This is a genomic window from Arthrobacter sp. TmT3-37 (genome assembly GCF_054510835.1).
Genome location: NZ_JBTNDU010000001.1, coordinates 1 through 115,343 on the forward strand (window position 1 = coordinate 1; position 115,343 = coordinate 115,343).

At 70.7% G+C, this 115,343-nt stretch carries 90 protein-coding genes and 1 tRNA gene (1 of these 91 running past the window's edge); 37 read left to right on the forward strand and 54 right to left on the reverse strand.

Annotation, left to right across the window (positions count from 1 at the left end):
- The first annotated feature begins 202 nt into the window (after window positions 1-202).
- Window positions 203-2,329, forward strand: a complete 2,127-nt coding sequence (locus ACX80U_RS00005) for an acyltransferase family protein (RefSeq protein ID WP_459266999.1) — start codon at window positions 203-205, stop codon at window positions 2,327-2,329.
- 76 nt (window positions 2,330-2,405) lie between these two features.
- On the opposite strand, the gene ACX80U_RS00010 is transcribed toward ACX80U_RS00005, so the two are convergent.
- From ACX80U_RS00010 to ACX80U_RS00025, 4 genes are read right to left on the reverse strand one after another with little or no spacing between them, the layout of a single operon-like run.
- Window positions 2,406-3,830 carry a lipopolysaccharide biosynthesis protein gene (locus tag ACX80U_RS00010; RefSeq protein WP_459267000.1) on the reverse strand — a complete coding sequence of 475 codons (1,425 nt, stop codon included), beginning with the start codon at window positions 3,828-3,830 and terminating at the stop codon, window positions 2,406-2,408.
- Window positions 3,831-3,832: 2 nt separating this feature from the next.
- The gene (locus ACX80U_RS00015) at window positions 3,833-4,729 is read right to left on the reverse strand and encodes a glycosyltransferase family 2 protein (RefSeq protein WP_459267001.1); all 897 of its coding nucleotides are present in this window, start codon (window positions 4,727-4,729) and stop codon (window positions 3,833-3,835) included.
- Window positions 4,729-5,136 carry a DUF2304 domain-containing protein gene (locus ACX80U_RS00020; RefSeq protein WP_133080916.1) on the reverse strand — a complete coding sequence of 136 codons (408 nt, stop codon included), beginning with the start codon at window positions 5,134-5,136 and terminating at the stop codon, window positions 4,729-4,731. The genes ACX80U_RS00015 and ACX80U_RS00020 overlap by 1 nt, the downstream gene beginning before the upstream one ends.
- A complete protein-coding gene (locus ACX80U_RS00025; protein ID WP_244186040.1) occupies window positions 5,133-5,906 on the reverse strand; it encodes a glycosyltransferase family 2 protein in 774 nt (257 codons plus the stop codon). Before ACX80U_RS00025 ends, ACX80U_RS00020 begins: the two co-directional genes overlap by 4 nt.
- A 197-nt stretch (window positions 5,907-6,103) precedes the next feature.
- Between ACX80U_RS00025 and ACX80U_RS00030 the strand changes: the two genes are divergently transcribed.
- Complete coding sequence (locus tag ACX80U_RS00030) at window positions 6,104-8,185, forward strand: DUF6541 family protein (RefSeq protein ID WP_459267002.1); 2,082 nt, start codon at window positions 6,104-6,106, stop codon at window positions 8,183-8,185.
- Window positions 8,186-8,287: 102 nt separating this feature from the next.
- Here the strand turns inward: ACX80U_RS00030 and ACX80U_RS00035 are convergent, their stop codons facing one another.
- The 6 genes from ACX80U_RS00035 to ACX80U_RS00060 form a co-directional block, all read right to left on the reverse strand.
- Window positions 8,288-9,319: an ABC transporter substrate-binding protein gene (locus ACX80U_RS00035; protein WP_459267003.1), complete on the reverse strand. Its 1,032-nt coding sequence runs from the start codon at window positions 9,317-9,319 to the stop codon at window positions 8,288-8,290.
- A gap of 79 nt (window positions 9,320-9,398) precedes the next feature.
- Complete coding sequence (locus ACX80U_RS00040; protein WP_133080919.1) at window positions 9,399-10,142, reverse strand: ABC transporter ATP-binding protein; 744 nt, start codon at window positions 10,140-10,142, stop codon at window positions 9,399-9,401.
- Between the two features lie 2 nt (window positions 10,143-10,144).
- Window positions 10,145-10,990 (reverse strand): ABC transporter permease, encoded by an 846-nt coding sequence (locus ACX80U_RS00045; protein WP_133080920.1) that lies wholly within the window; start codon window positions 10,988-10,990, stop codon window positions 10,145-10,147.
- 41 nt (window positions 10,991-11,031) lie between these two features.
- Complete coding sequence (locus ACX80U_RS00050) at window positions 11,032-13,062, reverse strand: glycosyltransferase (protein ID WP_459267004.1); 2,031 nt, start codon at window positions 13,060-13,062, stop codon at window positions 11,032-11,034.
- A complete protein-coding gene (gene glf / locus ACX80U_RS00055) occupies window positions 13,059-14,246 on the reverse strand; it encodes a UDP-galactopyranose mutase (RefSeq protein ID WP_208741551.1) in 1,188 nt (395 codons plus the stop codon). Before glf ends, ACX80U_RS00050 begins: the two co-directional genes overlap by 4 nt.
- Before the next feature lie 126 nt (window positions 14,247-14,372).
- Complete coding sequence (locus tag ACX80U_RS00060) at window positions 14,373-16,424, reverse strand: acyltransferase family protein (RefSeq protein WP_459267005.1); 2,052 nt, start codon at window positions 16,422-16,424, stop codon at window positions 14,373-14,375.
- 202 nt (window positions 16,425-16,626) lie between these two features.
- On the opposite strand from ACX80U_RS00060, the gene ACX80U_RS00065 reads away from it, so the two are divergent.
- Window positions 16,627-20,733: an FtsK/SpoIIIE domain-containing protein gene (locus ACX80U_RS00065; protein ID WP_459267006.1), complete on the forward strand. Its 4,107-nt coding sequence runs from the start codon at window positions 16,627-16,629 to the stop codon at window positions 20,731-20,733.
- On the opposite strand, the gene ACX80U_RS00070 is transcribed toward ACX80U_RS00065, so the two are convergent.
- On the reverse strand, window positions 20,696-21,118 hold the full coding sequence (locus ACX80U_RS00070) for a hypothetical protein (protein WP_459267007.1): 423 nt from the start codon (window positions 21,116-21,118) through the stop codon (window positions 20,696-20,698). The genes ACX80U_RS00065 and ACX80U_RS00070 overlap by 38 nt on opposite strands.
- Window positions 21,119-21,360: 242 nt before the next feature.
- On the opposite strand from ACX80U_RS00070, the gene ACX80U_RS00075 reads away from it, so the two are divergent.
- Complete coding sequence (locus tag ACX80U_RS00075; RefSeq protein ID WP_055769355.1) at window positions 21,361-21,609, forward strand: WhiB family transcriptional regulator; 249 nt, start codon at window positions 21,361-21,363, stop codon at window positions 21,607-21,609.
- A gap of 104 nt (window positions 21,610-21,713) precedes the next feature.
- On the opposite strand, the gene ACX80U_RS00080 is transcribed toward ACX80U_RS00075, so the two are convergent.
- The 4 genes from ACX80U_RS00080 to ACX80U_RS00095 form a co-directional block, all read right to left on the reverse strand.
- Window positions 21,714-23,189, reverse strand: coding sequence for a sensor histidine kinase (locus tag ACX80U_RS00080; RefSeq protein WP_133080927.1), 1,476 nt, complete (start codon window positions 23,187-23,189; stop codon window positions 21,714-21,716).
- A gap of 133 nt (window positions 23,190-23,322) precedes the next feature.
- Complete coding sequence (locus ACX80U_RS00085; protein WP_459267008.1) at window positions 23,323-28,161, reverse strand: NAD-glutamate dehydrogenase; 4,839 nt, start codon at window positions 28,159-28,161, stop codon at window positions 23,323-23,325.
- Between the two features lie 60 nt (window positions 28,162-28,221).
- Window positions 28,222-29,532, reverse strand: coding sequence for an AAA family ATPase (locus ACX80U_RS00090; RefSeq protein ID WP_459267009.1), 1,311 nt, complete (start codon window positions 29,530-29,532; stop codon window positions 28,222-28,224).
- Entirely contained in the window at window positions 29,529-30,185 is a 657-nt protein-coding gene (locus ACX80U_RS00095) for an SAF domain-containing protein (RefSeq protein ID WP_459267010.1), read from the reverse strand. Before ACX80U_RS00095 ends, ACX80U_RS00090 begins: the two co-directional genes overlap by 4 nt.
- Before the next feature lie 182 nt (window positions 30,186-30,367).
- On the opposite strand from ACX80U_RS00095, the gene ACX80U_RS00100 reads away from it, so the two are divergent.
- On the forward strand, window positions 30,368-30,595 hold the full coding sequence (locus ACX80U_RS00100; RefSeq protein WP_459267011.1) for a helix-turn-helix domain-containing protein: 228 nt from the start codon (window positions 30,368-30,370) through the stop codon (window positions 30,593-30,595).
- 76 nt (window positions 30,596-30,671) lie between these two features.
- Here ACX80U_RS00100 and ACX80U_RS00105 read toward each other — a convergent pair whose 3' ends face one another.
- Window positions 30,672-31,232, reverse strand: coding sequence for a hypothetical protein (locus ACX80U_RS00105; protein WP_459267012.1), 561 nt, complete (start codon window positions 31,230-31,232; stop codon window positions 30,672-30,674).
- Window positions 31,233-31,356: 124 nt separating this feature from the next.
- On the opposite strand from ACX80U_RS00105, the gene ACX80U_RS00110 reads away from it, so the two are divergent.
- Window positions 31,357-32,214, forward strand: coding sequence for a LysM peptidoglycan-binding domain-containing protein (locus ACX80U_RS00110; protein WP_459267013.1), 858 nt, complete (start codon window positions 31,357-31,359; stop codon window positions 32,212-32,214).
- A 113-nt stretch (window positions 32,215-32,327) separates the two neighbouring features.
- On the forward strand, window positions 32,328-32,894 hold the full coding sequence (locus ACX80U_RS00115) for an Rv3235 family protein (RefSeq protein ID WP_459267014.1): 567 nt from the start codon (window positions 32,328-32,330) through the stop codon (window positions 32,892-32,894).
- On the opposite strand, the gene secA is transcribed toward ACX80U_RS00115, so the two are convergent.
- The 7 genes from secA to mtrA form a co-directional block, all read right to left on the reverse strand.
- Window positions 32,895-35,603 carry a preprotein translocase subunit SecA gene (gene secA / locus ACX80U_RS00120; RefSeq protein ID WP_459267015.1) on the reverse strand — a complete coding sequence of 903 codons (2,709 nt, stop codon included), beginning with the start codon at window positions 35,601-35,603 and terminating at the stop codon, window positions 32,895-32,897.
- A 121-nt stretch (window positions 35,604-35,724) separates the two neighbouring features.
- On the reverse strand, window positions 35,725-36,936 hold the full coding sequence (locus ACX80U_RS00125; protein ID WP_459267016.1) for a winged helix-turn-helix domain-containing protein: 1,212 nt from the start codon (window positions 36,934-36,936) through the stop codon (window positions 35,725-35,727).
- A gap of 92 nt (window positions 36,937-37,028) precedes the next feature.
- A complete protein-coding gene (hpf, locus tag ACX80U_RS00130) occupies window positions 37,029-37,775 on the reverse strand; it encodes a ribosome hibernation-promoting factor, HPF/YfiA family (RefSeq protein WP_133080936.1) in 747 nt (248 codons plus the stop codon).
- A gap of 169 nt (window positions 37,776-37,944) precedes the next feature.
- Entirely contained in the window at window positions 37,945-38,910 is a 966-nt protein-coding gene (locus ACX80U_RS00135) for a ComF family protein (protein ID WP_459267017.1), read from the reverse strand.
- 98 nt (window positions 38,911-39,008) lie between these two features.
- Window positions 39,009-40,745, reverse strand: a complete 1,737-nt coding sequence (locus ACX80U_RS00140; RefSeq protein ID WP_208741564.1) for an LpqB family beta-propeller domain-containing protein — start codon at window positions 40,743-40,745, stop codon at window positions 39,009-39,011.
- A 4-nt stretch (window positions 40,746-40,749) separates the two neighbouring features.
- Window positions 40,750-42,507, reverse strand: coding sequence for an MtrAB system histidine kinase MtrB (mtrB, locus tag ACX80U_RS00145; protein WP_459267018.1), 1,758 nt, complete (start codon window positions 42,505-42,507; stop codon window positions 40,750-40,752).
- A gap of 151 nt (window positions 42,508-42,658) precedes the next feature.
- Window positions 42,659-43,336, reverse strand: coding sequence for an MtrAB system response regulator MtrA (gene mtrA / locus ACX80U_RS00150; protein ID WP_133080939.1), 678 nt, complete (start codon window positions 43,334-43,336; stop codon window positions 42,659-42,661).
- 368 nt (window positions 43,337-43,704) lie between these two features.
- Here mtrA and ACX80U_RS00155 point away from each other — a divergent pair, with 368 nt between their 5' ends.
- From ACX80U_RS00155 to ACX80U_RS00180, 6 genes are all read left to right on the forward strand, one after another.
- Window positions 43,705-44,940: a DUF7847 domain-containing protein gene (locus ACX80U_RS00155; RefSeq protein ID WP_459267019.1), complete on the forward strand. Its 1,236-nt coding sequence runs from the start codon at window positions 43,705-43,707 to the stop codon at window positions 44,938-44,940.
- A 40-nt stretch (window positions 44,941-44,980) separates the two neighbouring features.
- A complete protein-coding gene (locus ACX80U_RS00160; protein WP_133080941.1) occupies window positions 44,981-45,637 on the forward strand; it encodes a DUF4129 domain-containing protein in 657 nt (218 codons plus the stop codon).
- Window positions 45,634-46,884 carry a DUF4350 domain-containing protein gene (locus ACX80U_RS00165; protein WP_459267020.1) on the forward strand — a complete coding sequence of 417 codons (1,251 nt, stop codon included), beginning with the start codon at window positions 45,634-45,636 and terminating at the stop codon, window positions 46,882-46,884. The genes ACX80U_RS00160 and ACX80U_RS00165 overlap by 4 nt, the downstream gene beginning before the upstream one ends.
- Window positions 46,881-47,960 carry an AAA family ATPase gene (locus tag ACX80U_RS00170; protein ID WP_459267021.1) on the forward strand — a complete coding sequence of 360 codons (1,080 nt, stop codon included), beginning with the start codon at window positions 46,881-46,883 and terminating at the stop codon, window positions 47,958-47,960. Before ACX80U_RS00165 ends, ACX80U_RS00170 begins: the two co-directional genes overlap by 4 nt.
- Window positions 47,961-48,021: 61 nt before the next feature.
- The gene (locus ACX80U_RS00175) at window positions 48,022-49,314 is read left to right on the forward strand and encodes a DUF58 domain-containing protein (protein WP_459267022.1); all 1,293 of its coding nucleotides are present in this window, start codon (window positions 48,022-48,024) and stop codon (window positions 49,312-49,314) included.
- Between the two features lie 95 nt (window positions 49,315-49,409).
- Window positions 49,410-50,078 carry a DUF4166 domain-containing protein gene (locus ACX80U_RS00180; protein ID WP_459267023.1) on the forward strand — a complete coding sequence of 223 codons (669 nt, stop codon included), beginning with the start codon at window positions 49,410-49,412 and terminating at the stop codon, window positions 50,076-50,078.
- Between the two features lie 28 nt (window positions 50,079-50,106).
- Here the strand turns inward: ACX80U_RS00180 and ACX80U_RS00185 are convergent, their stop codons facing one another.
- From ACX80U_RS00185 to ACX80U_RS00200, 4 genes are read right to left on the reverse strand one after another with little or no spacing between them, the layout of a single operon-like run.
- Entirely contained in the window at window positions 50,107-51,135 is a 1,029-nt protein-coding gene (locus tag ACX80U_RS00185; protein ID WP_459267024.1) for a uroporphyrinogen decarboxylase/cobalamine-independent methonine synthase family protein, read from the reverse strand.
- Complete coding sequence (locus ACX80U_RS00190) at window positions 51,128-51,544, reverse strand: chorismate mutase (RefSeq protein WP_133080947.1); 417 nt, start codon at window positions 51,542-51,544, stop codon at window positions 51,128-51,130. Before ACX80U_RS00190 ends, ACX80U_RS00185 begins: the two co-directional genes overlap by 8 nt.
- 43 nt (window positions 51,545-51,587) lie before the next feature.
- Window positions 51,588-52,727 carry a tRNA 2-thiouridine(34) synthase MnmA gene (mnmA, locus tag ACX80U_RS00195; protein ID WP_208741570.1) on the reverse strand — a complete coding sequence of 380 codons (1,140 nt, stop codon included), beginning with the start codon at window positions 52,725-52,727 and terminating at the stop codon, window positions 51,588-51,590.
- Window positions 52,724-53,950 (reverse strand): cysteine desulfurase family protein, encoded by a 1,227-nt coding sequence (locus ACX80U_RS00200; RefSeq protein WP_459267025.1) that lies wholly within the window; start codon window positions 53,948-53,950, stop codon window positions 52,724-52,726. Before ACX80U_RS00200 ends, mnmA begins: the two co-directional genes overlap by 4 nt.
- 103 nt (window positions 53,951-54,053) lie before the next feature.
- Between ACX80U_RS00200 and folP the strand changes: the two genes are divergently transcribed.
- From folP to ACX80U_RS00235, 7 genes are all read left to right on the forward strand, one after another.
- Window positions 54,054-54,998, forward strand: a complete 945-nt coding sequence (gene folP, locus ACX80U_RS00205; RefSeq protein ID WP_459267026.1) for a dihydropteroate synthase — start codon at window positions 54,054-54,056, stop codon at window positions 54,996-54,998.
- Window positions 54,995-55,738 (forward strand): pyrimidine reductase family protein, encoded by a 744-nt coding sequence (locus ACX80U_RS00210; RefSeq protein WP_459267027.1) that lies wholly within the window; start codon window positions 54,995-54,997, stop codon window positions 55,736-55,738. The genes folP and ACX80U_RS00210 overlap by 4 nt, the downstream gene beginning before the upstream one ends.
- Before the next feature lie 287 nt (window positions 55,739-56,025).
- The gene (locus ACX80U_RS00215) at window positions 56,026-56,979 is read left to right on the forward strand and encodes a J domain-containing protein (protein ID WP_208740175.1); all 954 of its coding nucleotides are present in this window, start codon (window positions 56,026-56,028) and stop codon (window positions 56,977-56,979) included.
- A gap of 9 nt (window positions 56,980-56,988) precedes the next feature.
- Entirely contained in the window at window positions 56,989-57,456 is a 468-nt protein-coding gene (locus ACX80U_RS00220) for a tRNA (cytidine(34)-2'-O)-methyltransferase (RefSeq protein ID WP_208740176.1), read from the forward strand.
- A gap of 19 nt (window positions 57,457-57,475) precedes the next feature.
- Window positions 57,476-58,291, forward strand: coding sequence for a class I SAM-dependent methyltransferase (locus tag ACX80U_RS00225; protein ID WP_459267028.1), 816 nt, complete (start codon window positions 57,476-57,478; stop codon window positions 58,289-58,291).
- 175 nt (window positions 58,292-58,466) lie between these two features.
- On the forward strand, window positions 58,467-59,084 hold the full coding sequence (gene sigK / locus ACX80U_RS00230) for an ECF RNA polymerase sigma factor SigK (protein ID WP_459267029.1): 618 nt from the start codon (window positions 58,467-58,469) through the stop codon (window positions 59,082-59,084).
- A 16-nt stretch (window positions 59,085-59,100) separates the two neighbouring features.
- Window positions 59,101-59,973, forward strand: coding sequence for an anti-sigma factor (locus tag ACX80U_RS00235; protein WP_459267030.1), 873 nt, complete (start codon window positions 59,101-59,103; stop codon window positions 59,971-59,973).
- A 60-nt stretch (window positions 59,974-60,033) separates the two neighbouring features.
- Here the strand turns inward: ACX80U_RS00235 and ACX80U_RS00240 are convergent, their stop codons facing one another.
- From ACX80U_RS00240 to ACX80U_RS00255, 4 genes are all read right to left on the reverse strand, one after another.
- Entirely contained in the window at window positions 60,034-60,786 is a 753-nt protein-coding gene (locus tag ACX80U_RS00240; protein WP_459267031.1) for a PIG-L deacetylase family protein, read from the reverse strand.
- A 2-nt stretch (window positions 60,787-60,788) separates the two neighbouring features.
- Window positions 60,789-61,736, reverse strand: coding sequence for an FAD-binding protein (locus tag ACX80U_RS00245; protein ID WP_133080956.1), 948 nt, complete (start codon window positions 61,734-61,736; stop codon window positions 60,789-60,791).
- A gap of 38 nt (window positions 61,737-61,774) precedes the next feature.
- Window positions 61,775-62,602 carry an electron transfer flavoprotein subunit beta/FixA family protein gene (locus ACX80U_RS00250; RefSeq protein WP_459267032.1) on the reverse strand — a complete coding sequence of 276 codons (828 nt, stop codon included), beginning with the start codon at window positions 62,600-62,602 and terminating at the stop codon, window positions 61,775-61,777.
- A 162-nt stretch (window positions 62,603-62,764) separates the two neighbouring features.
- Window positions 62,765-64,252, reverse strand: coding sequence for a S1C family serine protease (locus tag ACX80U_RS00255; RefSeq protein WP_459267033.1), 1,488 nt, complete (start codon window positions 64,250-64,252; stop codon window positions 62,765-62,767).
- A gap of 316 nt (window positions 64,253-64,568) precedes the next feature.
- On the opposite strand from ACX80U_RS00255, the gene ACX80U_RS00260 reads away from it, so the two are divergent.
- The 3 genes from ACX80U_RS00260 to ACX80U_RS00270 all read left to right on the forward strand — a co-directional run bounded on the left by ACX80U_RS00260 (window position 64,569) and on the right by ACX80U_RS00270 (window position 69,037).
- Window positions 64,569-66,680 (forward strand): TPM domain-containing protein, encoded by a 2,112-nt coding sequence (locus ACX80U_RS00260; protein WP_459267034.1) that lies wholly within the window; start codon window positions 64,569-64,571, stop codon window positions 66,678-66,680.
- Between the two features lie 64 nt (window positions 66,681-66,744).
- Window positions 66,745-67,539 carry a PspA/IM30 family protein gene (locus tag ACX80U_RS00265; RefSeq protein WP_133080959.1) on the forward strand — a complete coding sequence of 265 codons (795 nt, stop codon included), beginning with the start codon at window positions 66,745-66,747 and terminating at the stop codon, window positions 67,537-67,539.
- A gap of 106 nt (window positions 67,540-67,645) precedes the next feature.
- Window positions 67,646-69,037 (forward strand): cryptochrome/photolyase family protein, encoded by a 1,392-nt coding sequence (locus tag ACX80U_RS00270; protein ID WP_459267035.1) that lies wholly within the window; start codon window positions 67,646-67,648, stop codon window positions 69,035-69,037.
- A 151-nt stretch (window positions 69,038-69,188) separates the two neighbouring features.
- On the opposite strand, the gene ACX80U_RS00275 is transcribed toward ACX80U_RS00270, so the two are convergent.
- The 3 genes from ACX80U_RS00275 to ACX80U_RS00285 all read right to left on the reverse strand — a co-directional run bounded on the left by ACX80U_RS00275 (window position 69,189) and on the right by ACX80U_RS00285 (window position 73,680).
- A tRNA-Met gene (locus ACX80U_RS00275) sits at window positions 69,189-69,262 on the reverse strand.
- Between the two features lie 67 nt (window positions 69,263-69,329).
- Entirely contained in the window at window positions 69,330-72,293 is a 2,964-nt protein-coding gene (locus tag ACX80U_RS00280; RefSeq protein WP_459267335.1) for a UPF0182 family membrane protein, read from the reverse strand.
- Window positions 72,294-72,585: 292 nt separating this feature from the next.
- Window positions 72,586-73,680, reverse strand: a complete 1,095-nt coding sequence (locus tag ACX80U_RS00285) for a YlbL family protein (protein WP_459267036.1) — start codon at window positions 73,678-73,680, stop codon at window positions 72,586-72,588.
- Window positions 73,681-74,050: 370 nt separating this feature from the next.
- On the opposite strand from ACX80U_RS00285, the gene ACX80U_RS00290 reads away from it, so the two are divergent.
- Window positions 74,051-75,448, forward strand: a complete 1,398-nt coding sequence (locus tag ACX80U_RS00290) for a zinc-dependent metalloprotease (protein WP_459267336.1) — start codon at window positions 74,051-74,053, stop codon at window positions 75,446-75,448.
- Window positions 75,449-75,472: 24 nt separating this feature from the next.
- On the opposite strand, the gene ACX80U_RS00295 is transcribed toward ACX80U_RS00290, so the two are convergent.
- Genes ACX80U_RS00295 through nudC form a run of 3 tightly spaced genes read right to left on the reverse strand, consistent with a single transcriptional unit; the run spans window position 75,473 to window position 79,096 of the window.
- A complete protein-coding gene (locus ACX80U_RS00295) occupies window positions 75,473-76,045 on the reverse strand; it encodes a YgjP-like metallopeptidase domain-containing protein (RefSeq protein WP_133080961.1) in 573 nt (190 codons plus the stop codon).
- Window positions 76,032-78,140, reverse strand: coding sequence for an ATP-dependent DNA helicase UvrD2 (locus ACX80U_RS00300; RefSeq protein ID WP_459267037.1), 2,109 nt, complete (start codon window positions 78,138-78,140; stop codon window positions 76,032-76,034). Before ACX80U_RS00300 ends, ACX80U_RS00295 begins: the two co-directional genes overlap by 14 nt.
- Window positions 78,140-79,096, reverse strand: a complete 957-nt coding sequence (nudC, locus tag ACX80U_RS00305) for an NAD(+) diphosphatase (protein ID WP_133080962.1) — start codon at window positions 79,094-79,096, stop codon at window positions 78,140-78,142. Before nudC ends, ACX80U_RS00300 begins: the two co-directional genes overlap by 1 nt.
- A 164-nt stretch (window positions 79,097-79,260) precedes the next feature.
- Here nudC and ACX80U_RS00310 point away from each other — a divergent pair, with 164 nt between their 5' ends.
- Complete coding sequence (locus ACX80U_RS00310; protein WP_459267038.1) at window positions 79,261-80,799, forward strand: phosphotransferase; 1,539 nt, start codon at window positions 79,261-79,263, stop codon at window positions 80,797-80,799.
- A gap of 132 nt (window positions 80,800-80,931) precedes the next feature.
- Here ACX80U_RS00310 and ACX80U_RS00315 read toward each other — a convergent pair whose 3' ends face one another.
- The 3 genes from ACX80U_RS00315 to ACX80U_RS00325 are packed head-to-tail and all read right to left on the reverse strand — an operon-like array spanning window position 80,932 to window position 88,226.
- Complete coding sequence (locus ACX80U_RS00315) at window positions 80,932-84,357, reverse strand: ATP-dependent helicase (RefSeq protein ID WP_459267039.1); 3,426 nt, start codon at window positions 84,355-84,357, stop codon at window positions 80,932-80,934.
- Window positions 84,354-87,707 (reverse strand): ATP-dependent helicase, encoded by a 3,354-nt coding sequence (locus tag ACX80U_RS00320; protein WP_459267040.1) that lies wholly within the window; start codon window positions 87,705-87,707, stop codon window positions 84,354-84,356. Before ACX80U_RS00320 ends, ACX80U_RS00315 begins: the two co-directional genes overlap by 4 nt.
- Before the next feature lie 57 nt (window positions 87,708-87,764).
- Window positions 87,765-88,226 carry an MGMT family protein gene (locus tag ACX80U_RS00325; protein WP_459267041.1) on the reverse strand — a complete coding sequence of 154 codons (462 nt, stop codon included), beginning with the start codon at window positions 88,224-88,226 and terminating at the stop codon, window positions 87,765-87,767.
- A gap of 74 nt (window positions 88,227-88,300) precedes the next feature.
- Between ACX80U_RS00325 and ACX80U_RS00330 the strand changes: the two genes are divergently transcribed.
- Window positions 88,301-89,095, forward strand: a complete 795-nt coding sequence (locus tag ACX80U_RS00330; protein WP_459267042.1) for an exonuclease domain-containing protein — start codon at window positions 88,301-88,303, stop codon at window positions 89,093-89,095.
- An 8-nt stretch (window positions 89,096-89,103) separates the two neighbouring features.
- On the opposite strand, the gene hemL is transcribed toward ACX80U_RS00330, so the two are convergent.
- The 8 genes from hemL to hemE all read right to left on the reverse strand — a co-directional run bounded on the left by hemL (window position 89,104) and on the right by hemE (window position 97,840).
- Window positions 89,104-90,429 carry a glutamate-1-semialdehyde 2,1-aminomutase gene (hemL, locus tag ACX80U_RS00335; protein ID WP_133080967.1) on the reverse strand — a complete coding sequence of 442 codons (1,326 nt, stop codon included), beginning with the start codon at window positions 90,427-90,429 and terminating at the stop codon, window positions 89,104-89,106.
- Window positions 90,430-90,447: 18 nt separating this feature from the next.
- A complete protein-coding gene (gene hemB / locus ACX80U_RS00340) occupies window positions 90,448-91,434 on the reverse strand; it encodes a porphobilinogen synthase (protein WP_459267043.1) in 987 nt (328 codons plus the stop codon).
- Window positions 91,435-91,447: 13 nt separating this feature from the next.
- Complete coding sequence (locus ACX80U_RS00345; protein WP_459267044.1) at window positions 91,448-92,305, reverse strand: uroporphyrinogen-III synthase; 858 nt, start codon at window positions 92,303-92,305, stop codon at window positions 91,448-91,450.
- Between the two features lie 6 nt (window positions 92,306-92,311).
- The gene (hemC, locus tag ACX80U_RS00350) at window positions 92,312-93,259 is read right to left on the reverse strand and encodes a hydroxymethylbilane synthase (protein WP_133080970.1); all 948 of its coding nucleotides are present in this window, start codon (window positions 93,257-93,259) and stop codon (window positions 92,312-92,314) included.
- Window positions 93,256-94,413: a ferrochelatase gene (locus ACX80U_RS00355; RefSeq protein ID WP_208741747.1), complete on the reverse strand. Its 1,158-nt coding sequence runs from the start codon at window positions 94,411-94,413 to the stop codon at window positions 93,256-93,258. The genes hemC and ACX80U_RS00355 overlap by 4 nt, the downstream gene beginning before the upstream one ends.
- Window positions 94,414-94,460: 47 nt before the next feature.
- A complete protein-coding gene (gene hemQ, locus ACX80U_RS00360; RefSeq protein ID WP_459267045.1) occupies window positions 94,461-95,177 on the reverse strand; it encodes a hydrogen peroxide-dependent heme synthase in 717 nt (238 codons plus the stop codon).
- Between the two features lie 72 nt (window positions 95,178-95,249).
- Window positions 95,250-96,776 carry a protoporphyrinogen oxidase gene (gene hemG / locus ACX80U_RS00365; protein ID WP_459267046.1) on the reverse strand — a complete coding sequence of 509 codons (1,527 nt, stop codon included), beginning with the start codon at window positions 96,774-96,776 and terminating at the stop codon, window positions 95,250-95,252.
- A 2-nt stretch (window positions 96,777-96,778) separates the two neighbouring features.
- On the reverse strand, window positions 96,779-97,840 hold the full coding sequence (hemE, locus tag ACX80U_RS00370) for a uroporphyrinogen decarboxylase (RefSeq protein ID WP_459267047.1): 1,062 nt from the start codon (window positions 97,838-97,840) through the stop codon (window positions 96,779-96,781).
- A 182-nt stretch (window positions 97,841-98,022) separates the two neighbouring features.
- Between hemE and ACX80U_RS00375 the strand changes: the two genes are divergently transcribed.
- Window positions 98,023-99,423, forward strand: coding sequence for a glutamyl-tRNA reductase (locus tag ACX80U_RS00375; protein WP_459267048.1), 1,401 nt, complete (start codon window positions 98,023-98,025; stop codon window positions 99,421-99,423).
- A gap of 50 nt (window positions 99,424-99,473) precedes the next feature.
- Here ACX80U_RS00375 and moeB read toward each other — a convergent pair whose 3' ends face one another.
- The gene (gene moeB, locus ACX80U_RS00380) at window positions 99,474-100,781 is read right to left on the reverse strand and encodes a molybdopterin-synthase adenylyltransferase MoeB (protein ID WP_459267050.1); all 1,308 of its coding nucleotides are present in this window, start codon (window positions 100,779-100,781) and stop codon (window positions 99,474-99,476) included.
- A 147-nt stretch (window positions 100,782-100,928) separates the two neighbouring features.
- Here moeB and ACX80U_RS00385 point away from each other — a divergent pair, with 147 nt between their 5' ends.
- Together ACX80U_RS00385 and ACX80U_RS00390 are read left to right on the forward strand one after the other, a co-directional pair.
- Window positions 100,929-101,549 carry a TetR/AcrR family transcriptional regulator gene (locus tag ACX80U_RS00385; protein WP_244186268.1) on the forward strand — a complete coding sequence of 207 codons (621 nt, stop codon included), beginning with the start codon at window positions 100,929-100,931 and terminating at the stop codon, window positions 101,547-101,549.
- 49 nt (window positions 101,550-101,598) lie between these two features.
- Window positions 101,599-101,823: a DUF3107 domain-containing protein gene (locus ACX80U_RS00390; protein ID WP_133080975.1), complete on the forward strand. Its 225-nt coding sequence runs from the start codon at window positions 101,599-101,601 to the stop codon at window positions 101,821-101,823.
- An 87-nt stretch (window positions 101,824-101,910) separates the two neighbouring features.
- Here ACX80U_RS00390 and ACX80U_RS00395 read toward each other — a convergent pair whose 3' ends face one another.
- Window positions 101,911-102,732 carry a ferritin-like fold-containing protein gene (locus ACX80U_RS00395; protein WP_459267051.1) on the reverse strand — a complete coding sequence of 274 codons (822 nt, stop codon included), beginning with the start codon at window positions 102,730-102,732 and terminating at the stop codon, window positions 101,911-101,913.
- Between the two features lie 168 nt (window positions 102,733-102,900).
- Here ACX80U_RS00395 and ACX80U_RS00400 point away from each other — a divergent pair, with 168 nt between their 5' ends.
- From ACX80U_RS00400 to ACX80U_RS00415, 4 genes are all read left to right on the forward strand, one after another.
- Window positions 102,901-103,347, forward strand: coding sequence for a YdeI/OmpD-associated family protein (locus tag ACX80U_RS00400; protein WP_459267052.1), 447 nt, complete (start codon window positions 102,901-102,903; stop codon window positions 103,345-103,347).
- 65 nt (window positions 103,348-103,412) lie between these two features.
- The gene (locus tag ACX80U_RS00405; RefSeq protein WP_459267053.1) at window positions 103,413-104,942 is read left to right on the forward strand and encodes an RNB domain-containing ribonuclease; all 1,530 of its coding nucleotides are present in this window, start codon (window positions 103,413-103,415) and stop codon (window positions 104,940-104,942) included.
- Between the two features lie 259 nt (window positions 104,943-105,201).
- Window positions 105,202-106,944, forward strand: a complete 1,743-nt coding sequence (locus tag ACX80U_RS00410) for a DEAD/DEAH box helicase (RefSeq protein WP_459267054.1) — start codon at window positions 105,202-105,204, stop codon at window positions 106,942-106,944.
- Window positions 106,945-106,950: 6 nt separating this feature from the next.
- Entirely contained in the window at window positions 106,951-107,820 is an 870-nt protein-coding gene (locus tag ACX80U_RS00415; protein WP_459267055.1) for a DNA-methyltransferase, read from the forward strand.
- A 74-nt stretch (window positions 107,821-107,894) separates the two neighbouring features.
- Here the strand turns inward: ACX80U_RS00415 and ACX80U_RS00420 are convergent, their stop codons facing one another.
- A complete protein-coding gene (locus ACX80U_RS00420; RefSeq protein WP_459267056.1) occupies window positions 107,895-108,737 on the reverse strand; it encodes a PHP domain-containing protein in 843 nt (280 codons plus the stop codon).
- 104 nt (window positions 108,738-108,841) lie between these two features.
- Here ACX80U_RS00420 and ACX80U_RS00425 point away from each other — a divergent pair, with 104 nt between their 5' ends.
- A complete protein-coding gene (locus ACX80U_RS00425) occupies window positions 108,842-110,422 on the forward strand; it encodes an aminopeptidase P family protein (RefSeq protein ID WP_459267057.1) in 1,581 nt (526 codons plus the stop codon).
- A 135-nt stretch (window positions 110,423-110,557) separates the two neighbouring features.
- Here ACX80U_RS00425 and ACX80U_RS00430 read toward each other — a convergent pair whose 3' ends face one another.
- On the reverse strand, window positions 110,558-111,442 hold the full coding sequence (locus ACX80U_RS00430) for a general stress protein (RefSeq protein WP_459267058.1): 885 nt from the start codon (window positions 111,440-111,442) through the stop codon (window positions 110,558-110,560).
- A gap of 184 nt (window positions 111,443-111,626) precedes the next feature.
- Between ACX80U_RS00430 and ACX80U_RS00435 the strand changes: the two genes are divergently transcribed.
- Genes ACX80U_RS00435 through ACX80U_RS00445 form a run of 3 tightly spaced genes read left to right on the forward strand, consistent with a single transcriptional unit; the run spans window position 111,627 to window position 114,629 of the window.
- The gene (locus ACX80U_RS00435; protein ID WP_133080982.1) at window positions 111,627-112,910 is read left to right on the forward strand and encodes a magnesium transporter MgtE N-terminal domain-containing protein; all 1,284 of its coding nucleotides are present in this window, start codon (window positions 111,627-111,629) and stop codon (window positions 112,908-112,910) included.
- A complete protein-coding gene (locus ACX80U_RS00440) occupies window positions 112,903-113,502 on the forward strand; it encodes a DUF1003 domain-containing protein (RefSeq protein WP_459267059.1) in 600 nt (199 codons plus the stop codon). Before ACX80U_RS00435 ends, ACX80U_RS00440 begins: the two co-directional genes overlap by 8 nt.
- Window positions 113,499-114,629 (forward strand): Mrp/NBP35 family ATP-binding protein, encoded by a 1,131-nt coding sequence (locus ACX80U_RS00445; RefSeq protein WP_459267060.1) that lies wholly within the window; start codon window positions 113,499-113,501, stop codon window positions 114,627-114,629. Before ACX80U_RS00440 ends, ACX80U_RS00445 begins: the two co-directional genes overlap by 4 nt.
- A gap of 36 nt (window positions 114,630-114,665) precedes the next feature.
- On the opposite strand, the gene ACX80U_RS00450 is transcribed toward ACX80U_RS00445, so the two are convergent.
- A complete protein-coding gene (locus ACX80U_RS00450) occupies window positions 114,666-115,076 on the reverse strand; it encodes a Sec-independent protein translocase family protein (protein ID WP_459267061.1) in 411 nt (136 codons plus the stop codon).
- 95 nt (window positions 115,077-115,171) lie between these two features.
- Window positions 115,172-115,343: the final stretch of an anti-sigma factor family protein gene (locus ACX80U_RS00455; protein ID WP_459267062.1), read on the reverse strand. The gene runs 797 nt beyond the window's last position; the window shows 172 of its 969 coding nt (coding positions 798-969); its start codon lies beyond the right edge, outside the window; it ends in the stop codon at window positions 115,172-115,174.

A 115,343-nucleotide genomic window follows, 5' to 3' on the forward strand; every position in this document is an offset into this window, starting at 1 on the left:
CACCAACCAGACCTGCCCCACCCGCACCAAATGCACCCAGAGCTTCCAACGCGGAACCCTCACCTGGACCTCCACCACCGGCGTCAAACGAACCTGACCCACCCCACCCCGGTGGGCGGACCGGGAAGCGGGGAAGGCTATCATGAGATCGCACTCGTACACCGACGTCCGTGGACGATGAACCCGAATACTAGGAGAATGTTTGATTGACCAGGCTGCCATAGCCGGGCCGACGAGACGCGCTCGGCCCGGCAACCCGCAGCGGCGCGACATCCAGGCACTCCGCGCGCTGGCCGTTGCCCTCGTCGTCGCGAACCACCTCTGGCCGGGCCTCATCGCCGGCGGGTATGTCGGCGTCGACGTCTTCTTCGTCATCTCCGGCTATCTGATCACCAAGCACCTGCTCGGTGAACTCGGGCGGACGAACCGGATCCGGCTGGGGCAGTTCTATGCGCGGCGGGCGAAGCGGTTGCTGCCCGCCGCACTGGTCGTGGCCCTGCTGTCCCTCCTGGTGGCAACGGTCTACCTGCCCGCCGACAGGCTGCTGTCCATCGGACGGGAGACCATCGCCGCCACCCTCTACGTGGAGAACTGGTCCCTCGCAGCGCAGTCCGTGGACTATTCGGCGCAGAACAACCAGGCATCCACCGTCCAGCACTACTGGTCGCTGTCCGTCGAGGAGCAGTTCTACCTGGTCTGGCCGCTCCTCCTCCTCGGCGTGTTCCTCCTGGCGGCCAGGCTTCGATCGCCGCGGGCTTTCCTGCTGACCGTACTCGCTGCAGTCGGCGCGGCCTCGTTCGCGTTCTCGATCTTCCTCACCTACACCAGCAGGAGCGAAGCGTACTTCGTGACGCCCACCCGGGTGTGGGAGTTCGCCGTCGGCGGTCTCATCGCCGCCACCTCCTCCGCCTGGTTCGGCGACCCCCGGTATCCGGCACGCATCCGGCTCGCAGGTCTCGCCCAGTGGGCGGGGCTGGGTCTCGTCGTCGCGTCCGCGCTGGTCTTCGACGAGTCGACCTACTTCCCGGGATACCTCGCGGCTGTACCCGTGGTCGGTACGGCGCTGGTCATCGCCTCGGGCCCGCAGTCCCCGCTCTGGTCACCCAACACCCTGCTGGGCGTCTCCGCCGTCCAGACGCTGGGGAACATCTCCTACTCCCTCTATCTCTGGCACTGGCCCGTCATCATCCTGCTGCCGTCGATCATCGACCGTCCGCTGGGTACCCTCGACCTCCTCGGGGCGCTCCTGCTGTCCCTGGTCCTGGCCGGACTGACGAAGAAGTACGTCGAGGACCCGGGACGATCCCGCCTGCTGCCACAGGCGTCACCGCGGAAGATCCTCGGTGTCACGTTGGTCTCGTCACTGACGGTCACGGCGATCTGCGCCGCATCGATCGTCGCCGCCAGCGTCACCCAGGCAGCGGAAGCAGAGCGCCTCGACGCCCTGTCCGGAGGCGAATGCTTCGGCGCGAAGAGCCTGTCCGCCACCGCGTGCCAGGATCCCTTCGGGCCCCCCGAGGTGACGAACGTCGGCGACGGAGAAGCTCCCTGGTTCGACGACGCGCAATGCGGCACAGCTCCCGATCCGATCGTCGTGGGCGACCAGAAGCTCCTGACGCTGTGCGACTTCTCGGACGGACCGGAGGATCACGAGACCGTCTGGCTGATCGGCGATTCCCATGCGGAGCAGTGGAAGGCGGCGATACTCCCCCTCGCCCGCGAGAACAACTGGACGGTCAACATCAGCCTCGTCGGCGGTTGCCCGTACCTCGACGTGAAGCGCGCCGCATTCATGGGAGCCGAGACCGACACCAAGGTGCAGCGTCGGTGCCTGCAATGGAGTGCCGCCGTCTCCGATCGTGTCCTCGCCACGTCGCCGGACCTCGTGTTCCTCTCCTCGTTCTCCGTCGGTGAGGAGATCGAGGACGGCACCGGCCGCGCGCAGGCGGACCAGTACCGGGACGCCTTCGCGGACCGGGTGGGCCCCTGGGCTGCCCAGGGCACCGACGTCTACGTCATCAGGGACACCCCCCTGACCCTGGAGCGCTCGACGCCGGAGTGCCTGGCCCGCAACGAGGAATCACCGCTCGACTGCGCGAACGAGAAGACGCGGGCCCTGCCGGACGATCCGGCCGCAGAGGCAGCCCGCTCGCTCGAGCAGGCGAATGTCCGTGTCCTCGACCTCTCCGACCGGTTCTGCCCCGACGACACGTGCTACGCGGCCATCGGCGGCCTCCATGTCTACTTCGACAAGGACCACGCGGCGCGGAGCTACATCCGTTCGCTGATCCCGGAGTTCGCCGAGCGGTTCGGAGCGGCCGGGTCCTGAGGCGTACCGCCTGACCGGAGGAGCAACGGCGCCGTCAGGATCCCGGCGGCGTCCGGTCCTGAGGGGTTGCGCCGGGTCAGGAGCCCGACGGCGTCCGGTCCGGGTTCCGCCGGGACCGCAGGAGGAACAACGCCGCCAGGAGGGCACCGACGACGGCCACCTCGAGGATGCCGGCCGGAAAGCTGAACGGGACGAGACCGAGCAGGAGCACGACGATCACCTGGCCTCCGATACCGCCGAGGAAGAGCGGAAGGGGCACGCTCCTGCCCGCGGGTGTCCCTCGGACGATCCCGTACGTCAGCAGGCCGAGGCACACGAACCCGAGCACCTGGGCCATCGCGACCACCACGACGTCGGCCTGCGACGCGGGCCAATAGGCGAGGAGCGCGATGACCACCAGGATGCCGGGCGTCACGACGGCGAGGCGCCTGGTCCCGTTGGCGATATACAGCAGGTTGGAGGTCACGAGGAACAGCGCGTACCCGGTGGACACCAGCGGGAGGGTGACTGCGATCGGCCAGACCAGCTCGGGCTCGGTCGACAGGATCGACGACCCCACTGCCGCTCCGGACGACGCGAGCAGCCCCACCCCCACCGACCAGGCCACGGCCTCGATGGACACGCGCCGGGTCGCGTCGACCAGTCCGCCGCTGCCGGCGGACATCATGCGCGTCGACCACGCGTTGTTCAGCGCGTTCAGGATCGTGATCGGCCCCAACGCGAAGATGAGGACGGCTCCGAACCGGCCTGCCGCCTCCACGGTGGCGGCGAACGCCAGGATCAGCACGGACCCCTGCGTGAGCAGCATGAGCGCACCCGTGTGCGGCAGCAGCGGCACCGCGATCCGGACCGATTCACCGCTCGAACCGGCGACTCGCCACGGCAGGCGCGGCCGTGCCAGGACGAGCGCAGCGGCACCCGTGGCGACGACCGCGAGGGTGTAGGCGCCCAGATAGACCTCCGCGGTGGGCGCGATGAGGATCAGGCCCACGAGGCCCAGCAGGTTCGCCAGGACGGACGAGCCGATGCTCAGGAGCACGAAACGCCCGGGCCTGTTCTGTGCCCTGAGCACAGCCTGCGCGCCCAGCACGGAACCGAGCACCCCGACGCTGATCACCGAGAGCACCGTGCTCGAGGCGGCACCAGTCGCACCCAGGGCACCGAGGCCGAGGAGGCAGAGCACGACGACGGCAGCCAGGGCGGCGGAGGCGACGGCCATGAAGCCGTACATGGCCCGGGACCGGTCCTGTCCCCGCTCCCGGGCGAACCAGATGTTCGTGATCGCCAGCGGAAGGCCTGCCGAGATCAGGACGACCAGCACCTGGATCGTCACCACCGACGTGGAGACGATCCCCCACTGCCGGTCGTCGAGGATCCGGATCGCGAAGGGCTGGATGAGCAGCAACCCCAGCCCCTGGAGCAGCGACCCGACGAGGTACCACGTGCCGGAGACGGTCGGGCGGGCCTGCGCAGGCTGCGGTGATGCGGACCCGCTGGGCATCGCTATCTGGTGAGGGCGTGGGCGGTCAGCTTGCGCATGCCACCCCACATCCGGCGCCGGGCCACCTGCGGCAGGAGGGTGAGGGCGTGGAGCCGCGACGACGCGTGACGGCTCGCGGCCGTGGCGGCGCGGTTCCAGCCGAGCCGCTGGAAGTCCTTCACGCACTCGTCGAAGAAGGCACGCTCCTCGGCGAAGCGCCGGCCGTCGAGTGCACGCACGGACGAATCGGACTCGCGGTGGCGCCTGTACTGGAAGCAGGTCTCCGCCAGGACGAGCATCTTCCCGCCCGACATGATGATGTCGGTCGCAAGGGCGAGATCCTGGACGACGTCGTACTGCTCCCTGAAGCTGTGGCGCGTGATGGCCTCGGACCGCCAGGCGAGGGACGGGAAGTACAGCCAGTCACCCGTGAGGAGGCTCGCTGCCAGCGGTTCCCCTGCCACGACCGCGCTCGCGCTCTCCCCCACGAGCCGGCGCCGGAGGTAACTCTTCACGCGGTCACCGACCGGCTGGTAGATGGTCCCGTTCTCGTCGATCACCTCGACGCCCGGCTGGATGATGTCCACGGACTGGCGCGAGAAACCCTCGTGCACCACCGAGAGGTAGTTCGGGAGCATCAGGTCGTCCGCGCCCATGATCACGACGTAGTCGTGCTCGATCAGGGACAGGCATTTCCGGTAGTTCGCATTCGCGCCGAGGTTCACCTCGTTCCTGAAGTACCGGACGCGGTCGTCCGAGTCCGTCAGGTCCTTGAAGTATGCCGGCAGTGAATCGTCGGGGAACCCGTCATCCACGATGGTCAGCACGAAGTCCCGGTGGTCCTGGTCCAGGACGGACTGTACGGCCGCCTTCATCATCGCCACGTCCCCGTAATAGGGGAACATCACGTCTATAGTCATCAATCTTTCCTCTGCTGGTCAAAGTTCATCGGGTTCTCGGCCCCGTGCCGGGGGACAGGGGTGGCTTTCGGGTTGTTCAGCCGCTCGACTGCCGCCCGGAGGATCGATACCTCTTCGGCGAGGATCCGCGTCTCGTCCTCGAGGATCGTCAGCTCGCGGGACACGTGCAGGGAGACGCCCACGAGCAGGAGGATGGACAGCGCGAAGAGCAGGTTGGACGGCACGATCACGCCGACCGCGTCGGCGGCGAATTCCAGGAGGCTGGGGAACAGCGCCAGGACGATCGTCAGGGTGCCGATGACGAGCCAGAGGATCGCGTACTTCTCGCGTAGTTTCCCGTTGCGCAGCATCACGAGGACGACGGCGACGATCAGGATCGAGGAGAAGAGTGAGAATGCCACGCTCATGCTGGTACGGGTCCTTCTCCTGCTATGTCCCCGGTCGAGGGAGCCTGGTAGTCACGCGGGGTTCTTCTGCGGGCGAGGGCGAAGCACAGGACCAGGCCCGACCGCGCGAGGTAGATGGATGCTTTCCACGGGCTCTGGCTGGGAGTACCGGCCTGGCGCACGCGCATCTCGACGGGCACCTGTGTCACGGTACAGCCCGACTTGAGGGCGACGACGAGCGAATCGATCGTGTCTCCGAGGTACTCCGCCGGGAAGTGCTCGATGTACTGGTGCAGTCCCCGCCGGTTCACGGCGCGGAAACCGGAGGTGACGTCGGTCAGCCTGGTACCGGCGACGCGCGAGATGACCCTGGCGAGGAGCGACATCGCCCAGCGGCGCGGCCCCTTGGCCTGGTACTCCCCCTTGCCGGCGAACCTCGCGCCGATCGAGATGTCGGCTCTCTCGAGCCCCTGGAGGACCTTCGCGATGTCCTCCGGCATGTGCTGTCCATCCGAATCGACCTGGATCACACCCGAGTAGCCGTTGCGGAGCGCGTACTTGAAACCGGTGCGCATGGCGCCGCCGACTCCGAGGTTGAAGGGGAGCCTCAGGACGACGGCCCCGGCCTCTTCTGCGATCCTCGCCGTGTCGTCCCGTGATCCGTCATCGACCACGAGGATGTCCATTCCGGGTTCCACCCGCTTGATGTCCCTGATGGTGTCACCGATCGCCTCTGCTTCATTCCAGGCAGGCATGACGATCAGGATGCCGGAAGGCGGTCTCTTACCCATGGTGTGCAATCATAGCAATAGGCGTCGCGACCTCGGTGCTGAGCGCTCGAGAGCCGCCGACCGTGGTCTGTCGCGTCTCAAGCAGGCCACCGGGCGTCCTGGCTCCGGAGAGCCACGGAGGGTGACCATCTTCTTACAGGGCCAGCACTGTGTCCTCGGAACGTGGACCTCAGAAATACGACGAGGAGATTGACCATATGAGCTGGTGGGCTACAGCCCCTGCCTTCGCTGGCGCGGTACTCGTTTTCTTCGGGCCGGGGCTTGTCGTCCTCGCAGCCGCCGGTGTCCGGCGGGTCGCCCTCGTCGCCCTGTCGGCCCCGATCTCCATGTCGATCGGTTCGTGCCTCGCCGTCGTGCTGCCCTATCTCGGCGTCGGGTTCACTCCGGTGTCCTATCTCCTCTTCTCCCTGGGCCTGGCTGCGGTGGTGCTGCTCGCCCGACGGCTGCTCGGACGGAACGGGTCCGCCGGCCTCCGCTCCGTCCGCCGCTTCGGGGACGTCGAACTGGTGGACAACCGGCCGATGGACGGCAACGGGCTTCCCACCTGGGTCCGGAGACTGCTGGTCCCGGTCGCCGTCGCCTTCCCGGCGATCATCATCGGGTCCCGCTACATCGCAGGCTTCGGCTCCCCCGAGAACTTCTCGCAGACCTTCGACAACGTCTACCACCTCAACGCGGTCAAGCACATCGCGGAGACGCAGAACGGCTCCGCGCTGACCCTGGGGAACCTGACGGAAGCCTCCCAGGCCTTCTATCCCGCAGCCATGCACGACCTCATGGCACTCGTCGTCATGATGACGGGCGTCTCCGTGCCCGTCGCTGTCAACGTGGGCACCATCCTCCTGGGTGCCGTCGTGTGGCCGCTCTCCTGCGTGTTCCTGATCAGCCGGGTCATCGGCTATCGGGCCATCCCCCTACTCGCGGCCGGTGTCCTGTGCGCGGGGATGAGCGGGTTCCCCTACCTGATGGTCGCGTTCGGGGTCCTCTACCCGAACCACGCCGCCATCGCCCTGCTGCCCGCTGCCCTGGGCCTGGTCGTCGAAGCCCTCGGGATGACGCCGGAGCGTCGCCGGACGCTCTCCATCTCCGCAGGGCTGCTCACCGCCGCGGTACTGCCCGGACTCGCGCTCGCCCATCCCAGCACGCTGCTCGCCCTCCTGGCATTCGCGGGTCCCGTGGTCGCAGGACGAGCCGTGCGGGAGTTCCGGTTCCGCCACGGCGGGGCGGACCGCCACGCACGCCCCGTACTGTGGGGCGTCGTCTTCGTCCTCTACGCAGGCGTCACGCTCGTCGCCTGGCTGAAGGTCCGGCCGTCCCTGGCCTTCGCGCCGTGGACGCCGTTCCAGACCAATGCCCGCGCGATCGGTGAGATCCTCGGAAGTGCGCCGATGGGAGCGACCACGGCCTGGATCCTCCTGGTCCTGACGGTCGCCGGGATCTACGTCGCGGCCCGGCAGTTCCGGGACCTGTGGTGGGTCCTCATGATGTTCGTCATCGCCGGCGTGCTGTACATGGTCGTCTCGAGCTGGAACCTCGGCTGGTTCCGCACCTTCCTCACGGGGGTCTGGTACAACGACAGCTTCCGCCTCGCCGCCCTCCTTCCCGTCGTCACGCTCCCCCTGAGCGTCCTCGGTGCCGAGTGGGTGACGGGCCGGCTGCGCGTGCTCGGCACGCAGCTGGCGCCGGCCGACCACAGCATCGGCGCCCGACGGCGCCTCCCGGCCGCGCGTCGGGTCCGCCAGGCGATCCCCCGGCTCACCGGTCATCCGATCACCGCAGCGGCCGTCGTCCTCCTGCTCGGGGTGGGGACGCAGGGAGGCACCCTGGCCGGGGTCCAGATCCGCATGGGGGAGGTCTTCGCGCTCGAGGAGGAGTCCCCGCTCCTGACCACGGACGAGCTCGCCCTCCTGGAACGCGTCCCCGATCTCGTGCCGGCAGGCGACGTGGTGGTCGGCAATCCCCGCACCGGGGCGTCGCTCGTCTATGCGGTCGCTGACCGGCAGACCGTGGCACCCCACATCTTCGGTGACCGCACGGACACCGAGCAGACGCTGCTCGACCACTGGGACGAAGCAGGCTACAACCCCTCCGTGTGCGAGGCCATTACGGACGAACGGGCGTTCTGGGCCCTCGACTTCGGTGACAAGGAAGTCGTACCCGGGGACGAACCCTACATCGGTTTCCGCGCCCTCGCGGATCAGAGCGCTCCCGGTATCTCACTGGTCGCGGAGGAAGGCGACGCCCGCCTCTATCGCGTGGATGTGTGCGAAGAGCCCTGAGACCGAGCAGGGCCGGCCGCCTCGGGCCGCTCCTCCGTCTCCGGACGGGAGCCGGCGCCGTCGTCCGGCCGACGTTGTCGCCGGACTCCCGGCGGTGCAGGCCTACTGCTGCGCGTTGAAGGCTGCCTCCGCCAGGACCGGGATGAAGTTCCGGGCCAGCCACTCGATGCTGAGGGGTGACTCCATGATCATGGCCGCACCCATCTCGTCCTTCGGTGCGATGACGACCTGGGTCGCCTCGTCGAGATCGGGGCCCAGCTCGTCGGCCAGTTCCTGGGACCGCTGTCGTTCCGCGACGAGGACCAGGACCTCCGCCCGGAGTTCCTCCGCCTGCGCGCGTGGCCAGCGGAGCTGCCCGACACGACCGAACACGTCGTCCTCGATCTCGCCGGCGTTCTCGATGCCGGCCGGAAGTGGTGCCGGCGTCAGGCCGAATTCGCCGAGGAGGTTCGCAGGGCCGGACGCCTCACCGTAGACGGCGAGATCGGCTCCGGCCACGGGAAAGGCCTCGACGACCAGGACGGAGACCCCTGCCAGATCAGGGTAATCGGAGACCGACGCCGGGATCGTCCGCTCCGTGTCCCGGACGAGGTCGGCGCCCTCGTCGGCACGTCCGATCGCCCGCGCGACGACGTCGACCGTCTCACGCCAGGTGGGCTTCCCCGCCGTCGTGCCGTGGACGACCGGGGCGATCTCCGAGAGCTGATCGTACTGGGCCCGCGTGATGTCGGCGCCGAGGGTGAAGATCAGGTCGGGCTCGAGCTCCTCGATCGCGGCGAGGGAGAGGTCGAGCTCGTCCGCGTAGAGGACCGGCATCAGCGTCTCCTCGGCGATGCGCCGGAGGTTGTACCACGGTGTGGCGTTCGATCCCGGCATGCCGACCGGTGCGATCCCGAGCGCCAGGCAGACGTCCGCGGCGGCGAAGCCGAAGGTCGCGATGCGCAGGGGCTGCTTCCGGACGGTGGTGGTCCCGAACCGGTGGGCGATGTCGACCGGGAAGGCACCCGCGTCGCTCCCCGGTTCCTCGCCGGCGCCGGTGCACGCACTGACGACGAACGGCAACCCCAGCATCCCCAGCATGACGGTCCGACGGCTCATCGCAGGAGATGCCTTGCGGGCGCTCTCGTCTCTCACAGATCTTCCTCTCGTGAATCCTGGCAGTCCCGGCGATTCCCGAGGTGCCCGACGGCGGACGCCGTCTGGTGGGGACCTCCTAGTGGTCCCTCGCGCGTTGTCTCAGCTCCGAGACGACGGATGACACCTCGCCGTCCTTCACCAGCCGGCCGTTCTCCAGGAGGATCCCGCGTTCGCAGACGCTCGACACCAGGTCGAGGTCGTGACTGACGACGATGAGGGTCTTGCCCGCCGCCGCCAGCTCCCGGATCTTCGCCAGGCACTTCCGCTGGAAGGGCTCGTCCCCGACGGCGAGGATCTCGTCGACCAGGAAGATGTCCGGATCGGTGTGGACGGCGATCGAGAACGCGAGCCGGAGGTACATGCCGGACGAGTAGAACTTGACCTCGGTGTCGATGAACTCACCGATCTCGGCGAACTCGACGATGGAGGCGAACCGTTCCTCGATGTCCCGCTGGGACATGCCGAGGATGGCACCGTTGAGATACACGTTCTCCCGGCCGCTGAGGTCGTGGTGGAAACCGGCCCCGACCTCGATCAGCCCCGCGAGGTGGCCCCTCGTGCGGATCACCCCGGCGTCCGGCTGCAGCACCCCGGAGATCAGTTTGAGGAGGGTCGACTTGCCCGACCCGTTCAGCCCCAGCAGCGCGACCGTCTCACCGCTCCGCACGGTGAAACTGATGTCGTCGAGCGCGTTGAACTTCTGCACGAGATCACCGTGCCGCCCGCGGACGAACCAGACGAACGCCTCCTTCAGCGATCGGGTGTGGCGCAGGACGAAGCGTTTCTGGAGTCCGGTGGCGACGATCGCATCGGTAGGCATTCTCAGAGCTCCTGGGCGAAGTTGGCCGACAGGCGCCGGAAGACGAATTGGCCGAGGAGGAGGATCAGCACCGACACGACCGCGGCCGTGGGCACCCATACGGCGAGGATGTCCGGCATCAGCGCAGGGCCGGCCGATGCGGCGTCGAGCGTGGGGACCCAGAACCCGTAGTGGAACAGCTCCACCGCCACGGTCATGGGATTCAACTGGTAGAGGAAGAACCACGGGCCGAGGGCGTCGCTGACCAGGTTCCAGCTGTAGAGGACCGGGGACGCCCAGGTGACGACCATGAGGATCATGTCGACGAGGTTCTCGGCGTCGCGGAAGTAGACGTTGACGGCCCCGAACAGCAACCCGAGCCCGGTGGCGAGACAGGCGACGATGAGGAACCCGACGAGCACCAGGAACAGCTGCAGGACGTCCGGACGCCAGCCGACGATCAGGCACGCACCTCCGAGGACGAGCACCTGAGGGAAGAAGTGGACGGCCGAGACCCAGACCGCCGACATGGGGAACAGTTCCCGAGGGAGGTAGATCTTCTTGATGAGGTCACGGTTCTCGACGATCGACCGCGTCGCGTTACCGAAAGCCTCCGTGAAGAAGTTGATGAGCACGATCCCGGAGAAGAGGTAGACGGCGTAGTTCTCCGTCGTGCCCTGCAGATTCAGGAAGATGCCGAGGGCGACGTAGTAGACGGAGAACTGCAGGAGCGGCTTCAGGTACGACCAGAGGAGGCCGAGCACCGATCCCCGGTAGCGGACCCGGATCTCCTTGCGGACCAGCAGTCGCAGCAGGAAACGATTCCGGAGGACGGCGGTGAGCCCGCCACCGGCACCGGGTGTCTGCATGGCACTCGGCGGACCTGCTGCGGATCCTCGCATGCCGCTGCTCAATCTGCCGTGTCTCCCTCGGTCTCCTTCGAGAACCGCCGGAAGGTCTCGTTCCACGCCTGGCGGCTGGTGAACCCGGGCAGGGCTTCCCGGTACTGTCCCCTCAGTTCGGGCCAGTTGCTCACGAGCCTCCAGTGCCGTGACACGGTCTGGCCGAGGAGGGAGAAGAACATCCTCCGGTCGCGGCGGTACCACGACGCTCCCGTCCCGTCCGACGCGGTGACCAGCGCGGAATCGAAGCGGGTGAGGCGCCACCACCGCGCATCCATGGCCGGCACCTCGACGGTGGGGCGCTCCGCGGCGTCGGCGGACACCCGCCGCGGCTGGGACGCCATGGCGAGAGCTGCACGTACCAGAGATTCGAGGACCGTCGCGGGCTCCTGGATGTTCTGGTGGCTGTTCCGTTCCCGGACCTCGGGGAAGTCCGAGATGTTCGGCAGCACGCGCGCATCCGTGAAGTCGCGACGGGTCGTCCGGACCCACTGCAGCCGCTCCCCCAGGGTCGCATGGAGATGTCCCGGTCCCTCGAGGACGTCGTCGAGCGCCTTGACGCGGACGGCGACGGCGGAATACTGCATCGAGAGGAGATGCCGTACGTCGAGTGCGAAGCTCTCGAAGGGCATCCGGCCCCCGCGATCGAAGGGTGAGTGGCTGAGCGCCGCGACCCACCGGTTGCGCTGGTGGTAGTACGCCTGCCAGTCGATCGTGTCGTCCTTCTCCGTCCAGGGCATGTGCCAGACCGCTGCACCCGGCAGGGTCACCGTGGAGAAGCCGGCCTTCTGCGCTCGGACCCCGTACTCCGCATCGTCCCATTTGATGAACACGGGCAGGGCGAGCCCGATCTCGCGGACGATCTCCAGCGGGATCAGGCACATCCACCAGCCGTTGTAGTCGACGTCCACCCGGCGGTGCATCCAGGGCGTCATCCTCAGATTGCGCTCGGCGAAATCGTGGCCCTCGAGACTCTTCGCCGCGGGTCCCCAGAAGAACCTCCGTCGGTCCACCTGCTCGCCGAAGGTGTGCAGGACCGACCTCTCGTAGAGGTTGAACATGTGGCCGCCCACGATGGTGGGGTCGGTGGTGAAGTTCGCGAAGTGCAGGGCGCGGAGGATGCCCTCGGTCTCGATGCTCACGTCGTCGTCGAGCAGCAGGACATAGCCGCTGTCGTCCGCCCGCAGGGCTTCCTCCATCCCCCGCGCGAAACCGCCCGACCCTCCGAGATTCGCCTGCTCGACGAGGCGGAACCTCTCGCCCAGCCGTGCGGCTGCCGACGCGTAGCCGTCCTGGTCCGCGACCAGGTCGTTCCCCTGGTCGACGATGATCAGGCGGTCCAGGACCTCGAGCAGGTCGGCATCGTCCGCGAGCGTCGTCATGTGCCGTACCGCGTACTCGGGGCGGTTGAAGGTCGTCACGGCGATGGACAGGGACCCGTGGCTGCGCGCCGACGCGGCGGGCACGGACCAGTCGGCCCGGGTGAGCAGCACCTCCTTGTCGTGCGCGACGAGGTCGAACCAGTACCAGCCGCCGTCGACGAATGCCGTCAGCGGCAGATCGAAGACCAGCTCGCCGTTCCCCGTCGTCGTCGCGCTGTCGACCCTGTTCGACGTGCCGCGGGGACTGGACCGGTACACGATGACCGACGCCTCCGCGCCGTCCTCGACGCCCACCTCGACCCGCAGGCGGACGGAGCGTACCGGGGTGTGACGGCGCCAGTAACTGGCCGGGAAGGCGTTGAAGTAGGTCCCGAGGGAGACCCGCTGGTGGGCCGGCAGCTTGAGGCTCGATCGACCGACGATGAAGTCGGACCGCTGGTGGCTCAGGGTGGGAGGCGTGGCTGCCGTCTTCGGCGCCCCCTGCCGGATCGCCCGGCGCGAGGGGTCGACGATCCGTCGCGCGGGGCTGAAGTCCACGTACAGGGGAAGGACGTCGGTGTCGCCCTCGACCGGGAGGACGACCTTATGGACCACCTGGAGCACGGCGCTGCCGGATCCCGTCCTGCTGCTGCTGTCCTGGGTCGCTCCGATGGTCACGCGTCGACTCCGCCACTCTCGAATGCCTGCCCGCTGGTGAAGTGGGGGGTGACCTTGTTGTCGAACATGCTCAGGGCGGATCCGATGGCCATGTGCATGTCGAGGTACTTGTAGGTCCCGAGCCGGCCGCCAAACAGGACCGACTTCTCGCCCTTCGCCAGGTCGCGGTAGGCGAGGAGCTTCGCCCGGTCGTCGGTCGTGTTGATCGGGTAGTAGGGCTCGTCGCCCTTCTCCGCGAACCGGGAGTACTCGCGCATGATGACCGTCGCGTCCTTGGTGTAGTCACGTTCCGGATGGAAGTGGCGGAACTCGTGGATGCGGGTGAAGGCGGCGTCCTCGTCGGGGTAGTTCATCACCGAGCAGCCCTGGAAGTCCTCCATCGGGAGGACTTCCTCCTCGAGGTCGATGGTGCGCCAGGACAGGTCGCCTTCGGCGAAGTCGAAGTACCGGTCGACGGGTCCGGTGTAGACGACGGGCACCTGGCCGAGGGTCGTCGAGCGGGAGTACTCGTGGCCCTCGTCGAAGAAGTCCGTGTTCAGGTGGACGTCGATGTTGGGGTGGTCGGCCATCCGCTCGATCCAGGCGGTGTAGCCGTTGACCGGCAGGCCCTCGTACTTGTCGTTGAAGTACCGGTTGTCGTAGGTGTACCGCACCGGGAGGCGGGAGATGATCTCGGCCGGGAGATCCTTGGGATCCGTCTGCCACTGCTTGCCCGTGTAGTACTTGATGAACGCCTCGTAGAGGGGGCGCCCGATCAGCTGGATGCCCTTGTCGTTCAGGTTCTGCGGATCCGTCCCGGCGAGTTCTCCGGCCTGCTCCTGGATGAGGGCGCGCGCCTCGGTGGGGCCGAGCGCCGAGCGGAAGAACTGGTTGATCGTGCCGAGGTTGATCGGCATGGGATACACCTCGCCCTTGTGGCGGGTGTAGACCTTGTGCACGTAGTTCGTGAACTCGGTGAAGTTGTGGACGTAGTCCCACACCCGCTCGTTCGAGGTGTGGAACAGGTGGGCGCCGTAGCGGTGCACCTCGATCCCGGTCCGGGCCTCGTTCTCACTGTAGGCATTGCCACCGATGTGGTGACGCCGGTCGAGCACGGCGACTTTGAGGCCGAGCTGAGTGGCCGCCCGTTCAGCTATGGTCAGGCCGAAAAAGCCCGATCCAACGACAACGAGGTCAACGTTCACAAATGCTCCTGGGTTGATTCGAACAACGGACATGCCCGTTCAAGGCTACCCGACGGGAGCCACGGACCTTCCAACGATGGGAGTCGGTGGGCGTGCGCCTGCACGGCCACCGGACCTGCGACCGGCCTACAGCTGGACTGCCTCGTCGAACCTCTGGGCGAAGATCGGCGTCAGGGATCGGAGGTAGGTGGCGCTGACGTGGTTCTCGTCGATGTACACGAAGATGTTGCCCACGACGGCCGGGCAGTCCTCGGCCCGGCACAGGTAGTCGGTGAAGTCGAGGAATGCGACGTCCGGAGCCTGCTCGAGCAGCTCGTCGACCGGGGGCCGATCGCTGAGGGTCGCGGTGCGGGCAGGATTGCAGTCCGGGCTCTCCGCCCCCTGCGATTCGACGCACAGGACCCTGTCGGTCGTGAATCGCGGGTTGTCACGGACGGCCACCACCTGGATGCCGTTGTCGTCGAGCATCCTCGCGGTCTGCGCGAAACCCGCCGGCAGGACGTCCTGGGGGTCGTCACTGCGCGCGACGGTCCCGACCGTGTAGACGAGGTCGGGTGACTGGTCGAGCACATAGTCGGTGACCGCTGCATTCCACTGCTCGCATTCGGGCGTGCGTCCCTCCGGGCCCGCACCGTACTTGCAGCCTCCGAGGAGCACGAAGGTCATCTTCCATCCCCGCTCCTGGGCCATCTGGGCCAGCGGGACGGACCACTGCTGGGAATGCGAGTCGCCCACGACGACGATGTCGAGCACCGGCGCTGACGGCGGCATGATGACGTTGCAGTTCTTCCGCAGCAGTTCGTCGTCGGGTTCGTCCTCCCCGTCGCAGAACCGGTCGAGCTGGAAGTACTCCTTGCTCAGCTCGGTGGTCGCGGGGATGGGTGGCACGTTCTCGGGAGCGGACAGGTTCAGGAGCGGGTCCAGCACCAGCGCACCCGGGTTGTTCGTGTCGGCATTCGCGGCGATCTCCCGGGCCTGCTGCGTGATCGCCTGCTGCCAGAGGGTCAGCGGTGCCGCGACGAGCGCAACGCTGACGACCAGCACCATCACCGCGCGACGGCGTCGCCTGTCCGCCCACGCCAGTGCCCGCATCGGCCGTTCGACGAAACGCATCGTGGCATAGGCCAGCACCAGCGACACCGCGATGACCAGGAACCCACCGAGCACGCCGGGTGACGTCCTGTCCTGCCAGACGAGGGCCAGCACGAGGACCGGCCAGTGCCACAGGTACAGCGCGTAGGACAGATCACCCACGCGGACCAGGGGTTTCGAGGAGAGGAAGCGGTCTGCTCCCACCGGGCTGTCCGTCTGTCCGGCCACGATCACGAGGGCTGCGGCCACCAGGGGCCACAGTGCCACGTATCCCGGGAACTGGCCCTGGACGTCGAGGAGGAACCCGCCGCTGAGCATCGCCGCGACGCCGGCCCACCCTGCTCCGATGCGGAGGGCGCGCCGCAGGCGGATGAAGGGCAGGGCCAGGGCGAGCAGGGTGCCGAAGGCGAACTCCCACAGACGCGCCCGCGTGTCGAAATAGGCGTAGGCCTGGTTCGTGTAGGTCTCCCAGACCGAGAACGCGAGCGATGCCACGAACAGGGCCCCGAACACCAGCAGGACGACACCGCGGAACTTCAGCCGGTATCGCCGCGCCAGCACGGAGCTGGCCAGGAACAGCAGGGGCCACAGGATGAACACCTGGCCCTGGACCGAGAGCGACCAGAAGTGCTGCAGGGGGCTCGCGAGGCTGTGGTCCTCCGCGTAGTAGTCGACCGCGTCGGACGCGAGTACCCAGTTCTGCGCGTAGAACAGGGAGGCCCACGACTGCTCGATGATCCCCGGCCAGCGCGACGGCGGGACCAGCACGTAGCTCGCCCCGAGGACACCCACGATGACGACGACGACGGCCGGCAGCAGCCGCTTGAACTGGTGAAGCCAGTGTCGGACCAGGTCCAGCGGCTTTCCCGACTCCACCTTGCGGAGGAACGACAGGGCCAGCAGGAAGGCCGAGATCAGGAGGAAGACGTCCACGCCGCCCGACACGCGGCCGAACCAGACGTGGTAGGACACGACCATCAGGACGGCCAGGGCCCGCAGGCCCTGCACTTCGGGGCGGAAACCCCGATCGCTGCTGCGTCTCCCACTGCGGGAGAGGGCAGCAGGACTGACGTCAACGACTGCCATGGCGGGCTTTCAGGGTAGGCACGATGAACGATTGTACCGGGAGGACCTCCACGATCCCGGCAGGCGCCCCCGGCTTTCGGCGCCGACGGCACCCGGCCTGCCCCGATGACGCCCCGGGCCTTGTCCACAACGCACCCTGCCGGCCCGAAGCGCACCCGGACCGATCCTAGCCTCGGAGGCACCCGTCGTCCCAGGAGGCCCCATGGACCTGCACGTCACCCTCGCGAGCAGTCCCCCGCACAGCTCTCCCACGCGGGAGATCGTCGTGGACCCGGAGGTGCTGGGGACCGGCAGCGCGCTCGCCGACCAGCTCGAGGCGGCCGGCTACAGCGGACCGTTCTCCGTGGACGGCCGGCCCCTGAACACACTGGTGCCACACAGCGGAGCCCTCGTCGACGGGGCGATCATCGTGGCAGGGCCGCTCGGGCGAGCACCCGGACCGCCGCACGTCCCCCACCTCGTCTTCGTGGTGTGCGCGGGTCCCGACGCCGGGCAGGTGATTCCGCTCACGCGGGGCGGCTACACGATCGGACGTGCGGGCAGCGACATCGTCATCGCCGATCCGTCCCTCTCCAGGCGGCACGCGCTCCTCACCGTCACGGCGGATTCCATCCTGCTCGAGGACCTGGGGTCGGCGAACGGGACGTTCGTCGATGACGAGCGGATCATCGGCACCGGCATCACCGTCTCCGCCGGGCTCCGGTTCGGCGCGAGCCGGTGCCGGATCGAGCTCATGGACGATGCGGGGTGGGTGCCCGGACCGGCGGGGGACATCCTCGAGCCCCTGGCCGTCGGACAGGACGTCCCCCGCCGGCCATCCCGCACCATGGTCCTCACCGCGCTGCTACCGCTCGTCCTCGGTGTCGTCCTGGCCCTGGCCACCGGGATGTGGTTCTTCCTCGCCTTCAGCGCCCTGTCCGCCGGTACCGGCCTCGTGCCCCTGCTCGCGTACCGCCGCCAGTCCCGGGATTTCCTGCGCGCCGTGCGAACCGCCGCGGAACGGGACCGCGACCGGCGTACCCGCGCCGTCCCCGAACCCGGCCAGACGGCCCTGGACGCCCTGCGGGCGCTGCATCGGCGACCTGGACCTCCACCGCGGTCACGGTCGCCTGCACGGGACCCGCTCCTGCTGAGGCTCGGCACGGCGGATCAGCCTGCCCGCCTCGCGAGCGGGCCGACCGGTGTGCCCTTCATCCCGCCCATCCTTCCCGGACTGCCGCTCCACCTGCCGTGCCCGGTACGGACGGATGCCACCGGCAGCCGGCGGGTCACCATCACGGGCGAGGACGGGGCCGTGCAGGCCCTGGCCCGCGCCGTGCTCCTGCAGGTGGCCCATCCGGGGTCCGGCGGTGCGCCCATCATCTGCTGGGGATCGGTCCCGGATCTTCCGCAGGCGGCCCGCTTCCTCCCGAACGTCCGCGTCACCAGGGATCCCGTCACGCTCGCCTCGCTCCTCCGCGAGCACGGGATCCGGCTGGTCCTCCAGTTCTCCGACGACCTGCCCGCCCTCCCGGGGCTCACCGGGCTGCCCCTGGTGTGGTTCGCTGCCCGGGGCGCTGCCGCGGAGGCGGCACCGCCGGATGGGCACCTGACCATCGGTGCGGGAACGGCCCGGGCGTCCATCGGCGGATGCGAGTACGACGTGGTGCCGGACGGCGTTTCCGCGCAGTCCTTCGAGCGGACGGCACGGGCACTGGCACGGGCGGCAGCGGACGGAGCAGGATCCGCGGCCGTCGACCGGCCCGGCGTCCGGCCGGTCCGCGGCACGATCCCGCGGTCCGTCTCCTTCTGGGACGGGCAGCCGACCCCGGACAGCATCGTCCGCACTGCACGACGCCGCTGGCCCACGGCCGACGCCCGACGACCGGTCGCCCACGTCGGCGCGTCGGCGACCGGCCCCGTCCTCGTCGACCTGGTCGAGGACGGCCCGCACCTCCTGGTCGCAGGCACCACCGGCTCCGGGAAGTCGGAGTTCCTGAGGACCCTGGTGCTGGGACTCGCGATGGACCAGCCGCCCCGGCAGCTGGCACTGCTGCTGATCGACTACAAGGGCGGCGCAGCCCTGGGTCCGCTCGCAGCGCTCCCCCACTGCGTGGGTAGCCTGACAGACCTGTCCGTCGAGTCGACGGCTCGTGCCCTCACCTCGCTGCGCGCCGAGCTGGGACGCCGTGAACGCCTGTGTGCCGACCACGCCTCCTCCGACCTGGACGAACTACGCGCGGTGTCGCCGTCCTCGTGTCCGCCACGCCTGGTCGTCGTGATCGACGAGTTCCGGATGCTGAGCGACGACGTCCCCTCGGCCGGTGCCGACCTCCTGAAGCTCGCCGCGCTCGGCCGCTCCCTGGGCGTCCACCTCGTCCTCGCGACACAGCGGGTGCAGGGCGCGGTTCCGCCGGACATGCGGGCGAACCTCACCTCGACAGTGCTGCTGAGGGTCCAGACGGCCATGGAGTCGCAGGAGTTGCTCGGATCCGGGGTGGCAGCCGATCTGCCCGTCGGCACCCCCGGCAGGGCTTTCCTGCGCAGGGGGGCGGAGCCGCCGGTCGCCTTCCAGGTGTCATCCTGCTCGGGCGCCACCGCGGCAGACCTCTCCTCCGGGTGGCAGGACCTGGTCACCTACCTCGGCGGCGGCGCACGCGAAGAACCGGCGGAACGTCCTGTCGCGGGCAGCGGACGGGAGCCACCCTCCGATCGGCAACCGACCAGGACGGGACGCGCCGCCCCTGGACCGGGTCAGGATCGCGGTGTCCTCGAGCGCGCGGCGGCGGCGCTCGCCGAAGCCGCAGCCGGCATGGCGGCCGGGCGTCCGGCTCCGCCGGTCCTGCCTCCGCTGCCGACCTCCGTCGGACCGGCCGCGTGCACCGCCCTCCTGCCGGCCGACCCGTCACGGGAAGCGGCGTCCGCAACGGGTGCGCTGCTCGGCATCGCCGATCTCCCCGACCACCAGGCACAGCGGCTCCTCCAGTGGCGGCCGGCGGACCATTCGCACCTGGCGCTGGTCGGCCTGCCCGGCAGCGGTGGGACGGAGGCTCTCGGAGGAGCGGTGGCATCCCTGCTGGACGCGGACCCGGATCTCCACCTGTACCTGCTCGACGGTGACGGGAGCCTGTCGGGATCCGCGCTCCTGCCCCAGGTCGGCGCCCATGTGCCGTCGCACGAGACGCGGCGAGCCGCCCGGGTGCTCGAGCGGCTCGCCGCACTGCGCGTCGAGCCGCCGGAGGACCTCCCGCGGATCGTCCTCGCCATCACCGGATGGGGCCGGTGGAGCAGCCAGTTCCGCGCCGGGCGTTCCGCGCGGGCGGAGGAGGACCTCCTGACGATCGCGCGGGACGGCAGCAGGATCGGGGTGGCCGTGCTCGTCACCGGGGATCGTGACCTGACCACGTCGCGGTTCTTCGCCCTGCTGCCGAACCGCGTCTACCTGCCCCTCGGCGCGCACACCGAGACCACGCTGACCTGGCCGACGATGCCGGCGCTCGATGCGGTGATGGGCCGCGGGCTCGCCCAGGGACGCATCACGGGCAGCTGGGGGGATGCAGCATGCCAGCTGGCGCTCGGGCCCTCCCCCACCGGTCACGCTTCCCGCCCGCCTGCCCGCCGCCCGTTCCCCGTCCATCCGCTGCCGCGGACCGTCATGCTCGAGGCACTCGTCCGCCGGACCGGCGGGGATGCAGGCGGACGGCACGACCTCCTGCTGGGAGTCTCCGGCGATGACCTGCACCCCTACTTCGTCCCCCTGGACCCGGGCGAGGCGTACCTGGTGCTGGGGCGTGCATCCTCCGGGCGCACGAATGCCCTGGAGGTGCTCTCCGCGGCCTCGGCGTCCAGCGGATCCCACCGCGTCCCGGTGGCACCACCGCCGGGCATCGGAGCCGCACAGTTCTGGCGGGGCATCGCGGACCCCGGCTCCACTGCCTGCCGGCCGGAGCATTGCATCCTGGTGGTCGACGACGCGGACACCCTTCCGGCCGATGTGCACCAGGTGCTCTCGGAGTTCGTCGCCCGCGGTGCCGCGGCCGTCCTGTCCGCGGCACCCGGGCCCACGCTGATGGCGCGTGTGCCGCTCTCGCTCCAGGCGCGCAGCACAGGCCGGGGCTTCGTCCTGGCGCCGAGGTCGTCGGGCGACGGCGACTTCTTCGGGGCCCGCTTCGACCTGGACACGCCACCCGTACCCGGACGGGGATACGCCTGCGATCCGGCGGGAGCCGTCGAGGTCCAGGTCGCCTGCGCCGCTACGCGGTGGACACCCGGTCCCCCGCCTCCGAGCAGGCCTACAGAATCCGCCCGTCCCCCGTGGGCCGCGCCGTGAAACCGACGACCGGCTTCGAGAACAGGGTCACGATGACGGCGGCGGCGGGGACCATGAGTGCGAGCCCGATCGCCGGGTTCCCGGAGGAGAAGAAGGGGAAGGCGAGGATCACCAGGAACAGCTGGACGACGAGCGACGGGGACCGGGGCCACCGGAAGCCGGCGACGAGTTTGCGGGCCATCACGGCCAGAGCCGCGGCGACCAGCAGCAGCAGGACGGCCAGGAAGACCGAGCCTCCCACGGACACCGGATCGGCCGCGAAGACCGTCCCGAGAGAACCGACGGCGAGGACCACGAGCGCTACCGCCTCGAGGACCAGGACGGCGGCGATCAGGACGACGCCGCGAGGTCGGTTCGAGGAATGCGGGGCTGGGTCTGTGGCCACTCTCGAACCCTACCCGACGGGCCGGGCGCCCTCCTGGCCGACGAAAGGCGGCGGTGCTGTGACAAACCACTCACCCATCCGATCAATTAGGACGGTAAAACCCCTTGTTTACCCAGTAGTAACGTGACAGCCTTAAAAGCAGTGCAAACCCGGGGGCCCACGTCGGCCCCTTTACTATGAGCCCCCTCGTGAATGTTTTCACAAACTCACGGTGAGCGAGGCTAGAGGAGAATGTGATCACCATGGATTGGCGTAGTCGCGCGGCCTGTCTGGACAAGGACCCGGAGCTGTTCTTCCCGGTCGGCAACACCGGACCGGCGCTGCTTCAGATCGAAGAGGCGAAGAGCGTGTGCCGACGCTGCCAGGTGCAGGACACCTGCCTGCAGTGGGCCATCGAGTCGGGCCAGGACGCCGGAGTATGGGGTGGACTGAGTGAGGACGAGCGCCGTGCGCTCAAGCGCCGGGCCGCTCGGGCCCGCCGCGCCTCCTGACCGACGCCGGATCATCCGGCCGGCGCCGGAACACGAACCGGTACGACGAAGGGCCGCCCATCGGGCGGCCCTTCGTCGTTCCTGCGGTGCTGGTTGTGAGGGCGCTAGTTCTGGTTGAGGTGCAGTCCCAGTTCGAGTGTGACGGAGGTTCCGCCGCCGGGGCGGATGCTCCACTCGATCGTCCCGCCGAGTTCACTCGTCACCAGCGTCCGGACGATCTGCAGGCCGAGGCCCTCCGCGTGCCCTCCGGGCGGCAGCCCGACGCCGTCGTCCTCGATCGTCACCCGGAGGATCTCCTCGCCGTCCGGCTCCGTCCGGCGGTTCGCCATCAGCCACACCGTCCCTGCGCGTCCTGACAAGCCGTGCTCGACGGCGTTAGTGACCAGTTCGTTGATCACCAGGGCCAGCGGTGTCGCGAGATCGCTCGGCAGCTCCCCGAAGTCGCCGCTGCGCTCGGTGCGCACCGCCTGCGACGGTGAGGCGACCTCCGCCGACAGGCGGAACTGGCGGGAGATCAGCTCGTCGAAGTCGACACTCTGGGCCAGGCCCTGCGAGAGCGTCTCATGAACCAGGGCGATGGTGGACACCCGTCGCATGGCCTGCTCGAGTCCGAGCTTCCCCTCGTCGCTGACCATCCTGCGGGACTGCATCCGGAGCAGCGCCGCGACGGTCTGCAGGTTGTTCTTCACGCGGTGGTGGATCTCCCGGATGGTCGCGTCCTTCGACACGAGCTCCATCTCGCGGCGTCGGAGCTCGGACACGTCCCGGCAGAGCACGAGGGCGCCGAAGCGCTCCTTCTCGTCGCGGAGCGGGATGGCCCGCAGCGACAGGCTGACCCCGCGGGACCCGATCTCGGTGCGCCAGGGCATCCGGCCGGTGACGACCAGCGGGAGCGTCTCGTCGACCATCCTCCGATCCTTGAGGAGCGCCGTCGTGATCTCCGCGAGGGGCCGTCCCTCGAGGGTCTCCACATCGCCCAACCGTCGGAAGGCGGACACACCGTTGGGGCTGGCGTATTGCACGATCCCGTCGACGTCGAGGCGGATCAACCCGTCACCCACGCGCGGAGCACCCCGCCGGGAACCGGTCGGCGTCGCGAAGTCGGGCCACAGGCCGAGGGTCCCCATGCGCAGGAGGTCGTAGGCGCACTGCCGGTAGGTCAGCTCGAGCCTCGACGGCATCCTGGAGCTGGAGAGGTCCATGTGCGTGGTGACGACGGCGAGGGTACGGCCGTTGCGCACCATCGGGACCGCCTCGACGCGCATCGCCATCTCGGTGGTCCAGTTCGTCTCGCCCGAGCGTTCGATCTTCTGCGACTCCCAGGCGATGTCGACGAGGGGCTGGAGGTCCGCGCGGATGCGCTCCCCGACGAAGTCGCTGTGGAAGACGGTGTGCGAGGTCGAGGGCCGTGCGTGGGCGAGGGCGACGTAGCCTCCTCCGTCGAGGGGGAACCACAGTGCGAGGTCGGCGAACGCGAGGTCGGCCACCATCTGCCAGTCCCCCACGAGGAGATGGAGCCACTCGGCGTCGCCGGGCTCGAATCCTGCGTACTCGCGGATCGGGTCAGTGAAGATAGCCATGGAGTCTCTCTGTTGCTCGGGTCAGTACGTCGGCGCGGTCGGAGCCCGGGACGGACCGGACCTGCGGCGCAGTGTGCCGCAGGTCCAGTCTGTCATCCCGATCGCCCCGCACGGGCCGCCGGGGCGGGCTCCGCTACCGCACGATGGACCGCAGGAGGCGCAGCGCGACCGACAGGGAAGAGATGTCGTCCTGTTCCAGCTGGTTGACCTCCGCGAACATGTTGCTGGCCCGCTGCAACTGGTCCGCGTTCTGCTCCTGCCAGGCCAGGAGGCGCTCGCCCGCATCGCGGTCCTGCAGGTCCTGCGAGGCCCGCAGGACGGCGACGGAGATGTCGGCGATCGTGGAGTAGAGGTCGTCGCGCAGGGCTGCACGTGCCAGGGCCTGCCAGCGATCCGTCCGCGGCAGCGTGGTGATCCGCTCCAGCAGGTCGTCCACCTCGAAGCGGTCGTAGACCGCGTAGTACACCTTGGCGATGTTCTCGACCGGCTCGTCCACCCGGCGCGTGCTGTATGCGATGTCGAGCAGCGCGAAGGACTCGAACTGCTCGGCCCAGTGGCGGCCGAGCTCCTCCGGCAGGTGCCATTCGGTCGCCGTCTCCATCGCTTCGCGCGCACGCTCCCGGTCGCAGCCTCGCAGGTATTCCGAGAGCCGGGCTCGGAACGGGGCCACGAGCGGCTGGAAGGCGGCGATGTCGGCGTCCACCGTCGTGCCGGGCTCCACGTGGTTGACGAACCAGCGCACCGCGCGGTCGAGGAGGCGGCGCAGGTCCAGGTGCACCGTCGTCCAGCGGTCCGTCGGGAATCCCGCGGGCAGGGCCGCGAGGGTGTCGACGGTCTCGTCCAGCGAGTAGATCTCGCGCAGAGCCACGAAGGCGCGGGCGATGACCGGCTCCGGCACCGACGTCTCCTCCATCACGCGGAAGGCGAAGGTGATGCCGCCCAGGTTGATGATGTCGTTGGCGATCACGGTCGAGATGATCTCGCGACGCAGCGGATGCGTGTCGAGCAGGTCGTCGAACCGTTCCACCAGCCGGCGCGGGAAGTAGCGGCGCAGGGTGCCGCTGAAGTACGGGTCGTCCGCGAGGGTGCTGGCGGACAGGACCTTCGTCAGCTCGATCTTGGCGTACGCGGCCAGCACCGACAGTTCCGGTGACGTGAGGCCCTGGCCGGCGTCGAGGCGACGGCGGAGTTCGGCCGTCGACGGTAGCGCTTCCAGGTCGCGGTCGAGATCCGCCTTCTTCTCGAGCCAGTCCATCATCCGCTCGTAGCTCGGGCTCCACTCGATGACCCGCTGGCGGTCGTTGAGCAGCAGGACGTTCTGGTCGATGTTGTCCTGGAGCACGAGGGTGCCGACCTCGTCGGTCATCGAGTGCAGGAACTCCGCGCGCTCCTCCGGCAGCAGGCGCCCGGCACGCACCATCCGGTCGACGAAGATCTTGATGTTGACCTCGTGGTCCGAGCAGTCGACCCCGGCGCTGTTGTCGATGGCGTCCGTGTTGAGCAGGACGCCCGCGAGTGCGGCCTCGATCCGGCCCCGCTGGGTCATGCCGAGGTTGCCGCCCTCGCCGACCACGCGGGCGCACAGTTCACTGCCGTTGACGCGGATGGCATCGTTCGCGCGGTCCCCGACCTCGCCGTGCGTCTCGTCGGTCGACTTCACGTACGTCCCGATGCCGCCGTTGTACAGCAGGTCGGCAGGCGCCCGCAGGATCGCGCGGAGCAGGTCCGGCGGACTGAGTTTCGACACGCCGTCCTCGAGCCCGAGTGCTTCCCGCACCTGCGGGGAGACGGGGATGGACTTCGCCTGCCGCGGGTAGACCCCGCCACCCTCGCTGATCAGCGCCGTGTCGTAGTCCTCCCAGCTCGAGCGAGGAAGCTCGAACAGCCGACGCCGCTCGGCGAAGGACGCGGCCGCGTCCGGATTAGGGTCGAGGAAGATGTGGCGGTGGTCGAATGCCGCGACCAGGCGGATGTGCTCGGACAGGAGCATGCCGTTGCCGAAGACGTCGCCGCTCATGTCACCGACACCGACCACGGTGAAGTCGTCGGTCTGGGTGTCCACGTCGAACTCGCTGAAGTGCCGCTTGACGGACTCCCAGGCGCCGCGGGCGGTGATGCCCATGGCCTTGTGGTCGTAGCCGACGGAGCCACCGGAGGCGAAGGCGTCACCGAGCCAGAAGTCGTACTCGGCGGAGAGTTCGTTGGCGATGTCCGAGAAGGACGCCGTGCCCTTGTCGGCCGCCACCACCAGATAGGTGTCGTCGTCGTCGTGCCGCACCACGCGGGCGGGAGGCAGGACCGACTCGGTCGTACCGTTCGTGATCACGTTGTCCGTGATGTCGAGCAGGCCCCGGATGAAGGTCCGGTAGCTCGCCTGCCCCTCCGCGAGCCAGGCCTGCCGGTCGACCGCGGGATCGGGGAGCTGTTTCGCGAAGAAGCCTCCCTTGGCCCCGGTGGGCACGATGACGGCGTTCTTGACCGTCTGCGCCTTCACCAGGCCGAGTACCTCGGTCCGGAAGTCCTCCCGGCGGTCGGACCAGCGCAGGCCGCCGCGGGCCACCTTGCCGAACCGGAGGTGCACGCCCTCGACCTGGGGCGAGTACACCCAGATCTCGAACTTGGGCCGGGGGAACGGCGCTCCGTCGATACGCGCGGTGTCGAACTTGAAGCTGACGTGGCGCTTGTCCTGGAAGTAGTTGGTCCGGAGGGTCGCCTCGATGAGGTTCGCGAAGGTGCGCAGCACGCGGTCGGCGTCGAGGGTCGCCACGCCCTCCAGTCCTTCGTCGAGCGCGGCCCGGGCGGCCGCCGTGGCGACCTCCCTGTCCCCGTCGAGGTCGGGATCGAAACGCGCCGTGAACAGCGCCACGAGGGCACGGCTGACGACGGCATTGCGCTGCAGCGTGTCCGCGACGAAGCCGTAGGAATTGGTGTTGCCCATCTGGCGCAGGTACTTCGCGTAGGCGCGCAGGATCAGCACCTGGCGCCACCCGAGCTCCTCGCTCAGCACGAGGCGGTCGAACTGGTCGGACTCGCTGCGTCCGGTCACCGCGGCGGTGAAGGCGTCCTGCAGCAGGGGTGCGGTTCCTAGCGGCGAGATCCCCGCCGGGTACCGGAGGCCGAGGTCGTAGAGGAAGAACGAACGATCGTCCGACCGCGTGATCTCGAACGGCCGCTCGTCCAGCACCTCGAGACCCAGGTTGTGGAGGTAGGGCAGGATCTGCGTGAGGCTCTTCGCCTCCGCCAGGTAGAGCTTGAGGCGAGCGTCCTCGACCGTGCCGGAATCCTGCCGCTCAGGCACGTAGACGTGCAGCTGGAGCGCCCCGGCCTGCGCTGCGGGGAGACGCTCGAAGCGCGAGATGTCCTCCAGCGCGTCCTCGACCTCGTAGTCGACGCGGTAGCTGGGCGGGAAGGACTCCGCCCACAGCGCCGCGAGACGCTGGGCCGTGTCCTGCTCGAACCTGTCCTGCGCGACCTCGACGATGCCCTCGGACCATGACCGGGCGGCGCGCACGAGACGGTCCTCCAGCTCCGTGGCGTCGACCGCGGGGATCTCGGCTCCCTTCTGCAGCCGGATGCGGAAGAACAGCCGCGCGAGGGCGGATTCGCTCATCCGGGCTTCGAAATCGATCGAATCCGCGTCGAGCGCGGTCCTCAGTTCCTCCTCGATCCGCAGCCGGACGCTCGTGGTGTACCGGTCGCGGGGAAGGTAGACGAGGGCCGACATGAAGCGTCCGTAGACGTCCGGGCGCAGGAACAGCCGCGTCCGCCGGCGTTCCTGGAGCCGCAGGATCCCGAGTGCGGTCGACACCAGATCGGAGACCTCGATCTGGAAGAGCTCGTCGCGCGGGTAGGTCTCGAGGATGGACAGCAGATCCTTCCCCGAGTGCGAGTCGGACGGGAAGCCGCATCGGCGCAGCACCTCGGTGACCTTGTCGCGGACCAGGGGGACGTTGCGGACCGAGCCGGTGTAGGCGCTGGTGGCGAAGAGTCCGATGAAGCGGCGCTCACCGTTCACGTTGCCCTGCGCGTCGAAGCTCTTGATGCCGATGTAGTCGAGGTATGCCGCGCGGTGCACCGTCGACCGTGAATTGGCCTTCGTGATGACGAGGACGCGGCGTTCACGGGCCTTCGCGCGGCCCGCCGCGGTGAGTTGCTGGAGGTGCCCTCCGCCGGTCCCGTTCCGCAGCAGGCCCAGTCCACTGCCGTCGCGGACCCGCAGGGCGTCGGCGCCTCCCTCGTCCGTCACGAGGTCGTACTCCTTATAGCCGAGGAAGGTGAAGTTGCCGTCGTCGAGCCACTGCAGGAGCTCCTGTGCCTGCCGCAGGTCGGGGATGTCCTCGGCCCCCGCGATCGAGCCCAGGGTCGACTCGATGGAGCGCACCATGTCGCGCATGGCGGGCCAGTCCTCGACGGCAGACCTGACATCACCCAGCACGCGATGCAGTCCGTCGACGATCGAGTCCCGGGCCGCCGCGTCGGGAAGTCGCGAGACCTCGACCGACATCCAGGACTCGATGTGGGCGGCCCTGCCGGAGATGCCGATCATGTCCCCGACGTTGGGCAGGGCGGCGGTGTCACCGCTGGAGGCGCCGGCCGTGGACGGGACGCGCTTGAGTGCTGCCAGCGCGTGGGTCCCTTCGTCGCGGACCGCGACGAAGGTCGGGTGGACCACCAGCTGGATGGCCGCGTTCTGCCGCACGAGCTCCGCCGTGACGGAGTCGACCAGGAACGGCATGTCGTCGGTGACGATCATCACGATGCTCGAGGCGCCCTGGTCGATGACACCGACGGCGGCGGTTCCGGGCTCGCGGGACCCGGCGAGATCGCGGTGCGCGAAGGCGCGCTGGCGGAGGTCGATCGGTGCGTAGCCGGCAGCGTCCTCGAGTGCGAGATGCTCGAAATAGTGCTCTACGAATTCCTCCCCTGACGTGTCCGAGCTGAACTGATCCGTTGTCCTGGATCCAGACGACATGGGGATGGCCTCCGTAACGAAATGAAAGGCCGCTCCGTTGCGACCTCTTACCAAGGAAGCCTATCGGGGTTGCCGGAAAACTTCACGTCGCCGGGTCTCTGTCCCGGCGCCCCTCCGCTTCCCGGCGACGGGCACCTCGGCGAGTTCGGCGATCGCGAGCCGGAGCCGCGAGGCCGGTGCCGTCTCGAGCAGGGCCGTACCCGCGAGGAGCGCCTGGTCGACGGCCGCGTAGTCCACGGGGAGGAAGGCCGAGATCCCCGCCGCCGGCCCGAAGCGCTCCCATGCCTCCCTCAGCTGGTTCTCGGGTGCCCGGCCGACGGCCGTGGCCCTCACCTTGTTGAACACGACGCGCGGTGCGGCGGTCGGCACCACGTCCGCGAGTTCGGCGAGCGCCTTCACCAGGCGGGGGACGCCGACCGCGTCCGCTCCCCCGACGGCGATGACCGAGTCGGCGGCGTCCAGGCAACGGAGCGTTGCACCGTTGCGGCGGGGTGCGAGTGTATCGAAGCTCAGCTCCTCGTCCGTCTCCAGGCAGAATCCGCAGTCGACGATCGTGACGTCGGCGATCGATCGGGCTGCCTCGAGGACTTGACCGAGGGCGGCCGGGCGCAGCTCGGGCCAGCGGTCGGGCCGCGTGATGCCCGTCAGCACCCTGAGCCGGCCGCCCTTGATAGCCACGTTCACGGCGATCCTGGCGAGGGCCGTACCGTCGAAGCCGCCCTGGTCCGCGATCCGGCAGGCCTGGGCGAGCCCCGCCGACTCGTCGAGGAGCCCCAGCGCGGCACCGATGCTCGCACCGTACGTGTCCGCATCGATCAGCAGGACCGACGTTCCCGCCGCGGCGAGCTCGGCCGCCATGTTCAGGGCCACCGTGGTGCGACCCGGTCCGCCGGGTGGCCCCCAGACCGCCGTGATCCGTCCGTCTCCGGGCGCCTGCGGTGGATCGGCCGGCACGGGGACGGCGACGTCGGGCACGTCCCGCGGGTCGGCGTAGGCGAGCGATCCCCGAGAACCGGCAGATCCGGCGTCGAACCTGTCGACCGCCCGGGACACTGCCTCTGCCAGTGCGGCGGGGTCCACCGATGCGGCGACGTATTCGGCTCCGTCGAGAATCGCCGGACCCTCCGGTGACCCGTCGGTCAGCACGACGACGACGACACCCGCGAACCGCAGTCGGTCGACCAGTGAGGCGGTGAGCTCGACGGCGCCGGACGCGATGATCACGGCGCGTGCGAGACCGGACTGGCAGGCGGCCACGAGTTCGGCGAGCTCCTCGCACCGGCGGACGACCGTGACCGGACCCCTCAGGCGTTCGAGCCCGGGGACGCATGCGCTCGCGGCCGGCCCGAGCGTGAGGACGGGGATGTTCACGATCCGGCCCCGGGATCGAGGACGACGGCGATCCGGGCCTCGTTGGAGAGCGCGTCGAGCAACTGGGGCATGGCGGCGTCCTCGACGAGGACCTGCACGAGGGTCGACGCGCTTCCGCCCAGGGCCGACTCCCCGACGGTCAGCTCGGCGATCTCGGCGGCCTCGAGCAGCAACCGCGGCTCCTCGTACGTGTTCGTGTCCGCCCGGAGGGAGACCCAGACGTCCACCCTGTCACCGGCGGCGGTACCGGAGGGCAGCGGATCCTCGACGGTGAGGCCGACGGGCTTGCGGTCGAGGTCATCGGCGCTGCCGATCGCGGACGCCGGGATGAGTTCACCCTGCGGAATGAGTCTCGTCGCGACGGCATCGTCGGGAAAGCCGTCGTCGACCGGCCGGTAGGCGGAGGCGGAGTCCCCGAGATTCACCGGCACGGCGACGACGTCCTCGAGCGACAGGGCGGAGCCGACGGGGATGTCCTCCCGTGCCGCGTACACCTCCGTGGTGCTGTCCTGACTCTCCAGCAGTGCGATGACCCCGGCCGTCGACGCGAGCACCAGCATCAGTCCGATGAGCAGGCGCGGGTCCTTCCAGGACGGCTTCTTCAGCCGCGGGGCCTCACCCTGCAGGTGCACCACGCGTGCGTCACTACTCACTGTCGCCCCCAGAGAACCTGTGCCGCCCGGCGGACGGCCCCTCCTGGCAGCAATTGTTGTGCACGGGAACCACCAAGGGAACCGGTCGGCGCCGAATCGGGACAAACTGTGGAAATCCGGATCAGCGACCGGGCCCGGTGGCACACTGGACGCATACCGGAACAACCAGGAAAGGCGGACCCGTGGCCGAGCGGCGTTTCCTCACCCTCGCCGATGTGGGCGAGGTGCTCAACATCAGTTCGTCCCAGACATACGCCCTTGTCCGGTCCGGTGAACTGCCCGCGATCCAGGTCGGGGGGCGGGGCCAGTGGCGCGTGGAGACGCGCGTCCTCGAGGAGTACATCGCGCAGGCGTACGAGAGGACCGCGTCGGCGCTGAGGAGCGAGGCGGGGAGCACTCCGCTCGCCTGATCTCCTCCCCCCACGACGGGGACGGGACCACCGGCCGCAGGGCCTTCCGCGTGTCGTGCCGGCAACGGGCGCGCCGCTACTCGATGGACGACTCCGACTCGAGCGTGTCGATGGAGCTGAAGGGCACTGTCAGCACCTCGCGGACCTCTGCGGCGCGTCGTTCGTCCCCACGCGGGATCAGCGCCAACTCCAGGAAGTCCGAGCCCACCCGGTCGATCACGCCGAAGTAGCCGGAATCCGCGGACGTCACCCACAGTGCCACCTGCGCCCTGTCCCGGGACAGGGCGCGCAGCACCGGGCCCAGCCCGAGCTTCGCCTCGATCCCCGACAGGGGCTGGCCGACCGCACGGCCGGACGTCCGGACGGTCCGCAGGGCGGGCAGCGGCACGACGACCGACCGTCCCTCCACGGCCAGTGCGAGCCATTGCGCGCCGACATTCGTGAGGACCCCGGTGACCGAGCGGCCTCCTCGCGTGGAGACACCGACCTGTCGCCCGACCTGCCCCGACAGGCGCTGCACCAGTGTCAGGCGGGCCTGCTCCCCGCGCGTGCGTTCACGGATCTCGCTCTCCTGCTGGGCGGAGGCCACCGCGTGCAGTTGCGATTCGAGGTCGGCGAACAGGGCATCCCAGCGCATCGCCCCACGGTAGGTCGCAGTGCTGCAGGGGTCAACCTTCCGCAATGAACATCCAGAGAATCAGTTGTAGACAAACAGAACCAAACTGTATCAAACTGACACGAACGAGGAAGGGATCGAGCCGATGAAGACCTCCGCAGTCGTCCAGGCAGGCATCATCCTCGTGTGCGGCCTGGTGCTGGCCGGCGCCGGTTCGGTTCTGCTCCGGACCCGGCCGGCGTCGGGCCGCTCCGGGCTGGAGAGTACGCTCGGGATCGGCCTGGCCGCGCTCGGGGTGGTCATCCTCGCATGGTGGGTGCTCGCGCTCGGAGCCGCCGTCGTGGCCGAACTCCTGCGCAGGCACGGCCGGCCGGCCGCCGCGGACCTCGCTGCGGGATGCGCTCCCCCGGTCATGCGCCGTCTCGCGGCCGTCCTGCTCGGCATCAACCTCCTCGCGCTGCCTGCCATGGCCTCTGCAGCACCGGGCGGCACGGCGTCCGACGTCGGCGGGCCGACGGGGACCGGCGCACCTCCTGCGGCTTCCTTGCCCGGCACCGACACGGCAGGCGACACCGCAGGCGACACCGCAGGCGACACCGCAGGCGACACCGCAGGCGACACCGAGGGCGACACCGCAGGCGACACCGAGGGCGGGATCTCGCCCTACTGGGTGCCGACCCCCTCCCCCGCCGTCGCGGACGGGCAGCAGACGGGGCAGCCACCCGGGTCCCCGGTCCCGCCAAGCTGGGAGCCGGCGCCGATGCCGGCCGACGGGAGCCTCCTGGTCCGACCGGCGACGAGGGCGCCGGTCGGCGCGGCCGAGGTCGTCGTCGCACCCGGGGACTCGCTCTGGTCGATCGTCGCGGCCAGGCTCGGACCGCTCGCGACCGCGGCGGACGTCGCAGAAGCCTGGCCGGGCTGGTTCGCCGCGAACCGTTCGGTCATCGGGGACGATCCATCGCTCCTTCTGCCCGGCCAGGTCCTGCACGCCCCGTTCCCCTGAACTCCGCCGCATCAGCCATCGCGGCACGGCCGGCCCCGATCAGCCACCCGTCCCGGCGACGCACAGCCGGTCGATCAGCACGTCCTGGTACCCGTCCGAGGAAAGGATCCGCCATGCCCGCTACGACCCAGCTCCACCGCAGTCCGACAGCGCAGCTCGCCGAGGTCAGCGGAGCTCCGCGTCCGCTCCTCACACCGCCCGGACAGCCCGCGGTGCCGGCTCCCGTGATACCCCTGCGGCCCGGGATCGGGACAGCGCCCGATTCGTTCCCCGGCGGTCCTTCTGCCCGCAGCGACCGAGTCTCCGCTGAGGACCAGGAGCTGTCCCGCAGGATCTCGGGCATCGCCCGGTCCGTCGCCCAGGGCGCCCTCGAGGTGCTCGGCGGATCACGCCCGCTGCAGCAGATGGCGCGGTGGCTCGATCAGGAGAACTACGAACGGCTGCAGCTGAGGACGAATCTGGTCCGATGCGTGTGCATTGCACAGGCGTCCCCTGCGGGCCTGCCCGCGGCGAGCGCACACCGGCACATCGTCGTCCGCTCGGCGAGGGTATGTCCGGTCGGTCCGGGCGTCTTCGAGGCGTCGGTGGTCGCCTTCGACCAGAAACGCGTCCGCGCCGTCGCTCTTCGGATAGAGCTACGGCGCGGGGCGTGGCGGGTGACCGCCCTGGAGATCGGCTGACTATTTCTTCCGGGCCTTCTTGCCGCCCGCCGCAGCCGGCTGCGTCTTGTTACGCTCCACGTGCATCTCGGCGTCGCCCTGCGCATTGGGCGCCGTGAAGTTGAGGGTGGCCGGCTTCGCCGGTGCGTCGAGCCCCGCGGCCTTGATGGTCGGAGCCTGGACGACGCCGCGTCCGTCGGTGACCCCCGGGAGCCCGGTCTGCGCGGGGGCGGAGACCTCGACGTCCAGGTTGAACAGGTACCCGATGCTCTCCTCGCGGATCGACTCCATCATGGCCTGGAACAGGATGAATCCCTCGCGCTGGTACTCGACCAGCGGGTCGCGCTGGGCCATCGCGCGGAGGCCGATGCCCTCCTTGAGGTAATCCATCTCGTAGAGGTGCTCCTGCCACTTCCTGCCGATCACCGAGAGGACCACGCGGCGCTCGAGCTCCCGCATCGTCTGCTCGCCGAGGGCCTCCTCACGCGCCTGGTAGGCCAGCTTGGCATCGGAGAGGATCTCGTCGTGGAGGAAGTCGCGCGTCAGCTTCGACTTGCCACCCGCTTCCTCGATGACCTCGTCGGCGGTCAGCGTGATGGGGTACAGCGTCCTGAGGTTCGTCCACAGGAGCTCGTAGTCCCAGTCGTCGCCGTGGCCCTGTTCCGTCGCCTCGTCGACCATGGCCGTGATGACGTCCTCGAGGAAGAACTGCACCTTCTCCTTGAGGTCGCCGCCCTCGAGGATCCGCCGGCGGTCACCGTAGATCGCTTCGCGCTGGCGGTTCAGGACGTCGTCGTACTTCAGGACGTTCTTGCGCTGCTCGGCATTGCGGCCCTCGACCTGGCCCTGCGCGTTCTCGATCGCCTTGGATACCAGCTTCGACTCGAGGGCGACGTCGTCAGGCATGGTGGCGCTGTTCATGATGCGCTCGGCGCCCCCGGAGTTGAACAGCCGCATGAGGTCGTCCGTCAGCGACAGGTAGAAGCGTGACCGGCCGGGGTCGCCCTGGCGTCCGGACCGTCCGCGCAACTGGTTGTCGATGCGGCGCGACTCGTGGCGCTCGGTACCGAGCACGTACAGGCCGCCCAGCTCGCGGACCTCGTCCTGCTCGGCCTTGACCGCTCCCTTCGCGGCTTCGAGGGCGTCGGGCCACCTGGCCTCGTACTCCTCGGGGTTGTCCGCGGGATCGAGTCCCAGCTTCTCGAGGGCCGCCACGGCGTTGAACTCGGCATTGCCGCCCAGCATGATGTCGGTGCCGCGGCCTGCCATGTTCGTGGCGACGGTGACGGCACCCTTGCGGCCGGCCTGCGCGATGATCGCGGCTTCGCGCGCGTGGTTCTTGGCGTTCAGCACCTCGTGGCGGACGCCCGCTTTCGCCAGCTGCTTGGACAGGTACTCGCTTTTCTCGACGCTCGTCGTACCGACCAGGACCGGCTGGCCGCTCTCGTGGCGCTCGACGATGTCCTTCACGACGGCGTCGAACTTGGCGACCTCGTTCTTGTAGATGAGGTCGGACAGGTCCTTGCGTGCCATGTCCTTGTTCGTGGGGATGGGCACCACACCGAGCTTGTAGGTGGACATGAACTCGGCTGCTTCGGTCTCGGCCGTTCCGGTCATGCCGGAGAGCTTGTCGTAGAGGCGGAAGTAGTTCTGCAGCGTGACGGTCGCGAGGGTCTGGTTCTCAGCCTTGATCTCCACGCCCTCCTTCGCCTCGATGGCCTGGTGCATGCCTTCGTTGTAGCGCCGGCCGGCGAGGATGCGTCCGGTGTGCTCGTCGACGATCATGACCTCACCGTTGAGGACCACGTAGTCCTTGTCGCGCTTGAAGAGCTCCTTGGCCTTGATGGCATTGTTCAGGAACCCGATCAGCGGCGTGTTCGCGGACTCGTAGAGGTTGGAGATGCCGAGGTAGTCCTCGACCTTCTCGATGCCGTCCTCGAGGACGCCCACGGTGCGCTTCTTCTCGTCGACCTCGTAATCGGTGTCGACGGAGAGCTTCTGGACGACCTTCGCGAACTCGTTGTACCAGCGGTTCACGTCGCCGGAGGCCTGACCGCTGATGATCAGGGGCGTGCGGGCCTCGTCGATCAGGATCGAGTCGACCTCGTCGACGATCGCGAAGTTGTGGCCGCGCTGCACCAGCTCCGCGGCGCTCCATGCCATGTTGTCGCGCAGGTAGTCGAACCCGAACTCGTTGTTCGTGCCGTACGTGATGTCCGCCGCGTACTGCTCCCGGCGGGTGGCCGGATCCTGCTTGGACAGGATGCAGCCGCTGGTCAGCCCGAGGAACCGGTAGACGCGGCCCATGAGGTCCGACTGGTACTCGGCCAGGTAGTCGTTGACGGTGACCACGTGGACGCCCTTGCCGGTGAGCGCATTGAGGTAGGCCGGGGCGGTCGCCACGAGGGTCTTGCCCTCTCCGGTCTTCATCTCGGCGATGTTCCCCAGGTGGAGGGCGGCGCCGCCCATCAGCTGGACGTCGAAGTGGCGGAGCCCGAGTGTGCGGCTCGACGCCTCGCGCACGGCGGCGAAGGCTTCCGGCAGCAGCTCGTCGAGGGTGGCGCCGTCCGCGTGGCGCTTCTTCAGCCGATCGGTCTCACCGCGCAACTCTGCGTCGGTCATCCCGCGGAATTCGTCCTCCAGGACATTGATCGCGTCGGCATAGTTGCGGAGTCGCTTCAGTGTCTTCTTATCGCCGGTGCGTAGTACTCGTTCAAGAAGTGATGGCACTGGTATCTGCTCCCAATCTGATGCTGCCCAAAGATGGCGTATCTAGTCTACGTGAGGGACGTTCGGGATCCCGATCCCGTTCCCTGCGTCCCTGCCCGGCGGCGCGGGACCGCGTGTCCGCTCAGAGTAACGTGCCGACCTGAGCGGCGAGTGATGGCGCGAGGTTCCCGCGATCCTCCACGACGACCTCGACCAGGCCCAGCCACTGCGCGAGCAGGCGCAGTTCGTCGGCCAGCTCGGCGGCGGTGTCCCCGGGGGCGCCGGGTTCGACGTGGCTGGCCCGGACCAGCAGGCGCTTGGTTGTCCGGTCGGCCTTGAGGTCCACCCGGGCCGCGATGGTGTCGCGGAGCAGGAAGGGCAGCACGTAGTAGCCGTGGATGCGCCGCTCCGCCGGGGTGTAGATCTCGATGCGGTAGTGGACGTCGAAGAGCCTGTGGAGCCGGTCGCGCTCGAAGACGAGGGAATCGAACGGGCTCAGGAGCGCCCTGCCCCTGGCCTGGCGGGGCAGGGCCGCCGCCGGGTGCAGGTACCAGGGTTCCGTCCCTCCGTCGACGACGACGGTCTCCACGACACCGGCGCCCGCGAGCCCGTCGAGGACGGCCCGTGTCTCCCGGACCGGTGTCCGGAAGTAGTCGGCGACCGAGCGGGCGGGTGCGACGCCGAGGGCTCCCAGCGCGCGCTCGGCCAGGACGGCGAGGGCGTCGGTCCGGTCCGGTCCCGCCGTGGCGAGAGACGCATCGGGAAGCACCTGGGTGATGGGCGCGTAGAGGCGTTCGAACTGGGCCGTCCGTCCCGCCGATCCCACCTCGCCCCGCGCGAAGAGATCCTCGAGGACCCGCTTCGCTGCGGTCCACCGCCACCCCCAGCCGTCCTCGGGACGTGTCATGTCCGCTCCGAGGAGTCGCTGGATCTCCGAGGCGGGAAGCGGCGTCCCCTCGTCGAGGAGCTCGCGGATGGCGGCTTCGAGAGCCTGGCGCAGTGCGTCCGGCACGCCGGCCGCTCCCATCCAGGTGCGCCGCTGCCATACCCGCAGGTGTGGGAACAACGCCGGGGGAACGAGGCTCGCCTCATGTGCCCAGTACTCGACCAGCGTGCGGGGTCCCGTGGAGTAGAGGTCTTCCAGGTCCTTGCGGTCGTAGGAGCCGAGGCGAGAGAACAGGGGCAGGTAGTGCGATCGGGCGAGGACGTTCACCGAGTCGATCTGGAGGACCTGCAGGCGCTGGACGGCGGAGTTCACGGCGCGGCGGGACAACGGCGCCCGGAGACGGGGGCGATGCAGGCCCTGGGCGGCGAGGACGATGCGCCGGGCCTGCGCAGTGGTGAGGTTCGGCATGGGCTCCTGCATGGAACTGCCCCCGCGCAGGGCGGGGGCAGTTCCGTATCGGTCGTCGCGACCGGCGGGAGCCGGCGCGGGGGTGGTCGTTCCTAGGCTGACGCTGCTTCCTTCGCCCGGTAGGCGAGGAGTTCCTCATGGGGTTCCTCGGTCCCCTCGGCGCACTTCGAATCGAGGGTGATGACGCCGTAGGTCCAGCCCTGCCGCCGGTAGACCACGGACGGTGCGCCCGTCGCCGAGTCGACGAAGAGGTAGAAGGCGTGGCCGACCAGTTCCATGTTGTCGACCGCGTCATCGAGCGTCATGGGAGTACCCGAGAAGACCTTGCGGCGGATCAGCACGGGAGAGTCGCCGGCAGGGACGTCGTCCGGCGTGGAGTAGGCGTCGACGTCCTCGGGCTCGGTCGCGGGCTGGGGAACGGGCTCGTGCGAGGTCGGCTCGATGACCGGCGTCTCGAGATAGATGGGCTGCGCGGGATCCGCCGGTTCGAGGTCGGCCGTGGCCACTCTGACGGCCACGGGCGTGTGCCGGCCGTGGTGGACCTTCCGCCGGTCGCGGGCCCGGCGCAGGCGCTCCAGGAGCTTCCCGTAGGCGAGATCGAAGGCGGCGAACTTGTCGGCGGCGGAGGCCTCGGCCCGGACGACCGGGCCCTTGCAGAGGACGGTCAGCTCGACCGTGAGCGAGGTGTCCGCCATGCGTGCGCTGGGTTCCTTGGTGATCTTCGCGTCGACGCGCTGTACCTTGTCGCCGAGCTGCTCTATCTTGTCGATCTTCTCCGTCGCGTACTCACGGAAACGGTCCGATACCGCCAGGTTCCGACCATTGATCACAAATTCCATGGTGCCCTCCACATCACTAGGTGACACGACGGCGGCCTGGCGAGATGCATAGCCACCGCCGACGGGTACGTGTCGTCACTGTCTGGTACCCGTACTTCACGGTAGTTCACGACTGTCCGTTATTCATCCCTTGGTGCTCCGAAACTTGCGGTGGCTTGACGGCCGCCTCTCAGGACACCATCGGTGGCGCGGCCGGGGGCACCTGCACGCGTCGGGCGGCGTCCCCGACCGGCGAGGACGTCGCGGCGATGACGGCCGCGCCGAGCACGCGTGCCCCGGAGAGCACCAGTACACGGTGGACCTCCCCGATGGTCGCACCCGTGGTGAGCACGTCGTCGACGATGATGCAGTCCCTCCCGGCCAGGGCACCCCGGCTGCGTGCGGGCACCTCCATCGTGTGCAGCACATTCGTACGGCGCCGCCGTCGGCCGAGGCCCTTCTGCCCGCCGCCCCACCCCGACCGCACCCCTGCGAGCGCCGCCGGGAGGGAGGGGATCCCGCCCTGTCCGACGGTGGCCGCGAACCTCGCGAACCGCGGGACCTGCCGCAGGCAGGGGGCGAGGACCGCGGAGGCGGGCAGGTGTCCCGCACGGTCGAGCCTGGACAGGAGGAGCATCAGCGGATCGTAGCCGCGCCGCCGTCGGGACGACGGGCGGGTCGGCACCGGGACGACCAGGACGGGCTGCGCCCCGGCAGGCTCCGGGACCCGGAAGGCACGGGCCGCTTCGTGGAGGACGCCCGCGAGGGCTGCCCCGACGGGTGCGGCCAGGTCGACGTGGCCGTGGTTCTTGTAGGCCAGCAGGACCACCGACACGGCACGGCCGTACCGGCCAGCGGCGAGTACGGGCAGCGGTCCGTGGCTCGGCCCGGGCAGCAGGCGCCCGTTCTCCCCCGGCGCGCCCAGCTCGACGTCCGGGAGCGACTCCGCGCCGCCGTCGGCGCGGAAGGGACGCGCCGTCGCCCTGCGGAACGCCGCGAGGCACCCGCCGCACAGCGACGTGTCCCACGCGCCGCAGAGCACGCACGACGACGGCAGGAGCAGGGCACCGAAGGCGGACACGGCGCGGGCGAGCCGCCGGCAGGTCCGTCCGAAGACGAGCCTGTCCAGGACCGGGGAGAGGACGGCAGCTCGCATGGGCCCATGCCATCACGCCGGCGCCGGCGGGCGAACGCCGGTTCCCGCTATGTGGACATCCCTCCCCGGGTGGAGCCGGACCTACCCCGGGGAAGGCCCTACCCCGGGAAGGCTGGGTCGAGCACCTGGAGCTGCTCGTCCACCCAGCTGTTGCCGATGCGCCGGTAGAGGGTGCTGCCGGCCTGCGCGTAGAAGGTGTCCTCGGCGTCGGAGCCCGCGCTGATGCCGAGGACCCCGTCGAGTGCGGCCATGGTCTCCTGCTCGCCGTCGAGCTGGAGGATGACCGGGGTGGCCTCCTCGTCCGCGCCGGTCGACGACGCGACGATCGTGCTCTGGCCGGCCCACTTCGCCGTGTCGACGGTCCCGTCGGTCGGCAGCGTGAGCGGCGTGGTGAGCGATTGCGGCACGCCCTCGGTGGAGCGGATGATGCCGGCCAGCAGTACCTCACTGGTTCCGCCCCGCTCGGTGACGACCAGCGCGCGGGACCCGTCCCGCGACACCCGCAGCTCCTCCACGGTCCGGTCACCGAGCCAGCCGGCGGCCAGGACGGAGGCGTTCGCCTCGGTCCCACCCGGCGGGATGGCGATGACCTCACGGCGTCCCGCGACGGCCCGGGTCGTCCACACCCAGTTCTCCGGGTCGAAGGAGGGCTGCGTCAGGGCGCTGCCCTTGCCGACGCTGCGTGCCTGGCTGCCCGGAGCGGTGACGTACAGGGTGGTCCGGTCCGCGTTCACGAAGGCGTAGGCACTTCCGGAGACCGATGCCGCCGGGTCACGGGGCTGGAGCCCGGCGACGGAGGGCAGTCCCTCGATCGGTACGACGGCGCCGTTGCGGACCCGCACCAGCTCGCCACCGGCGATACCGACCTGCTCGCCGCCGACGTCGGGGGTCAGCTCGGGGACGACCAGGTCCGCGGAGGTCGCCCCGAGCTCGATGGGCCGTCCGCTGGTCATCTCCACGGAGGTGACGTCGTTGAGGCCCAGCAGATTGACCTGCAGCTGCTGGTTCATCTGCTGCAGGCCGAGGTCGGTGGCGTTCTCGAGGACCTCGGACGAGAGCTCGACCGAGGCCCTGCCGGAGGTGATCGGGACGGAGTCCCGGGCGAGCGTGACCCCTTCGGGGAACGCGCTGGTCACCGAGCCCTGCAGGTAGGGAGCAGGGCCGGCCAGCATGGCGCCCACGATCCTCGCGGTCACGCCGGTCCTGCGGACGAACCACCGCGCATCGGGCACCCAGAAGCGGTAGTTGCTGCTGTAGAAGTACAGGTCGTGCGAGATCAGGAGGTCCTGGGCACTGCTCTGGGCGAGCATGATCCCGTCGGGGATCTCCCCGATCCGCCACTCCCCGTTGACCTGGACCATGCGCACGCCCAGCGTCTCGGTCGCCGGGACGGCACTGTTGGTCCGCAGCCCCCGGCCGTCCACCGTGCCTGTCGTCTCCAGCTGGATCTGGTAGACGCCTTCGGCTTCGCGCTTCTCCACGCGGGGGTCGGACCGGAAGAGGACGATCCGCTCCTCGGGCTTCCAGGTCTTCTCGAGTTCCGGCGTCAGGTACTGGCGGGCCACGCTGTAGCCGTCGCCCGCACCCGTGCCCGCGGTGATGAAGTCACGAAGGATCCGCTCGGGCGTCGCGCCGGACGCGGGACCCTGCGGATCGAAGGCGGGTGCGACGGCGTCCGGCTCACCCTCGGCCGCCGGTATCACGCCGACCGGTCCTTGCGTGGGGATGGCCGAGCAGCCCGCCACCAGCAGGAAGCAGAGCGCGAGCAGTGCGGCGAGGACCCGCGCCGGCACACCCGGGCCACCGGGCCGACGGCCGGGCCGGTTCCGTGTCATCGTGCTAGTTCCTGGCACTGCTCTCCCTCGTTCCACTCCCGGCATCCTCTGCCGGGGCCGTGTCCATGGCGCCACCGGCAGGAAGGGCGCGGGGCGGGCCCGACGGCGGCAGCGCGAGCGGCGACGAGGTCAGCTCCCCGCCCTCGTTGCGCGGCAGGGTGAGCCGGAAGCATGCTCCTTCGCCGGGCATGCCCCATGCCTCCAGCCAGGCGTGGTGAAGCCGGGCGTCCTCGGTCGCGATCGACAGGCCCAGGCCGCTGCCACCGGTGGTCCGCGCCCGCGCGGGATCCGCCCGCCAGAACCGGTCGAAGACGCGCGAGGCCTCGAGCGGCGTCATCCCGATGCCGTGGTCGCGGACCGCCACGGCGACCGCCTCCGGATTGCAGGCGATGTGGATCTCCACCGGCCGCGCCTCACCGTGCTCGAGCGCGTTGACGATCAGGTTGCGGAGGATCCGGTCGATACGACGTCCGTCCGCGTCGGCGATGCACTCGGTCTCCGCGGAGACGATCCGGAGGTCCGAACCGAGCCGTTCCGCGAGTGGCCGCGCCCCGTCGATGGCATGCTGCACGAGCTGCACGACATCGACCGACTCGGCCTCCAGCACGGCTGCACCGGCGTCGAACCGGGAGATCTCGAGCAGGTCGGCGAGCAGCGCCTGGAACCGTTCCACCTGGTCGAACAGGATCTCCGCGGACCTCTTGTTCACCGGATTGAACTCGTCCCGGGCATCGTGCAGCACCTCGGCCGCCATCCGCACGGTGGTCAGGGGCGTCCGGAGTTCGTGGGACACGTCGGACACGAAGCGCTGCTGCATCTGGGACAGCTGCGCCAACTGCGTGATCTGGTCCTGCAGGCTGCCCGCCATGTGGTTGAAGGACGCCCCGAGCCGGGCCACCTCGTCCTCACCGCTGACCTCCATGCGCTCCTGCAGCTGACCCGACGCGAGCTTCTCCGACACCGACGCCGCGTGGCTCACCGGCAGCATGACGCTGCGCGTCACGTACCAGGTGATGCCACCGATGACGAGCAGGAGGACCAGTCCCACGAGCCACAGCACACCGTGGATGTAGTCGAGCGTGGACTGCATGGAGGAGAGGTCGTAGTAGACGTACAGGGCGTAGGGGCTGCGCTCGGGTGGCAGCTGGACCTGCGTGCCGAAGGCGATGCCCGGCGCGTCCTGGTCGCCGTCCTGCGTCACCGGGATGGTGATGGGCGCCCAGTAGATGTCCTGGCCGTCGCGGACCGCCGACTGGAGGTCGGGAGGGAGCATGCCCGCCGTGGCGCCGTCCTGGCTGACGGTGGTCGGGATGAAGAGCCCCTCCCCGGAGATGGGCACCAGGATCGACTGCCGCGGCGCATCGGTCTCGCTGCCCACCAGGGCGTTCACGGAATCGAGCACCAACCGGCTCGTCGTGTCCCGGTCCGTCGCCGAGGAGTCCCGGAAGACCGCCTTCGTGTCGACGAGGGCGGAACCGGCCTCCGCGCTGAACTGGTCGAAGCGCTCGTCGTAGAGCGCGCTCGCGATCTGGTTGGAGAGGAAGCCGCCGACGGCGACGAACGAGACGGATGCCAGGAGCATCGTCGCGACGACGGTTCGGAACTGCAGGGATCGCCGCCAGTGGCTGGCGATCGATCGCAGCAGGGCCCGGAGTCGGACCAGCCCCGCGCGGAGCCGTGCGACGACCTCGGGACCGGCGGCGGCGAGCGAGCCGGGAGCCCTGCCGCCGGACGCCCGGTCGCCGTCCCGTGCATCGCGCACGTCGAGGGCGACGGGCTCACCCGGAGCCGCTGCGGGCGCGGAAGCCGACGCGGTGGGGTCGGCGGAGCCTACGCCGGAGGCTAAGGAAGGCCGCGGGACCTCGGGAAAAGAGAAGGGGGAACCGGGAGCGCGATCGGCCGCGCCCGCCGCGTCAGCCCTGTCCGGCCTTGTAGCCGACACCACGCACCGTCAGGACAATCTCGGGTGCCTCGGGATCACGCTCGATCTTCGAGCGCAGCCGCTGCACGTGAACGTTGACGAGTCGCGTGTCGGCGGCGTGGCGGTAGCCCCACACCTGTTCGAGCAGCAGTTCGCGCGTGAACACCTGCCAGGGCTTCCGGGCGAGCGCGACCAGCAGGTCGAACTCCAGGGGGGTCAGGGACACGCGCTCGCCGGCCCGCGTCACCTCGTGGCCCGCGACGTCGATGCTCACCTCCCCGATGCGCAGGGTCTCCGGGGCCTTCGACTCCGCCGGGCGCAGCCGGGCGCGGACACGGGCGACGAGTTCGGCCGGCTTGAAGGGCTTGGGCACGTAGTCGTCGGCCCCCGACTCGAGCCCGCGGACGACGTCGGAGGTGTCGGACTTCGCCGTGAGCATCACGATGGGGAGGTCGGACTCGTTCCGGATCTGGCGGCACACCTCGATGCCGTCCATGCCCGGGAGCATCAGGTCCAGCAGGACGAGGTCCGGGTGCGACGAGCGGAAGACGCCGAGCGCCGCGGCGCCGTCGGCGCAGAACACCGGGTCGAAGCCGTCGTTGCGGAGGACGATGCCGATCATTTCGGACAGGGCCTCATCATCGTCGATGACCAGTATGCGAGCCTTCATACCCCCATACTGTCCCATTCGGCGCACAATGTCCCACCACCCCGGCGACGGCGTGGTGGGACGGACGGCACACGCGTGGTGCGTGCGGCTCCTGCCGATGGTGGCGCGGCTCACTATGATGCAGGAGGGGAAGCTGAACGCATGCGTCCCGGCAGCATCGACGGAGGGGCGCAATGAGTGATTCGACGAATGGGCCGGCCGGCGGGACACCTCCCGCGGGGCAGGACGGGAGCGGTGGCGACCCGCGGTCGCGACCACCGGGAGAACCGGTCCCGGGTCGGTCCGGGCCGTGGCAGCCCCCCGGCGCGTCGGCACCCCGTCGGCAGGACCGGCCCGCCTGGCAGTCGCCCGGCCGTCCGGCCCCCGGCATGCCGCAAGAGCCCGGCGCCCCTTTACCGCCGTCCAGCCCGTGGGACCGGCCATCCGATCCCTCCGGGCACCAGGGCGCACCGGGCAGGTTCGGTGCGCCCGGCCCCTATCCCGCACCGGGGTCGGGCGGGGCGCCGGGCTGGGGCGGCTACGGGGCCCCGGGCGCACCCTGGGGCAACGGCCCCTCCGGAGGGCAGCCCTTCCCCCGGGCCCCCCGGTACCAGGCCCCGCCGAAGCCGGGCGTCATCCCGTTGCGGCCCCTCGGACTCGGCGAGATCCTCGACGGTGCCTTCCAGGCCTGCCGCAGGAACCCGCTGGCCACCTTCGGCATCGCCATCCTGCTGCAGGCCGTCGTCGCCCTGGTGACCGTGCTCATGCTCGGGAACGTCCTGTCGTCCTTCGAGGTGTTCGAGTCGCAGAACCCGACGCCCGACAGCATCATCGGCGCGTTCGCCGGCTTCGGCGTCTTCGCCTCCGTCGCGGGCATCGTGTCCGCCGCGGCGCTGCTGGTGCTCCAGGGCATCCTCGTCATCCCCCTGGCACGGGCCGTGATCAACCAGCGGACCTCCTTCGGTCAGGCGTGGCGCCTCTCCCGCAGCCGCATCCTCCCGTTGCTGGGCTTCGGCCTCCTGTCCGTCGCCGCGGGACTCGTCGGCCTCGTGGTGGTGGTCGGGATCTCGGCGCTCGCGATCATCGGCCTGGCGGAATACTCCGCCCTGGTCATCGTGCCCCTCGTGCTCGCGGGCATGGCGGCACTGGTCTGGGCGGGCATCAAACTCGCCGTCGCACCCGCGGCCATCATGCTCGAGGGCATCGGGCCCTGGACGGCCGTCAAGCGCTCGTGGCAGCTGACCCGGGGCAACTGGTGGCGGACGTTCGGCATCGTGCTCCTCACCAGCATCATCGTCTCGATCATCGGCTCCGTCATCTCGACCCCCCTCACCTTCGCGGTGTCCCTCTTCTTCGGCTTCAGCTCCAGCGCGTCCGCCGCGCCGGATGCCCTGGACTCGCTCCCGCTCCTGATCGCCACCCAGGCCATCGCGGCTCTCTTCACGGCGATCGGCTACGCCTTCCAGGCGGGCGTGACCGCACTGCTGTACGTCGATCTCCGCATGCGACGGGAAGGCTTCGACGTCGTCCTCCTGCGTGAGCACGAACAGGCCGGAGCGGGGCACCCGGACATCCTCCCCGGCGGCACCGCCTCCTTCGGCCACCAGCCCGGGGGGCCCGCCTGATGCCGACGCGCACCACCCCGGCGCCGGGCAGGGGCCGCCGGTGACCACCGGGCGGCCCTTCCCCGCGCCCGACGCCGACGAGGCCCGCCGGCTCCTCCAGGAAGAACTCGCGAAGCCTGCCTACGTCGAAGCCCAGCCCTCCATCGTCGAACGGATCCTCGGCGACCTCCTCCGTGGCATCGCCCGGCTCCTCGACGGGATGGGCGGACTGGGAGCCGGCCCGGGAACGGTCGTCGTCGCGATCGGCGCGGCACTCGTCATCGTCGTGGCCGTCCTGCTCATCAAGCCCCGCCTGAACGCGCGCGGGAAGAAACGGGACGCCGCCGTGTTCGACGGCGACGTCAGGCGCTCGGCCGCATACCATCGCCGCCGCGCCGCCGGTCTCGCCGCGGAGGCCGACTGGACCGGCGCCGTCGCGGAACTGCTGCGTGCCACCATCCGCTCGGCGGAGGAGCGCCTGGTGATCGAGGAACAGCCCGGCCGGACGGCGACCGAGGCCGCCGTCCAGCTCGGGGATGCCTTCCCGGCGCGATCGGCCGATGCCGCGTGGCTGGCCGAGCTGTTCAACGAGACCCACTACGGCAGCGGCACGGCCACGGAAGAGGACCATCGGCGGGCGGCCGGCATCGAGGGGCTGCTGTCGTCCGAGCGGCCCGAACGGGCGACGGGCACCACGACGACGGCGGCGCCTCGGTGACGCGCACCGAGAGGGACCCCGGAGCGCCGGGCGCGGTCCTCCCGGGCTCGCCGGCGGAGCCGCATCCCGTGCAGGGCGAGGTGATGGGCGACGGCGGCTCCGCAGCCGGCACGGCGAGGTCGCGCCTGCGCCGCGCACGACCCGTCATCATCGGTGCGCTGGTGCTCGCGGTGATCGTCCTGCTCAACCTGCTGCCCGGACCCGAGAAGGACGACCGCCCCCTCTCCCCCGGCAATCCGGCACCCGACGGTGCGCGAGCGGTGGCGGAGGTACTCGCGGCGCAGGGAGTGGACGTCGTCCGCGCGACCTCCTACGAGGACGCCCTCGAGGCGCTGGACGGGGGCCCGGCGACGCTGTTCCTCAATGACGCCCAGGCGTACCTCAGCGCCGCGCAGGTCGCCCACCTGAGCGAGGAGGCGGACCTCGCCGTCCTCGCCGCGCCGGGCGCGCGCCAGCTCTCGGCCCTCGACGACGGCTTCGAGCAGCTCGGTGCCGTGCCGTTCGACCTCGGCGACGACGAGCCTGGGCTGCAGGCCGACTGCTCCGATCCCGATGCGACGGCGGCGGGCACCCTGTCGATGACCGGAACGGCCTACTCCGGCATCCTCGAGTGCTTCCCGACGACGATCGGCGGTACGGAGGGCGGACTGTACGTCACGAGCGCCGACGGTTCCGTCGCCGTCCTGGGAGCGCCGGGGATCCTGTCCAACGAGATGATGCCGGACGAGGGCCACGCGGCCCTCGCGCTCGGGGTGCTGGGGTCGTTCCCGACGCTGGTCTGGTACGAACCGACCGGCGCGGACGTCGTGGCCTCGGGCGAGGGCATCGACCCGCTGACGCTGCTGCCCGCCTGGGTCGACCACCTGCTCGTGTGGCTGCTCGCCTGCTCGGTCCTGGCCATGCTGTGGCGGGGACGCCGGCTGGGACCGCTGGCGGCCGAGCCGCTGCCCGTCGTCGTGCGTGCAGCCGAGACCGCGGAGGGACGTGCGCGGCTGTACCAGGATTCCGGCTCTGTGGCACACGCCGCGGCGAACCTGCGCGCCGCGACACTCGCCCGGCTCGCGCGCCGCCTCCGCGTGGACCGCTCGGCGACCCCCGTGGAGGTCCTCGACGCGGCCTCGCGGCAGGGCGGCCGTCCCCGGATCGAGCTCGAGCGACGACTGCTCCACCACACACCGACCACGAACCGCGAGCTTGTGCTGTGGGCACAGGAGATCCTCGACCTCGAGAAGGAGATTCCATCATGAACCGATCCGCAGACCGGCAGGACGGCGTCCTGGAGGCGCAGCCGGGAACGACGGCGGGCGGTGCCCACCAGGGGACGCGCGTCCAGGACCGTGCGCCGGAGGCCCCGCAGCAGGCGGTGCCCGACGACGGATCCGCGCGCGCCGCGCTCCTGCGGGTGCGCGACGAGGTGGGCAAGTCGATCGTCGGTCAGGACGCGGCCGTGACCGGCCTCCTCATCGGGCTCCTGGCGGACGGGCACGTGCTGCTGGAAGGCGTCCCGGGCGTCGCCAAGACCCTGCTGGTCCGTACCCTCGCCACCGCACTGGACCTCGACACCAAGCGCGTCCAGTTCACGCCGGACCTCATGCCCGGCGACATCACGGGCTCGCTCATCTACGAATCCAAGACCTCGGAGTTCACCTTCAGGGAAGGTCCCGTCTTCACGAACATCCTGCTCGCCGACGAGATCAATCGCACTCCGCCGAAGACACAGGCCTCCCTGCTGGAGGCGATGGAGGAACGGCAGGTCTCCGTCGACGGCGTCTCGCGCCGCCTGCCGGCGCCGTTCCTCGTCGCCGCGACGCAGAACCCGGTGGAGTACGAGGGCACCTATCCCCTGCCCGAGGCACAGCTCGACCGCTTCCTCCTCAAGCTCACCGTGCCCCTCCCGGGGCGCGAGGACGAGATCGAGGTGATCCGCCGCCACAGCGTGGGCTTCGATCCACGCGACCTCGGTGCCGCCGGCGTGCGGGCCGTCGCCGGCGCGGAGGACGTCGACCGCGCCCGGGCCGCCGTGGCCCGCGTGGCCATCGCCCCGGAGGTGCTGGCCTACATCGTGGACCTCGTCCGTGCGACGCGGTCGTCCCCGTCGTTCCAGCTCGGGGTGTCCCCCCGCGGTGCCACCGCGCTGCTCAACACCTCCCGTGCATGGGCATGGCTCTCCGGCCGGTCCTTCGTGACGCCCGACGACGTCAAGGCCCTCACCCTCCCGGCGCTCCGGCACCGCGTCGCCCTCAGGCCCGAGGCCCAGATGGACGGCGTCGACGTCGACGACGTGCTCGGCGGCATCCTCGGCACCGTCCCCGTCCCGCGGTAGCGGCGCACCCCGCACGCACGTCCCGGGCAGGATCCCTGCCCGGACCCGAGAGGAGCTCGCCGTGGTCATCACCGGCCGTTTCGTCCTGCTGGCGCTGCTCGGCGTCGTGCCCGTGATCCTGTATCCGGGCACGACGTCGATCCTGCTGTGGGCCGCCCTCCTCGCCGCGGTCGGGTCACTCGACCTGGCCCTCGCCGCCTCGCCGCGCCGGGTGGGGATCACCCGGGTGCTGCCGGACAGCGTCCGTCTCGGCGAGGAGTGCCGGAGCGCCCTGGTGGTGCGCAACGACACCGGCCGACCGCTGCGCGGCACCGTCCGCGAGGCGTGGCAGCCGTCGGCCGGTGCCGTCGACCCGGAGCAGTCCGTGGCCGTACCGCCGGGCGAAGCGCGGCGCCTGGCCGTCACACTGCGTCCGGCCCGGCGCGGGATCCTCCGCGTGGAGACGGTCACCATCCGCAGCGCCGGTCCGCTCGGGGTCGCGGCCCGGCAGGTCACGATCCCGGCCCCCGGCGTGCTCCGGGTCCTCCCGCCCTTCCATTCCAAGCGTCACCTGCCGTCCAAGCTCCGCCGGCTGCGTGAACTCGACGGCCAGTCGGCGGTGCAGATCCGCGGCGCCGGCACGGAGTTCGACTCGCTGCGCGACTACGTCCGGGGCGACGACGTCCGGTCCATCGACTGGCGGGCCACGGCCCGCCGGCGCGACACCGTGGTGCGGACGTGGCGGCCGGAGCGCGACCGGCGCGTCGTCGTCGTGCTCGACACCTCGCGCACGTCCGCTGCGCGGATCGTGGACGAACCACGCCTGGACACCGGTATCGAAGCGGCGCTGCTGCTGTCCGTCCTCGCGGAGCGGGGCGGCGACAAGGTGCACTTCCTGGCGTTCGACCGCAGGGTCCGCGCACGCGTCGACTCGACGGCGAAGGGGAACCTCCTGGGCTCCCTGGTGACGGCCATGGCGCCGCTGGAGGCGGAGCTCATCGAGGCGGACTGGTCGCGGGTGCCCGCCCAGGTGCGTGCGGCCTCACCGCACCGCTCCCTCGTGGTGCTGCTGACGTCCCTGGACTCCGGCGCCGTCGAGGAGGGGCTGCTGCCCGCACTGCCGGGACTCACCGGACGTCACGTCGTCGTCGTGGCCTCGGTGCGCGACCCGAGGCTCGAGGAGATGGGTGCGGACCGCTCGACGGCCGCGGCCACCTACCGGGCGGCTGCGGCCGAACGCGCGCTCCTGGACCGCGCGGCCGTGGCGGACCAGATCCGGCTGCTCGGTGCGGAGGTGGTCGACGCGGTTCCCGCGGAGCTTCCGCCGCTGCTCGCCGACACGTACATCAGGCTCAAGGCAGCCGGGCGTCTCTGAGAGGGGGCGCCTCGAGCGACCCGGTTCACCCGGACCGCCATGCAACCGGTGGTCCCCGTGGTTGACTGAGTGCCCGAGCAAAGGAAGTGGGCGGCATGACCTCGATCTACCAGGAGGCGATGGGCAGCGACTTCGGCCGCCTGCAGCCGGAGCTGCGCGACTACTTCGGCCTCTCCACGGAGAGCGGCCTGTCGGGCCACGGGCGCGGGGTGTTCGACGTCGCCGGCTGCCCGGCCTGGTTCGCGCGCCCGGCGTTCCGGCTCACCGCGCTCGAGAACGCGTTCTTCCCCGAGTACGCCGGCGACGTACCGTTCACCATCCGGAACTACCCCCACGTCGACCCGTTCGGGCGCCCGGCCCTCACCGCCCGGCGTGAACTCGACTTCGGCACCACGTTGCGGATCTTCGAGGACACCACGTCCCTGCAGGACGGCATCCTGACCGACTACGTGGGCCGGCACCGCCGGATGGCCACGCTGCTGGCCTGCAGCGCCACCGACGAGGGGTATATCCGCATGGTGTCGTCACGGACCCGCGTCTTCGCGGGCGTGCGCCTCCCGCTGCCCGATGCCCTCGGGGCGCTCGCCTACGTGGAGCAGTGGTGGGACGACGCGGCGGGCTCGTTCCGCATCAAGACCCGCGTCGTGCACCGCCAGCTCGGGACCCTGCTCGTGTACGCCGGGCGGTTCGACTACGTCGTGGAGGAGTTCGACGGCGTGCTGCCCGTCGAGGCCCGGCCCGCGCGCTGGGAGCAGCGCGTCTGACGGCGTCCGGGAGGGTCGGCAGGGCGGATCAGCCCTCCGCCCGCACCTGCTCCAACGCGTCGGCGACCTGCGCCATCCGGGTGACGGCCCGGACGGCGTCGGCGGGTGCCCGGCGGGACAGCCCCGGGAGTGTGGTCACCGTCAGCGCCGAGAGTGCCGTGACGGGCAGCCCGACCCGCCGCCAGGGGCCCAGCACGGACTCCACGAGGGTGCGGACCTGGAGGAGGTCCGCCGCGGGATCGAGGACCCCGAGCCACAGCTCCCGGCCGGATTCGACGTCCTCCGCGAGCGCTTCCCAGTGGCGATCGGGTATCCCCCGACCCTCCAGGCACAGCGCCGCCGTGCCGGCACGCGCCGCGTCGAGGACGACGTCGCCGCCGCCGCCGGTGGCCAGCACGGTGCCATGTGCTCCGGCGGCGATCGCCGACGCCGTCACGGAGTCCCACGCCTCGGTCGCTTCGCGCCGGTCGACCGCGCGAAGCGTCCGATAGCCGCTCGCCGTGGGCACGCGTCCGGCCAGGACGGCTCCGGCATCCGGCTCGTCGAGCTGGAGCACCAGCTCTGCTCCCCGCGCCACCGAGGTGACGCGGCGGACCAGGTCCGCGGCGCCCGCGGCGAGCGACTCGTAGAGCTCGCGGCGCGCCCCGGCGTCGACGAGGACCCGCTCACCGTTGTGCAGGTGCACCCCCGCGGCGAGTGACAGCGGGCCCTGCAGGTGCAGCTTCAGGCGGGGCGCGGGGCGTTCCTCCGCGCCGGCGATGTCGCCGAGGGCATTGATGTCGGAGGACAGGGCCGACTCCGCCCGGCGCTGGTCGCGGCCCGGCCGCTGGACGAGCCGCCAGCCGTGCGGCTGCAGGTCGAAGGGAAGCTCGACGAGCATGCCGAGGGTCCGCCCGACGGCGTCGCTGCCGGGCCCGCGACCGGGCAAGGACGGCAGGAAGGGGAGGTTCGCACCGCCGAGCTCACCGCGGGCGGCGCGGTTCGCCTCGAGGGGATCGGTCCCCGGCCAGTCACCGGCAGCCGTGGCGCCGACGGGCCGCCGGTCGGCGTCAGTCATGGACGCCGTGCTCCCCTGCGGCACCGGTCGAGGACGTGTCGGCCGCGGGGCCGGTGGAGGGCTTGCGGTTCTCGGAGATCGCCTGGTGGTGCCGGATCACCTCGGAGATGATGAAGTTCAGGAACTTCTCGGCGAACGCCGGGTCCAGCTGCGCCTCCTCCGCGAGCATGCGGAGCCGGGCGATCTGCGCCGCCTCACGCTGCGGATCACCGGCGGGGAGGTCGTGTTCGGCCTTGAGGTGACCCACCCGCTGCGTCGCCTTAAAGCGTTCGGCCAGCAGGTAGACGAGGGTGGCGTCGATGTTGTCGATCGAGCTCCTCACCGAGAGCAGTTCGGCCATGACCTCGGGGGCCACGTCTCCTGCGAGTGAACTGGCTGCCGGGTCGAAGCCGCTGCGTGGGTGCGTCATGACTCCAGTCAAGCAGAAGCCGTGGGGCGTCCGGAAACCGCGACTAGCCCTGCAGGCCCGCCGGTTCGGGGCGGAGCGCGGAGCGCGCCGAGTCGATGGTCGCCTGCCCGAGGACGCGCGTGCCCTGGTACAGCACGACCGTCTGGCCCGGTGCCACGCCGCGCATGGGCTCGACCAGCCGGACCACGAGCTGCGGCGCGCCGTCGGCTGATCCGACGGAGGCGCGCGCCGCCACCGGGTCTCCGTGCGCCCGGACCTGCGCCATGCAGTCGAACTCCTCGCCGGTGAGCACCTCGTCGATGGGCAGGCCTGCCCAGGACACCTTGATCCCCCGCATCTCGTCGATGGCGAGCAGGTGCTCCGGTCCGACGACGACCTCGTTCTGCTTGGGCCGGATCTCGAGCACGAAGCGGGGCTTGCCGTCCGCCGCGGGGGTGCCCAGCTTGAGGCCGCGCCGCTGGCCGACGGTGAAGGCGTTCGCACCGGGGTGGCTGCCGATCTTCTCCCCGTCGACGTCGAGGATGTCGCCCTCCGTCAGGTCGATGCGCTCCTCGAGCCAGCCGCGGGTGTCCCCGTCGGGGATGAAGCAGATGTCGTGGCTGTCGGGCTTGTTCGCGACGGAGAGACCGCGCCGCTCGGCCTCCGCGCGGACCTCAGCCTTCGACGGCGTCTCGGCCAGCGGGAACATGGAGTGCCGGAGCTGCTCGTGGGTCAGGACACCGAGCACGTACGACTGGTCCTTCGCCCAGTCGGCCGCCCGGTGCAGTTCCGGATTGCCGTCGGCGTCCTCGACGACCTTGGCGTAGTGGCCGGTGCAGACGGCGTCGAACCCGAGCGCGAGGGCCTTCTCGAGCAGGGCCGCGAACTTGATGCGCTCGTTGCAGCGCATGCAGGGGTTGGGCGTGCGTCCCGCCGCGTACTCGGCCACGAAGTCGTCGACGACGTCCGCCTTGAAGCGCTCGGAGAAGTCCCAGACGTAGTACGGGATGCCGAGGATGTCGCAGGCGCGCCACGCGTCCCGCGAATCCTCGATGGTGCAGCAGCCGCGGCTGCCCGTCCGGAGCGTGCCGGGCATGCGCGAGAGCGCGAGGTGCACCCCGACGACGTCGTGCCCCGCCTCCACCGCGCGCGCCGCCGCCACTGCGGAGTCGACGCCGCCACTCATCGCTGCCAGTACCCTCATGAGAAAAAACCCGTTCCTGCTGTTCGGATGGATGATGCGTGTCCTGCCATGCCTGCGGCGCGCGCCCGTGCGTAGGCACCACCGATGGCGGCCACCACGGCGTCAACGTCGTCGGCGGTGGATGTATGCCCCAGGCTGAACCGCTGGGCGCCCCGGGCCTCGTCCTCGCTCAGCCCCATGGCGAGCAGGACGTGGGACGGCCGCGGCACACCTGCCGTGCACGCCGAGCCGGTGGACGACTCGATGCCCGCGAGGTCGAGGAGGAACAGGAGCGAATCCCCCTCGCAGCCGGGAAAGGTGAAGTGCACGTTGCCGGGCAGCCGTGTCCCCTCGGGTGCCGGGTGGTCCACGCCGCGGAGCACGGCCTGCGGCACCTCCCGGCGGATGCCGTCGATCAGGCGGTCCCGCAGCGCAGCCAGCCGGGGGCCCTCGTCACCCAGGTGCGCGACGGCGTCGTCGGCCGCCGCGGCGAACGCCGCGATCCCCGCGCCGTCGAGCGTGCCGGACCGGATGTCCCGTTCCTGCCCTCCGCCGTGCTGTACCGGCGTGAGGGTGACGGCGCGCCCCACGAGAAGGGCGCCGACGCCCACGGGGCCGCCGATCTTGTGCGCGCTCACGGCCATGGTGGCGAGTCCCGAGTCCGCGAAGGAGACCGGGACGGACCCGAACGCCTGCACGGCGTCGCTGTGGACGGGCACCCCGTAGCGCGCGGCCTCCGCGGCGACGGCGTGGACCGGCTGGACGGTGCCGACCTCGTTGTTGGCCCACATGACGGTGACGAGCGCCGTCCGTTCCGGCGCCTCGGCCAGGGCTGCCCGCAGCGCCTCGAGGGAGACGACGCCGGTCCCGTCCACGGGCAACCACACCACCTCGGCGCCCTCGTGGCGTTCGAGCCACTCGACGGTGTCCTGCACGGCGTGGTGCTCGACGGTGCTGCAGAGGATCCGGTTGCGTTCCGGGGCGGCGGCCCGCCGGGCCCAGTAGAGTCCCTTGATCGCGAGGTTGTCGGCCTCGGTCCCGCCGGAGGTGAAGACGACCTCGGATGCATGTGCACCCGCGGCCGCTGCGATGGTCTCCCGTGCGTCCTCCACCGACCGCCGGGCACGCCGACCGGAGCCATGGAGGGAGGAAGGATTACCGCTCCGGCTGAGTTCGCGGGTGAGGGCGGCGAGCGCCGGCGCCGAGATGGGCGTGGTCGCCGCGTGGTCGACATACACGGGCATGCCCCGATTCTACGGGCGCCACGCCGTACCGCCGATTCCGGTGGTCCGCGTCACGCACCGGACCACGAGCCGGGCACGCGGCCCGCGGTGGTAGAACTGCAGGGTGGACAGTCGAGCAGCGCCTCCGTCATCCTCCGGGACCTACCGTCCGGCGTTCCGCCACGCGGTGCGTGACTTCGGTCCCCGCACGCTGGACTTCGACCGCCAGATCGCGCTCATGGCCGTCATCAACAGGACGCCGGATTCGTTCTACGACGGCGGGACGACCTTCGCGCTCCAGGCCGCCGTCGATGCGTCCCTGCAGGCGGTCGCCGACGGCGCGGACTGGGTGGACATCGGCGGAGCGCCCTTCGCGCCCGGCGACCCGATCCCGGCGTCGGAGGAGGCGGACCGCATCGTCCCCGTCATCAGCGCCGTGCGCGCGGCATCCGACGTCATCATCTCCGCCGACACCTTCCTGCCCGAGGTGGCCCGCCAGGCGCTGGCCGCAGGAGCCAGCGTCGTGAACGACACCACGGGGCTGCGGGACCCCGACATGGCGGCCGTGGTGGCCGAGGCCGGCGCGCACCTGGTCATCACGCACAGCCTGGCCGAGCCCCGCTCGGTGTACCCGCGGCCCACCTACGGCGACGTGGTCCGCGAGGTCGCGGACTTCCTCCTCCGGAAGGTGGACGACGCCGTGCGGCTCGGCATCCCCGAGGACCGGATCCTGCTGGACCCGGGCCACGACCTCAACAAGAACACGCTGCACTCGCTCGAGCTCACGCGCCGCTTCGCGGAGATCGCGGGCCTGGGCTTCCCCGCCCTGGCGGCGGTGTCCAACAAGGACTTCATCGGCGAGACCCTCGACAGGCCGAAGCGTGACCGCGTGGAGGGCTCGCTCGCGGCCGCCGTGATCTGCATCCTCGGCGGGGCCCGCGTCGTCCGCATGCACAACGTCCCCGCGTCCCGCGCCGCCGTGGATCTCACCGAGGCGGTCCTGGGGTGGCGGGAACCCGCCTACCTCCGGCACAACATGGGCGACGTCAACGAACCGGCGGCGCCGTGATCACCTCCCTCCTCCCGCCGTCGCCCGACGAGGTCGACGACGCCGCGCTGCACCGGGTCTACGCGTATCCCGCGGTCGACCGGCCCTATGTCCGGTTCAACTTCGTCGCGGCCGCCGACGGTGCCGCGACGAGCGGCGGCCTCTCCGCAGGTCTGGGGAACGACGGCGACCAGCGGATCTTCACGGTCCTGCGACGCCTCGCCGACGTGGTGCTGGTGGGGGCCGGCACCGTCCGGGCTGAGGGTTACGAGGGCGACCTCGTGGACGGGGACGCGCGGGCGTGGCGGGCGGCGCGCGGCCTCGCGGGTCACCCCGCCATCGCCGTCATCTCCGGGAGCCTCGACCTCGATCCGTCCAGTGGCTTCTTCCGCAACGCCCCGGTGCGCCCGCTCGTCCTCACCAGCAGGGACGCCCCGGCCGGTAGGCGGGCAGCACTCGGGGACGTCGCCGACGTCGTCGACTGCGGCTCCGACACGGTGGAGGCCCGATCCGTCCTCGCCGAACTCGGCCGCCGCGGCCTGGGGAAGGTGCTGTGCGAGGGCGGCCCCGCCGTGCTGGGCAGCTTCACCCGTGCGGACGCCGTCGACGAGCTGTGCCTCTCGATCAGTCCGCTGCTCGCCGGCGGTGACGGACCCCGGATCTCCGCCGGGGACAGCCCCGACGGAGCCGTCGCGCTCGTGCTCTCCTCTCTGCTCACCGAGGACTCGGCGCTCTACACGCTGTACCGGCGCGCATCCTGAGTCGCACCCCGGCCCGTCCGGCGCGCGGGTCCAGGCATCCCGGCATCCCGGGATCGGGACCGGGCGGGCCGGGGTGCCGCAGGACCGAACTGTTCGCCTGCGTCCCGCGTTGGACCCGTCAGATACCTGCGGTGCCGGCGCGTACCCGATCGGAGCGGAGCGGCGTCCTGTTGCTTTGGCCCGGGACCGCCGGTGCCTCTAGTCTCGGAGTACCGGGGCGCCTCCCGCACCACGCGCCGCCGGGAGTACCCACGCAACGGATCGGAACGCCCGGAAAGGCCGGAGGAATGGCAGAGCCCCCACGGAAGTCGTACTACGACATCCTCGGCGTGCCCCCTGAAGCCGGGACCAAGGAGATCAAGGACGCCTATCGTCGCGCGGCGCGCGCGGTGCACCCCGATCTCGGGGGAACAGCCTCCCAGTTCCATGACGTCGCCGTCGCGTACGAGACGCTGAGCGACCCCCAGCGCCGGGAACGCTACGACTCCGACACCGGACGCGGCCGCCCCGCCCCCGCACCCCCTGCAGCCTCGACCCGCAACGCGACGGCGGGCCCGCAGGGAGCCACCCGGACGAGGGTCGAGGACGTGGACGCCGCGAGGTCAGCGCCCGTCTACGTGCCGCCGTTCTCCCCGTCGGCGCCTCCCGTCGTCCCCCTGCTCCTCGCGGGCCGGCAGGCCTCCGGCGTCCCCCGGCAGCCGGGGATGTTCGCCCGCCTGTCGTCCGGCGCCCGGGCCAGGCTGGAGGGAGAGCTGCGGACCGCCGCCCTGCTCGAGCGCACACTGCTGCCCACCTACCCGGCGGCGCGCCTCGTCAACGGGGTGCAGTTCGAGGACAGGGCCAGGACGACGGCGGGCCATGTGCTGCTCGCCGGCTACCGGATGGCCGTTCTCGACTCCTTCACCGCCTCGCCGGGCAATTTCGCGTGGGACGGACGGTCGCTGCGCCACCAGGGCCGCCCGGTCGAACTCCAGCTGCCGGCGACCGTGCGGGCCGTGCAGGAGCTGTTCCCGGACTTCCACGTCGCGGGGTGGGTCGTGGTCCACGGAGCACCCGACAATCCGTTCGCGCCGGTCATCGACGTCCCGCCGGGATTCGACCGGTCCTCGCCCGCCGTCGTGCAGGTGGTGAACGCCGGCACCACGGTACGCACCGTCCGGTCCTTCCTGGCGTCGGGCCCCACACCGAACGTGGTGCAGCTGCCCGCGCTCGCGCGCCTGCTCGCCGGAGCCGGAAGCTAGGATGGAACGGTGTTCCGCATCCTCTTCCACACGCCCGAGATCCCCGGCAACACCGGGGCCGCCATCCGCCTCGCAGCGGTCGCCGGGGCGGAACTGCACCTCGTGGAACCGCTGGGCTTCAGCCTCGAGGACTCCAAGCTGAAGCGGGCCGGGCTGGACTACCACGACCTGACGGTGCTGCACGTCCATGCGAGCCTCGACGACGCCTGGCGCGCGCTGCAGCCCCGGCGGGTCTTCGCCTACACCTCCGACGGGGACGTCTCCTACACGGACATCACCTACGAACCCACCGACGTCCTGATGTTCGGCCGGGAATCGGACGGCCTGCCGGACGAGGTGAAGCACGACCCCCGTGTGACCGCACGCGTCCGCGTACCCATGCTGCCCTCACGACGATCGCTCAACCTCGCCAACACCGCATCCATCGTCCTCTACGAAGCCTGGCGTCAACAGGACTTCGCAGGTGCCCAGCGATGATCCACGCCTAGGAGCCCCCATGCCCGCTCGCCATGCCGCAATCCTGCCCGACGGCGGAGCGGAGGACTACGACCGCCTCGCTCCGGCCGTGTGGAACCCGGTGAGCAACGCCGTCGTCGCCGCTGCCGACATCCTGGTGGGTGAGCGGGTGCTCGACGTGTTCGCCGGGACCGGTACCGGGACCGTTCCTGCCGCACAGCTCGCGGGGCCGGACGGCCACGTCGACGCCGTCGACCGCTCGTCGGCGATGCTCGACCTGGCGGAAGCGAAGACCGAGGCCCTCGGGTTGGGGAACGTGTCCTTCCACCGGACCGACCCGGCCGACTGGACACCCGAGGCCCCGTACGACGCGGTGCTCAGCTGCTACGGGGTCTTCCTCCTGGACGACATGGACGCCGGCATGGATTCGATCGTCCGCCTCCTGCGACCGGGTGGCCGGGTCGCGATGAGTGCGTGGGACGACGGAGCCCTCGAGCCGTTCGGTGAGATCCTCCTGGACACGATCCGCACCACGTCCGGCGGTGCGTCCGCCCCGTCGGCCAGTCCCGTCTTCGTCGAGAACTGCAGGAAGCTGGCGTCCCGCGAGCGCCTCGAGGAATGGCTCCGCGCCCGGGGCCTGACGGACGTCAGGGTCGAGAAGCTGGACCTGACGGTGCCCCTGGAACCCGAGTACGCGTGGTCCCTCGCGCTCGGCAGCGGCTACCGCGGACTGCTGCCGGACGACTCCGACTCCCTCCAGCGGATCCGGGAGGAGTTCGTGGGACGCCTCGGCGCCGACTTCGTCCTGAACGCCGACTCGCTCATCGCCGTCGGCTCGTACGCACCCGAAGACTAGCGCCGCGAACCATCCGGGACCCTCCCTGCTCCGAAGAAAAGGTGACAGAGGAAAACCACGGAACGGGTAGGGCGGTGGGATGGTGCTTTTGCAGCAGGGACGACGACGCGCCCCACAGCACGATCTCCCGGGCGCTGTTCGGATTGGCACGACCAGCGCTTTATGCTGGAGCCCTATGGAAACGCCACGAGCAAGCCGGGTCAGCCCACGTGCTACAGCAGCAGACGAGGTGGCCGTCGATCGCGGCACCGGCCCGACCCTGACCGACCTGCTGTTGCGGGTCGCGCGGCAGGACCGCACGGCCTTCGCCCTGTTCTACGAACAGACGTCGAAGCGCGTGTACGGCCTGGCACGGCGGGTGCTCGTCGATGCCGACCTGAGCGAGGACGCCACCCAGGAGGTCTACCTCCAGGTCTGGAACACCGCCGACCGTTTCAATCCGGAGCTGGGTAGCCCGATGGCCTGGCTCATGACCCTCACGCACCGCCGTGCGGTGGACAAGGTACGTTCCGAGCAGAGTGCCACGGACCGGGAGGCCCGCTACGGCGCGGCCACCCAGACCATCGACCACGACGACGTCGTCGACACGGTCACGCAGCGGCTCGAGGCGGAGAGCGTGGTCCGGTGTCTGGACACGCTCACCGAGACGCAGCAGGAATCGGTGAGGATGGCCTACTACGGCGGGCTCACCTACCGCGAGGTGGCCGAGAAGCTCGGGGTCGCGGTGCCGACCATCAAGTCGAGGATCCGTGACGGATTGCTCCGACTCAAGACATGTTTGGGGGTGGCCTGAGATGCAGGACAGGGATATGAACAGACAATTCGCCGATGACCTCGCCACCGATCTGGCCCGCGGGCACCTCCTCGAGTGGGCCGAGCTCTACGCGCTGGATGCCATCAGCTCCGACGAACGCCGGATCATCGAGGCGTTCCTGGAGGAGACGGACTCCGCGACCAGCGCGACGTTCGCCGATCGCGTCCGTGCCTGCCGGGAGACGGTGACCTCCGTCTACGCAGCGGGCGAGGTGGAACCGCCGGCGGATCTGTTCGAACGGATCGTCGCACAGCTCCCGGGAGCCGGGCAGTCCGGCGACGGATCAGCGGCCCCGACCGGTTCGCTCCCCCGACCGGGCCTGGCAGCCGTTCCAAGTCCCGGGGCCGAGGGGGTCCAGCAGGCGGAGCACGGCGCAGGCCAGGACGACCTCGCCCGGCGTCGCGCCGCCAAGGCGTCGATGTCCTCCCGGGCCGGGCGCTGGGTGGTCGCTGCTGCTGCGGCCGTGGTCATCGCCGTCGGTGGCGTCACGATCGCCCAGAACCTGGAGCAGACCACGGTCGAGCAGCAGGTGATGCAGGCGTCCGACGTCCGGACGGAGCAACTCACGCTGGCCGCCGGCGGCGTGGCCGACCTCGCGGTGTCCGGGGAGGAGAACGCGGCTGTCGTGACCCTCAGCGGTGTCCCGGCGCCGGCTGCAGGATTCGTCTACCAGATGTGGCGCATCCCCTCCGACGGAACGGCTCCGGTGTCGGTGGGGACCATGTCCGGTGAGGATGTCGCGGGAACCAAGGTCACCGAGCTCTCGGAGATCGGCGGATTCAGTGCGATCGCCATCACCGTCGAACCCGAGGGCGGCTCGGCGACGCCGACACTGCCGATCGTCGCGGAGATCCCGCTCGGAGCGTGATCCACCGACACAGCAGGAGGGCCCCCGCCGATCGTCGCCGGGGGCCCTCCTGCCGCGGGACTAGAACCCGGCGATCGTCTCGTCGGTGTTGATACCCACGACGTGGAAGGACTCGGCACTGCGCCCCTCCGGGAGGCCCCCGCGCCGGGCGTTCTCCCGGAGGATGTCGCGCACCCTTGCCTGCATCCGCTCCACGTCCGGGTGCTGGCTCCGGTGCGCCGTGATCGCGGCGACCTTGACGTCCTCCGAGCCGGTCACATCGACGAAACGGTTCTCGAGGTGCGCCGGTCCCCCGTAGAACCACAGCCACGGCACGCGGAAACTCCTGATCCCGGCCGCCTCGAGCTCGGGGTAGGCGAACGGGTTCTCCACGGCCGGGTAGACGGCCCTCGTGACGGCCTCACCGCAGGCGAGGTGATCCGGGTGGCTCTTCTGGATCCGGTCCCAGCTCCGCTCGGGATGCATCGACAGCACGATGTCGGGACGGACCTCGCGCATCCTCCGGACGATCGCGCGGATCACGGTGTCCGTGGGTTCGAGGTACCCGTCGGGTTGCCCCAGGAACGTGACATCGGTGACGCCGACGATCTCCGCCGCTGCGGTCTGCTCCTCACGGCGCAGGCCCGCGATGCCGGGACGGTCCTCCGCGGAGAACCCGCCGGCGTCTCCGTCCGTGAGGATACAGTAGCTGACGGACGTCCCGGCGGCCGTCCAGCCCGCGATCGTCGCGGACGCCCCGAAGTCGATGTCGTCGGGGTGTGCCGCGAAGACCAGCACCCGCTCCGGAGCTGCCGGGTCACCGTTCCGGGTCACCGCTACAGGCCGCGCTTCCGGATCTCGTCGGTGGCCTGCGGCAGCACCGTGAAGAGGTCACCGACGATACCGAAATCTGCGATCTCGAAGACGGGCGAGTCGGCGTCCTTGTTGATCGCGACGATCACCTTGGAGGTCTGCATCCCTGCCTTCTGCTGGATCGCGCCGGAGATCCCCGCCGAGATGTAGAGCTGGGGCGAGACCGTCTTGCCGGTCTGCCCGATCTGGGCGGAATGCTCGATCCAACCGGCGTCGGTCGCCGCACGCGAGGCACCGACCGCACCGCCCAGGGCATCCGCGAGCTCTTCGAGCGGGCCGAAGTTCCCGTTCACTCCGCGCCCGCCGGCAACGATGACGCGTGCTTCGCTGAGGTCGGGCCTGCCGCTGACCGGCTTGTCCACGCGTCCGGTGACCCGCGCCGCGGCCAGCGGCAGCTCCACGGGGATCGGTACCTCGCGGGGCGACGACGGCGGGCCGGCCTCGACGGCCTCGAAGCTGTTCGGCTTGACCGTCAGGATCGACACATCCGTGGTCACCCGGCACTCCACCGTGTAGGACCCCGCGAAGTCCGACTTCGTGGCCGTGAGGTCACTGTCCAGTGCGACGACGTCGGTGATGACACCGGCCTCGAGCCGCACACCGAGCCGGGCGGCGATCTCCTTGGACTCGTAGGCGTTGCCCAGCAGCACGACCCCGGCACCGGAGGCACGCACGGCTGCCGCCAGGAATGCCGCCTTTCCCGCGACCAGCACCTCGGAGACGGCGGCGGTCTCGGGCCGGTAGTACTCCCGCACCCCGTAGGAGCCCACGCCGTCGAGGTAGGCCGGCCCGGCCTCGTCCGCGAGGGCGACCACCACCTCACCGAGCGAGGCCCCCAGGGACAGGAGTTCGCGCTCGCTCTTGGCGAGGCTCGCTCCGGGGTGGTCGAGGAACACGAGGACGGTGGTCATGGGGGTCTCCTGGACGGATCGGTCGTGCGGTCGGCGGACTAGAGGAGTTTCTGTCCCGCGAGGAAGTCGACGAGCCGGATGCCGGCATCGCCCTCGTCGGTGATGACGGTTCCCTGGCTGCGTGGCGGCCGTGGGGCAGCCGCCTCGACCTTCGTCCAGGACCCGGCGAAGCCCACCTCGTCCGGCTGCAGGCCGACGTCCGTGAGGGACAGGACCTGGATCTGCTTCTTCTTCGCCGCCATGATGCCCTTGAAGTTCGGGTAGCGGGGCTCGTTGATCTGGTCCGTCACGGACACGAGTGCCGGAAGGGGTGCCTCGATGGTCTCGGCGAACGTGTCGTTGTCGCGGCGGGCGGTGAGGCTCCAGCCGCCATCCTCGCGCGCCAGGTCGAGCGAGGCCGCGAAGGTCACCTGGGGCAGGGTGAGTCGCTCCGCGAGTTGCGCCGGCACCAGCGAGGTCTCCCCGTCGGTGGACGCCATGCCCGTCAGGACGAGGTCGAACGGGCCGAGGTGGCGCAGGAGCGCTGCCAGGGCCTTCGAGGTCGCCGAGGCGTCGGAGCCCGTGAGCGCCTCGTCCGTGAGGTGGACGCCGTCGTCGGCGCCGATCTGGAGGGATTTCTTGACCGCGTTCACCGCGGCGGCGGGCCCCATGGTGATGGCCGTGACCCGGTGGCCGCCGGTCGCGCCGCCGTTCGCCTCGACGAGCTGGAGCGCAGCTTCGAGAGCGTACTCGTCCAGTTCGGAGAGGATGCTCTCGGTCCGTACCGTGGTCAGGTCGTCCCCGCTGATGTGGCGGTCGAACTGAGCGTCGGGAACATGCTTCACCAGGACCGCGATGCGCAGTCCGCCTCCTGTGGCCTCGTCCATTGATGACCTTCCTCGTCCGGGGATCTTCCCATCGACTAGCTAACCATAGCGGGGTGACGCTTCCGGGCCAGGCGCTGCCTGCCGAGGTGCTGTGGACGCCCGGAAGGCGGCCCCGAGACGGGACCGCCTTCCGGGTTGTCACCTGCTGCTCGTGGCTGGTCCCTACTGCGTCGGTACCTGCGCCAGGGTGATCTCCACGGTGCGGGTGTCCCCGTCCCGGATGACCTCCACCGGTACCTGCTGGCCGACCGTCTGGATCCGCACGGCCGCCGTCAGCGACTGTGGATCGCTGATCGGGAAGTTGCCCACCTTCGTGATGACGTCTCCGACCTGCAGGGAGGCTTCCTCCGCGGGCGACCCGGGCTCGACGGACTCGACGAGCGCACCGGACGAGAAGGTCGAGGTGGTCTGGGACCCGTCACCGGCCGACGGCGTGACGCTGACGCCCAGGAAGCCGTGCGTGGCCTCGCCGTCCGCGATGATCTCGTCGGCGATGCGCTCGGCGTAGTTGATCGGGATCGAGAAGCCCACACCGATGTTCCCGGTCGACTCGCCGGAACCGGCCGACGCGATCGCGACGTTCACGCCGATGATCTTCCCGTCCGCGTCCACGAGCGCACCGCCCGAGTTGCCCTGGTTGATGGCGGCGTCGGTCTGGATGACATTGAGGTAGATGGAGCCCTGGGACTGGGTCTGCTGCTCACCGGACCCACCGGGCGGCAGGAAGTTGAAACCCTCGCCGTCCTCGGACTCGGAGCTGTCCGGGGTCTCCTCCGGCACGGCCGAGGACGCCACGCTGATGGTGCGGTTGAGGGTGGAGACGATGCCGTCGGTGACGGTGCCGCTCAATCCGAGGGGAGCCCCGATGGCGATCGCGGTGTCGCCGACGTTCAGTTCGTCGGAGTTGCCGAGCGTGGCGGCCGTGAGGTCCGGGGCGTCGATCTTGATGACCGCGAGGTCGCTGAGGGGATCGGTCCCGACCACGGTCGCCGCGAAGACGCGGCCGTCGTTCAGCTTGACCTCCACCGTCGGGTCGGACACCTGTCCGCCGAGGGTCACCACGTGGGTGTTGGTGAGGATGTGCCCGTCCGTGTCGAGGATGATGCCCGAGCCCGAGCCACTGGCGCCGCCACCACTGACGGCGATCGTGACGACGCTCGGAGACGCCGTCACGGCCGCTCCGGTGATGGTGTTGACGTCGTCGGTGTTGTTCACCACGATCGACTCCGGCACGGACTGCGCGGTACCCGTGGGGCCGTCGTCGTCCAGTGCGTTGAAGCCGGCCGTCGCGACGCCACCGCCGATCAGCCCGGCGACGAGGGCCCCCGCGGCGAAGGTGGCGAGACCCACCCGCCTGCGGTCCTTCACCACGGTCCGTCCGCCGTGGTTCGCTCCTCCCGGACCGAAGCCACCGCCCTGCTCGCCGTAGAAGGGCTGGTGCCCGGCATAGGCGGGGTGGGAGACCGACGGATCGTGCGCGGATCCGTGGTGCTGCCGATCGGACTGCCGGCCGTCCTGGTCCGCCGGCCGGCCGTCCCGCTGATCGGGTGACTGCCGGTTGTCCTGACCCGTCCCCCACGACGGCGGGTTCTGGGGCTGCGGAGGGAGCGGGCGTTCGGCGTCGCCCTGGAAGCCTGGCTGCTCGTTCATGGGAGGTCCTTTCGTTGCTGTTGACCACATCATGGCAACCTTCGCTGAGCCTCAAGCATGCATTCGCTGTGCGGTTTCTGAGAAGTTGCTGGAGCTGGGACGGTCGCCCCGGACGGCAGGTCCGGGCGTTCCCAGTATCCTCCGCCCTTCCCCGTCCGATCCGGGGCCCCTTTCGCTAGGGGCATAGATGTGGTGGTGGACGCTCCCGGACCCCAACCATAGAATCGGGAGGACAGGGAGCCTCCGGCGTCCGCCGACCCCAGTCCTGGGACCGGTCGGGTCCGGGGGACATGCTGAAGGGTCGGAAATGCGAATGATGAGCAGGCGCACCCGCGTCTCTGCTGTCCTGGGCGCCGTCGTGGCGATTCCGTTGTTGTCGAGCACCGCGGCTCTGGCCGACGAACCGGTCACCTTCCCCTCCGGTGACTACGTCACCGACACCGCGGGGGTCCTCACTCCCGAGGAGGAGAGCCGGCTCGAGGCCGCGATCGAGGACCTGCGCTCGCAGGAGGGATTCACCGTACGGGTCGCGTACGTCGACACGTTCGAGAATCCGGCCGGAGCCGAGCAGTGGGCGTCCGCCACCGCCGGCCTCAACGCGTCGAGCGCCGACGAGGCGGTCCTCGCCGTCGGCGTGGAGCAGGGCGAGGCGGGGTACGCGCCGGGCAACCGATCGGAGATCGGCGGACAGGGCCAGGCGCTCTACGACGAGTACATCCAGCCCGAATTGCGCGCCGGCAACTTCGCCGAGGCCGGCCTCGCCGCCGTCGAGGGCACGGAGGATGCCCTGACGGGGACCGGCAACGGCGGAGCGGGAGGGACCACGACCGGCGGAACCACGACCGGCGGCAGCGCCCTCGGTGGACTGGCCCTCGTCGGCGGACTCGTCGCCGTCGCGGGCGCAGGAGGGTACCTGCTGCTCAAGAACCGCGGCGGTGGCAGTGCTCAGCGCAAACGCGAGGAATACGGCTACGGGCCCGTGCCCTCCGCCGAGGGCGAGGTGGTCGACCCGCTCGCCTCGTTGAGCGTCGAGGACCTGCGCAAGCGCGCCGGCAGCCTGCTCGTGGCGGCCGACGACGCCATCAAGTCCAGCGAGCAGGAACTGGGCTTCGCCGAAGCCCAGTACGGCAGCGAGGCCATCACCACGTTCTCGCAGGACATCGCCGCCGCCAAGCAGCACATGGGTGAATCGTTCAAGCTGCAGCAGCAGCTCGACGACCACATCCCGGACACGGAGCAGCAGCAGCGCCAGTGGCTCGGGGAGATCATCCGCCGCTGCGAGGACGTGAATGCCTCGCTGCAGGCGCACAAGGAGGACTTCGACGCCCTGCGTGAGCTCGAGCGCAACGCCCCCGAGGCGCTCCGCAGGGCGCAGTCCGCCGCGGCGGATGCGGGCCGCCGGTTCGAGGCGGCCGAGCAGTCCCTCCGGTCACTGCAGGGCCGCTACCTGGAGACGGCGACCTCCCAGGTCGCCGACAACATCGAGCAGGCTCGGGAGCGCCTCTCCTTCGTCGAGAGCGCCGCCTCCGAAGCGCAGTCGCGCATGGCCGCCGGTGACACCGGACGGACCGTCGTCGCGGTGCGTGCAGCCGAGGAGGCGGTCCACCAGAGCACCGTCCTCCTCGATGCCATCGACAAGCGGGCCGACGAACTGGCCGGGGCCGAGCGCGAGCTCGAACGTGCGCTCCCCGAGGCGGAGCAGGACCTCGCGCAGGCGGCGGCGATGGACCGCGCCGGCCAGTACCGCGACCTCGCCGGTCCCGTCGCCGCCCTCCAGGCCGCCGTCACGACCGTCCGGCAGGAGCGCCAGAACGCGCGCAGCAATCCGCTCGCCCTGCTGCAGCGCCTCGAAGCCGCGCACGCCCAGCTCGATGCCGCCCTCGGCGGCGTCCGCGACCAGGCCGAGAACTCCCGTCGCGCCCAGGACTCGCTGCAGCACGCGATCATCGCCGCGCAGTCGAGCATCTCGGGCACGGCCGACTACATCCGGGCGCGGCGCGGCGGCGTCGGCAGTGAGGCGCGTACGCGTCTCGCCGAGGCAGAACGCAACCTCGACCACGCCGTCGACCTCCAGCGATCCGATCCCGTGACCGCGCTCTCCCACGCCCAGCAGGCAGCTCTGCTCGCCGACCACGCCGCGCAGCTCGCGGAACAGGACGTCGAGGGCTTCGGCCGCGGTGGGATGGGGATGGGCCGCATGTACGGGAGACGGGGCGGCGACGGCATGGGCGGCGCCCTGCTCGGCGGCATCCTGCTCGGGTCCATCCTCAACGGCGGCGGCTTCGGCGGTGGGTTCGGTGGCGGTTACGGTGACGGCGGTGGCGGCTTCGGCGGCGACGGCGGGAGCTTCGGCGGTGGCGGCTTCGGCGGCTTCGACGGCGGTGGAGGCGGTTTCGGCGACTTCGGAGGTGGCGGCGGCGACTTCTAGGCCGCTCCGACAGCCTCCCGCAGCAGACTCAGGCACTATTTCCGAAGAATCGAAGGGAAAATCAATGGTAAAGCAGTCAATTTTCGGCAGGATCGCCCAGCTCACCCGAGCCAACATCAATGCTCTGATCGACCAGGCCGAGGATCCGCAGAAGATGCTCGACCAGATGGTCCGCGACTTCACCAACAGCATCGCCGAGGCCGAGAGCGCTGTCGCGCAGACCATCGGCAACCTGCGGATGATGCAGGACGACTACAACGAGGACGTCGAGAACGCTCGCAGCTGGGGCAACAAGGCCCTCGCGGCGTCCCGCAAGGCGGACGAGTACCGCACGTCCGGCGACACGGCCGACGCACAGAAGTTCGACAACCTGGCGAAGGTGGCCATCCAGCGCCAGATGGCGGCGGAGAACGAGGCGAAGGGTGCCGAGCCGACCATCGCGTCGCAGACGGAGATCGTCGACAAGCTCAAGGACGGCCTCAACCAGATGAAGGGCAAGCTCGGCGAGCTCACGGCCAAGCGGGACCAGCTGATCGCCCGCGCCCGCACGGCCCAGGCGCAGCAGCAGGTGCACGACGCCGTCAAGAGCATCGACTTCATGGACCCGACGAGCGAGGTGGGCCGTTTCGAGGAGAAGATCCGGCGCGAGGAGGCGAAGGTCCGCGGACAGCAGGAGCTCGCGTCGTCGAGCCTCGACGCGCAGTTCGAGAGCCTCGAGGACCTCGGGGAGCAGACCGAGATCGAGGCACGCCTCGCTGCCCTGAAGTCCGGTTCCGGCTCGCAGTCCGCGATCGGACAGGGCGCGGGAACCGCCACGGACGCCAAGACACCGTCCACGACGGGCGAGATCACCTACTGATCGGGCCCCAACCCGGTCGGCACGCCAGGGGAACCGCAGCCATCGGCTGCGGTTCCCCTGCTGGTGCAGGAGCCCGCGTGTCGGTGCACGCGGGTAGATTGAGCAGATGGCTGTGACACTGGTGTGGTTCCGTGACGACCTGCGCGTCTCCGACAATCCGGCGCTTGCGGCCGCTGCCGAGAGCGGGGACGACGTCGTCGCCTGTTACGTGCTCGACGAGGACACCGAGGGCATCCGTCCGCTGGGCGGTGCCTCCAGATGGTGGCTCCACCACTCGCTCGCGGCACTGACCGCGTCCCTCGCGGAACTCGGTGTGCCGCTCGTCCTGCGGCGCGGCCCGGCGGGAGAGGTCCTGCCGCGACTGGTGGACGAGTGCTCCGCCCGTGCCGTCGTGTGGAACCGCCGCTACGGCCTGGTCGAGCGCACCACGGACGCGACCCTGAAGGCCGCCTTCGCCGACGACGGCCGCGAGGTGACGAGCTTCCAGGCGAACCTGATGTTCGAGCCCTGGGAGGTCACGTCGGGCTCCGGCGAGGCCTACAAGGTCTTCACGCCCTTCTGGCGCGCCTGCCTGTCCTTCCGCCCTCCCCGCAGGCCGCTGCCCGCGCCGGACCACCTTCACGGCCCCGCGCCGGCCTCGGACGACCTCGGCGCCTGGGGCCTGCTTCCCACGTCGCCGGACTGGGCCGAGGGCCTCCGCCGCACCTGGACGCCGGGAGAGGCCGGCGCGCACGCCCGGCTCGACGACTTCCTCGACGGCGCCGCCTCCGGGTACAAGGACAACCGCGACCGCCCGGGGGTGCAGGGCACCAGCATGCTGTCGCCGCACCTGCGGTTCGGCGAGATCAGCCCCTTCGAGGTCTGGCACGCGGCCCAGGACCATCAGGACAGCTCGACGGCCGAGGACATCCGCGTCTTCGGTTCCGAGCTCGGCTGGCGCGAGTTCAGCTGGCAGCTCCTGTACTTCAATCCCGAGCTCGCCACCGTGAACTACCGGCCCGAGTTCAACGCCTTCGCCTGGGAGAGCTCCACGAGGTCGGAGCTGGAAGCCTGGCAGCGTGGACGGACCGGCTACCCGCTGGTCGATGCCGGCATGCGCCAGATGTGGGAGATCGGCTGGATGCACAACCGCGTCCGCATGGCGACGGCGTCCTTCCTCATCAAGAACCTCCTGATCGACTGGCGCGTGGGCGAGAAGTGGTTCTGGGACTGCCTCGTCGATGCCGACGCGGCGAGCAATGCAGCGAGCTGGCAGTGGGTGGCCGGATCCGGAGCCGATGCCAGCCCCTACTTCCGCATCTTCAACCCCGTCCTGCAGAGCAGGAAGTTCGATCCCGAGGGACGGTACCTCGTGCGGTTCGTGCCGGAACTGGCGGACGCGGACAACATCCATGAACCGTGGAAGGGGACGGCCCCGGGCTATCCCGATCCCGTCGTCGACCTCAAGGAGAGTCGCCAGCGGGCCCTGAGCGCCTACAAGGCCCTGTCGAAGGGCTGACCGGCCTGAGTTACTACCCCGACCCTGGTCACGCCCCCGACAGCGGTGCCGGGGGCGCGGGAGGGGTGTATCGGACCGGACGTCGGCCGGGACCTGCGGCGGGGCAAACGAAAAGTCCGGCCCACCGAGTGGTGGACCGGACTTTTCTTCGTTGCGGGGACAGGATTTGAACCTGTGACCTCTGGGTTATGAGCCCAGCGAGCTACCGAACTGCTCCACCCCGCGGCGTGTAACTAACGTTACCGGCCGCGGGGCCAAGAGGCAAATCGAGCAGCTGCCCGGCCTCCGAGGACTACTCCCCGGTGGTCCCCGAGACACGCTCCTCGGCGTCCAGCGCCCGCTGCAGCGCGTCCTGCAGGCGGTCCTGCGCTTCGCCGTAGGCTGCGAAGTCACCGTCCGCGAGAGCTTCGTTGCCGTCCTGGATCGCCGTGTTGGCGTCGTCGAGCGCGGTCCGGAGGTCGGCCCCGGGGTCACCCGTGGCACCGCCGGGGGTTCCGCCCTCGGACGGGGTCGGCGTGGGCGTCGGCGTGGCGCCCTCGCCCTCGCCCTCCACCGGAGGCGTCGCGGGATCCTCCGGAGTTTCGCCCACGTTCTCCTGGTCGCCCGTCGTCGCTCCCGACTCGCCGCCGAACACCTGGTCCAGTGCCTCGGCGAGGGTCGGCGCGAAGCCGACGTTGTCACCGAAGCTCACGAGGACCCGTCGAAGGACGGGGAAGGACGAGCTGCCCGAGGACTGCACGTAGACCGGCTGGACGTAGGCGATCCCGCCGCCGATGGGCAGGGTCAGCAGGTTGCCGTTGATGACCTCGGACGCACCCTGGCGCAGCAGGTTGAGCTCCTGCGAGACGGTGGTGTCCGAGTTGAACAGGTTCTGCGCCTGGCCGGGGCCGACCACGGAGTCACGGCCTGAGCTGTCCAGCAGGGTCAGTCGGCCGTAGTTCTCGCTCTTGACGCCGTCCTCGCCCGTCCCTGCGTCGCCGTTCGCCGCGAGGAAGCCGTAGAGCACGTTCCTCGGGGTCTGTCCGGCGGGCACGAAGGGGATGTACGGCGTGGTCAGCGAGAACGCGGCCTCCTCCTGGTTGGGCATCTGCAGCGTCAGGTAGAACGGCGGCTGGCGGTCCGTCGCCGCCGTCGTCGCCGCGCCGTCGGCGCTCTCCCCCGGATCGGCCGGTACGTTCCACGCCTCGCTGTTGTTGTAGAACTCGTCCGTCGAGGTGACGTGGTAGCGGGCGAGCAGCTCGCGCTGCACCTTGAAGAGGTCCTCCGGGTAGCGGACGTGCGCCATCAGGTCGGCCGACATCTCGCTGAAGGGCTGCAGCGAGGACGGGTAGACGTTCTGCCACGACTTCAGGACCGGATCCTGGTCGTCCCAGGCGTACAGGCTGACCGAGCCGTCGTAGGCGTCGACCGTGGCCTTGACCGCGTTGCGGATGTAGTTGACCTGTTCCGCGGGCAGTGCGGTGGCGAGGCCCTCGGCCGTCTGCGAATCCTGTGTCGCCGATTCCAGTTCCTGCTGCGTCGAGTACGGGAAGTTGGCGCTGGTGGTGTAGCCGTCGATGATCCACTTCACGCGCCCGTCGACGATCGCCGGGTAGCTGTTGCCGTCGAGCGTCAGGTACGGAGCGACCTTGCGGACGCGCTCCACGGGGTCACGGTCGTAGAGGATCTGGGACTCGCTGTTGACCTGGTTGGACAGCAGGAGGTCGGTGGACTGGAACTTCAGCGCGTACACGAGGCGGTTGAAGGCGTTGCCCACATTCGGCCCGCCCTCGCCGCTGAAGGTGGTGCGCGATTCGTCGTCGGAGTTCTCGTTCTGCGGGCGGTCGATCTCGGCCGGCGCCTGCCCCTCGGGTGCTCCCACGACGGAGTACTCGGGGGAGTCCTCGCCGAAGTAGATGCGCGGCTCGTAGGTGGACTCGTCACCGAGCACACCCGTGGAGGGGATGCCGGACTGCAGGAAGGACGGGCGGCCATCGGGCTGCACGGTCGAACCGGCGGCGGCCACCACGCCGTAGCCGTGGGTGTAGAAGACGTGCTCGTTGACCCAGCCCGCGGGGACACCGTTGGTGTCGAGCTCACGGACCGCGATGACGGTGTCCTGCACCTCACCGTCGATCTCGTACCGGTCGACGTTGAGCGTCTCCGGGAACTGGTAGTACTGGCGGAACTGCTGCAGCTGGCTGAACGCGTCGGAGACGAGGTTCGGATCGAGCAGGCGGATGTTCGCCGTCGTCTCGCCGTCGTCGCCCAGGGCTCCCGCCTGCGGGACGTCCTCGGGGTTGTAGGCCTCGACCTCGACCGCGTCCAGGCCGTACGCCTCGCGCGTCATGTCGATGTTCCTGTCGATGTACTCGCCCTCGAGGCTGAGCTCGGACGGGCGCACCTGGAATCGCTGGACGACGGAGGGATAGACCCCGCCCGCGAGGAGGGCGGTGATGATGAGCATCGCGGTGCCGATCAGCGGCAGGCGCCAGCGGCCGATGAACGCGGAGGCGACGAAGAGGACCGCCACGATGATGGCGGCGACGGCGAGGATGGCCTTGGTGGGGATGACCGCATTCACGTCGGTGTAGAGCGCACCGGCCCAGGTGCCCTGGTTGAGCAGCGTGTCGTAGCGGTCCAGCCAGTAGTTGACGCCCTGGAGCACGAGGAAGAGCGCCGCGACGACGGCGATCTGGATCCGAGCCGCCTTCGTGGTGAAGAGGCCCTTCTCCTCGAGCCGGATGCCGCCGTAGAGGTAGTGCGTGAGGACGGTCGCGATCGCACTGATGATCACGACGCTGATCAGGAAGCCGGTCACGAAGCTCAGGAACGGCAGCGTGAACATGTAGAACGCGTAGTCCATGCCGAACTCCGGGTCGGACTTGCCGAACGGCTCCTGATTGACGAAGAGGAGCACCTCCTGCCACTGGGAGGACGCGGCCGTGCCGGCGAACGCACCGAGGACCACGGGGATGCCGAGCATCAGCAGGCGGCGGATCGGCTCGAGCTGCGCCTGGTAGCGGTTCAGGTTGTCCTGGATGGCGCTGTCGGGGGCGTAGATGGGCCGGCTCCTGAACGCGATGCGCAGGCTGAAGAAGACCGCGCCGGCCATCACGAGGAACGCGACGAGGAACAGGACGATCCGCGACAGGTTCTCGGTGACGAACACCTCGAGGAACCCGAGCTGCTGGTACCAGAGCACGTCCGCGTAGACCTGGGACAGATAGACGAAGGCGATGACGATCACCGCCACGACGATGATCGTCGGGATCAGCGGGCTGCGGCGCCGGCTTCTTGCTGCACTTGCTGGGCTCGGCCTACTGCCGAACGGACGGTCTGGTCCGGATGTCACATCTACCTCATCGTTAGCTGCTGCGGGTCACGATGACCGGTCTTCCGCTCCGCTCCCCAGCCCGGACCCGGGCAGAAGACAGCGTGCAGTCACGCCCTTCGTGGTTTCATTCTGCCCTGTTCACGTCTGGCCCGACCAATTAGGTTCCCGTCGTCTGCGCACCCGCCCGGGATCGTTCCTGAACTGTGTCCTCCGGACACGTCGGCGCCTCCGCTCAGCAGGAGGGCAGCCCGGCCGGGTCCCCGCCCGCTCCCAGGGCCTCGACGGCATCCACGGCGTCCCCGAGCGTCCCGACCTTCACGACCGTCAGGCCGTCGGGGATGTTGCCGGTCACCTCGTCGCAATTGGCTGCGGGCGCGAGGAAGAACTCGGCGCCGCCGGACCGTGCTCCCACGAGCTTCTGTGCAATCCCGCCGATCGGCCCCACGGCTCCGGTGGAGTCGATCGTGCCCGTTCCCGCGAAGTGCCGTCCGCCGGTGAGGTCCCCCTCGGTCAGGGTGTCGATGATGCCGAGTGCGAACATCGTCCCGGCGGAGGGCCCTCCCACATTGTCGAGCTGGATCGTGACGTCGAAGGGGAAGTCGAAGGTCGAGGCGAGGAGGATGCCCAGCTGGAAGTCGCCCTCCGGCGATTCCTTCGGCGTCACGGAGAGATCGAGCGGCGCGCCGTCCCGGAGGATGGACAGGGCGGCCGGCGCCCCTCCGGCCTCGCGCAGGGCCGAGCGCAGCGTCCCGATGTTCCCGATCGCCTCGCCGTCGATGGTCCGCAGGACATCCCCCTCGCGCAGGAGCCCCTCCGACGCGGAGCCGGTGGCGAGTCCGGCGACCGACAGCTCTTCCGTGAAGTCGATGCCCTCGTGGGACAGTGCGGCGGCGATCGCGGATTCCTGGGAGGAGGTCATCGCGACGGCGTTCTGCTCCTCCACCTGGGAGGACGTGGTCCCCTCCGGGTACACGAGCTGTTCGGGCACCACGGTCTCATGGGGATCGGCCCAGGCCCGGAAGGTCTGGAGGACGTTCACCGGTCCGTTCGGCCCTCCGCTGACGAACACGGTGGTGAGGTCGAGTTCGCCCTCGGGCGGATAGCTCTCGGTGCCCTCCACCTGGATGAGCGGCTGTCCGTCGACCTCGCCGATCGTATTGAAGGTCGGCCCCGGCGACTCGATGACATAGGGCGAGGGCAGCAGGACCGCGGCCGTGCACAGGACGACGGCCAGCCCCCCCGAGACCGCCATCGCACGGAAACGGGGGTCCCTCGGCCGCGTGGGCTCCTCCGGGCTGAACGTCTCGACGTGGACGGGCTGCGTCACGGTGCTTCTTCCTGTAGGGCGCGTTGCGCGGGCAGCGCGGTGGGGCGATCCGCACGACACCGGCACACCTAGAGTAGACGTTCCCGCCGACACGCTCCCTGGGCGTTCCCTGCACGTCGACCGCGCGTCGCCGCGTCCGCGTACGCTCCCAGGGCCGCTCGCCCCTGCTGCTTTGCCCTCAGCGAACGGTGCACGGCGCGAGGGACACCGGCAGGGCACGGCCGGTAGCGTGTCTTCCACAACCGGCAGGAGTGGCACCGCCCTCCCGCCCGGACCCGCCAAGCTACTCCCAGGACCGGTGGTATCAGTGACCAACCCATCCAACCCCTCGAACGGCGACGACGACACGCCCCAGGACCCGCTGTCCGAGATGCTGTCGAAGATGTTCGGAGGCGGGGCCGGCGGCATCGATCCCCAGGAGATCGCGAAGGCCGCGGGGCTGCCCTCCGATCCGGCGGCGATGGCCATGATGATGCAGCAGGTCCAGGCCATGTTCTCCACGACGAGCGACGGGCCGGTCAACTGGCAGATGGCCCACGAACAGGCGCGTCGCGTCGCCGCGGCCGACAACGACCCCTCGGTCACCGCGCTCCAGCGACGGAGTGTGGACGAGGCCCTGAAGCTCGCGGAACTGTGGCTCGACCCGGTGACCGATTTCCCGAGCACCGGTCAGCTCGGTCGTGCCTGGTCCCGCGCGGAGTGGGTCGAGGCCACCATGGCCACCTGGCGCCGCCTCACGGAGCCTGTCGCGACGAGCATCGCCAAGGCACTGTCCGACGTCATCTCCGAGCAGCTCCCGGACGAGATGAAGTCGATGATGGGCATGATGGGCGGCCCCGCCTCCATGCTGCAGAACGTCGGCGGTGCGATGTTCGGCATGCAGCTCGGACAGGCGGTCGGCGCCCTGTCCAAGGACGTCGTCGGATCGACGGACATCGGAGTTCCGCTCGCCGAAGGGCGCATGGCCCTGCTGCCCGCGAACGTGGCGGCGTTCGGCGAGGGCCTCGACATCCCCGAGCAGGAGGTGCAGCTCTTCCTCGCGGTCCGCGAGGCCGCCCACGTCCGCCTCTTCACGCACAGCCCCTGGCTCACGGGGCACCTCCTCGGCAGCATCGAGCGCTACGCCCGGGGCATCCACATCGACATGGGGAAGATCGAGGAAGCCGCCAGGGACATCGATCCGACCAATCCGGAGAGCCTTCAGGGCGCCCTCTCGCAGGGTGTCTTCATGCCCGGACGGACGCCCGAACAGGACACCGCGCTCATCCGCCTCGAGACGACCCTGGCCCTCGTCGAGGGCTGGGTCGACGAGACGACCGCAGCTGCCGCCGCCAATCTCCCCTCCGCCGGTGCGCTGCGCGAGATGCTGCGCCGCCGCCGGGCGACCGGCGGACCGGCCGAGCACGCGTTCGCATCGCTCGTCGGCCTCGAGCTGAGGCCGCGGAGGCTGCGCGACGCCGCAGCCCTCTGGTCGCACCTGACCGAGGAGCGCGGCATCGACGGGCGCGACGCCCTCTGGCAGCACCCCGATCTGCTGCCCACGGCCGAGGACCTCGACGACCCGGCGGGATTCTCCGGGCGCCGCAAGCTCATCGAGTCCTCCGACGCCGATGTCGACGCCGCCCTGCAGCGTCTGCTGGCGGGCGGGTTCGAGCCGCAGGACGACGCCTCCGACGGGGACTCCGGGGAAGCAGCACCCGGGACCGCGGATGACGAGGACGGAAGCGGCACGGACGGATCGGCGGCGGACGGCGACGGACCGCGCTGAGCGCGCGGACTGCACTGCCACCGGCTAGAAGGCGTCCTGCCCGGTCGGAGGAAGACCGCGCTGTGCGGCGAAGGCGGCCCCGTCGAGGAACGCCTTCGCCGTCTCGGTGCGTGGATAGCTGGTGAGCAGCTCCCAGAACACGGCATTGTGCGAGGGTTCGACGAGGTGCGCCATCTCGTGGAGGATGACGTAGTCGACGACCCAGTCGGGCATGCCCTGCAGCTTGTGCGACAGGCGGATGGACCGGTGCGCGGGGGTGGCGGACGCCCAGCGGGAATTCTGGTTGGTCACCCAGCCGATCGTCGCCGGCACTCCCCTGCCACCGAGGTATTGCGCCGCGAGGTGCCTGGCCCTCCGGAGCAGCGCGGTCGGGTCGTCCTCGAGGGCGGGGGCCGCGAGGTACTTCGCCGACATCCGCTCGACCATCCGTTCGACCCAGTGGTGCTCCTGGCTCGCCGAGAAGTGTCCCGGGATGGAGACGCGGATCACCCCGTCCCTGATATCGGCACTGACGGTGCGCTTCCGGCGTGCGGATCGCCGCACCTCGACCGGCAGACGCGACCCGTCCGGCCGCCCCGGGGCGTCAGGCGTTGTCACTGATGATCTCGAGAACGGCCTCGCCGTACCGCTCGAGCTTTGCCGAGCCGACACCGGCCAGCCCCCCGAGTTCGTCGAGGGTCTCCGGCCGGGCCTCGGCGATGGCGACGAGGGTCGCGTCCGTGAAGACGACGAAGGCGGGCACGTCCTTGTCGCGGGCCTCCACGAGCCGCCATGCGCGCAGCGCTTCGAAGGTCTGTTCCTCGTAGGTGGCCGGGCAGTCGTTGCAGCGTCCCATCTTCCGCTCCGAGCCGGTGAGGAGCGGCCGCTTGCACACGCGGCAGACGGCCGGCCCGGCGGCCTTGCGGGTGGCCTTCGCTCGCGGCTGCCGGAAGGATGCCTGTCCCGTGCCGGCCGGACGCAGCGCATCGAGGAACCGTGAGGGCTTCCTGCTGGCGCGACCGCCCGGGGAGCGTGACGTGGACCAGGACATCGAGAGGTGGATACGCGCGCGGGTGATCCCCACGTACAGCAGCCGGCGCTCCTCGTCGATGGCCTCCTGCGTGTCGGCGAACGAGATGGGCATGAGTCCCTCGCTCAGCCCGACGAGGAAGACGGCGTCCCACTCCAGCCCCTTCGCGGAGTGCAGCGACGCCAGGGTGACGCCCTGCACCGTCGGGGCATGCTGGGCCGCTGCCCTCTCCTCGAGCTCGGCGACGAACATCTGCAGGGTGAACGCCTCCGGCCCCCGCACGCGGTTGAGCTCGTCGGCCAGGCCCACCAGGGCAGCCAGCGACTCCCACTTCTCCCGTACCGCCCCCGAGTTCTGGGGTGCCACGGACGTGTAGCCGAGCGAGGCGAGGACGTCCCGTACCTGCTGGGGGACGTCGTCGTCGCCCTGCGTGCGTGCCGCAGCGCGCAACTGGAGGAGCGCGTCGCGGACCTCGCGGCGCTGGAAGAACCTCTCGCCGCCGCGCAGCTGGTACCCGATGCCGGCACTCGCCAGTGCCTGCTCGTACGCCTCCGACTGCCCGTTCGTCCGATAGAGGATGGCGATCTCGCTCGCCTTCACGCCCTGGTCGAGCAGCACGCCGATGCGCCGCGCGCACTCGGCCGCTTCGGCCTCGTCGTCGCTGCACTCGGTGAAGACGGGCTCCGGCCCCGGTTGTCGCTGGGCGACCAGCTCGAGCGGAGCGGACCAGGTGGTGCCGGTCGCGCGGCGGTCCACCTCGCCGCTCCGTGCGGCCAGCAGGGTGTTCGCCGCGCGGACCACCTGGGGTGTGGACCTGTAGTCGCGGACAAGCCTGACCACCTGCGCACCCTCGTAGCGTTTGGTGAAGTCGAGCAGGTGGCGCGATGTCGCACCCGTGAACGAGTAGATGGTCTGGCTGGCGTCACCGACGACACACAGCTCGCGCCGTTCCCCGAGCCACAGGTCCAGCATGCGCTGCTGCAGCGGGGAGACGTCCTGGTACTCGTCGACCACGAAGTGGCGGTACTGGGCCCGCACGGTGGCGGCGACCTTCTCGTCCTCCTCGAGGATCGCGACGGTCGTCAGCAGGACGTCCTCGAAGTCGATCAGGTTCCGGTCGATCTTCAGGTCCTCGTACGCCGAGAAGATCCGCGACACCGTGGTGAGGTCCATCCCCGCCGGCTCCGCCCGGCCCGCTGCGGCCGCTGCGTAGGCATCCGGGGTCAGCATCGAGACCTTGGCCCATTCGATCTCCGCCGCCACGTCACGGATCGCGGCGCGGTCCGTCGACAGGCGGAGCCGCCGCGCCGACTCCGCGATCAGCTGCGCCTTGTGGTCGACCAGGGCGGGCAGGGGTCCGCCGACGGCCTGAGGCCAGAAGTACTGCAACTGGCGGAGGGCTGCGGCATGGAACGTGCGGGCCTGGACGCCACCCGCGCCGAGGTCCCGGAGCCGCGTGCGCATCTCCGCCGCGGCACGCGCTGTGAAGGTCACCGCGAGCACCTGCTGCGGCTTGTAGACACCGGTGTGCACACCGTAGGCGATCCTGTGGGTGATGGCCCGCGTCTTTCCCGTACCGGCCCCGGCCAGGACGCACAGAGGACCGGAGAGGGAGCTGGCCACCATGCGCTGTTCGTCGTCGAGCCCCTCGAGGATGCTCTCCTCGAGCAATAGTCCGGACACTAGGGACGCGCCTCCGACGGCTCCTCGTCGAGCGGTCCGCCGTACCAGCGTTCGATCAGGGCGCGGGCGATCGAGATGCCACCCGCGACCGCGATCGTGCCGTCGCGCACCTCGGCGAACAGCTCCTCGCGCGTGAACCACCGCACGGACCGCATCTCCGCCCGGTCCGGTACGGCGTCGGTCGTGACGGCGCGCGCCGTGAAACCGAGCATCAGGGACGCGGGGAAGGGCCAGGGCTGCGATCCGAGGTACTGCGGGGCCTCGACCTCGATGCCGGACTCCTCGCCGACCTCGCGGATCACCGCGGCCTCGAGCGACTCGCCGGGTTCCACGAATCCTGCGAGGGTCGAGTAGCGGTCCTCCGGCCACGCGACGGCGGATCCGAGCAGCAGGCGGTCGTCGTCGTCGATCACGGAGACGATGATCGCGGCGTCGGTCCGGGGGTAGTGCTCGGAGTCGTCCGTGGGGCACCGGCGCACCCAGCCGCCGGCGCGCACCTCGGTCGGCGTGCCGCACCGCGGGCAATGCGTGTGGGTCGCATGCCAGTTCGCGATGGCGGCCGCCTCGACGAACAGGCCGGCATCGCGGGCATCGAGGGACGCGGCGATGTCCCGCAGACCGAGCCACTGCTCGGGCGGCGCCAGGGAGGTGTCCTCCTCGGCAAGGACCGCGAGGACCACGCTGCGCCCGGCATCCGGGGCGCCCTCGTTGATGCGCCCCAGGTAGACGAGCAGGTCGGGCCGCTCCACCTGTGCGGGCGCGACCAGCCGGAGCGCGCTCCCCTGCACCGGCGCCTTCCCCCGGACGAGGGCGAGCACCCTCGTCCCCGGCGAGGCCCACAGGGTGTCGAGAAGGTTCTCGGACGTCCTCGAGTCGCCGTCGCGGTCCGCATCGGCCCGCGAGAGCGGCAGCGATCCGAGGGGTGGCAGCACGAGTGTCCGGAGGGGATCGATCATGCTTCTACGGTACGTTCTCACTCTCCCAAAACACATTCTGCGCAGTGGGGGGTGGAGGAGTAGTGCGAGCGCGAAGACGAGTGGTGCATCTGACGACTCGCCGCGCCGGAACGGCTCCGGCTGCCGCGGGACGCCCTACGGTGGAAGGTGTGAAACGGACACCCATGGAACTTGCTGCCATCGCCAGCGCCGCGGTACCTGGCCTGGCTCCGACAGGGGTCGCCGGTGCTCCCGATGATGCTGCCGATTTCGACTCGGCGCTGCTGGTCGACGACGCCGGGAAGCAGTGGCGGGTGCGTTCGCCGAAACATGCCGAAGCGAGCATGCGGCTCGAGACCGAACTGCAGGCGCTCCGCGCCTTCACCCCGGCCGTCAAGGCCGAACTCCCTTTCCTCATCCCGCACATGGCCGGCAGTGTCCGCCAGGGTGAGCTCAGCACCTTCGTGTACTCCCACCTCGCCGGGACCACCAGGACGCTGGAGGCACTCACCGCCGGTGGGACCACGATGGCACAGGAAGTGGGCCGGGCCATCGCCGCGATCCATGCCCTGCCGAAGGACATGGTGCAGCGCGCGGACCTGCCCAGCTACGAGGCCGACGAGTACCGCCAGCGCAAGCTGAACGAACTCGATCAGGCCGCGACCACGGGCAAGATCCCGTCGATCCTGCTGCGCCGGTGGGAGCACGCACTGGAGGACGTCGCCCTGTGGCGGTTCAGCCCGACGGTGGTGCACGGAGACCTGCACGAGGACCACCTCCTCGTCGCCGCCGGCCGCGTGTCGGCGGTCACGGGCTGGACGGACCTGTGCATCGGCGATCCCGCGGAGGACTTCGCCTGGCTTGCAGCCGCCGAGGACGCCCCCTTCGTCGACGCCGTCCATGCGGCCTATGCGCAGGCCAGGGCGACCGCCGTCGACCCCCACCTGTGGCGGCGGGCGGCGCTCGCCGCCGAGTTCGCACTCGCGCAGTGGCTCGTACGCGGCGTCGCCCTCGAGGATGCCGCGATGGTCCACGAGGCGGAGGAGATGCTGGCCACCCTCGAGGCGGACGTCGAGTCCATCGAGCGTGAGCAGCACGAAGCTGCCGAGCGGGCCCGGCACGCCCACGAGGTGCGCCTCGAATGGGGCAACGAGCACGGCACCGACGCGTACGACGACCAGCACGGGCACCGGGAGGATCGGGACGCCGTCCCCGGAGCCGAGGAGGTGGCCGGTGGCCACCGGGACGGCGTCGGGACCGGCGCCGGTGATCCCGTCCGCGAACCCCGCGACGGGGCGGTGCACGACGGCCCCGCCCAGGACCCGCGGTCGGGCTCCGGCACCGGCCACGCCCCACAGGACCGGACCGGCAGCCACGCCTACGACCCGCACGCACCCGCGGCGGACCGCGGGTCCGACCCCACCCGGATGCAGGCGTCGATCCCCTCCGGGCACCGCGACGGCTCCTCCGGAGACTCGTTTGGAGACTCGTCCGGAGACCCCTCGGGCGACCACTCAGGGGACCGGTCCGGGCACCGACCCGGCGAGGCGGATCCGGCTACGCCGTCCGGAGCGTCACCGGCCTACCTGCGCCTGACGGCCGGGCGGCAGCGGTCCGCCGGTACGTCGACGAAGGTCACCCTGCTCCGGAGCAGCGGACCGGTGGCCGGCTCCCCGGACGACGTGGCGACCTCGGCACTGCCGATCGTGTCCTTCGGCAGCTGACGCCAGGGCCTCGCCCTCGTCAGGGCGTCCCGCGGTGCAGCGCCGACGAGGTGGCCGGCAGTACGGCCGGTCAGCCCTTCCATCCACCTCCGGGCCTCGGACGGACGGCGCGGCCCCTCCCCGGCCTGAGGGTCAGGAGCCGGCCGCCGTGTCCGCCGCTGCGATGATGGCTTCCAGTTCCGCTGCGTCCGCGAGGTCGTGCGGGCGCACGACGAGGTTGTCGGCGACGTAGAAGAAGGCCGCCCGGACCGTGTCCAGCGGCACCTCCTTCAGCCTCGACCAGGCCAGGCGGTACACGGCCAACTGCACGGCCTTGGCAGCGCGGCGGTCCGGGGAGGGCGGGCGGCCGGTCTTCCAGTCGATCAGGTCCCATCCGCCGTCGGAATCGCGGAAGACGGCATCGATCCGGCCACGCACCACGATGCTGCCGATCTTCGTCTCGATGGGGGCCTCGATGGCGGCGGGTTCACGGAGGGCCCACTCGGACCTCTCGAAGATGGCGGCCATGTCCTTCAGGCCGAGTGTCTCGTCCACGTAGACGTCCGCCCCGCCCGGGTACTCCCCGAGGTCGAGCATGCCGCCGGAGCCGTAGAACTCCTCGATCCAGGCATGGAACGCCGTCCCCTTGCGGGCCGCCGTACCGGGCCGGCGCGGGAGCGGGCGCCGCAGCTGCTGCATGACCGCCTCGGGATCTTCCCGGAGCTCCACGAGGGTGGATGCGGAGATGTGGGACGGCAGCGTGAGCGGCAACCGTTCGCGTTCGCGGGCCTGCCGCGCCAGTGCGAGGCGGACCTCCCGACCCCACCGCCCCCCATCGACGTCGACCTCCAGCGTGGGGGCTGCGGCCTGCTCCAGGACGGCCTGTGCGGCGCGTTCCATCGGGCTCCGCCGGGGCCCGAGCGGGTCGAAGGGCCAGCTCGCCCGTTCCGGCCGGGCATTGGCCGGGTTCGTGTCGCCCTGGTGCTCCTCCTGCAGCCAGTGCGGCAGGGTGTAACCCGCGGCACCGGCCTCCGCGAGGGTCACCAGATCGTTCAGGTAGGCCGAGGGAGCCGAGGGTTTGGACCGTCCGCCGCCCCAGGACGAGGATGTGCAGACCAGGGCGTGCTTGGCCCGCGTGAACGCCACGTAGGCGAGCCGGCGTTCCTCCCGTTCCGCATGCGCCCTGGCTTCCTCCGTGAAGTCCTTCTCGCTGGCGAGCCACTCCTTCTGGTCCTGCTGCTCCCAGTCCCAGTGCGGCAGCTCGGCAGCGTCGCCGCGCAGCGGCCACGGGATCGAGGAGTCCCCGCTGCTCCAGCGCGAGTCCTTCCCGCTCGGGAAGGAACCCTCGTTGAGTCCCGGCACGAACACGACGTCCCACTCCAGCCCTTTCGAGGCATGGACCGTCAGCAGCTGCACCGCGTCCCTGCTCGCCTCGAGCTGCGCTACGGGCAGCCCGTCCTCCTCCTGGTCCGCCGCTTCGAGCCATGCGAGGAATGCCGGGAGGTCGACCCGCTCGGCGGTGGAGACGAATCCGGCGACGGCCTCCGTGAAGGCATCGAGGTTACGGCGTGCCTCGTGGATGCTCACCCCCGGCTTGGCGGCCACCTCGATGTCCAGGAGGATGGTGCGCTCCACCTCGCCGATCATGCTGCCGAGGTCGTCACCCACGAAGCTGCGGAGGGCGCGCAGTTCTCGCCGGAGGGCATCGAGCCGCCGTCGCGCGGGATCACTCAGCGTCCGGCCGGAGGAGGACACCCACCCGGCCGGCGGGAGGTGGTCGACGGCCTCCACCAGGCTGCCGGCCTCGGCCAGGTCCGGTGCGACGACGGCGTCCCGGCTCTGGTCGTCGTCGAGCTCCTCCCCTGCGGCGTCGCCGCGCCTGAACATCGCCTCGCGGGTACGGGCGAGCTGCCTCGACCAGTCGCCCAGTGCCATGAGGTCTGCCGGTCCCAGCCGCCATCGTGCTCCCGCCAGGAGCCGCAGCATCGAGTCCGAGCGGTCGGGGTCGCCCAGCACCCTGAGGGTGGCCAGCAGGTCGACGATCTCGGGGGTCCGCAGCAGGCCGCCGAGGCCCACCACCTGAACCGGGACGCCCGCACGCTCCAGTTCCCGACGAATCGGCTCGAACTGTTTGCGTCCCCTGCACAGCACGGCCATCGTCGGGCGGAGGGGGTTCCCGGCGTCGTCGGTCTCGAAGCTCCGGCGGCGCTGGCGCAGGACCTCCCGCGTCACCGCCTCCGCCTCGCTCAGGGTGGACGGGGCCGCCGGGCCGGCAGGCGATACCGCCTCCTCGGCGGCGTCGGCGCCCCCGACGGGGGCATCGGTGAGGAAACGCCCCAGCGTCACCTCACCCAGTGGCGCCCCGGGGCGCGCGACGAGTCCGGGGACCTGCTGGACCGTGGTGTTGCGGAGCCATGGTGCGGGCACGTTCAGGGGCGCCGACACCGTGTTCGCCGCCTCGAGGATCGAGGTCGAGTTACGCCACGCGACCGACAGGTGGGCCACCTCCGACGGTGCCCGCCCTTCGCCGGTCACCCGCGGGAACGCAGTACGGAAGGTGGCCAGCTGCCCCGCCGACGCTCCCCTGAAGCCGTAGATCGACTGGTGGGGATCGCCCACGGCGGTGACGGAACGACCGTCCGCGAAGAGCCTCGAGAACAGCACCATCTGGGCGTGGGAGGTGTCCTGGAACTCGTCGAGCAGCACCACCCTGTACTTCTCGCGCTCCATCCTCCCGGCCTCCGGTATGTCCCGGGCGATCCGCGCTGCAAGGGAGACCAGGTCGCCGAAGTCGAGCTGGCGGCGCGCGAGCTTGGCGGCGGCGTAGCGCTCCGCGAGTTCCGTCACGGTGACGCGGGTGCGCAGCTTGTCGAGCAGCTCCTGCACCTTCTGCGTGGCGGCCCTGGTGGACCCTGCGACGTAGGGCTGGGCGACGACGTGATCGATGTGGCGACGGAGCTCGTCCCGGACGGTCCCGGGCGTGACGAGGTGCTCCGCGCACTCGCCGGCCATGTCGAGCACCGCCTTCACGAGCGTGCTCTTGGCGGCCGTGAAGTGTTCCCACTCGCCGTCGTACGCCTCCACGACGGAGTGGGCGAGCTGCCAGGACTGGGCCGTGCCGAGCATGACCGAATCCCGCTCGACCCCGATGCGCAGGCCGTAGTCCTGGACGATGCCGTTTGCGAAGGAGTGGTAGGTGGAGATGGCGGGATCGAGCCGGTCGAGCGCATCCCCACCTGCGGTGTCGCGATCGTCGTGGGCGAGTGCCGTATAGAGTTGCGCGAGCCGCTGCCGGACGCGGGACGCGAGCTCGCCCGCCGCCTTGCGGGTGAAGGTGACACCGAGGATCTGCTCGGGCCGCACGAGGTTGTTGGCGACGAGCCAGACGACCCTGTCCGCCATCGTCTTGGTCTTGCCCGAACCGGCTCCGGCGATGACGAGGAGGGGCTCCAGCGGAGCCTCGATGACGCGGGCCTGGTCCTCCGTCGGGTACTGGACCGGGGCATCCGGGTCGGCATGGAGCAGTTCGGCCAGCCGCCGGGCCGAATAGGTCGGGGTTGCACGCGGCTCGGCCGTCACTGCGTCACCTGCTTTCCCTCTTCACACAGCGGACAGATCTCCGGCAGGCGACAGCCGCTCCCGCCGAAGCCCGAGCGGCGTGGGTCGTGGATGGTGTCGAAGGTCGCGGCCGCCATGAGGACGGCGGCGTCCTCGATCATGGTCCGCGCCCACGCGTCCTCGGGACCCACGGGTGGCTGTTCCTGGACGGAGATCCCCTTCGCCTTGGTCCCCAGCTGCACGAGGGACGCACCACCCGGCTCCCGGGACCCGGCACCGGCCGTCGCACCGCCATCGGCCGGCCCGTTGCCGGCGTCCCCGTCCGGGGTGTCGAGCAGGGCGCCCGAGGCGACGGCGGTCTGGTAGGCCGCGAGCTGCGGATGACGGGCGATGTCCGCGCCGACGGGTGCGCTCTTCCCCGTCTTCAGGTCGACGACCACGAACCTGCCGTCGGCGTCGAGTTCCAACCGGTCGATCTGGCCGCGCAGGCGGGCGATCCTGTCCGCACCCCCGATCCTCATGTCGAGGTCCACGGAGAAGTCGACCTCGGTCGCCTGCAGCGACCTGCCCGCCTGCCGCATCCACAGCACGTACGCCGCCAGCTTCCGCACCATGCCCTCGGCCCGCCGGAAGTCGGACTGGCCCTCCCACGAATCCTTCATGCCGAGCTGCGGCCAGCGCCGTTCGAGTTCCCGGACGTACTCGGTACCGCTCGCCTCCGGCATGTCCTGCGCGATCTGATGCACGAGCGTCCCGAGGGACCGTGCGAAGTCCGTGGTCCGCTCCCCTCCGGCCGCGGACACGAACCAGCTCAGGGGTGAGGTGAGGACCGATTCGACCTTCGAGGGCGACACGGGGATGGGCTGGTCCTCGGGGACGACCGGCTCCTCGCTGCTCAGGTCCAGGACGCCCCACCACTGGGCCGGGTGCGCACCCGGTACCGGCGGCTCGAGGACCGCCATCCGGCCGAGATGCCGGACCGCCTCGCCGGACAGTGCGGCGCCGGCCTGCGGGTCCTGGGCGAACTTGCGCAGCTCGGCGACGAGGGCGCGCAGCGTGACCGGTCGCAGGACCTCGGTCCGTGCCCGCTCGGCGGTGCCGGCAGGAAGCGGATCCAGGACGTCGAGGAACTGGGACGGCTGCTCGTCCTGGGACGCGACCGCGCAGCACACCAGCTCCTGGGTGGCGCGGGACACGGCGAGGGAGAACGTGCGCAACTCGTCGAAACGGATGTCCTGCAGCAGGGACACGGGGTCCCGGTTGCTCCGGAACGACTCGCCGTAGTCGAGCAGCGCGCGCAGCTCACCGGATCCGAGGAGCTCGCCGCGCAGCCTGAGGTTCGGCCAGACACCGTCCTGCACACCGGCGACGATCACGAGGGGCCAGTGACGACCGGCCGCACTCGCGGGCGTGAGCACCGACACCGAGGCCTGGCGGGTGGTGCGCTGCGCGAGGGTGTCCATGGGGATGTCCTGGCTGAGGATGTAGTCGAGGAACAGGCCCGGATCCGCACCCGGCATCTGTTCGACGAAGCGTTCCGCCGTGTGGAACAGGGCCATCATCGCGTCCAGGTCCCGATCGGCGCGCGTCGACGACGGGCCCTCCGACAGGGCCGCGCCCGACCACTGCTGCGCGAGGCCGGAGGCCGACCAGAGCGCCCACAGGACGGTCTCCGGATCGCTCCCGGGATCGGCGGCCGCCGCCCTCCCCGCGTCCAGCATCCGGTGCAGGCGCCGCACGGGGGCACCCTCGGAGGGCAGCGCGGCGATCTCCTCGGGCGAGGCGAACAGGGCTGTCAGGAGCTCGTCGCTCGTGCGGCCCCCGCCCTGCTGCAGTTCCGTACGCCGCAGGACCTGGCGGAGGCGTCGGAGGTCCAGGCTGCCCGCGCCGCCGATACGCGACGTGAGCAGCGAGATGCACAGCTCGGTGTCGAGCTCACCGCGTCCCACGACCACCGCGTACAGGTCCAGCAGCGGACGGACGGCGGGTTCCTCCCGGATGGCCGTCTCCGCCGCGGGCACGTTGACGGCGATGCCCTGCGCCGTCAGGAAGCGCTGCACCGCGGACACCTGTGCGCCGTTCCGGACGATGACGGCGATGTCGTCGAGGCTGCGTCCGCCGAACAGATGGGCCTCGAGCACCCGCTGCGTGACGAAGCGCTGCTCGTGGAAGGCGCTGTCGAGCACATGGGCGGACACCGTCGGGCCGGGCGCCCCGCGCCCCGCCGTCACGTCGTCGGGCGCGGCGTCCTGGCGTGGATGCTGCCGGGCGTCCGCGTCCGCGTCGGCGTCCTCCGGCCGGTGCGGCTGGGACCGGTAGGCGGTACTCACGCCCGTGGTCGAGATGCGCGCGGCGACGTTGCTCCAGGCCTTGGCCAGCCGGCCGTGCAGCGTCAGCGACGCGGGCAGGGTCACCGTCGTCAGGCCGCCGCCCCGCCGGAAGAGGGTGGAGAGACGCCCGGTCAGTTCGGGACGCGCTCCGCGGAAGCCCTGTGCCACGGTGTCGGGGCAGGAGGTGACGACGACGTCCTTGCCCGCTCCGATGAGGCCCAGCAGTGCGTGGACGGCGGGATTCGCCTCCTGGTAGTCGTCGACGAGCACGAGCTGCAGGCGTCTGCGCTCCCTGTCGAGGAAGTCGCGGTCGGTCTCGAGGAGCTCCCGTGCCGCCGTGAGGATTCCCGCCGGGTCGAAGGCCTCGGGCATGCGGAGGTCGAGGACGTCGCGGTATTCGCGGTACAGCGCGGCCGCCGCCACCCAGTCCGGCCGGTCGAACCGCTCGCCCCAGGCCGCCAGGTCGTCGGCCGGCACGCCGTACTCGCTCACGCGGTCGAACAGGTCGCGGATCTCCTGCCGGAAGCCCCGCGTCGGCAGCGCGAGGGCCAGGCTCGCGGGCCAGGCGAGCTCGGGGGCTCCGTCGCGTCCGTGCCCCGAGAGGAGTTCCTTGATGATGAGGTCCTGCTCGGCCCCGGACAGGAGCCGGGGCGGCCTCGTGATGGCGGGGGTGCGGCCCTCGGCCCGGGCGCGGCGGATGAGATCGAAGGCGTAGGAGGCCCAGGTGCGGGCAGGGGCGGTGCTGATGCTGCGCTCGAGCTTGGCGGTGAGCTCGTCGCGGAGCCTCGTCGCGGCGGCACGCGTGGGGCCGAGGAGGAGGAGCCCCTCGGGATCCACGCGCCCCTCCCCGATCCGCAGGACCGCGAGGTCCGTGAGCAGCGAGGACTTCCCGCTCCCGGGGGCGCCGAGGACCAGGACCTGGCCGGAGACGTCCCGCAGCGACTCGAGGACGGCGTCGTAGCCGTCCGCCGGGTCCGCGGCGGGCCCGGCGACGGTAGTGCCGGAGGACGCCGTCGGGGCGTCATGGAGGGTGCTGGTCATGGTCCTAGACCATCACATCCCACGGACAATCGAGGGCATGCGCGGGGGTGTCCTGCATTACGGCCCGGCGTGGCTCAGGGACGCGCCGACAGCGGCCACCAGGGCCAGTTCCCCGCCGGACGGCGACCACCGCGCACGCCCCAGGTCGACGCGGTAGTCCCCCGGGTCCGACGGCACCGACGGCACCGACGGCACCGACAGAGGGGTGCCCTCGGCGTCGTAGCGTGCACGGGCCTCCAGTTCCAGTCCGCGGGGCGGCAGCCCTCCGGCCCGGAGGACGCGCCACCACGGGACGGCGCGGGTGCTGCGCGACAACGCCCTCCCCACCTGGCGCGGCCCGCCCGCCTCCAACAGTTCGGCGACGTCGCCGTAGGTCAGGACCATGCCCTGCGGGATCAGCTCGGCGATGCGCAGGACCGCCTCCGCGTACACCGCGGGACTACCGTGCCGGCGGTGCACAGGACCGGGGACGACGGCGTCGCTGCGGGCAGGAGCGACGCCATGGACTCGTGGCTGCATCCGCCAACCCTAGCCCGGCCCGCGGAACGGGGCGCCGGGGCCGTTTGGTCGGACCCCGCCGGTACCGTGGGGCCATGACCAGCTGGCATGAGTGTCCGAGGGCCGCCTTCGACCTCGAGACGACGGGACGGGACCCGCTGACGGCCCGGGTCGTCACCGCGACCATCGTGCTCGTCGACGGCGCCGGGGAGGTGCTCGAGCACCACGAGTGGCTGGCGGATCCGGGCATCGAGATCCCGGACGACGCCGCTGCGATCCACGGGGTCACGACGGCCCACGCCCGGGCGAACGGCCTGCCCGCCGCCGAGGTGGTCCGCGGCATCGCCGCGGTCCTCGCCCGGCTCTTCACCGCCGGCGTGCCCGTCCTCGCCTTCAACGCGCGGTACGACTTCACGGTGCTCGCGCAGGAGGGCCGCCGCCACGCCGTGGCGGTCCCCCCTCCCATGCCGGTGATCGATCCGTTCATCCTGGACAAGCAGGCGGATCGTTACCGGCGCGGCAAACGGACGCTGACGGCGCTCTGCGAGCACTACGGCATCCGGTTCGAGAACGCCCACACCTCCGCGGCCGACGTCCTCGCGACGCTGCAGGTGGCCCGGGTCCTCGCCGAACGGTACGCCTTCCTGCGCCGGCCCGCCGTCGAGCTCCATGCCGCGCTGATCGGCTGGGCCGAACGTCAGGCCGCCGGCTTCGAGGAGTACCTGCGCCGGACGGAACCGACCGCGGTGATCGAACGGGCCTGGCCGGTCGTCGAGCCCGACGTACCCGGCGTCGAGCCTGCCGGACACGCTGTCGGACCCGCCCTCGAGACTGTCCGGCCCACCGACGCCGCGACTCCGCCGCTGCATCCGGTGGCCACTCCCGCCTGACCGCCCGGCTAGTCGACCGGGACGGCCTCGGCTGCCGCCCGCGCCGCCGCGGGAAGCGCAGCGTGGATGCGCTCCATCGCCGCGTCGTCGTGCGCCGCGGAGAGGAACCAGGCCTCGTACACCGAGGGCGGCAGGTACACGCCCGAGTCGAGCATGGAGTGGAAGAACGGCCCGTAGCGGAACGCCTCCTGTCCCTGCGCGTCGGCGTAGTTCCACACGCCGTGCTCGGCGGTGCCGAACGCGACGCTGAAGAGGTTCCCCGCCCGCTGGATCGAGTGGTCGACGCCGGCCTTCGACAGTTCCGCCGACAGGGCGTCGCCCACCTCGAGCGAGCGGGCGTCGACGTGCCGGTAGACGTCCTGCGTGGCCGCCGTGAGGGTGGCGACGCCTGCCGCCATGGCGATCGGGTTGCCGGACAGGGTGCCGGCCTGGTAGACCGGCCCGATCGGAGCGAGGTAGTTCATCACGTCCGCGCGACCGCCGAGCGCCGCCGCGGGGATGCCGCCGCCGATCACCTTGCCGAAGGTCAGCAGGTCGGGCGTCCACGGGTGCTCCGCGTCGTCCGCCCCTCCGGTGAGCTTCCAGTAGCCACCGGCATGCGTGCGGAATCCGGTCATGACCTCGTCCACGATGAACAGGGCCCCGTGCTCGGAGGTGATGCGGCTGAGGAAGGCGTTGAAACCGGGAGCCGGGGTCACGACCCCCATGTTCGCGGGGGCCGCTTCCGTGATGACGGCGGCGATACGCTCGCCGTGCGTGCGGAATGCCTCCTCGACGGCCTCGACGTCGTTGTAGGGCAGGACGAGGGTCTCCGCCGTCGTGGCCTCCGTGACACCGGCCGAACCGGGCAGCGCGAGGGTCGCCACGCCGGAACCGGCGGACGCGAGGAGGCTGTCCACGTGCCCGTGGTAGCACCCGGCGAACTTCACGATCAGGTTGCGCGACGTGAAGCCGCGCGCCAGGCGTACCGCCGTCATGGTGGCCTCGGTACCGGTGGACACCATGCGCAGGAGTTCGACGGCGGGCACGCGTTCCTTCACCAGCTGGGCGAGGTCCGCCTCGGCGGGCGTCGAGGCACCGAAGGTGAGTCCGTGGTCGACGGCGCGATGGACGGCCGCGATGACGTCCGGGTGGGAATGCCCGAGCAGGGCCGGTCCCCACGAGCAGACGAGGTCCACGTACTCCGTGCCGTCGGCGTCGGTGACGTAGGCCCCGTGGGCGTCGACGAGGAAGCGCGGGGTACCGCCGACGGACCCGAAGGCCCGCACGGGGGAATTGACGCCGCCGGGCATGAGGGCGCGGGCGCGTTCGTACAGGTTCTCAGAAGTCGTCATGACGGTCCTTGGCTGGTTCTAGTGGTCGGTCTCGTCGAGCCAGAGCGCGAGCTCCGAGGCCCAGTAGGTGAGGATCATCTGTGCGCCGGCGCGCTTGATGCCGAGCACGGACTCCTCGATGGCGCGGCGGCGGTCGATCCAGCCGTTGGCGGCCGCGGCCTCGATCATCGCGTACTCCCCCGAGATCTGGTAGGCGGCGACGGGGACGGGCGACATCGCTGCGACGTCGGCCAGGATGTCCAGGTAGCTCATGGCCGGTTTGACCATCACCATGTCGGCGCCCTCCTCGAGGTCGAGCTCGACCTCGAGGATCGCTTCCCGGCGGTTCGCCGCGTCCATCTGGTAGGTCCGGCGGTCACCCGTGAGCTGGGAGTCGACGGCCTCGCGGAACGGTCCGTAGAACGCGGAGGCGTACTTCGCCGCGTAGGCGAGCACCGCGGTGTCCTGGTGCCCGGCCTCGTCGAGCGCCTGGCGGATGACGGCCACCTGGCCGTCCATCATGCCCGACGGGCCGAGGATATGCGCACCGGCCCTCGCCTGCTCCACGGCCATCTGCGCATAGAGTCCGAGCGTCGCGTCGTTGTCCACGGAGCCGTCGGCCGCGAGGACGCCGCAGTGCCCGTGATCCGTGAACTCGTCGAGGCACACGTCACTCATCACGACGAGGGCGTCGCCCACCTCGGAGCGGACATCCGCGATCGCGCGGTTCAGGACGCCGTCCGGGTCGATGCCAGCGCTGCCCGTCGCATCACGGTGCGCGGGGATGCCGAAGAGCATGATGCCGCCGACGCCGCGCTCCACGGCTTCCGACGCCGCGCGCCTGAGGGAGTCCGTGGTGTGCTGCACCACGCCGGGCATGGACAGGATGGGAACGGGCTCGTCGAGTCCTTCCCGGATGAAGGCGGGCAGGATCAGCTCGGACGGATGGACACGGTACTCGGCGACCATGCGTCGCATGGCCGGCGTCGAGCGCAGCCTCCGCGGGCGGTGCTGGGGGAAACTCATGGCTGATCTCCGTTCAGTGGTGCGGGTGCAGGTAGGTGGGTTCGGCCCGGGAGAAGGCCTCCCGGACGGCCCGGGCGATCCCCTGCGGTGTGGGTTCCGCCGCCGTCGCTCCCGGCTCCCAGCCCTGCGCGCGCAGGGCTGCGGCCGTCGTGCGCCCGATGGCGACCGGGAAGAAGGCGAGTGGCCCGCTCCCCAGCTTTTCATGGAACTGCCGGACCGTGCTCGGCGCCGTGAAGACGACGGCGGGGTGGACAGCATCGGCGGCCAGCGCGGCGAGATCCCGACGGGACAGCAGGGGCGGCTGCACTCCCGGCTCCTGGATCGCCGGGACCCGCCGCGCCGCGTCGGCGGGGTAGGGCACGGTGCGGTAGGCCTCCACACGACGGACTGCCCAGCCGCGTCCGGCGAGGCCGGCCTGCAGGTCCCCCGGGGCGAGGTCCCCCTGCGGCACGAGCACCGCGCCGGTACCGTGCGGGAACTCACCCAGCAGGCCGGCCGACGACGCGTCCCGCGGCACCAGGTGGACCTCGATGTCGGAGTCCGCCAGCAGGCGCGCGGTGGTCGAGCCGACGGCGGCGACCCTCGTACCGCCCGCGCGGACCAGCTCCGGGAGGGACGTGGGCCCGGACGCCGCGACGAGCTCGAGCGCCCGGACGGCGTTCCCGCTGGTCACGACCAGCCACTCGTACGCCCCCCTGCCGAGCGCACCCAGTTCCGCGGCGACGGCAGCGACGTCCGCGGGCAGTTCGGTGTCGGTCAGTGGCAGGGCGAACACACGCAGGCCCGCCGCGCGGAGCGCATCGGCGATCCGGGCGGACCGCTCGGGGTGCCGGAGGATGAGCACCGACGGGAGCGCCCGATCGTGGGTCATGCGGGCCTAGCTGTTCAGCGGCGCGATGTCGGCTGCGCCGGCGGCCAGCAGCTCCTCTGCGAGTTCGAGCCCGAGCCGCGCGGCGGCCACGGCGTCCGTCGCGGGTGCCGAGCGCGTGAGCCGGAGGATCGACCGGCCGTCGAGGCTGCACACCACGGCCTCCAGCGCGAGCTCGTCGCCGCGGAGGTGTGCGAGGGCGCCGATCGGTGCCGCGCAGCCTGCCTCGAGCTGCAGCAGGACCGCGCGCTCCGCGGTCACCGCGAGCCGGGTCGGCAGGTGGTCGTAGTCCGCGAGGGCTCCGCGCAGCTCGGGTGTCGGCTCCGACTCGCGGCACTCGACCGCGAGGGCGCCCTGGCCGGGCGCGGGCAGCATGACGTCGGTGTCGATCAGCTCCGTGATGGCGTCCTGGCGTCCCAGCCTCCGCAGTCCTGCCGCGGCGAGGACGACGGCGTCGAGGTCACCGGGCGCACCGATCACGAGTCCGGCGACGCGTCCGAGGCGCGTGTCGACGTTCCCGCGGATGTCGACGACCTCGAGCCCCGGCCGCGCCGACCGCAGCTGCGCGGCGCGCCGCGGGGAACCGGTGCCCACGCGTGCGCCGTCGGGAAGCGTGGCGAGCGTCAGTCCGTCCCGTGCGCACAGGGCGTCACGGACGTCCTCACGCTCGGGCACCGAGGCCACGGTGAGCCCTGGAGCCGGGAGCGTGGGCAGGTCCTTGAGCGAGTGCACGGCGATGTCGCACCGCTCCTCGAGCAGTGCGTCCCGGAGGGCGGCGACGAAGACGCCGGTGCCGCCGATCTGCGAGAGCGACCCCTTGGAGACGTCCCCTTCCGTGCGGACGCGGACGAGGTCGTAGGGCAGCCCTGCGAGGTCCGAGACCCGCTCCGCGACCGTCGTCGTCTGCGTCATCGCGAGGGCGCTGCCCCGCGTCCCGACCCGGATGTGCCCGGTCATTCGGTACCGGGGTTGGGCAGCGGCGTCCCCACGGTGGAGTCGACCGCCGCGATGGTCGGCTTCTCGCCGCGGCGGTTGGCACAGCAGTTCGGTCGGCAGACGTCGTACCAGGGGCCGAGGGCGGTCGCCGACGGGCGGTCGGCGATGTTGTTGTCGATGGTCCGCTCGAGGATCAGGTCGACCAGGCCCTCGACGAACTTCCGGTGCGTGCCCGGGGTGGGCACGCGATCGGCGACGATCCCGAGTTCACCGCAGGTCTCCATCGCCTCGGTGTCGAGGTCCCATGCCACCTCCATGTGGTCGGAGACGAATCCGAGCGGGACGATGACGGCCCCGCGCGTCCCGTTCTCGTAGCGGTCCCGGAGGGCGTCGCTGATGTCCGGCTCGAGCCACGGGATGTGCGGTGCACCCGAGCGGGACTGGTAGACCAGCGACCATTCGACCCCCTCGGACTCCGGGATCCTGTCCAGCACGGCCTGGGCGGTCGCGAGGTGCTGCGCCACGTAGGCGCCTTCCTCGTGGGCCGGGCCGCCCTCCCCGTTGCGGGGTCCTGCCGCCTCGGCGTCGCCCATGGGGATCGAGTGTGTGGAGAACATGATGTGCACGGGCGCGTCCGGCGTGCCCTGTTCGGCGAGTCCTGCACGGACCGTGGCGAGCCCGGCCGCCACGCCCTCGACGAAGGGCTCCACGAACCCGGGGTGGTCGAAGTACTGCCGGACCTTGTCCACCTCCAGCCGTCCCTCGAGGCCGGTCTTCACGAGGGCCATCCCGAGGTCTTCACGGTACTGGCGGCAGCTCGAGTAGCAGGAGTAGGCGCTCGTGGTGACGGCGAGCACCTTGCGGTGGCCGGCGTCGTAGGCCTCCTGCAGCGTGTCCGCGATGAAGGGCTCCCAGTTGCGGTTGCCCCAGTAGACGGGCAGGTCGATCCCGCGCCGGCGCAGTTCCGCCTCCATGGCGGCGCGGAGCGCGCGGTTCTGGCTGTTGATGGGGCTGACCCCGCCGAAGGCGCGGTAGTGGTGCGAGACCTCCTCGAGGCGCTCGTCCGGGATGCCGCGGCCGCGCGTGACGTTCCGCAGGAAGGGGATGACGTCGTCCTGCCCCTCGGGACCGCCGAAGGAGGCGAGCACGACGGCGTCGTACGCCTTGGGGGCCATGCGCCCGTCCGCGTCGACCCCGTCGAGTGGGTTGAAAGCCTGTGTCGTCACTTGAGCACCTCTGCTATCTCGTCGTGGTGGATCCGCCGGCCCGTGTAGAAGGGCACTTCCTCGCGGACATGGCGGCGTGCTTCCGTCTCCCGGAGGTACCGCATGAGGTCCACGAGGTCCACGAGGTCGGGAGCCTCGAGTGCCAGGATCCATTCGTAGTCGTTGAGGGCGAAGGATGAGACCGTGTTGGAGATCACCTGGGGGTACTTGCGGCCCTTCATCCCGTGGTCCGTCAGCATCTCGCGGCGCTCCTCGGTGGGGAGGATGTACCACTCGTAGGACCGGACGAACGGGTACACGCAGACCCATTCGGCCGGCGCCACCCCGCGGGAGAAGGCCGGACTGTGGGACTTCGAGAACTCGGCGTCGCGGTGGACCCCCATCGCCGACCACACCATGGAGGTCCCGGCGAACGTCCCGGTGCGGCGGAGCCTGCGGATCGCGGCCTGCAGCGCCTCGGGACGGGGGCCGTGCAGCCAGACCAGGATGTCGGCGTCGGCGCGCATGGCCGAGACGTCGTAGAAACCGCGGAGCACCACGCCGTCCTCCTCGAAGAAGGCGAGGACCTCCTCGAGCGGGGTGCCGGAGTCCGTCGTCGCGGTTCCCCGCCGGAAGACGGTCCAGAGTGTGTAGAACAGCTCACCGGGGGCGTCGGCGCCCTCCCCGGTCTGCTGTGGAGCGTGGGCGGGCCTGCTACCGGTTAGCTCAGTCATGGTACTAGTTTGCCCCCTGCCCGGAGACGATCCGAAATCCTCTTCTTCTACACGCGGTAGAAGCGAGGAATGTCACATCGGGGCGTCGGGAGCGGCCGCATCGAGGGCGTCGGCGAGCACGCCGGCGCGCGCCCTGGCATCGTCGATCACGGCGACGAGGCCCGTCCCGGCGAGCCAGCCGCCCGTGACGGCGAGGGACTTCGACTGGTCGGCGACGAGCGCACGGATGCGTGCCACGCGCTCCCGGTGACCCACGGAGGCGTGGGGCAGGGCACCGGCCCAGCGCACCACGTCCCAGTCGAGCACATCCGCCTCCTGCATCGGGACGCCGAGCAGGGACGAGGCGTCGACGAGCGCGTGGCGGTAGAGGGCATCGTCCGGCGTGGCCAGTCCGACATCGGCCGGGGTGTCCCCCACGCGTCCGTAGGACAGCCGGAGCACGTGCGAGCCGGGTCCGGCCTGGTCGCGCAGCCACGCCCACTTGGCGGTCGCGTGCGTCAGCGCCTTGGCGGCGACTCCCTCCACGCCGCGGGCCACCAGCACACCGGTGCCGCGCGGGCGGGCGTCGAGTTCGGGGACGTCGACGATCAGCGTGACCAGGGCGACGCCCGGCACCGGGTCCGGCCGCTCGCCGGCCACCGCAGGGATGGCCGGACCGAGGAGGTCGACGGCGGCACGGCCCTCGGTCGCGACGAGGACGCCGTCGGCCGGGATCCGTCGCGCAAGGATCGAGTGTTCCGTCGTCACGGTCCACGCCGCGCCCGAGCGGGTGATCGCCGTGACCTGCTCGCCGGTGCGCAGGTCGGCGCCGGCAGCGACGAGTTCCGCCACGAGGGCGTCCCGGAGCTGCGCGATGCCTCCGGCGAGACCGCCGACCGCGGCACCGGCCGGCGCCGCCTGCCGCAGGGCTCCGGCCGCCGCTCCCAGGGAGCCGAGGCGACCCATGGTGGCGCGCAGCCCGGGTGCCACGGAGTCGACGTCGAGGTCGTCGGGGTCCGCCGAGAACACGCCGCCGGCGACGGGCGCCACGAGGCGGGTGAGGACCTCATCCCCCATCCGGGTGCGCACGAGCTCACCGAGGCTGACCCTGGTGCGGGTCGCGAGCGGGCCCACCGGCAGCACCCTGTCGAGGGCTGCCCGGAGGGCGCCGGCCCGGCCGATCACCGCGGTGACGGAGGGATCCGACGGATCCGCGGGGATGCCGAGCACCCCGGAGCTGGGGAGCGGCTGCGCCGAGGCCGCGAGGTCCTTGCCGGGGAGCTGCACCCAGGCGCCGGTCGCGTCGGGGGCCACGATGCGGTCGCCCAGCCCGAGTTCCTCGGCGAGCGAGGGCACGGTGGCGGAGCGGGTGGAGAAGGATTCGGCACCGCTGTCCAGTTGGAGACCGCCGAGCACGCGTCCGTCCACGGTCCCTCCGAAACGGCCGGACCGCTCGAGCAGGGTGACGTGGAAGCCCCGCTGCAGGAGCGTGCGGGCGCCCACGAGGCCGGCCATGCCCCCGCCGATCACGACGACGGTCCGGCGCCGCGGGACCCGCTCCTGCGCCATCGGGTCCCCGTGCGGCCCGGCAGCCCCGTCGCGGTCCCCGCGCCTCGTCATGCCTACGGCTCCACGGAGTGGACGAGCTCGACGACGCGCGTCAGGACGTCCGGGTCCGTCTCCGGCGGGACCCCGTGCCCGAGATTCACCACGTGGCCCGGAGCCGACGAACCGGCCTCGAGCACGTCGCGGACGTGCTGCTCCAGGACGGGCCAGGGTGCGGGGAGCAGGGCCGGGTCGATGTTGCCCTGGAGGGGAACGGTCCCGCCGAGCCGACGGCCGGCCTCGTCGAGGGGCAGGCGGTAGTCGACACCGATGACGTCCACTCCCACCTCGTGCATGGCGACGAGCAGCTCCGAGGTTCCGGTGCCGAAGTGGATCAGGGGTGCCCCGAGGCCGCGGACGTGGTCCAGGGCGCGGCGCGACGCCGGTGCGACGGAACGACGGTAGTCGGCGAGCCCCAGCGAGCCCGCCCACGAGTCGAACAGCTGCGCTGCGCTCGCACCGGCCTCCAGCTGGGCGCGGAGGAACATGCCCGAGGCATCCGCGGCCCACTCCGTCAGCGCTCGCCACGTGTCCGGGTCGGAGTGCATCATGGTGCGCGGACCGAGGTGGTCGCGTGACGGCCGGCCCTCCACCATGTAGGCGGCCAGGGTGAAGGGGGCACCCGCGAATCCGATGAGCGGTGTGGAGCCGAGCTGGGCGACGGTGAGGGCGACGGCCTGCCGGATGGGCTCGAGCGCCTCGTCGGTCAGCCGGGGCAGGGCCGCCACGTCGACTGCGGACCGGATGGGCTTGCCGAGGACGGGACCGACACCGGGGACGATGTCCACGTCGACCCCGGCCAGCTTGAGCGGGATCACGATGTCCGAGAAGAAGATGCCGGCGTCGACGTCGTGCCGGCGGACGGGCTGGAGGGTGATCTCGGACGCCATCTCCGGGTCCAGACAGGACTCGAGCATGTTCGTGCCCTCCCGCAGCGCACGGTACTCGGGCAGGGACCGTCCCGCCTGGCGCATGAACCACACGGGCCGGCGGTGCGGAGTCAGCCCGCGATACGCGGAGATGAGGGCCGAGCCGGACGTGCGTCCGTCGACCAGCGGGTGCGATGCTCCAAGGTCCATACCGCAGATTCTGCCGAAGATCCCGGCCGATGGTTAACCGGGCCGCCGGGCGCCGGGCCGGGCGTGGGCAACATCACCTGCTCGTGGAGGGACACGATCCCGCAGGATTCCGCGGTTTGCAAGCGCCGGTAAGGATCACCTATTCAGGGAACGGGGGTCGTTCTCGGTATGATTGAGGGGCTGTGGTACTTCTTTCACTTGTAGCGACACACTCGAACGTCGACCTGGAAACCGTTGCCCGACTGAGCGTCGGGGCGCCCCAGGTCCCCTCCGTCGCGCTCGCCGACGACAGGTCGGTGTCGGGCGCCGTGGTCCTCGCCACCTGCAACCGGTTCGAGATCTACGCGGAGGCCCCGTCGGAGGACGACGTGGAGGCCGCACGGTCCGCGATCGTCTCCACCATCAGTGAGTACTCCGGGATCCCCGAGAAGTCGGTGTCCGCCTCCTTCGAGACGCACACGGGCCAGGACGTCGCAGAACACCTGTTCGCCGTCGGCGCCGGGTTGGACTCCGCCGTGATCGGGGAGCGCGAGATCGCCGGACAGGTCCGGCGTGCACTCACCGAGGCCCAGGGCTCGGGAGCGGCCAGCGGCGGACTGGTACGCCTCTTCCAGGCGGCGTCGAAGACCGCGAAGGAGGTCGGGGCACAGACCGCGCTCGGCAGCCGCGGGCGTTCGATCGTCTCCGTCGCCCTCGAACTGGCGGGCGACATCTCCGACGACGCCGACTGGTCCGGCAAGGCCGTGGTGCTGTTCGGCACCGGCGCCTACGCGGGGGCCACGATGGCCGCGCTCAAGGATCGGGGCTGCACCGACATCTCCGTCTTCTCGTCCTCGGGACGCGCGGACGCGTTCGTGGCCACACGCGGCGGGACGGCCGTCGCGGTCGCGGACCTGCCGGGTGCCATGCGCCGGGCGGACGTGGTCATCGGGTGCAGCGGCAGTGACGCACGCATCGACGCCGCCGACATCGAACGGGTCCGCGAGGGCAGCAACCGCCCGCTCGTGGTCATCGACCTGGCGCTGAGCCACGACTTCGATCCCGCCGTCGGCACCCTCGACGACGTCGAGCTCATCACCCTCGAGTCCGTGCGCGCAGCTGCACCGGAGGAGCAGGCCGACGCCCTCGCGCAGGCCGGCGACCTCGTGCGCGAGGCCGCGCGGTCCTTCGAGGAGCAGCAGAACACCCGGGCGATGAACGCCGCGATCGTCGCGCTGCGGCAGCACACCCAGGCCGTGCTCGACTCCGAGATGGAACGCGTGAGGGCGCAGCACGGCTGCACCGCGGCTGCCGAGGAGGTCGAGTTCGCCCTGCGGCGCATGGTCCGCCAGCTCCTGCACGTACCGACCGTCCGTGCCCGCGAACTCGCCGCCGAGGGACGCCAGGACGACTACACCGCCGCGCTGGAGGCCCTGTACGGGATCGACATCGCGCCCGCCGCCCCGAAGGCGCCCGCCGCCCCGGCGACCGCCGAGGGAGCCACCGCGTCCGCCGCCGTGGTCCCGGCCGCCCGGCTGCACCACACGCATGCCGACGGTGCCGTGTGCCCGGTGGACCACGAGCGGCCCGCCCGCAGCGCCTAGTCCCCTGCCGCTGTCGGCGGACGCCCGGGACGGGCCCCTGATCCGTCCGCCTAGTACGTCAGCTTCGCAGGTTCGATCCTGCGGACCCACTCGATGATCCCGCCGTCCACCGACCGCGCGTCCGGGTGCCCCTGCCCCCGGAGGAAGCGCACGACGTCGGCCGACCGGACGCCCGACTTGCAGTGGACGTAGACGGTCCGGCCGGTGTCCACGGAGGCGTCGCCGTCGAGGATCGTCTCATTCGGGACCAGCACCGCGCCGTCGATGTGAACGATGGCGTACTCCTCCGGGGTGCGGACGTCGAGCAGCTCGAAATCGGCCGTGCCCGCGGACCGCTCGGCGAGGAGCCGCGCGAGTTCGTCCACGGTGATCGTCGGGACCCGGTCCTCGCCGCCGGGACCGTCCGGTGCGGCGGTCGGACCGGCAGGCGGCAACCCGCAGAACTGCTCGTAGTCGATCAGTTCGGTGATGCGCGCCGCCGTCGGGTCGGGACGCACGCGCACCTCCCGCCAGCTCATGTCCAGCGCGTCGAACACCAGCACCCTGCCGAGGAGGGTGGTGCCCACCCCCGTGATGAGCTTGATCGCCTCGTTGACCATCACGGAGCCGATCTGCGCGCAGAGCACGCCCAGCACGCCTCCCTCCGCGCAGGACGGCACGGATCCCGGCGGCGGCGCCTCGGGATAGAGATCGCGGTAGGTGGGTCCATGATCCTGCCAGAACACGCTGACCTGCCCGTCGAACCGGAGGATGGATCCCCACACGTAGGGCTTGCCGAGGATCGCGGCGGCGTCGTTCACGAGGTACCGGGTGGCGAAGTTGTCCGTGCCGTCGATGATGAGGTCATAGCCGGCGAACAGGGTCAGGGCGTTGGACCGGTCGAGCCGTTCCCGGTGCAGGACCACGCCGACCAGCGGATTCAGCGCCAGGATGCTGTCGCGGGCCGATTCGGCCTTCGACCGTCCGATGTCGGGCATCGAGTGGATCACCTGGCGCTGCAGGTTCGAGAGCTCGACGTCGTCGTCGTCCACGATGCCGAGCGTCCCCACCCCCGCCGCAGCCAGGTAGAGCAGCGCGGGCGAGCCGAGACCGCCGGCCCCGATCACGAGCACGCGCGCGTTCTTGAGGCGCAGCTGCGCGTCGGGCCCGAAACCGGGGATGATCAGGTGCCGGGAGTAGCGGGAGCTCTCCTCCTGCGTCAGGCTCCCGGTCGCGTCGACGAGCGGAGGCAGTCCTGGCGCCCCTCCCTGCCATCGCTCCGACGGCTCGGGGATCGGTTCCGCCGCGGGCTCAGCGGCGCCGGACACGGGTGCGGGAACGGGTGCGGGAACGGGCGGCGACGACGGGGAAGCGGTCATGCCCAAGGGTATTCCGCTTCCCCGCGCACCGGCCAGCGACCGGCGTGCGGGGACGGGGACAACCCGCGACCCGGAACGGGTGGACCGGGAGACCGGTGGGTAAACTGGGCGGACGTCCACCGACCGCTGAACCGAGGATCGCCCTACGTGAGTGCAGAACCGACCGCCTCAGGAAAGTCCCTCCGGCTGCCGCGGGACGAACGCCGCCGGCAGCTCCTGGCAGCGGCGCAGGAGGTCTTCGTGGGGAGCGGCTACCACGGCGCGGCGATGGACGACATCGCCGTCGCGGCCAAGGTCAGCAAGCCGGTGCTCTACCAGCACTTCCCGGGCAAGCGCGACCTCTACCTGGCCCTGCTCGACAGCCACCTCGCCGAGCTGACGCAGCTGCTCGTCGATGCCCTGCGGTCCACGGACGACAACAAGCTCCGCGTCCACGCGACCATGCGTGCCTACTTCCAGTTCATCGCGCAGGACAGCAGGGCGCACCGCCTCGTCTTCGAGTCGGACATCAGCAACGAGCCCGACGTGAGCAGCCGGCTCGAGGCCTTCAACGCACAGTTCGCCAACGACATCGCCGGTGTGATCGCGGGTGACACCCAGCTGTCCCTGGTGGAGGCGACGCTGCTGGGCCGCGGCCTGGCGGGGATGGCGCAGATCAGCGCCAGATATTGGCTGGAGACCGACGGCAGCCTCGACATCGATGCCGCCGCGGAGCTGATCTACCGTTTAGCTTGGCGCGGAATCAGCCGCTTCCCCAAGGAAATCTAGAGTAGGTTTCGGTACGAATCACAGGTTCACTACACAGGAGGCATGCGCCGTGGAAGTCAAGATCGGTATCCAGAACGTCAACCGGGAGATCATCCTCGATTCCGCCGAGAGCGCCGACGCGATCGCGGAGCTCGTGGCCGCGGCGATGAGCGGCGGTACCGAACTGCGCCTCAAGGATTCCAAGGGCCGCCAGGTGATCGTTCCGACGTCGGTCCTCGGCTATGTCGAGATCGGCGCCGAGGAGACCCGCCGCGTGGGCTTCGGCGCGCTCTAGTCCCGGGCGGACAGCAGGACGCGGACGAGGACCCGCGGGCGACGCCGGAAGGCGTGGCCCGCGGGTCCTCCTGTGCGGGGCGCCGGACTACGCGGTGAGTCCGAGTGCGCTCATGCGCCGCGAGTGGTTGCGGGTGAGCTGCGCGAAGAGGGCCGTGGTGTGCTGCGCGTGGTCGGGTTCGGCGGCGAAGAGCAGTCCCGCCAGGTACTCACGCTCGATACCGACGCGCTGCGCCTGCGTGAGGGCTTCCCCGACGAGCCTGCGCCCCCAGAGCGCGAGGCGCGAGGCGAGGCGCGGATCGTCGGAGAGCGCCTCCTTCAGGCGCCGCTGCAGGTGGGCGGCGCCTTCGCCCGAGTCGATGGCGCCGATGAGTTCGCGGGTGGCCGGGTCGAGGCTGTCGGCCAGGGCCCGGTAGAAGTCCCCGGAGAAGGCGTCGATGACGTAGGCCTTCATGAGCGACTCGTACCAGTCGCCGGGCCGCGTGCGCTCGTGGAACGCATCGATGGATGCCTGGAACGGGGTCATCGCGTCCTCGACGGACACGCCCCGCCGGCCCAGGAAGGCCGTCACCGACTCGAAGTGCTCGAACTCCCGGACCGCGAGCCGACCGAGGCTCGCACGGTCCGCGAGGCTGGGCGAGAAACGGGCGTCCGACGACAACCGCTCGAAGCCCGAGAGTTCCCCGTAGGCGATGACACCGAGCAGGTCTGTGACAAAGCGGGCGTAGCGGGGGTCGGAGAAGGCGTCGGGCGCGGGGCCGCCCGCTGCCGGCCGGACCACGGCGTCCTGCCCGTCGGACGCCGTCGGAGGCTCCGGGCGCGTCGTGCGCACCGCCGAAGGGGCCGGCGACACGGCACGGTCCTGCCCGGTCGTGGAAAGGGCCGTGCGGTCGGTGGAGCCGTTGTTCATTCTGCTAAGAGTACGCAATCGCAGGGGTGGGGCAACCCGCCGTACGGCGCCCGGCACCTGTTGCGGAACGGCGACGCCGCCTAGGCTCGTCCCAGTCCGGACAGCGGGATCCCGCTGCTGTCCGGTTCCCGACGCTCCGGTGCGCAGCCGGATGGAAGGCAGGCACCCGTGGACTTCTCCGCCGTCCTCGAACTCTCGGGCCGCACGGCCACCGGGCTGCAGGTGCCCGAGCAGGTCCTGGCCGCGCTCGGCGGGGGCAGGCGTCCCCCGGTGCGCGTCACGATCGGGACCTACACGTACCGCACCACCGTCGGGTCGATGGACGGGCGCCCCATGATCCCGGTCAGCGCGGAGCACCGCACGGCAGCCGGCATCGAGGCCGGCCGGACGGTGACCGTGGGGCTGGACCTCGACACCGAGGAGCGCACCGTGGACGTCCCCGAGGATCTCGCCGTCGCGCTGTCCGACGATCCGGCGCTGGTCCACGCGTTCGATGCGCTGTCCGTGAGCCGCAGGAAGGCCCTGGTGCTGCCCATCGTCCAGGCGAGGGGCGCGGACACGCGCCGACGCCGTGTGCTCAAGGCCGTGGACTCCCTCCGCCCGCCGCCTTCCTGACGGCGCGGACACGTTCACGACATCCGCCCTGCCCGATGTCGTGAACGTGCACTACCGTAAGGCGTGTGCCAGCACAGCATATGGACCTCAGGGACCGCGAGTCCCAGCAACGGCTCACCGAGTCGCTGCGGTCCCTCCGCGAGGAACTCGACATCCGTGAGGATTTCCCGGAGGACGTGCTCCGCGAGGCGGCCGGGGCCGTAGCGGCCTCCCGCCTGCCGGACGCCGACCTGCGAGACCTGCCCTTCCTCACCATCGACCCGCCCGGCTCCACCGACCTCGACCAGGCCGTCCACCTGGCGCGCAGTGCCGGGTCCGGCAGGTCGGACGATCCCGGGCAGGGACCCGACGCGGGCTACGAGGTCTGGTACGCCATCGCCGACGTACCGCTCTTCGTCCGGGCCGGGGGCGCGGTCGACGCAGAGGCGAGGCTCCGCGGCCAGACCCTGTACGCGCCCGACGGACGGATCTCCCTGCACCCGGAGACCATCTCCGAGGACGCCGCGAGCCTCCTTCCCGACCAGGACCGCCCTGCCTTCGTGTGGCACTTCGACCTCGACGCCGGGGCCGTCGTCCGGTCCGTCACCGTCCGCCGAGCCACGGTGCGCAGCCGCCGCCAGCTCACCTACGCCGAAGTCCAGGCGGCGATCGACGCGGGCACCGCGGACGAGCAGCTCCTCCTCCTCCGCGAGATCGGGCTCCGGCGCATCCAGCAGGAACTGGACCGCGGTGGGGCGAGCCTCAACCTGCCGCGCCAGGAGATCACGCACGACGGCGAGAGCTACGCCATCATCACCGAGCCGTCCCTTCCGTGCGAGGACTGGAACGCGCAGATCTCGCTCATGACGGGCATGGCCGCGGCCCGCATGATGATCGACGGCGGCATCGGCATCCTGCGCACCATGCCCGAGCCCGACGACGGCGCACTCGGCAAGTTCCGCCGCCAGTCGGAGGCACTCGAGCACCCCTGGCCCCCGGACATGCCGTACGGCGCCTTCCTGCGCACGCTCGACGTCGCCGACCCGCGGCAGCTCGCCCTGATGCACGCCGCGGCCTCGCTCTTCCGCGGCGCCGGCTACACCGCGTTCGACGGCGCGGTACCCGACGCCGTCGTGCAGTCGGCCATCGCGGCGCCCTACGCGCACACCACCGCCCCCCTGCGCCGCCTCGTGGACCGCTTCGTGCTCGTCACGTGCGCAGCGCTGTGCGCCGGCGAGGAGGTCCCGGAGTGGGTGCGTGCCGCCCTCCCCGACCTCAATGCGCTGATGGCGTCCTCGAACCAGACGGCCTCGCGGCTCGATTCCGGGGCGATGGACGCCGTGCAGGCCGCGCTGCTGAGCAACCGCATCGGCGAGGCCTTCTCCGCCGTCGTCCTGCAGGGCTCCCCGCCCGCCGTCGAGGACGCGCCCGGCCGGCAGGCCCCGCGCCTGTCCGGCACGGTGCAGGTCACCGAACCCCCGCTGGAGGCGAAGTGCTACGGCGAACTCGTGGCGGGAGAGCGCGTCACCGTGGTCCTGCTCGAAGCGGACATCGCCCGGCGGCGTCTCCGCTTCGAGGTCAAACCGACGGACGCGCCCCAGCGGGACCTGCGATGAGGCCCCGCACGGACCGGCAGGGTAGGCTGAGGGTGTAGTAATGGATGCCCGGTCGTTATCAATCCGTCGATAACCCGCAGTACCTACTCGATCCCGAGTTTTCCCGCGGGCGCAGGTCTCCCTCCGCAGCCCGCACGCAGTTGCAAGCCCGCGATCGGCTTCCACTGGACGCCCCGCGCCCGCCGATACGCTCCGCACAGGATGGATCCATCCCGGCGTCGAGCCTCGGCGGCCGCTCGGCCTGAATGAACGGTAGAACGTGCACAACACGAACGCAGACAACACCCCGGCCACGGACACGCACCACCTCGTCGCGGACAACTCCTCCGACGCCATCGACGTCGAGGAGACCCTGGTCACCACGGAGGAGCCGCACGCGGCCGTCGCCGAGACCTTCGCGGACTTCAACGTCCGCCCCGACATCGTCGAGTCCCTGAGCGACGCCGGCATCACCCACCCCTTCCCCATCCAGGCGATGACGCTCTCGATCGCCCTCGGCGGCCACGACATCATCGGCCAGGCGAAGACCGGCACGGGCAAGACCCTCGGCTTCGGCATCCCCGCGATCCAGCGCGTCGTCGGTCCCGACGACGCCGGCTACGAGAAGCTCCCCGTCCCGGGCGCCCCGCAGGCCCTCGTCGTGGTGCCGACGCGAGAGCTCGCCGTCCAGGTGGCGAACGACCTCACGACGGCGGCGAAGAAGCGCAACGCGCGCATCGTCACCATCTACGGCGGCCGCGCGTACGAGCCCCAGATCGAGGCCATCAAGAAGGGCGTCGAGATCGTCGTCGGGACACCGGGCCGCCTGATCGACCTGTACCGGCAGAAACTGCTGGTGCTCAAGAACGTCAAGATCGTGGTGCTCGACGAGGCCGACGAGATGCTGGACCTCGGCTTCCTGCCCGACGTCGAGACCCTGATCGCCGCGACCCCTCCCGTGCGCCAGACCCTCCTGTTCTCGGCCACGATGCCCGGCCCCGTCATCGCGATGGCCCGCCGCTACATGACGCAGCCCACGCACATCCGCGCCGCGGATCCCGAGGACGAGGGCATCACCAAGAAGGACATCCGCCAGGTCATCTACCGGGCGCACAACCTGGACAAGGCCGAGGTGGTGGCCCGCATCCTGCAGGCCCGGGGCCGCGGCCGCGCCATCATCTTCTGCAAGACCAAGCGCACGGCGGCGAAGCTCTCCGAGGAACTGATCGACCGCGGTTTCGCGGCCGGCGCGATCCACGGCGACCTGGGCCAGGGTGCCCGCGAGCAGGCGCTGCGTGCCTTCCGCGGCGACAAGATCGACGTGCTCGTGGCCACGGAGGTCGCCGCGCGCGGCATCGACGTCGAGGACATCACGCACGTCATCAACTACCAGTGCCCCGAGGACGAGAAGGCCTACCTGCACCGCGTGGGCCGCACGGGCCGCGCCGGCAAGAAGGGCACCGCGGTCACCTTCGTCGACTGGGACGACGTCCCCCGCTGGGGCCTCATCAACAAGGCCCTCGGCCTCGACACGCCGGAGCCCGTGGAGACCTACTCCTCGTCGCCGCATCTCTACACCGATCTCGACATCCCCGAGGGCACCAAGGGGCGCCTGCCCCGCAAGGACCGCAAGCTCGCCGGCATCAACGCGGAGGTCCTGGAGGACCTGGGCGAGACCGGCAAGCGCGGCGGCGGTGCACGCCCCGACAGTGCCGGGGGCGACGGCGGACGCGGGCGTTCGGGCGGACGCGGCGGCCAGCGCCGCGACGGTGGGACGGCCGGCGACTCCGCCGACGGCCCGCGCAGCCCACGCAGCCGTGGTCGGGGCGGTAACCGTTCCGCGGACGCACCTGCTGCACCGGCGGCATCGGCACCCACGGGTGACGCCGTCGAGTCCGGCGGACACCGCCGTCGTCCCGGCTCCGACGCCGAGGTTCCCGCGGGCGACCGGCAGCGCCGCAGCCGCACGCGCCGGCGCAACGGCGAGGTCGTCGCGAAGCCGGCCGGCGGCGCAGAGGACTAGCCCTCGGTGACCGGACTCCCTGCGCCGTCCGCGCCTCCCACCTGGAGGGCGGACGGCGCGAACCTCGTGGTGCACGCGGACAACACCGAGTACCTGGCGACGCTGCCGGATGCGGCCTTCACGATGATCTACGTCGATCCCCCGTTCAACACCGGCCGCGCGCAGCGCCGCCAGCAGACCACCATGGTGCGGGCTGTCGACGGCGCGGGCGACCGCGTGGGCTTCAAGGGGCTCTCCTACTCGACCGTCAAGGGCATGCTCGCGAGCTACGACGACGCCTTCGAGGACTACTGGGACTTCCTCGTGCCCCGGCTCGCCGAGGCGTGGCGGCTCCTCGCCGACGACGGCACCCTCTACCTCCACCTCGACTACCGCGAGGTGCACTACGCCAAGGTGATGCTGGACGTCCTCTTCGGGCGCGACTGCTTCCTGAACGAGATCATCTGGGCCTACGACTACGGTGCCCGGGCCAAGCGCAGGTGGCCCGCGAAGCACGACAACATCCTGGTGTACGTGAAGAACCCCTCGGCGTACTACTTCAACAGCGACGAGGTCGACCGCGAACCGTACATGGCGCCCGGACTCGTGACGGCGGAGAAGGCTGCGCTCGGCAAGCTCCCCACGGATGTCTGGTGGCACACCATCGTGTCCCCCACGGGCCGCGAGAAGACCGGCTACCCCACCCAGAAGCCCGAGGGCCTGCTCCGGCGCGCCGTCGCGGCGAGCAGCCGGAAGGACGACTGGGTGCTGGATTTCTTCGCGGGGTCGGGCACCCTCGGAGCGGTGGCCGGGAAGCTCGGCCGGCGCTTCGTCTGCGTGGACAGGAACCCGCAGGCCATCGAGGTCATGCGCGAGCGCCTGGCGCCCTGGATCTGACCACGTACGGCCGGCTGCCGGGTCCGGCGTACTCCGGGTCCGGGGGCCGCAGGATCCGGGGCGGACCGGAGGACCTAGCCCAGCGGCGTCCCCGTTGCGAGCCCGGCGATGGCCTCGAGCGTCTCACGGGTCGTGACGTTCTCGCCCAGCAGGTTGGGCTTGCCGCTTCCGTGGTAGTCGCTGGAGCCGGTGACCAGCAGCCCGTTCTCGCGTGCGATGGTCCGCAGTTCTCCTCGTGCGCCCTCCGGGTTGTCGCGGTGCTCCACCTCGAGTCCCAGGAGGCCGGCGTCGATCATCTCGTCGATGACGGCGCCCCCCACCACCGCCCCACGGTTGAAGGCCGAGGGATGCGCGAAGACCGGGACGCCGCCGGCGGCGCGGATGAGGGCGACGGCGTGTGCGGGATGCGGCGCGTAGTGGCTGACCCAGTAGGGGGAACGCGCGGTCAGGATGCGGTCGAAGGCCTCGGACCGCGTGGTCACGATGCCGAGTGCGATCAGGGCGTCGGCGATGTGGGGGCGGCCCACGGTCGCACCCTCGGTCACATGCTCCTCGACCAGGTCCCAGGTGATGGGGAAGTCCTCGGACATGAGCTCGACCATGCGGCGGGCGCGCGTGAGGCGCGCCGTGCGGGACTTCCCGATCTCCTCGCGGAGGCCGGCGTGTTCCGGGTCGTGGAGGTAGGACAGCACGTGCACGCTGATGCCGGTGTCGGTGCGGCAGGAGACCTCCATGCCGGGGACGAAGGTGATGCCCAGCGTCGCCGCCGCCGCCGCTGCCCGGTCCCAGCCCGCCGTCGAGTCGTGGTCGGTGAGGGCGACGGCGTCGAGGCCCGTGGCGGCGGCGGACGCGATCAGGACATCGGGGTCCTCCGTGCCGTCCGAGACGTTGGAGTGGGTGTGCAGGTCGATTCTCACCGGACCCAATCTACGCGCCGGCGGGGTTCCGGCCTGCCTGCGGCACGGCGTCGCCGCGGGGCACGGACTTTCCCGCGGTACGGCGACGGTGAGACGATGGCGGGGTGAGCACCGACGACACCGCCCCCGCATCCCGAAACCCCACCGACTCGCCGGAGGGCCAGCCGCTGTCCGACCGCAACGAGAACCGCTCCCAGCGGCCCGACTCGGACGCCTTCAAGGCCTTCATGGCCAGCAGCTGGGCTCCGGCGTCGGAGGACCTCCCGGCCGCAGCGCCCGTCGCGGCGCACGCCGCCCGCCGTCGTCGCGCCGTCTCCGACCGCTTCCCCGGCGAGCGCATCGTGATCCCGGCCGGCCCCTTCAAGGTCCGTTCCAACGACACCGACTACCGCTACCGCCCGCACTCCGGATTCGCCCACCTGACCGGCCTCGGCCTCGACCACGAACCCGACGCCGTGCTGGTCCTCGAACCGGTGGAACAGGGAACGGGGGACGACGGCGGGAACCACGCGGCCACGCTGTACTTCCGGGAACTCGCGGGACGCGACAGCGCCGAGTTCTACGCGAATGCGCGCTACGGCGAGTTCTGGATCGGCCAGCGCCTCTCGATGGCGCAGATCCGGGCCCAGCTCGCCCTCGCGACGGCGGACCTCGCGGAACTCGAGGTGGCGATCACGAAGGATGCCGGCGTACCCGAGATCGGTGGGGTGAGCATCCGCCTGCTCCGGGAGGTCGACTTCAATGCCGATGCGCTCGTCGACACCTCCCGGATCAACACCGGAGTGGACCTCGAGAAGGCGGACGCCCTCGATGCGGTGCTCGCCGAGGCGCTGTCCGAGCTGCGGCTCATCAAGGACGCCTGGGAGATCGAGCAGATGGAGGCGGCGGTCGCCGCCACCGTCGGCGGGTTCCACGAGGTGGTCCGCGCCCTCCCCCGGGCCATCACCCATCCCCGGGGCGAGCGCGTGGTCGAAGGCGCGTTCTTCGCCAGGGCCCGCGAGGAGGGCAACGACCTCGGCTACGACACCATCGCGGCATCGGGGAACAACGCGACGACGCTCCACTGGATCCGCAACACCGGCCAGGTCAGGGCCGGCGAACTGCTGCTGCTGGACGCCGGGGTGGAGGCGGAGAGCCTCTACACCGCCGATATCACGCGCACCATCCCCGTGAACGGGCGGTACAGCGAGACGCAGCGCAGGATCTACCAGGCCGTGCTCGATGCCGCCGATGCGGGCTTCGCCGCGGCACAGCCGGGCCGGAAGTTCCGGGAGGTCCACCTCGCGGCCGTCACGGTCCTGGCGGAGAACCTGGACCGGTGGGGACTCCTCCCCGTATCCCTCGACGAGGCGCTCTCGCCCGAGGGGCAGCACCACCGTCGCTGGATGCCGCACGGCACGAGCCACCACCTCGGCATGGACGTCCACGACTGCGCGCAGGCCAAGCGCGAGCTGTACCTGGACGGGATCCTCACCGAGGGCATGGTCTTCACCATCGAACCGGGCCTGTACTTCAAGGCGGAGGATCTCGCGGTCCCCGAGGAGTACCGCGGGATCGGCGTGCGCATCGAGGACGACGTGCTGATGACCGCCGACGGGCCCGTCAACCTCAGCGCGGCCCTGCCCCGGAGCCCGGAGGACGTCGAGGACTGGATGGCCGGCATCTGGGGCAGCACCGGCGAATAGCCCCGGGGCGGAAGCCCACCCCGTTCATGAAAGAAGGCAGGGACCCGAGGGTCCCTGCCTTCTTTGGAACTGCCTTCTCCGGCGCCGTCCGGCGGCGCCGTCGGTCGCTCCCCAGCCGCTGCTGTCCGGCCGCTGCTACCCCTGGTGCGGTCCCCCGGCCGAGCTGGAGCCGTGGGTCCCGGGCCGTCCGTCCTCCACGGGACCGTCTTGCCCGCCGTCCGCCGACTGCACCGGGGCCTCCGTGGCCCCCGGCGCGCCGGGCTGGTCCTCGACGCGCACACCGTACTGGGGCCGGCCGTCGGGAAGGTCGGGGAACTGCCCCCTGCGCGGACCGCTCGTGCCGGGACCGGCGGTCTGCCCCTCGGCCGTCCCCGCCTGCTGCGGCTGCTGCTGCCCCGGGAAGGGATCGTTCCACGACGCGGGCCGCTCGGGCCCCTGCCCGGGGGCCTGGCCGGGCGCCTGGCCGGATGTCTGCCCGGGTGCCTGGCCCCAGGCGGAGGGGTTCGCGCCGGGGTGCTGGGCCTGCCCGTTCATCGGGAGCTGCTGCAGCAACCGGCGTGCGTCGGCCGCCACGCTCGGATCGACGATGACGTCGTAGCTCGTCGCGATGACCTGGCTCGTGGAGGTGAAGTCACGCTTGCCCCGCTGGAACGCGTAGGTGATGACGCCGAACAGCAGCCAGAAGATCGCTCCGAGCGCGATCGACGACGTGATCGTGACGCCGGTCTCGCTTCCGGCGAAAAGGCTCAGGATCACACCCACGAAGAGGCCGAACCAGGCGCCGGTCGCGGCACTGCCGAGCGCCACCCGCGGGTAGCTGAGGCGCCCGGTGACGCGCTCCACCGTCTTGAGATCGTTGCCGATGATCGCCACCCGCTCGACCGCGAACTTGTGGTCGGCGAGGTAGTCCACGGCCTTCTGGGCATCGAGGTACCCCGTGTACCGGCCGATGGTCTCGCCCGTGGGCAGCACCCGGCCCAGGTCGCGGGAGGCAGTGGTTCCGAGAGGTGGTGTCGACATGCATCCCATTCTTGCGTACTGCTCGATCACGTGGGAGGAGTATCGCCCGCGGTGAACTCCCGCCTCCCCCGCCACCGGCAGGGAGGGCCCGCCGCAGATGCCGTACCACCGCCGGCGGTCCGACCGACCGTCGCGATGCCGTCCCGATGCCGTCCCCTCGTGCGGCGGCGGATAGCCTAGAGCTGTGACTAACAACCCGACCCGCGTCTTCGTCGCCCGACTGCTGGGGCTCGATGTGTTCGACCCCCTGGGTGACCGCCTCGGCCGCCTCCGGGACGCCGTCGTCCTCGACCGCGGCCCGACCAGGCCTCCGCAGGTCGTGGGCCTCGTGGTCGAGGTTCCCGGCAAGAAGCGCGTGTTCGTCCCCATGACGCGCATCACCTCGATGGACCCGTCCCAGATCATCTGCACCGGCCTCGTCAACCTCCGCCGCTTCGAGCAGCGTGGTGCGGAGATGCTGGTGGTGGCCGAGCTCTTCGACCGACGCCTGACCCTGCGTGACGGAAGCGGGAGCGCCGTCGTCGAGGACATCGCGATGGAGCGCAACCGTGCGGGCGACTGGCACGTCTCCCAGCTGTTCGTGCGACGCGGCGGATCGACCTCCCCCCTGCGCGGCCTGCGTCGCGGCGGCGAGCGCCTCATCATCGACTGGCTCGACGCCTTCCACGGCACCACGGACGAACCGCAGGGCGCCACCCAGTTCGTCGCCCAGCACGACGACCTCAAGCCCGCCGACTTCGCCGACGCGCTCCACGAGATGAACGACAAACGGCGCATCGAGGTCGCCGGCGAGCTCCAGGACGACCGCCTCGCGGACGTCCTCCAGGAACTGCCCGACGACGACCAGGTCCAGATCCTGCAGTCCCTGACCCGCGAGCGCGCGGCCGACGTCCTCGAGGAGATGGACCCCGACGACGCGGCCGATCTCCTCAACGAGCTTCCCGAGGCGCAGAAGGAGGAGCTCCTGCAGCTCATGGAGCCCGACGACGCCGAGGACGTACGCCGCCTGCTCGAGTACGAGGAGGACACCGCCGGTTCGCTCATGACCACGGTGCCCGTCATCCTCCCTCCCGAGGCGACCGTCGCCGAGGCGCTCGCGCACGTCCGCCGGGAGGAGCTGACCCCGGCCCTCGCCTCCTCGATCTTCGTCTGCCGCCCGCCGCTCGAGACGCCGACGGGGCGCTACCTCGGCGTCGTGCACATCCAGCAGCTGCTGCGCTACCCGCCACCCGAGCCGCTCGGCAACATCATCGACACGGACCTCGAGGCCGTGGGCGACCAGGCGAACGTGAGCGAGGTGTCGAGGATCCTCGCCACCTACAACCTGAACTCGCTGCCGGTGGTCAACGCCGATGGCAGGCTGGTGGGCGCCGTGACCGTCGACGACGTGTTGGATCACCTGCTGCCCGACGACTGGCGGGCCCAGGACGACACATCCGGACCGAAACGAGGTGACCGCCGTGGTTGAGAGGATCAGGTCGAATTCACGCGGACTGGATACGCCGCGCGAGACGCGCAAGCGCTTCCTCCCGCGCCTGCGACCGAACCCGGACCGCTTCGGCAGCGGCACGGAGAACATCGCCCGTTTCATGGGCACGCCGCAGTTCCTCTTCTACATGACGGTCTTCGTCGCGGTCTGGCTGACGTGGAACACCGTCGCTCCGGCGAACCTGCGCTTCGACAGCGCGGCCCTCGGGTTCACGGCACTGACCCTGATGCTCTCCCTGCAGGCTTCCTATGCGGCACCGCTGCTGCTTCTCGCGCAGAACCGCCAGGACGACCGCGACCGCGTCTCCATGCGTGAGGATCGCCAGCGGGCGGAGCGGAACCTCTCCGACACCGAGTACCTCACGCGTGAGATCGCGGAGCTGCGCATCGCCCTGCGCGAGGTGGCGACACGCGACTACGTCCGGTCCGAGCTGCGCTCCGTCCTCGAAGAGCTGCTCGAGACGACCGACGGACAGGAACTGACCCTGCAGAAACGCAGGCCCCGGAAGCCCTCGGAGAGTACGGTGGCGCTGCCGAAGGTCCAGCCCGCCGGGAGGAAACCCGTCCGGTGAGTGCCGCCCTGCCCGTCGAGGAGGCCGTGCGGAACGCCCTCACCTCGGTGATCGACCCCGAGCTGCGCCGTCCCATCACCGAACTCGGCATGGTCGACGCGGTCGCCGTCAAGGGGCGCACCGTCCGGATCCGGGTCCTCCTGACCATCGCCGGGTGTCCCCTGCGGGACACCATCCGGCGGGACACCGAGGCCGCCCTGTCCGTCGTGGAGGGCGTCGACGACGTCGAGGTGGAGCTCGGCGTGATGGACCAGGCCCAGCGCGACGCCCTGAAGGAGCGGCTGAAGGGCGCCGGCGGCCGCCGCGGGATCCCGTTCAACGAGCCGTCATCCCTCACGCGCGTCTACGCGGTCGCCAGCGGGAAGGGCGGTGTCGGCAAGTCGAGCGTGACGGTGAACCTCGCGGTCGCGATGGCGGCGCAGGGGCTCCGCGTGGGGATCGTGGACGCCGATGTCTACGGGTTCTCGGTCCCCGCCCTCCTGGACATCACGCAGCAGCCCACCCGCGTCGACGAGCTGATCCTGCCGCCCGTCGCCCACGGCGTGAAGGTCATCTCCATCGGCATGTTCGTCGACGGCAACCAGCCCATCTCCTGGCGCGGGCCGATGCTGCACCGGGCGCTCGAGCAGTTCCTGACGGACGTGTACTTCGGTGACCTGGACGCCCTGTTCCTGGACCTGCCGCCGGGCACGGGCGACATCGCCATCTCCGTGGCCCAGCTGCTGCCGTCGTCGGAGCTCCTGGTCGTCACGACCCCGCAGAGCGCTGCCGCCGATGTCGCCGAACGCGCCGGCGCCATGGCCGCGCAGACCGGTCAGCGCGTGGCCGGCGTCATCGAGAACATGTCCTGGCTCGAGCTGCCCGACGGCGGGCGGCTCGAACTCTTCGGCGCGGGAGGTGGAAGCACCCTCGCAGCGAGGCTGACGGACACGCTCGGCACCGAGGTCCCCCTGCTCGGCAGCATCCCGCTGGAGGTGGCCCTGCGCGAGGGCGGCGACGCCGGCACTCCTCTCGTCCTCGGCCGGGACGGCTCGAGGGCCCGTGCGGAGCTGGAGGCCATCGCCGCTGTGCTCGCCCGTCGCCCACGGGGCCTGGACGGCCTGAAGCTGCCGCTCAGCCCGCGCTGACGAGAGCCGCCGCCGAGCGGAGCGCCATCCCCGGGTCTAGGTGGCCTCGAGGTCGTACGGAGCGGACTGCCCCGTCCCGAGGCGGGGGCCGAACGGCACGGTCGCATCCGGGCGGACGGCACCGGCAGCTGCCACCGCGGGAGCAGGGGCGGCCTTCGGGGCGCCGCTGCTCACGGGCTTGAAGACGTCCTCGATGTCGTCGAGGAGGGCTTCCTTGATGATCCGGCGGGGATCGTACTGGCGTGGGTCGAGCTTCCGCCAGTCGACCTCGTCCAGTTCCGGACCGACTTCCTCCCGGAGCTGCTCGCGCGCACCCGAGGCCATGCGGCGCAGGCCCTTGACGAGACGGGCGAGCTGGGCGGCGTACTCCGGAAGACGCTCCGGGCCGAGCACCATGACGGCGATGATCGCCAGGACCACGAGTTCGAGGCCGTTGATTCCCAACACGTGAAAAGACTACCTTCCCGGCCTGCGCCGACCACATTCGCCGCCACCGCGGGCCGGCCGTGCCCGTGGGAGTCACGGACCGGCGACACCGCCGGTCAGCCGCCGTTCTCCTCGGGGTGGGTGATCGTCGAGAGACCGCGGAGGATGCGCTCCACCATGGAGTCGTCCCCGCCCTGCGGCGCCAGCGCGAGCTGGGCGTGCTCCGCCGTCACGAGCTGGCTGAGCGTCTGTGGCATGGCGGCCGCGGGCAGGTCGGACACCACGGTG

What these genes read in the sequence shown, in the direction of transcription:
- ACX80U_RS00010 (WP_459267000.1), bottom strand. Translation starts at nt 3,830, where the DNA reads ATGCCCAGCGGGTCCGCATCACCGCAGCCTGCGCAGGCCCGCCCGACC.
- ACX80U_RS00015 (WP_459267001.1), bottom strand. Translation starts at nt 4,729, where the DNA reads ATGACTATAGACGTGATGTTCCCCTATTACGGGGACGTGGCGATGATG.
- ACX80U_RS00020 (WP_133080916.1), bottom strand. Translation starts at nt 5,136, where the DNA reads ATGAGCGTGGCATTCTCACTCTTCTCCTCGATCCTGATCGTCGCCGTC.
- ACX80U_RS00025 (WP_244186040.1), bottom strand. Translation starts at nt 5,906, where the DNA reads ATGGGTAAGAGACCGCCTTCCGGCATCCTGATCGTCATGCCTGCCTGG.
- ACX80U_RS00030 (WP_459267002.1), top strand. Translation starts at nt 6,104, where the DNA reads ATGAGCTGGTGGGCTACAGCCCCTGCCTTCGCTGGCGCGGTACTCGTT.
- ACX80U_RS00040 (WP_133080919.1), bottom strand. Translation starts at nt 10,142, where the DNA reads ATGCCTACCGATGCGATCGTCGCCACCGGACTCCAGAAACGCTTCGTC.
- ACX80U_RS00045 (WP_133080920.1), bottom strand. Translation starts at nt 10,990, where the DNA reads ATGCAGACACCCGGTGCCGGTGGCGGGCTCACCGCCGTCCTCCGGAAT.
- ACX80U_RS00060 (WP_459267005.1), bottom strand. Translation starts at nt 16,424, where the DNA reads ATGGCAGTCGTTGACGTCAGTCCTGCTGCCCTCTCCCGCAGTGGGAGA.
- ACX80U_RS00065 (WP_459267006.1), top strand. Translation starts at nt 16,627, where the DNA reads ATGGACCTGCACGTCACCCTCGCGAGCAGTCCCCCGCACAGCTCTCCC.
- ACX80U_RS00075 (WP_055769355.1), top strand. Translation starts at nt 21,361, where the DNA reads ATGGATTGGCGTAGTCGCGCGGCCTGTCTGGACAAGGACCCGGAGCTG.
- ACX80U_RS00080 (WP_133080927.1), bottom strand. Translation starts at nt 23,189, where the DNA reads ATGGCTATCTTCACTGACCCGATCCGCGAGTACGCAGGATTCGAGCCC.
- ACX80U_RS00085 (WP_459267008.1), bottom strand. Translation starts at nt 28,161, where the DNA reads ATGTCGTCTGGATCCAGGACAACGGATCAGTTCAGCTCGGACACGTCA.
- ACX80U_RS00105 (WP_459267012.1), bottom strand. Translation starts at nt 31,232, where the DNA reads ATGCGCTGGGATGCCCTGTTCGCCGACCTCGAATCGCAACTGCACGCG.
- ACX80U_RS00110 (WP_459267013.1), top strand. Translation starts at nt 31,357, where the DNA reads ATGAAGACCTCCGCAGTCGTCCAGGCAGGCATCATCCTCGTGTGCGGC.
- ACX80U_RS00115 (WP_459267014.1), top strand. Translation starts at nt 32,328, where the DNA reads ATGCCCGCTACGACCCAGCTCCACCGCAGTCCGACAGCGCAGCTCGCC.
- ACX80U_RS00125 (WP_459267016.1), bottom strand. Translation starts at nt 36,936, where the DNA reads ATGCCGAACCTCACCACTGCGCAGGCCCGGCGCATCGTCCTCGCCGCC.
- hpf (WP_133080936.1), bottom strand. Translation starts at nt 37,775, where the DNA reads ATGGAATTTGTGATCAATGGTCGGAACCTGGCGGTATCGGACCGTTTC.
- ACX80U_RS00135 (WP_459267017.1), bottom strand. Translation starts at nt 38,910, where the DNA reads ATGCGAGCTGCCGTCCTCTCCCCGGTCCTGGACAGGCTCGTCTTCGGA.
- ACX80U_RS00140 (WP_208741564.1), bottom strand. Translation starts at nt 40,745, where the DNA reads ATGACACGGAACCGGCCCGGCCGTCGGCCCGGTGGCCCGGGTGTGCCG.
- mtrA (WP_133080939.1), bottom strand. Translation starts at nt 43,336, where the DNA reads ATGAAGGCTCGCATACTGGTCATCGACGATGATGAGGCCCTGTCCGAA.
- ACX80U_RS00155 (WP_459267019.1), top strand. Translation starts at nt 43,705, where the DNA reads ATGCCGCAAGAGCCCGGCGCCCCTTTACCGCCGTCCAGCCCGTGGGAC.
- ACX80U_RS00170 (WP_459267021.1), top strand. Translation starts at nt 46,881, where the DNA reads ATGAACCGATCCGCAGACCGGCAGGACGGCGTCCTGGAGGCGCAGCCG.
- ACX80U_RS00180 (WP_459267023.1), top strand. Translation starts at nt 49,410, where the DNA reads ATGACCTCGATCTACCAGGAGGCGATGGGCAGCGACTTCGGCCGCCTG.
- ACX80U_RS00185 (WP_459267024.1), bottom strand. Translation starts at nt 51,135, where the DNA reads ATGACTGACGCCGACCGGCGGCCCGTCGGCGCCACGGCTGCCGGTGAC.
- ACX80U_RS00190 (WP_133080947.1), bottom strand. Translation starts at nt 51,544, where the DNA reads ATGACGCACCCACGCAGCGGCTTCGACCCGGCAGCCAGTTCACTCGCA.
- mnmA (WP_208741570.1), bottom strand. Translation starts at nt 52,727, where the DNA reads ATGAGGGTACTGGCAGCGATGAGTGGCGGCGTCGACTCCGCAGTGGCG.
- ACX80U_RS00200 (WP_459267025.1), bottom strand. Translation starts at nt 53,950, where the DNA reads ATGCCCGTGTATGTCGACCACGCGGCGACCACGCCCATCTCGGCGCCG.
- ACX80U_RS00215 (WP_208740175.1), top strand. Translation starts at nt 56,026, where the DNA reads ATGGCAGAGCCCCCACGGAAGTCGTACTACGACATCCTCGGCGTGCCC.
- ACX80U_RS00225 (WP_459267028.1), top strand. Translation starts at nt 57,476, where the DNA reads ATGCCCGCTCGCCATGCCGCAATCCTGCCCGACGGCGGAGCGGAGGAC.
- sigK (WP_459267029.1), top strand. Translation starts at nt 58,467, where the DNA reads ATGGAAACGCCACGAGCAAGCCGGGTCAGCCCACGTGCTACAGCAGCA.
- ACX80U_RS00235 (WP_459267030.1), top strand. Translation starts at nt 59,101, where the DNA reads ATGAACAGACAATTCGCCGATGACCTCGCCACCGATCTGGCCCGCGGG.
- ACX80U_RS00245 (WP_133080956.1), bottom strand. Translation starts at nt 61,736, where the DNA reads ATGACCACCGTCCTCGTGTTCCTCGACCACCCCGGAGCGAGCCTCGCC.
- ACX80U_RS00250 (WP_459267032.1), bottom strand. Translation starts at nt 62,602, where the DNA reads ATGGACGAGGCCACAGGAGGCGGACTGCGCATCGCGGTCCTGGTGAAG.
- ACX80U_RS00255 (WP_459267033.1), bottom strand. Translation starts at nt 64,252, where the DNA reads ATGAACGAGCAGCCAGGCTTCCAGGGCGACGCCGAACGCCCGCTCCCT.
- ACX80U_RS00260 (WP_459267034.1), top strand. Translation starts at nt 64,569, where the DNA reads ATGAGCAGGCGCACCCGCGTCTCTGCTGTCCTGGGCGCCGTCGTGGCG.
- ACX80U_RS00265 (WP_133080959.1), top strand. Translation starts at nt 66,745, where the DNA reads ATGGTAAAGCAGTCAATTTTCGGCAGGATCGCCCAGCTCACCCGAGCC.
- ACX80U_RS00270 (WP_459267035.1), top strand. Translation starts at nt 67,646, where the DNA reads ATGGCTGTGACACTGGTGTGGTTCCGTGACGACCTGCGCGTCTCCGAC.
- ACX80U_RS00290 (WP_459267336.1), top strand. Translation starts at nt 74,051, where the DNA reads ATGCTGTCGAAGATGTTCGGAGGCGGGGCCGGCGGCATCGATCCCCAG.
- nudC (WP_133080962.1), bottom strand. Translation starts at nt 79,096, where the DNA reads ATGATCGATCCCCTCCGGACACTCGTGCTGCCACCCCTCGGATCGCTG.
- ACX80U_RS00310 (WP_459267038.1), top strand. Translation starts at nt 79,261, where the DNA reads ATGGAACTTGCTGCCATCGCCAGCGCCGCGGTACCTGGCCTGGCTCCG.
- ACX80U_RS00320 (WP_459267040.1), bottom strand. Translation starts at nt 87,707, where the DNA reads ATGACCAGCACCCTCCATGACGCCCCGACGGCGTCCTCCGGCACTACC.
- ACX80U_RS00325 (WP_459267041.1), bottom strand. Translation starts at nt 88,226, where the DNA reads ATGCAGCCACGAGTCCATGGCGTCGCTCCTGCCCGCAGCGACGCCGTC.
- ACX80U_RS00330 (WP_459267042.1), top strand. Translation starts at nt 88,301, where the DNA reads ATGACCAGCTGGCATGAGTGTCCGAGGGCCGCCTTCGACCTCGAGACG.
- hemL (WP_133080967.1), bottom strand. Translation starts at nt 90,429, where the DNA reads ATGACGACTTCTGAGAACCTGTACGAACGCGCCCGCGCCCTCATGCCC.
- hemB (WP_459267043.1), bottom strand. Translation starts at nt 91,434, where the DNA reads ATGAGTTTCCCCCAGCACCGCCCGCGGAGGCTGCGCTCGACGCCGGCC.
- ACX80U_RS00345 (WP_459267044.1), bottom strand. Translation starts at nt 92,305, where the DNA reads ATGACCCACGATCGGGCGCTCCCGTCGGTGCTCATCCTCCGGCACCCC.
- hemC (WP_133080970.1), bottom strand. Translation starts at nt 93,259, where the DNA reads ATGACCGGGCACATCCGGGTCGGGACGCGGGGCAGCGCCCTCGCGATG.
- ACX80U_RS00355 (WP_208741747.1), bottom strand. Translation starts at nt 94,413, where the DNA reads ATGGCCCCCAAGGCGTACGACGCCGTCGTGCTCGCCTCCTTCGGCGGT.
- hemQ (WP_459267045.1), bottom strand. Translation starts at nt 95,177, where the DNA reads ATGACTGAGCTAACCGGTAGCAGGCCCGCCCACGCTCCACAGCAGACC.
- hemG (WP_459267046.1), bottom strand. Translation starts at nt 96,776, where the DNA reads ATGACGAGGCGCGGGGACCGCGACGGGGCTGCCGGGCCGCACGGGGAC.
- hemE (WP_459267047.1), bottom strand. Translation starts at nt 97,840, where the DNA reads ATGGACCTTGGAGCATCGCACCCGCTGGTCGACGGACGCACGTCCGGC.
- moeB (WP_459267050.1), bottom strand. Translation starts at nt 100,781, where the DNA reads ATGACCGCTTCCCCGTCGTCGCCGCCCGTTCCCGCACCCGTTCCCGCA.
- ACX80U_RS00395 (WP_459267051.1), bottom strand. Translation starts at nt 102,732, where the DNA reads ATGAACAACGGCTCCACCGACCGCACGGCCCTTTCCACGACCGGGCAG.
- ACX80U_RS00430 (WP_459267058.1), bottom strand. Translation starts at nt 111,442, where the DNA reads ATGTCGACACCACCTCTCGGAACCACTGCCTCCCGCGACCTGGGCCGG.